This window comes from Pigmentiphaga humi, from assembly GCF_900606115.1.
In the GTDB taxonomy this organism is placed as follows: domain Bacteria; phylum Pseudomonadota; class Gammaproteobacteria; order Burkholderiales; family Burkholderiaceae_B; genus Pigmentiphaga; species Pigmentiphaga humi.
In genome coordinates, this window is record NZ_UWPJ01000015.1 from 112,563 (window position 1) to 212,045 (window position 99,483).

The 99,483-nt window shown below is 68.0% G+C and carries 90 protein-coding genes and 2 tRNA genes (1 of these 92 cut by a window edge); 34 read left to right on the forward strand and 58 right to left on the reverse strand.

Features of this window, described 5'->3' with window-relative positions:
- Positions 1–1,552, reverse strand: the 5' portion of a protein-coding gene (locus PIGHUM_RS08715) for an FUSC family protein (protein ID WP_124079185.1). It extends 503 nt beyond the left edge of the window; 1,552 of the gene's 2,055 nt are visible here — the first part of the coding sequence; the start codon lies at positions 1,550–1,552; its stop codon lies off the left edge, out of view.
- A complete protein-coding gene (locus tag PIGHUM_RS08720) occupies positions 1,549–2,010 on the reverse strand; it encodes a MarR family winged helix-turn-helix transcriptional regulator (RefSeq protein ID WP_124079272.1) in 462 nt (153 codons plus the stop codon). Before PIGHUM_RS08720 ends, PIGHUM_RS08715 begins: the two co-directional genes overlap by 4 nt.
- Before the next feature lie 249 nt (positions 2,011–2,259).
- On the opposite strand from PIGHUM_RS08720, the gene PIGHUM_RS08725 reads away from it, so the two are divergent.
- The 5 genes from PIGHUM_RS08725 to PIGHUM_RS24335 all read left to right on the forward strand — a co-directional run bounded on the left by PIGHUM_RS08725 (position 2,260) and on the right by PIGHUM_RS24335 (position 7,800).
- On the forward strand, positions 2,260–2,682 hold the full coding sequence (locus tag PIGHUM_RS08725; RefSeq protein WP_187697766.1) for a hypothetical protein: 423 nt from the start codon (positions 2,260–2,262) through the stop codon (positions 2,680–2,682).
- 139 nt (positions 2,683–2,821) lie between these two features.
- Positions 2,822–3,544, forward strand: coding sequence for a response regulator transcription factor (locus PIGHUM_RS08730; protein WP_160142215.1), 723 nt, complete (start codon positions 2,822–2,824; stop codon positions 3,542–3,544).
- Entirely contained in the window at positions 3,541–5,259 is a 1,719-nt protein-coding gene (locus tag PIGHUM_RS08735; protein ID WP_124079187.1) for a FecR family protein, read from the forward strand. Before PIGHUM_RS08730 ends, PIGHUM_RS08735 begins: the two co-directional genes overlap by 4 nt.
- A 3-nt stretch (positions 5,260–5,262) precedes the next feature.
- On the forward strand, positions 5,263–7,572 hold the full coding sequence (locus PIGHUM_RS08740) for a CHASE2 domain-containing protein (RefSeq protein ID WP_124079188.1): 2,310 nt from the start codon (positions 5,263–5,265) through the stop codon (positions 7,570–7,572).
- 96 nt (positions 7,573–7,668) lie between these two features.
- The gene (locus PIGHUM_RS24335) at positions 7,669–7,800 is read left to right on the forward strand and encodes a hypothetical protein (RefSeq protein WP_281279069.1); all 132 of its coding nucleotides are present in this window, start codon (positions 7,669–7,671) and stop codon (positions 7,798–7,800) included.
- Between the two features lie 63 nt (positions 7,801–7,863).
- Here PIGHUM_RS24335 and PIGHUM_RS08745 read toward each other — a convergent pair whose 3' ends face one another.
- Entirely contained in the window at positions 7,864–9,801 is a 1,938-nt protein-coding gene (locus PIGHUM_RS08745) for a choice-of-anchor I family protein (protein WP_222929237.1), read from the reverse strand.
- Positions 9,802–9,928: 127 nt separating this feature from the next.
- On the opposite strand from PIGHUM_RS08745, the gene tadA reads away from it, so the two are divergent.
- A complete protein-coding gene (gene tadA / locus PIGHUM_RS08750) occupies positions 9,929–10,429 on the forward strand; it encodes a tRNA adenosine(34) deaminase TadA (protein WP_124079189.1) in 501 nt (166 codons plus the stop codon).
- Complete coding sequence (locus PIGHUM_RS08755) at positions 10,426–11,373, forward strand: LD-carboxypeptidase (RefSeq protein WP_124079190.1); 948 nt, start codon at positions 10,426–10,428, stop codon at positions 11,371–11,373. Before tadA ends, PIGHUM_RS08755 begins: the two co-directional genes overlap by 4 nt.
- A 12-nt stretch (positions 11,374–11,385) precedes the next feature.
- On the opposite strand, the gene mnhG is transcribed toward PIGHUM_RS08755, so the two are convergent.
- Genes mnhG through PIGHUM_RS08785 form a run of 6 tightly spaced genes read right to left on the reverse strand, consistent with a single transcriptional unit; the run spans position 11,386 to position 17,512 of the window.
- Positions 11,386–11,850: a monovalent cation/H(+) antiporter subunit G gene (gene mnhG, locus PIGHUM_RS08760; RefSeq protein WP_124079191.1), complete on the reverse strand. Its 465-nt coding sequence runs from the start codon at positions 11,848–11,850 to the stop codon at positions 11,386–11,388.
- Positions 11,847–12,128 (reverse strand): K+/H+ antiporter subunit F, encoded by a 282-nt coding sequence (locus PIGHUM_RS08765; protein WP_124079192.1) that lies wholly within the window; start codon positions 12,126–12,128, stop codon positions 11,847–11,849. The genes mnhG and PIGHUM_RS08765 overlap by 4 nt, the downstream gene beginning before the upstream one ends.
- A complete protein-coding gene (locus PIGHUM_RS08770; protein WP_222929238.1) occupies positions 12,125–12,616 on the reverse strand; it encodes a Na+/H+ antiporter subunit E in 492 nt (163 codons plus the stop codon). The genes PIGHUM_RS08765 and PIGHUM_RS08770 overlap by 4 nt, the downstream gene beginning before the upstream one ends.
- A complete protein-coding gene (locus PIGHUM_RS08775) occupies positions 12,613–14,259 on the reverse strand; it encodes a monovalent cation/H+ antiporter subunit D (protein ID WP_222929240.1) in 1,647 nt (548 codons plus the stop codon). Before PIGHUM_RS08775 ends, PIGHUM_RS08770 begins: the two co-directional genes overlap by 4 nt.
- The gene (locus PIGHUM_RS08780) at positions 14,259–14,600 is read right to left on the reverse strand and encodes a Na+/H+ antiporter subunit C (protein WP_124079194.1); all 342 of its coding nucleotides are present in this window, start codon (positions 14,598–14,600) and stop codon (positions 14,259–14,261) included. The genes PIGHUM_RS08775 and PIGHUM_RS08780 overlap by 1 nt, the downstream gene beginning before the upstream one ends.
- Positions 14,591–17,512 (reverse strand): monovalent cation/H+ antiporter subunit A, encoded by a 2,922-nt coding sequence (locus PIGHUM_RS08785; RefSeq protein WP_124079195.1) that lies wholly within the window; start codon positions 17,510–17,512, stop codon positions 14,591–14,593. The genes PIGHUM_RS08780 and PIGHUM_RS08785 overlap by 10 nt, the downstream gene beginning before the upstream one ends.
- A gap of 279 nt (positions 17,513–17,791) precedes the next feature.
- Between PIGHUM_RS08785 and PIGHUM_RS08790 the strand changes: the two genes are divergently transcribed.
- Positions 17,792–19,393, forward strand: coding sequence for an ABC-F family ATPase (locus PIGHUM_RS08790; protein ID WP_124079196.1), 1,602 nt, complete (start codon positions 17,792–17,794; stop codon positions 19,391–19,393).
- A gap of 233 nt (positions 19,394–19,626) precedes the next feature.
- A complete protein-coding gene (locus tag PIGHUM_RS08795) occupies positions 19,627–20,556 on the forward strand; it encodes a BMP family lipoprotein (RefSeq protein WP_124079197.1) in 930 nt (309 codons plus the stop codon).
- Between the two features lie 24 nt (positions 20,557–20,580).
- Here the strand turns inward: PIGHUM_RS08795 and purT are convergent, their stop codons facing one another.
- Positions 20,581–21,798 (reverse strand): formate-dependent phosphoribosylglycinamide formyltransferase, encoded by a 1,218-nt coding sequence (gene purT / locus PIGHUM_RS08800; RefSeq protein WP_124079198.1) that lies wholly within the window; start codon positions 21,796–21,798, stop codon positions 20,581–20,583.
- A 213-nt stretch (positions 21,799–22,011) separates the two neighbouring features.
- Here purT and PIGHUM_RS08805 point away from each other — a divergent pair, with 213 nt between their 5' ends.
- Entirely contained in the window at positions 22,012–22,287 is a 276-nt protein-coding gene (locus PIGHUM_RS08805; protein ID WP_124079199.1) for a PsiF family protein, read from the forward strand.
- A gap of 139 nt (positions 22,288–22,426) precedes the next feature.
- On the opposite strand, the gene PIGHUM_RS08810 is transcribed toward PIGHUM_RS08805, so the two are convergent.
- The 3 genes from PIGHUM_RS08810 to PIGHUM_RS08820 form a co-directional block, all read right to left on the reverse strand.
- On the reverse strand, positions 22,427–23,557 hold the full coding sequence (locus tag PIGHUM_RS08810) for a pyridoxal-phosphate-dependent aminotransferase family protein (protein WP_246013054.1): 1,131 nt from the start codon (positions 23,555–23,557) through the stop codon (positions 22,427–22,429).
- Between the two features lie 352 nt (positions 23,558–23,909).
- A complete protein-coding gene (gene asd / locus PIGHUM_RS08815) occupies positions 23,910–24,770 on the reverse strand; it encodes an archaetidylserine decarboxylase (protein WP_124079201.1) in 861 nt (286 codons plus the stop codon).
- Between the two features lie 106 nt (positions 24,771–24,876).
- On the reverse strand, positions 24,877–25,896 hold the full coding sequence (locus PIGHUM_RS08820) for a LacI family DNA-binding transcriptional regulator (RefSeq protein ID WP_124079202.1): 1,020 nt from the start codon (positions 25,894–25,896) through the stop codon (positions 24,877–24,879).
- Between the two features lie 111 nt (positions 25,897–26,007).
- Here PIGHUM_RS08820 and PIGHUM_RS08825 point away from each other — a divergent pair, with 111 nt between their 5' ends.
- The 6 genes from PIGHUM_RS08825 to PIGHUM_RS08850 are packed head-to-tail and all read left to right on the forward strand — an operon-like array spanning position 26,008 to position 31,014.
- A complete protein-coding gene (locus PIGHUM_RS08825; protein ID WP_124079203.1) occupies positions 26,008–26,877 on the forward strand; it encodes a dioxygenase family protein in 870 nt (289 codons plus the stop codon).
- Between the two features lie 33 nt (positions 26,878–26,910).
- Positions 26,911–27,681 (forward strand): SDR family NAD(P)-dependent oxidoreductase, encoded by a 771-nt coding sequence (locus tag PIGHUM_RS08830; RefSeq protein WP_124079204.1) that lies wholly within the window; start codon positions 26,911–26,913, stop codon positions 27,679–27,681.
- Positions 27,678–28,565, forward strand: coding sequence for a beta-keto acid cleavage family enzyme (locus tag PIGHUM_RS08835; protein ID WP_124079205.1), 888 nt, complete (start codon positions 27,678–27,680; stop codon positions 28,563–28,565). Before PIGHUM_RS08830 ends, PIGHUM_RS08835 begins: the two co-directional genes overlap by 4 nt.
- A gap of 22 nt (positions 28,566–28,587) precedes the next feature.
- Positions 28,588–29,607 carry a quinone oxidoreductase family protein gene (locus PIGHUM_RS08840; RefSeq protein WP_246013047.1) on the forward strand — a complete coding sequence of 340 codons (1,020 nt, stop codon included), beginning with the start codon at positions 28,588–28,590 and terminating at the stop codon, positions 29,605–29,607.
- Positions 29,604–29,966, forward strand: a complete 363-nt coding sequence (locus PIGHUM_RS08845; RefSeq protein WP_124079206.1) for a cupin domain-containing protein — start codon at positions 29,604–29,606, stop codon at positions 29,964–29,966. The genes PIGHUM_RS08840 and PIGHUM_RS08845 overlap by 4 nt, the downstream gene beginning before the upstream one ends.
- 55 nt (positions 29,967–30,021) lie before the next feature.
- Positions 30,022–31,014: a Bug family tripartite tricarboxylate transporter substrate binding protein gene (locus PIGHUM_RS08850; protein WP_124079207.1), complete on the forward strand. Its 993-nt coding sequence runs from the start codon at positions 30,022–30,024 to the stop codon at positions 31,012–31,014.
- A gap of 91 nt (positions 31,015–31,105) precedes the next feature.
- On the opposite strand, the gene PIGHUM_RS08855 is transcribed toward PIGHUM_RS08850, so the two are convergent.
- Positions 31,106–32,068 carry a Bug family tripartite tricarboxylate transporter substrate binding protein gene (locus PIGHUM_RS08855; protein WP_124079208.1) on the reverse strand — a complete coding sequence of 321 codons (963 nt, stop codon included), beginning with the start codon at positions 32,066–32,068 and terminating at the stop codon, positions 31,106–31,108.
- Between the two features lie 264 nt (positions 32,069–32,332).
- Between PIGHUM_RS08855 and PIGHUM_RS08860 the strand changes: the two genes are divergently transcribed.
- From PIGHUM_RS08860 to PIGHUM_RS08870, 3 genes are read left to right on the forward strand one after another with little or no spacing between them, the layout of a single operon-like run.
- Complete coding sequence (locus PIGHUM_RS08860) at positions 32,333–32,914, forward strand: LemA family protein (protein WP_187697768.1); 582 nt, start codon at positions 32,333–32,335, stop codon at positions 32,912–32,914.
- The gene (locus PIGHUM_RS08865) at positions 32,914–33,765 is read left to right on the forward strand and encodes a TPM domain-containing protein (RefSeq protein ID WP_124079210.1); all 852 of its coding nucleotides are present in this window, start codon (positions 32,914–32,916) and stop codon (positions 33,763–33,765) included. The genes PIGHUM_RS08860 and PIGHUM_RS08865 overlap by 1 nt, the downstream gene beginning before the upstream one ends.
- Positions 33,766–33,767: 2 nt before the next feature.
- Positions 33,768–34,262 (forward strand): TPM domain-containing protein, encoded by a 495-nt coding sequence (locus PIGHUM_RS08870; protein ID WP_124079211.1) that lies wholly within the window; start codon positions 33,768–33,770, stop codon positions 34,260–34,262.
- A gap of 46 nt (positions 34,263–34,308) precedes the next feature.
- Here the strand turns inward: PIGHUM_RS08870 and PIGHUM_RS08875 are convergent, their stop codons facing one another.
- From PIGHUM_RS08875 to PIGHUM_RS08885, 3 genes are all read right to left on the reverse strand, one after another.
- The gene (locus PIGHUM_RS08875; RefSeq protein WP_124079212.1) at positions 34,309–35,148 is read right to left on the reverse strand and encodes a universal stress protein; all 840 of its coding nucleotides are present in this window, start codon (positions 35,146–35,148) and stop codon (positions 34,309–34,311) included.
- A gap of 234 nt (positions 35,149–35,382) precedes the next feature.
- Positions 35,383–36,648, reverse strand: a complete 1,266-nt coding sequence (locus PIGHUM_RS08880; RefSeq protein ID WP_124079213.1) for an MFS transporter — start codon at positions 36,646–36,648, stop codon at positions 35,383–35,385.
- A gap of 99 nt (positions 36,649–36,747) precedes the next feature.
- Positions 36,748–37,752 (reverse strand): site-specific integrase, encoded by a 1,005-nt coding sequence (locus PIGHUM_RS08885; RefSeq protein ID WP_124079276.1) that lies wholly within the window; start codon positions 37,750–37,752, stop codon positions 36,748–36,750.
- A 286-nt stretch (positions 37,753–38,038) separates the two neighbouring features.
- On the opposite strand from PIGHUM_RS08885, the gene PIGHUM_RS08890 reads away from it, so the two are divergent.
- Positions 38,039–39,085: a DNA-binding protein gene (locus PIGHUM_RS08890; protein ID WP_124079214.1), complete on the forward strand. Its 1,047-nt coding sequence runs from the start codon at positions 38,039–38,041 to the stop codon at positions 39,083–39,085.
- Positions 39,086–39,125: 40 nt separating this feature from the next.
- Here the strand turns inward: PIGHUM_RS08890 and PIGHUM_RS08895 are convergent, their stop codons facing one another.
- Genes PIGHUM_RS08895 through cyoA form a run of 5 tightly spaced genes read right to left on the reverse strand, consistent with a single transcriptional unit; the run spans position 39,126 to position 43,913 of the window.
- Positions 39,126–39,893 (reverse strand): SURF1 family protein, encoded by a 768-nt coding sequence (locus PIGHUM_RS08895; RefSeq protein ID WP_246013049.1) that lies wholly within the window; start codon positions 39,891–39,893, stop codon positions 39,126–39,128.
- A complete protein-coding gene (gene cyoD, locus PIGHUM_RS08900) occupies positions 39,890–40,279 on the reverse strand; it encodes a cytochrome o ubiquinol oxidase subunit IV (RefSeq protein ID WP_124079215.1) in 390 nt (129 codons plus the stop codon). Before cyoD ends, PIGHUM_RS08895 begins: the two co-directional genes overlap by 4 nt.
- Positions 40,276–40,905, reverse strand: a complete 630-nt coding sequence (gene cyoC, locus PIGHUM_RS08905) for a cytochrome o ubiquinol oxidase subunit III (protein ID WP_124079216.1) — start codon at positions 40,903–40,905, stop codon at positions 40,276–40,278. Before cyoC ends, cyoD begins: the two co-directional genes overlap by 4 nt.
- Positions 40,898–42,901 (reverse strand): cytochrome o ubiquinol oxidase subunit I, encoded by a 2,004-nt coding sequence (gene cyoB, locus PIGHUM_RS08910; protein WP_124079217.1) that lies wholly within the window; start codon positions 42,899–42,901, stop codon positions 40,898–40,900. The genes cyoC and cyoB overlap by 8 nt, the downstream gene beginning before the upstream one ends.
- A 43-nt stretch (positions 42,902–42,944) precedes the next feature.
- Positions 42,945–43,913 carry a ubiquinol oxidase subunit II gene (gene cyoA / locus PIGHUM_RS08915; protein ID WP_124079218.1) on the reverse strand — a complete coding sequence of 323 codons (969 nt, stop codon included), beginning with the start codon at positions 43,911–43,913 and terminating at the stop codon, positions 42,945–42,947.
- A gap of 324 nt (positions 43,914–44,237) precedes the next feature.
- Here cyoA and PIGHUM_RS08920 point away from each other — a divergent pair, with 324 nt between their 5' ends.
- From PIGHUM_RS08920 to PIGHUM_RS08940, 5 genes are all read left to right on the forward strand, one after another.
- Positions 44,238–45,545: an MFS transporter gene (locus PIGHUM_RS08920; RefSeq protein WP_124079219.1), complete on the forward strand. Its 1,308-nt coding sequence runs from the start codon at positions 44,238–44,240 to the stop codon at positions 45,543–45,545.
- 86 nt (positions 45,546–45,631) lie between these two features.
- Positions 45,632–45,838 (forward strand): hypothetical protein, encoded by a 207-nt coding sequence (locus tag PIGHUM_RS08925; protein ID WP_124079220.1) that lies wholly within the window; start codon positions 45,632–45,634, stop codon positions 45,836–45,838.
- Between the two features lie 64 nt (positions 45,839–45,902).
- A complete protein-coding gene (locus PIGHUM_RS08930) occupies positions 45,903–46,496 on the forward strand; it encodes a hypothetical protein (RefSeq protein WP_124079221.1) in 594 nt (197 codons plus the stop codon).
- Between the two features lie 189 nt (positions 46,497–46,685).
- Positions 46,686–48,131 (forward strand): UbiD family decarboxylase, encoded by a 1,446-nt coding sequence (locus PIGHUM_RS08935; protein ID WP_160142216.1) that lies wholly within the window; start codon positions 46,686–46,688, stop codon positions 48,129–48,131.
- Between the two features lie 74 nt (positions 48,132–48,205).
- On the forward strand, positions 48,206–49,183 hold the full coding sequence (locus PIGHUM_RS08940) for a Bug family tripartite tricarboxylate transporter substrate binding protein (RefSeq protein ID WP_124079223.1): 978 nt from the start codon (positions 48,206–48,208) through the stop codon (positions 49,181–49,183).
- A gap of 61 nt (positions 49,184–49,244) precedes the next feature.
- On the opposite strand, the gene PIGHUM_RS08945 is transcribed toward PIGHUM_RS08940, so the two are convergent.
- From PIGHUM_RS08945 to mltG, 9 genes are all read right to left on the reverse strand, one after another.
- The gene (locus PIGHUM_RS08945) at positions 49,245–50,702 is read right to left on the reverse strand and encodes an MFS transporter (RefSeq protein ID WP_425466699.1); all 1,458 of its coding nucleotides are present in this window, start codon (positions 50,700–50,702) and stop codon (positions 49,245–49,247) included.
- Positions 50,703–50,859: 157 nt separating this feature from the next.
- Complete coding sequence (recD, locus tag PIGHUM_RS08950) at positions 50,860–52,938, reverse strand: exodeoxyribonuclease V subunit alpha (protein WP_124079224.1); 2,079 nt, start codon at positions 52,936–52,938, stop codon at positions 50,860–50,862.
- Positions 52,935–56,654: an exodeoxyribonuclease V subunit beta gene (gene recB / locus PIGHUM_RS08955; protein WP_124079225.1), complete on the reverse strand. Its 3,720-nt coding sequence runs from the start codon at positions 56,652–56,654 to the stop codon at positions 52,935–52,937. The genes recD and recB overlap by 4 nt, the downstream gene beginning before the upstream one ends.
- Positions 56,651–60,139, reverse strand: a complete 3,489-nt coding sequence (gene recC, locus PIGHUM_RS08960; RefSeq protein WP_124079226.1) for an exodeoxyribonuclease V subunit gamma — start codon at positions 60,137–60,139, stop codon at positions 56,651–56,653. The genes recB and recC overlap by 4 nt, the downstream gene beginning before the upstream one ends.
- 10 nt (positions 60,140–60,149) lie before the next feature.
- Positions 60,150–60,815 (reverse strand): ankyrin repeat domain-containing protein, encoded by a 666-nt coding sequence (locus PIGHUM_RS08965; protein WP_160142217.1) that lies wholly within the window; start codon positions 60,813–60,815, stop codon positions 60,150–60,152.
- Between the two features lie 109 nt (positions 60,816–60,924).
- Positions 60,925–61,695: a TatD family hydrolase gene (locus PIGHUM_RS08970; protein WP_124079228.1), complete on the reverse strand. Its 771-nt coding sequence runs from the start codon at positions 61,693–61,695 to the stop codon at positions 60,925–60,927.
- Between the two features lie 48 nt (positions 61,696–61,743).
- Positions 61,744–62,823 carry a DNA polymerase III subunit delta' gene (holB, locus tag PIGHUM_RS08975; protein WP_124079279.1) on the reverse strand — a complete coding sequence of 360 codons (1,080 nt, stop codon included), beginning with the start codon at positions 62,821–62,823 and terminating at the stop codon, positions 61,744–61,746.
- Positions 62,823–63,464, reverse strand: coding sequence for a dTMP kinase (gene tmk, locus PIGHUM_RS08980; RefSeq protein WP_124079229.1), 642 nt, complete (start codon positions 63,462–63,464; stop codon positions 62,823–62,825). Before tmk ends, holB begins: the two co-directional genes overlap by 1 nt.
- The gene (gene mltG / locus PIGHUM_RS08985; RefSeq protein WP_124079230.1) at positions 63,461–64,579 is read right to left on the reverse strand and encodes an endolytic transglycosylase MltG; all 1,119 of its coding nucleotides are present in this window, start codon (positions 64,577–64,579) and stop codon (positions 63,461–63,463) included. Before mltG ends, tmk begins: the two co-directional genes overlap by 4 nt.
- A 44-nt stretch (positions 64,580–64,623) precedes the next feature.
- Between mltG and ygfZ the strand changes: the two genes are divergently transcribed.
- From ygfZ to PIGHUM_RS09000, 3 genes are read left to right on the forward strand one after another with little or no spacing between them, the layout of a single operon-like run.
- Entirely contained in the window at positions 64,624–65,643 is a 1,020-nt protein-coding gene (gene ygfZ, locus PIGHUM_RS08990; RefSeq protein ID WP_124079231.1) for a CAF17-like 4Fe-4S cluster assembly/insertion protein YgfZ, read from the forward strand.
- 14 nt (positions 65,644–65,657) lie between these two features.
- Positions 65,658–65,981, forward strand: coding sequence for a DUF4936 family protein (locus PIGHUM_RS08995; RefSeq protein WP_124079232.1), 324 nt, complete (start codon positions 65,658–65,660; stop codon positions 65,979–65,981).
- Positions 65,972–66,787, forward strand: a complete 816-nt coding sequence (locus PIGHUM_RS09000) for an NRDE family protein (RefSeq protein ID WP_124079233.1) — start codon at positions 65,972–65,974, stop codon at positions 66,785–66,787. The genes PIGHUM_RS08995 and PIGHUM_RS09000 overlap by 10 nt, the downstream gene beginning before the upstream one ends.
- Here PIGHUM_RS09000 and PIGHUM_RS09005 read toward each other — a convergent pair.
- The 12 genes from PIGHUM_RS09005 to PIGHUM_RS09060 all read right to left on the reverse strand — a co-directional run bounded on the left by PIGHUM_RS09005 (position 66,748) and on the right by PIGHUM_RS09060 (position 75,341).
- Positions 66,748–67,716 (reverse strand): alpha/beta hydrolase, encoded by a 969-nt coding sequence (locus PIGHUM_RS09005; protein ID WP_124079234.1) that lies wholly within the window; start codon positions 67,714–67,716, stop codon positions 66,748–66,750. The two genes, PIGHUM_RS09000 and PIGHUM_RS09005, sit on opposite strands and share 40 nt — an antisense overlap.
- Complete coding sequence (locus PIGHUM_RS09010) at positions 67,709–68,137, reverse strand: PaaI family thioesterase (RefSeq protein WP_124079235.1); 429 nt, start codon at positions 68,135–68,137, stop codon at positions 67,709–67,711. The genes PIGHUM_RS09005 and PIGHUM_RS09010 overlap by 8 nt, the downstream gene beginning before the upstream one ends.
- Before the next feature lie 4 nt (positions 68,138–68,141).
- Positions 68,142–68,453: a Dabb family protein gene (locus PIGHUM_RS09015; protein WP_124079236.1), complete on the reverse strand. Its 312-nt coding sequence runs from the start codon at positions 68,451–68,453 to the stop codon at positions 68,142–68,144.
- A gap of 41 nt (positions 68,454–68,494) precedes the next feature.
- Positions 68,495–68,905 carry a DoxX family protein gene (locus PIGHUM_RS09020; RefSeq protein ID WP_124079237.1) on the reverse strand — a complete coding sequence of 137 codons (411 nt, stop codon included), beginning with the start codon at positions 68,903–68,905 and terminating at the stop codon, positions 68,495–68,497.
- Between the two features lie 112 nt (positions 68,906–69,017).
- The gene (locus PIGHUM_RS09025) at positions 69,018–70,025 is read right to left on the reverse strand and encodes an inorganic phosphate transporter (RefSeq protein WP_124079238.1); all 1,008 of its coding nucleotides are present in this window, start codon (positions 70,023–70,025) and stop codon (positions 69,018–69,020) included.
- Positions 70,026–70,037: 12 nt separating this feature from the next.
- On the reverse strand, positions 70,038–70,664 hold the full coding sequence (locus tag PIGHUM_RS09030) for a DUF47 domain-containing protein (protein WP_124079239.1): 627 nt from the start codon (positions 70,662–70,664) through the stop codon (positions 70,038–70,040).
- 302 nt (positions 70,665–70,966) lie between these two features.
- Complete coding sequence (locus tag PIGHUM_RS09035; RefSeq protein WP_124079240.1) at positions 70,967–72,358, reverse strand: replicative DNA helicase; 1,392 nt, start codon at positions 72,356–72,358, stop codon at positions 70,967–70,969.
- Positions 72,359–72,573: 215 nt separating this feature from the next.
- Positions 72,574–73,029, reverse strand: coding sequence for a 50S ribosomal protein L9 (gene rplI, locus PIGHUM_RS09040; protein ID WP_124079241.1), 456 nt, complete (start codon positions 73,027–73,029; stop codon positions 72,574–72,576).
- A gap of 19 nt (positions 73,030–73,048) precedes the next feature.
- Positions 73,049–73,321 carry a 30S ribosomal protein S18 gene (rpsR, locus tag PIGHUM_RS09045; RefSeq protein WP_087780204.1) on the reverse strand — a complete coding sequence of 91 codons (273 nt, stop codon included), beginning with the start codon at positions 73,319–73,321 and terminating at the stop codon, positions 73,049–73,051.
- Between the two features lie 28 nt (positions 73,322–73,349).
- The gene (priB, locus tag PIGHUM_RS09050; protein WP_124079242.1) at positions 73,350–73,685 is read right to left on the reverse strand and encodes a primosomal replication protein N; all 336 of its coding nucleotides are present in this window, start codon (positions 73,683–73,685) and stop codon (positions 73,350–73,352) included.
- Positions 73,686–73,775: 90 nt separating this feature from the next.
- Positions 73,776–74,147, reverse strand: coding sequence for a 30S ribosomal protein S6 (gene rpsF / locus PIGHUM_RS09055; RefSeq protein WP_124079243.1), 372 nt, complete (start codon positions 74,145–74,147; stop codon positions 73,776–73,778).
- Positions 74,148–74,369: 222 nt separating this feature from the next.
- The gene (locus PIGHUM_RS09060) at positions 74,370–75,341 is read right to left on the reverse strand and encodes an asparaginase (RefSeq protein ID WP_124079244.1); all 972 of its coding nucleotides are present in this window, start codon (positions 75,339–75,341) and stop codon (positions 74,370–74,372) included.
- A 156-nt stretch (positions 75,342–75,497) separates the two neighbouring features.
- Between PIGHUM_RS09060 and lexA the strand changes: the two genes are divergently transcribed.
- Positions 75,498–76,145, forward strand: coding sequence for a transcriptional repressor LexA (lexA, locus tag PIGHUM_RS09065; RefSeq protein ID WP_124079245.1), 648 nt, complete (start codon positions 75,498–75,500; stop codon positions 76,143–76,145).
- 111 nt (positions 76,146–76,256) lie between these two features.
- The gene (locus PIGHUM_RS09070; protein ID WP_124079246.1) at positions 76,257–77,120 is read left to right on the forward strand and encodes a hypothetical protein; all 864 of its coding nucleotides are present in this window, start codon (positions 76,257–76,259) and stop codon (positions 77,118–77,120) included.
- Between the two features lie 66 nt (positions 77,121–77,186).
- On the opposite strand, the gene rlmB is transcribed toward PIGHUM_RS09070, so the two are convergent.
- Both rlmB and rnr read right to left on the reverse strand, forming a co-directional pair.
- Entirely contained in the window at positions 77,187–77,918 is a 732-nt protein-coding gene (gene rlmB, locus PIGHUM_RS09075; protein ID WP_124079247.1) for a 23S rRNA (guanosine(2251)-2'-O)-methyltransferase RlmB, read from the reverse strand.
- A gap of 205 nt (positions 77,919–78,123) precedes the next feature.
- Positions 78,124–80,724, reverse strand: coding sequence for a ribonuclease R (gene rnr / locus PIGHUM_RS09080; RefSeq protein WP_124079248.1), 2,601 nt, complete (start codon positions 80,722–80,724; stop codon positions 78,124–78,126).
- A gap of 109 nt (positions 80,725–80,833) precedes the next feature.
- Here rnr and PIGHUM_RS09085 point away from each other — a divergent pair.
- Both PIGHUM_RS09085 and PIGHUM_RS09090 read left to right on the forward strand, forming a co-directional pair.
- Positions 80,834–80,918 (forward strand) — tRNA-Leu (locus tag PIGHUM_RS09085).
- A 78-nt stretch (positions 80,919–80,996) separates the two neighbouring features.
- Positions 80,997–81,081 (forward strand) — tRNA-Leu (locus PIGHUM_RS09090).
- Between the two features lie 73 nt (positions 81,082–81,154).
- Here the strand turns inward: PIGHUM_RS09090 and PIGHUM_RS09095 are convergent.
- The 13 genes from PIGHUM_RS09095 to PIGHUM_RS09155 form a co-directional block, all read right to left on the reverse strand.
- Positions 81,155–82,039 carry a ZIP family metal transporter gene (locus tag PIGHUM_RS09095; protein WP_124079249.1) on the reverse strand — a complete coding sequence of 295 codons (885 nt, stop codon included), beginning with the start codon at positions 82,037–82,039 and terminating at the stop codon, positions 81,155–81,157.
- On the reverse strand, positions 82,036–82,647 hold the full coding sequence (locus PIGHUM_RS09100) for a superoxide dismutase (RefSeq protein WP_124079250.1): 612 nt from the start codon (positions 82,645–82,647) through the stop codon (positions 82,036–82,038). Before PIGHUM_RS09100 ends, PIGHUM_RS09095 begins: the two co-directional genes overlap by 4 nt.
- 63 nt (positions 82,648–82,710) lie before the next feature.
- The gene (locus PIGHUM_RS09105; protein ID WP_124079251.1) at positions 82,711–83,187 is read right to left on the reverse strand and encodes a DEAD/DEAH box helicase family protein; all 477 of its coding nucleotides are present in this window, start codon (positions 83,185–83,187) and stop codon (positions 82,711–82,713) included.
- Between the two features lie 113 nt (positions 83,188–83,300).
- Positions 83,301–83,759 (reverse strand): universal stress protein, encoded by a 459-nt coding sequence (locus tag PIGHUM_RS09110; protein ID WP_124079252.1) that lies wholly within the window; start codon positions 83,757–83,759, stop codon positions 83,301–83,303.
- Positions 83,760–83,824: 65 nt separating this feature from the next.
- Positions 83,825–85,081, reverse strand: coding sequence for an acetate/propionate family kinase (locus tag PIGHUM_RS09115; protein WP_124079253.1), 1,257 nt, complete (start codon positions 85,079–85,081; stop codon positions 83,825–83,827).
- A complete protein-coding gene (locus PIGHUM_RS09120; RefSeq protein ID WP_124079254.1) occupies positions 85,078–86,502 on the reverse strand; it encodes a bifunctional enoyl-CoA hydratase/phosphate acetyltransferase in 1,425 nt (474 codons plus the stop codon). Before PIGHUM_RS09120 ends, PIGHUM_RS09115 begins: the two co-directional genes overlap by 4 nt.
- 47 nt (positions 86,503–86,549) lie before the next feature.
- Positions 86,550–87,674, reverse strand: coding sequence for an ABC transporter permease (locus PIGHUM_RS09125; protein ID WP_124079255.1), 1,125 nt, complete (start codon positions 87,672–87,674; stop codon positions 86,550–86,552).
- 1 nt (position 87,675) lies between these two features.
- Entirely contained in the window at positions 87,676–90,411 is a 2,736-nt protein-coding gene (gene rbbA, locus PIGHUM_RS09130) for a ribosome-associated ATPase/putative transporter RbbA (protein ID WP_124079256.1), read from the reverse strand.
- Entirely contained in the window at positions 90,408–91,481 is a 1,074-nt protein-coding gene (locus tag PIGHUM_RS09135; RefSeq protein WP_124079281.1) for an HlyD family secretion protein, read from the reverse strand. Before PIGHUM_RS09135 ends, rbbA begins: the two co-directional genes overlap by 4 nt.
- A 16-nt stretch (positions 91,482–91,497) precedes the next feature.
- On the reverse strand, positions 91,498–92,898 hold the full coding sequence (locus PIGHUM_RS09140; RefSeq protein WP_246013051.1) for an efflux transporter outer membrane subunit: 1,401 nt from the start codon (positions 92,896–92,898) through the stop codon (positions 91,498–91,500).
- 340 nt (positions 92,899–93,238) lie between these two features.
- Positions 93,239–93,775, reverse strand: a complete 537-nt coding sequence (locus PIGHUM_RS09145) for a phosphoribosyltransferase (protein WP_124079257.1) — start codon at positions 93,773–93,775, stop codon at positions 93,239–93,241.
- Between the two features lie 7 nt (positions 93,776–93,782).
- Positions 93,783–95,078 carry an adenylosuccinate synthase gene (locus PIGHUM_RS09150; protein ID WP_124079258.1) on the reverse strand — a complete coding sequence of 432 codons (1,296 nt, stop codon included), beginning with the start codon at positions 95,076–95,078 and terminating at the stop codon, positions 93,783–93,785.
- Positions 95,079–95,118: 40 nt separating this feature from the next.
- A complete protein-coding gene (locus PIGHUM_RS09155; protein WP_124079259.1) occupies positions 95,119–96,312 on the reverse strand; it encodes an ATP phosphoribosyltransferase regulatory subunit in 1,194 nt (397 codons plus the stop codon).
- A 380-nt stretch (positions 96,313–96,692) separates the two neighbouring features.
- Here PIGHUM_RS09155 and PIGHUM_RS09160 point away from each other — a divergent pair, with 380 nt between their 5' ends.
- Positions 96,693–98,249 carry a UbiD family decarboxylase gene (locus tag PIGHUM_RS09160; protein ID WP_246013052.1) on the forward strand — a complete coding sequence of 519 codons (1,557 nt, stop codon included), beginning with the start codon at positions 96,693–96,695 and terminating at the stop codon, positions 98,247–98,249.
- A 73-nt stretch (positions 98,250–98,322) separates the two neighbouring features.
- Complete coding sequence (locus PIGHUM_RS09165) at positions 98,323–99,333, forward strand: Bug family tripartite tricarboxylate transporter substrate binding protein (protein ID WP_124079261.1); 1,011 nt, start codon at positions 98,323–98,325, stop codon at positions 99,331–99,333.
- The last annotated feature ends 150 nt before the right edge of the window (positions 99,334–99,483 follow it).

Sequence of the window (99,483 nt, forward strand, 5' to 3'; positions counted from 1 at the left end):
CGGCGCTGATGGTGCGGAACAGGCGCGTGCATACCGCCGCCACGACAATGCCCGCCACCTGGGCGAGCATGCCGTTGACGAAGCTCGCCAGATCGGCTGTCTGGGTGTCGTGCAGGCTCAGCGCCCCGGCCACGCCGAACAGGAAAGCCATGGCGGGCCCCGTGGTGGCGGGGCGGGCGACCAGGATGCCGAGCAGCAGGAACAGCGGCGCGGTTGTCAATACCAGCATTTCGAAACTGTGGACCGCCGGCAGCACGACCAGCAGGTAGACGGCCGAACAGGGGATGGACCAGAGCGTGAACTTCAGGAACATCCGGATCGCCGGCACCGGGTTGTCCAGGGTGGCGAACAGACAGCAGAAGATCGCGGCCATCAATGCCGCGCCGTAGCCCGCCGGCCAAGCCGTCCAGATCCAGAACAGGCTGCAGGCCATGATGGCGACGGCCGCAGCGAACGCCGACAGCAGGGCCAAGCCGCGATCGGTATGCAGCGCGCGCGGCGAGGTGCCGGGGCGCTCGCGTATCGAATCGGAGTCCGCGTCGTGCAGGCCGGTCTCGATGTGCATGCGCAAGGCGTGCGAATCCGCATAAATGCCGATCAGCGCCTTCAGGCGCGATCCCAGGCTGATTTCCAGGATGTCGCGCCAGCCGGCGGACGGCGTGGCGGCAGGAATGGCCTGCTCGATTTCATGCAGCAGCTCGGCCGAGCGCGCCGGATCCGGGCGATCCGTGCCGTGCGCCCAGTCGGCGATCCCGTGCATGGCCTCCTGCCAGCGTCGCGGCACGCCCGCGGCGCTGGCGCCAAGCACGGCCAGCCTGTCTTCGATCGCCGACAGCAGCGGCAGCACGAGCGCCAGCCTGTCCTGCACGGCGTGCATGGCGTTGGAGGTCCAGCGCAGGCGCGAGGTATCGAAAGGCAAGTGCGTGGCCATCAACCTCAGGTCGGTGATGTCCGCGGCGAGTTTGCGCCTGTCCTGCTGCCCGACGTCGGACTTGCCGCCCAGCGTGTCGGTCATCCAGCGTTCGGCATCGCCGAACGCGCGCCGTATCCGGTCCAGCAAGACAGGGCCGATGCCCTGCGGCAGGATCAGGCTGTGGACCGCCGTTGCGCAGACGATGCCCAGCAGGATTTCCTCTACCCGCGAGAGGGAAATGTCGAAGATCTGTTCCGGCTGCGCGACGGTGGAAAAGCCGATCAGCGCGGCGGTGTAGCCCGCCAGCATGAACAGGTAGGAACGCGGCGTGCGATCCAGCAGCGAAATGAACAGGCACAGTCCCACCCAGAGGGCGAAAGCCAGCGAAAGCAATTCGGGCACGTTGACCAGCAGCGGCACGGCGGCGAGCGCCATGGCCGAGCCGAGGGTCGTGCCGGCGATGCGGTAGGCGGCCTTGGACCGCACGGCGCCGGAAAGCGGGCTGGCGACCACGTAGGCGGTCATCATGGCCCAGAAAGGGCGGGACAGCCCGATACGCATCGACAAGTAGAGCGCCAGCATCGCGGCGGCATAGCTTTTCAGCGAAAAGAGCGCCTCGGAAGAACTGGGAAACTTCATGGCGAGCCGGGCTCGGCCTCCCGCCTGGCGATCGTGCCCTGCAGCCCTTCGAGGACGCGCAGGCAGGTATGGATGTCGGTCCGATCCACGTCGGCGAACAATTCGCGCCGGAAAGGAATCAGGGCAGCCTCGATCCGGTCGACGCATTCGCGGCCGGCGGCCGTGAGATGGAGGGACTTGGCGCGCCGGTCGGTCGCGTCTTCGCGGCGCTCGACCAGGCCCAGTTCGACCACGCGGTCGATCACTCTGACGACCGACGAAGGCTCGATGCCCAGCGCATCGGCGATGGCGCCGGGCCGGGCGCCGTCGCCCAGGCGGCCGATCATGACCACGGGCCAGGCCGTGGCTTGCGACAACCCGAAGTCGGCCGCCAGTTTGTCCGCCGCCGATTTGTAGGTGCGTGCCGTGCGCCCCAGCGCCATCGTCAGGCGAGTGAGAGTTTCGTCGAATTTGTCCATATAAAATATTAGCATACTAAATATTTTCTTGTAAACAATATGAGCCATGCAGCGACGACGGGAGGCGGTTTGGAATTCGGGCGTCCCGCCCCTTGGTAACAAGCGGTCGCGGAGGCTGCGCGCTGCCCACGCGGCCACGCACGCGCTGTACCGAACGTTTACATCTGCAACCCACGGCCACTTCGCGGCCGGCCGCCCTGACTACACTGAACGCGTGACCAAGCCAGCAACCACCATCGGGAGCCAAGCATGAACATCGGAATGAAACGCTATGCCGCCGGATTGACGATCGCCGCGCTGGGCGCGCTTGCCGGCATGTCGGCGCAGGCGGCCTCGGGCGATGCGACCTATCAGGAAGAGATCGCGCGCTGCAACAGCGGCCAGTCCGGCCAGGACCGGGCCACCTGCCTGCGCGAGGCGGGCGCGGCTCGCCAGGAGGGGCGGCGCGGCAATCTGAGCAGTGCCCAGGACTCGGCCTACGAAAGCAACCGCACCGCGCGCTGCGAGGGCTTGCCCGCCGCGGACAGGGCCGATTGCCTGGCGCGGCTGGAGCGCGGAACCGAATCGGGCAGCGTGAAGGGAGGCGGCATCCTGCGCGAACGCCGCGAGGTGATCACGCCCCGGCCGTCCTCTCCGGCCATGCCCTCGGGCGCCGGCCCCGCCATGCCCTGATTCCGGGAGGCGGCCGGCCGCCGAACCCCTTCGGAAGCCACCCCGGCCCGAAGCGCCGTACGGAACCCGCGGAGCCGCCTGCAAAGGCGGTCCGCAAAGGTAGAATAGCGCCAGCAGACATTCGATCGCTGGGGGTTCGGTGCGCATCGCCATTTTGGAAGACGATCCCGCACATGCTCGGATCATAGAAAAAACTTTGTTGTCGGGGGGGCATGAGTGCACCGTCTATGAAGACGGCCGCGCCATGCTGCGCGGGCTGCACCGGGACGCCTACGACGCTTTCGTGCTCGATTGGCAAGTGCCGCACATCGAAGGGCCGGAGATCCTGGGCTGGATACGCCGCCACCTGCCGGCGCGGGTGCCGGTGCTGTTCGTAACCGCCCGCGATGACGAGCAGGACGTAGTCGCCGGCCTGCAGGCCGGAGCGGACGATTACATGACCAAGCCGATCCGCCCCGTGGAACTGCAGGCGCGCGTGGCCGCGCTGCTGCGCCGCGCCTACCCCGAGACGCAGCAACTGTCGCAGCCGGGCTTCGGCGCCTATGCCTTCGACCTGCATCGCCGCGAGATCCGGCGCGGCGAGTCGCTCATCGAACTCAAGCCCAAGGAATACGAACTGGCGGTGTTCCTGTTCCGCAACCTGGGCAGGCTGCTGACCCATGCGCATCTGCTCGAAGAACTCTGGGGAACCAGCGCCGTCGATACCCGCACCGTCACGACGCATATGTCGCAACTGCGCCGCAAGCTGGACCTGCGCCCCGAAAACGGCGCGCGCCTCGTGCCCGTCTATGGACTGGGCTATCGATTCGAACGGATCGCCGCGGATGGACAGTCCGGCGAAGCCGCTCCGGGGGATGCATGAACGACTACGAACGCGCGGGACCAGCCCGTGATGAAAAGCGCCCCCGCACACCGTGGGGAGTGTTCATCAAGCCGGGGCTGTTCGCTGCCCTGGGCTGCCTGCTGGCTATCGCGAGCAGCGCCGGCGCGCAGCCGGTGGGCGAGCCGCTGCGCCATGAAGTGCGCACTGGCGATACCTTGTACGACCTGGCGCAGGCCTATCTGGAAGACCCGGGCCAGTGGCCCGAACTGGCGCGCGCCAACGGCAATCCCCGTCCCAACCGGCTGCGGCCGGGCTCCATCGTCCTGGTGCCCGATGCCTTGCTGCGCCGCAAGCCTGGCGGCGCGCGCATCGTGCACGTCTCGGGCGAGGTCCGCTACGCCACGCGCGGCGGTGCGTCGGGCGTGCTGGAAACCGGCATGAAGCTGATAGACGGAGACCGCGTAGAGACCGGCAGCGGCGGTTTCGCCACGCTGGAAATGGCCGACGGTTCGGTAGTCCGGATCACCGGCGATTCGGTACTGCGGCTGGACCGGGTCAAATACAGCCTGGTCAAGAAGCGGGCGGATACCGCGCTGTCGCTGGACAAAGGGCGCGTGGAGTCCAGCGTGGCGCCGCAGCGCGCCAGCGGCAGCCGGTTCCAGGTCGGGACGCCGCTGATGGCGGCCGGCGTGCGCGGAACGGAATTCGGCGTATCGGTGGCCGGCGGCAATCGCGCCACCAGCGACGTACTCGAAGGGGAAGTCGAGCTGCAGGTCGGCCGGTCCGGCAATACCGCGCGCGTGCTCGCAGGCAGCGGCGGCGCCGTCGCCGCGGGCGACACGGTGCCGGCGCTCGCGCCGCTATTGGCCGCTCCCGACCTGTCGGGCGCTCCGGCCCTGCAGCAGCGTCCGCTGATCGACCTGCCGTTCCCGGCGCTGGCGGGCGCCGCGTCCTACCGCGCCTTCATCTGGCCGGCGCAGGCGCCCGGCGGGGTGGTCGGCAACGTCGTGGCCGAGGGTCCGCGCGTGCGTTTCGCGGGGCTGGAGGATGGCGACTACGTCGTACGGGTGAACGCCATCGACGCCCTGGGCATCGAGGGGCGCCCCGCGGTCTTGCCCATCCGGCTCAAGGCCAGGCCCGAGCCACCCGTCACCCTTGCGCCGCCCGACGCGGGCACGATAGAGGCAGGCGAGGCCACCCTGCGCTGGACGCAGGCAGAAGGAATAGCGAGCTATCGCCTTCAGGTGGCGCGCGACCAGGCCTTCACCGACCTGATCGTGGACGAGGCCGCGCAGCAGGGCGAATCGCGCACGCTGCCGGGCCTGTCTTCGGGCACGTATTTCTGGCGGATCGGCAGCGTGGCGGCCGGCAAGGACGGCCGCCCGGACGCCGGGCCCTTCGGCGATCCGAGACGCTTCATGGTGCGCCTGCCGGTGGCGGGCAGCCTGGGCATGGCGCAGGACGGCGACCAGGCCGTGCTGAGCTGGGACGGCGAAGAGGGCCAGCAATACCTGGTCCAGATCGCCCGCGCGGCGGATTTCTCCACGATCGTGGCGGAGCAGCGTACGGCGCAGCGCCAGTGGGCGCTGGACGGCCTGCCGGGCGGCCAGTATTTCGTGCGCATCCAGGCCACCGACGGCGATGGCTACGTGCGCGACTTCACGCGTGCGCAGCAGTTCCGCATCTACCGCTTCGTGCGCAGCGGCTCCGGTCCGTTGCGCATGGGCGACGGCCAGGAAATCCAGCTCCAGTAGCGCATGGGTCCGCGCCGCCATCGTCCATGGGTCCGTGCCGCGGCCGTCGCCGCCGGCCTGTGCCTGGCGGCGATGGCCGGATTCCACGGGCTGGGCCGCCTGGACGCCCCGGTCTACGACCTCCTCGCACGCCTGGATCCGCCCGCCGCCAGCCCGCAGGTCGTGATCGTGGCCATCGACGAAACCAGCCTGGCGCAGATGGGACGCTGGCCCTGGAGCCGGGACCGCCAGGCGGACCTGATCGAGCGCATCGCCGCGCAGCAGCCCGCCGCCGTGGGCCTGGACCTGCTGCTGTCCGAACCTGCCGCGGACGCCGGGCAGGATGCCCAGATGGCCGCGGCCCTGCGGCGCAGCGGCAACGTCGTGTTGCCCGTATTTACGGCGCGCCGGGAGGAGGGCGAGGTCGTGCCCATGGTGCCGGTCGAGCCATTGGCCAGCGCCGCGCGCGCACTGGGGCACGTGTCGGTCGAAGCCGACGACGACGGCGTGGTCCGAAGCGTCTTCCTGCAGGAAGGGACCGGCGGCCGGCAATGGGAGCACTTCGCGCTGGCGCTGCTGCGGGCGGGGGGCTTTGCCGTTCCCGAGCCGCTACCCGGCCAGCGCGCGCCGCAAGCGGCTCGGGAGCCCGCCGCCGGCCGCTGGTGGCGCGATCATTGGATGCTGGTTTCCTATGCGGGCCCGGCCGAAACCTATCGCACCATTTCCGCCGCGCAACTGTTGTCCGGCCAGTTGGCCGACGACGCGCTGCGCGGCCGCATCGTCTTGGTGGGTTCGACGGCCACAGGCCTGGGCGATGTCTATCCGACTCCGCTGTCGGTACGCCACCGGTTCACTCCGGGCGTCGAGATTTCGGCCAACGTGGCAGGCAATCTGCTGTCGGGCGTGACCCGGCAGGCGCTGGCGCCCTGGCATACGGCGCTGCTGACACTGGCGCTGGTGGCCTTGGGCTTGCCGGCGCTCTGGCGTTGGCCGCCGCTGCGCTCGGCCATGGCGTCCCTGGCGGGCATCGGCATCTGCCTGCTGGTCTCGGGCGTTCTGCTTGCCGGGGCCGGGAGATGGTTCGCGCCGGGCGCGGCCATGGTTTCCATCGCCGCGTTCTACGTCGCGTGGAACTGGCGCCGGCTGGAACATGCCGCGGCCTATCTGGTCGATGAGCTGGCCCGGATGCGGCGCCACGGCGGAGGAAGCGGCCAGGCGCCCGAGCCGGTCCGCAAAGCGGGCGGCGACCTGATCGATCGCCGCATCGACGATCTCGCGGCGGCGACCGAACGGCTGCGCGACGTCCAGGCCTTCATGTCCTCGGTCATCGAGAGCCTGCCGGACGTGGCCGTCGCCGTCGGCGAGGACGGCCGCGTCCGGCTCGCCAACCAGGCGGCGCAGCGCTATTTCGGCCACGCACTGGCCGGAACCGCGCAAATGAAGAACCTGCTCGCCGGACTGGACGCCGCCGCGGGCGGCGGGATGGATTGGCCGCCTGCATTCCGGCCGGGGCAGCCGGTGGAATGCCGCGACGCGGCCGGCCGCTGCTTCCTGTTCGAATACGCCCGCTGCTCCGGCCTGGAAGGCATCGAAGCCGCCTGGATCGCCACGCTGGTGGACATCACGCCGCTGCGCGAGGCGGAGCGGCGCCGCGACCAGGCCCTGCGTTTCCTGTCCCACGATATCCGCTCTCCGCAGGGCGCCATCCTGGCCTTGCTCGACCTGTACCAGGACGATCCCGCCGAGATGCCGCAGCAGGAATTGCTCGCGCGCATACGCCGTTACGCGCAGCGCACCCAGGCGCTGGCCGAATCTTTCGTGGAACTGGCGCGGCTGGCTAACACGCCGCTGCGGCGCGAACCGCTGGACGGCGTCGACGTGGTGCTGGATGCCTCGGATGAGTGCTGGAGCCGGGCCCAGGCCAAGCGGATCACGCTCGAGACCCGGGTGCCCGACGGCGAGTGCCTGCTGGAAGGCGATCGCGCGCTGCTGACCCGAGCCTTGATCAATCTGATCGGCAATGCCGTCAAATTCAGCCCGTCCGGCAGCCGTATCGACTGCCGCCTCACGCGCATGGACGGGCAATGGTGTTTCGCGGTGCGCGACCAGGGCCGGGGCATCGCCGCCGGCGACCTGGCGCGCCTGTTCCGGGAGTTTTCGCGCGTAGGCCGCCACGACGCGGGAGATGAGCCCGGCTTCGGCATGGGCCTGGCGTTCAGCAAGGCGGTGGCGGAGCGCCATGGCGGCCGCATCGAGTGCGACAGCGAATTGGGGCGCGGCAGCGAGTTCCGCATCCTGCTGCCGGCATCGGGCGGCCACGCCATGCAAGCGTAAACAAAGCTGATGCACGCGGAAACTCCGCCGCCTCATGGATTACAATCCCACCCTTGGTAAACGGGGGCAGTGGTTTGCATGGCGGAGCGGATTGTAGTGATTCTTATTTTGTGCGTGGCGATTGCCACGCCTTTCGGCATGGCCTGGCTGGCGGCCAATGACCTGCTGGTCGGCGTGACCGACTTCCCGCCTCCGCGCGCGCTGTTCGGCATTCTGCGCCTGGCCTGATCCCTTCTCGTTTTCCGCTCTCCGGACGCGCCCGGGTATCCCGGGCGCGTCTCGTTCCGCCGGTTATTTCGGCAGTTCCTGCTCGATCTCGTATATCGCCGTGGTGCCGCTGACTTCGTTGCCCACGATGAGCAGCGGCTTGCCGTTGGGCGATTTGGCGGCTGGCACGAAGGCCAGGCCCTCGGGGCCGAGGTCGCCCATGGTTGCCAGGTTCGCGTCCGACGGCTTGCTGCTCCAGTCGCTGCGGGTGTTGAAGTAATCCACGAACACCGGCGCGGCAGGGGCGGTGATGTCGTAGACCATCACGCCGCCCATGCGCTCCAGGCCGATGAAGGCGAAGGTCTTGCTTCCGATCTCACCCAGGGTGATGCCTTCGGGTTCCGGCCCCTTGGCATCGCTGCGGCTGTCGAAGGTGCCGGCCTCGTCATGCCCCGAGTTGAAATACTGGACGCAGGGAATGTCGCGCTTGGGGCCGAGCTTGCAGCTATCGCTGGCCAGCAGTTTCTCGAACTGCGCGCCGGAGTCCCAGACTTGCTTGCCGCTTTCGTCCCAGATCGAGAACGAACGGCCGCCGTAAGCATAGAGATGGTCGTACATGATGCGGTCGCCGGCCGCGTCCTGCACGCCTTTGGCGTTGAACATCACCGGATTGCCGAAGCTGTCCTTGCGATAGCCCATGGTCCACGAGATCTGCAAGCGGCCGAGCACGTCGTCGTCGCGGCATTTGCCCGGGTTGCCCGCAGCGGCGCCGCAATAGGCGAAGGTTTCCGGGTTGAGCAAGGCGCCCGCCGCGAGCTTGTCGAGCTGGACGGGCAGGTCGTCGCCGCGGCGGCGCGCAAAACCGTCTTTGTGGACCAGGTGCTTGACGCGGAATTCTTCGACGAAGCCCTTGCTCGCGTCGCCGGCCCAGTAGGAATCGTCGTCCTCGCCCCAGGCGCGCGCGTCGCCTTCGTTCGCGGTTACGAGATAGGTCTTGCCGCCGGCCGCGTAGGCGGCGATGGCGTCGGGCAGGTACATGCCCAGCACGCCGGGATAGGTGCGGATGTCCAGCGCGGCGGGTTCGTCGCTGGCGTCGAAGGCGTTGGCCTCGAGGCCATGGTCCTTGTAGCCCAGCGGCAGGATGTCGGTCACCTTGGCGGCGGCGATGTCGATGCGGGCCAGGGCGTTGTTCTCCTGGAGCGTGGCCCACGCGATCTTGCCGTCGGGCGAGACCGCGATGTACTCCGGCTCGAAATCCTGGGCGGCCGAAGCGCCGAAGGCGCGCTGGGGCATGGACGGCGACGGGCCGTAGATGCGCACGCCGCGCTCACGCAGCTCGGCTTCCTTGCCGTTCCAGGCGGCAAATCCGGCCACGCGCGCGACCGGCGCGGCGGGGTTGCTGACGTCGATCACGCTGATCGAGCCTTCCGGATCTTTCTGGTAGTCGTCGCTGGGCTCGCCTTCGTTGGCTACCAGCAGGGTCTTTCCGTCGGGCGTGAACACCAGCATGTCGGGCAGGGCGCCCACGCCGACCTTGCCGAGCAGCGCAAGCGTATCGGCCTTGTAGAGCGCCGCATGGCCCGGGTCGGTCTTGGCGGCGGCCTGCACGGCCACGGCTACGATGCCGCCGTGGATCGCCACGCTGTTGATTTCGGCGCCAGCGGCGATGGCGGAGGCATCGAGTACGCCGACATGCTTGGGATTCGCCGGATCGGCCATGTCCAGCACGTCGACCACTCCCTTGCGCGCATTGACCACGAAACTACGCTTGCTGTCCGGATCGAAAGCCGGGATCTCCGCGGCGCTGACGGCGAACTCGCCGGCCGAATAGCGGCCCAGCATGCGCAGGCTGATGCGGGTCGGCGTGGCTTCGACGGGCGTTTCGACCACGGGGTCGTCGGCCGGCGTCGCGCCGCTGCCGCCGCCCCCGAGGCAGGCCGCCAGCGGAATACTGAGGGCCAGGGTGCAAATGCTGCGGGCAAGCACGCTCATGCGCGCGGCCCGGAAAGAAAGTGTCGTCATCTGAAGTCATCGTCCTTGGGTCATACCGGGCGCCATCATCATTCAGCAACATGACAGTCATATGTAAGGAGGCGCGGACGAGGCGCCGGGCCGCGCGGTAGAATGCGCCGTCCTTTTGGCGATACCCATGTCCGACTCTTCCGATGCCCTGCAGATGCGCCGGGCGCTGGCGCTGGCCGAGCAGGCCTGGCGCGCGGGCGAAGTGCCCGTGGGCGCCGTGGTCTGCGATGCGCAGGGGCGCGTGATGGGCGAGGGCGCGAACCAGCCCATAGGCAGCCACGATCCGACCGCCCATGCCGAGATCCGCGCGCTGCGTGCCGCGTGCGCCGAGGCCGGCAACTACCGGCTGCCCGGCGCCACGCTCTACGTCACGCTCGAACCCTGCGCCATGTGCATGGGAGCGATGCTGCACGCGCGCCTGGCGCGCGTCGTGTTCGGCGCGTCCGATCCCAAGACCGGCGCCTGCGGCGGCGTGCTCGACCTGCCCGCCATCGGCGTGCTGAACCACCAGACGAAGGTGGAGGGCGGGGTGCTCGCCGACGAATGCGGCGAGCTGCTGCGCGCCTTCTTCCGCGAGCGGCGCCAGGCCGCTCGCCACGTCAACGCCTCTTCTTCGGAATCCCCATGACACACGCGCACGAGCACTGCGCCGCCTGCGGCCATGCACCCTTGGGCCGCAGGCCCGGCATCTACCTGGTGTCGCCTTCCGGCGCCTTGCCCGATCCGGACACGATCCCGCGGGCGCGCGCCCACCTCAAGGAACTGGGATTTTCCACCGTGCAGGATCGCGGCGTGTCGCTGCGCGAGCAACGCTTTGCCGGCTCGGACGAGCAGCGCCTGGCCGCGCTCGCGCGCGCCGCGGCGCAGAAGCATCCCATCGTGATGGCGACCCGCGGCGGCTACGGCCTGTCGCGCCTGTTGCCGCGCATCGACTGGCACGCCATGGCCGACAGCGGCAAGCGTTTCGTCGGGCACAGCGATTTCACCGGCTTCCAGTTGGCCTTGCTGGCACGCACAGGCGCAGTCAGCTACGCCGGCCCGATGGCGGCCTTCGATTTCGGCGGCAAGCGCGTCGATGACCTGACCGCCGCGCTGTTCGCGGAAACCATGCGGGGCGAGCTGGAGATCCTGAGCTTCGAATCCGAAGGCGCGGATGCCGTGGATTGCCGCGGAGTGCTGTGGGGCGGCAACCTCGCCGTGCTGATGTCGCTGCTGGGAACGCCGTATTTCCCCCGCACGCGCGGCATCCTGTTCCTGGAGGACGTCAACGAACATCCCTACCGCGTCGAGCGCATGCTGGTACAGCTGGCGCAGGCCGGCGTGCTGGCGCGCCAGAAGGCCATCGTGCTGGGCAGCTTCACCGACTACAAGCTGACGCCCCACGACGACGGCTACGACCTGCAATCCGTGGTGGCATGGCTGCGGCGCGAAGTGAAGGTGCCGGTAGTGACGGGACTGCCGTTCGGCCACGTGCGGACCAAGGCGACGCTGCCCGTCGGCGCGCGGGTCGGGCTGGCCACCGAGGCAGGCATGGCCTACCTGGTCTTCGCCGAACACGACCACACGCACTAGGCCCCGGGCGCGTCAATCTTCGCCCGGGCGGCCTCCGTGGCGCCCGTTGGGCTTGCCGTCGGCCACCTTGATCGATTCGACGTCGTAGTAATGCTCGTCGTCGATGTCGTCGGTGGTGAAACGGCGGTCGTCGAGGTATTGGGGCGCGGGCACGGTCTTGCCGGCGCGCCGGTGCCGGTAGAGCGCGGCGCGCGCCAGCATCAGCGTGGTGGCGGGCACGGTCATGGTCAGGAATACCGCGATCAGGATCTCGTGCAGCGCCGGGCCGCCGTCGGTCGTGGAGAAATACAGCATCGAGGCCAGCAATATCGCCACCAGGCCCATGGTGGCCCCGAGCGTCGGCCCGTGCAGGCGCTGGTAGAAGCTGTGGAAGCGCCACAGGCCCAGGCAGCCGATCAGCGTGAGCAGCCCGCCGCCCACGAGCAGCAGCGAAGTCAGGATTTCCGCCCAGATGGGCAGGGAGGCGGCCTCGTTCATTCGATGACCTCGCCGCGCAACAGGAACTTGGCCAGGGCCACTGAGCTGACGAAGCCCAGCAGCGCGATGGTGACCGCCCCTTCGAAATACTCGGTACTGCCCACGCGTATGCCGAGCACGAGCAGCATCAGCATGCCGCAGATGTACATGGTGTCGAGCGCCAGCACGCGGTCTTGCGCGGCGGGGCCCTTGAGCAGGCGCAGCGTGGCCAGTAGCATGGCGACGGCGATGCACAGCAGCGCGAACAGGCTGGCCCAGGAAAGCAGCATGCCGTTCATTCGAAAATCTCCATCAGCGGCTTCTCGTAGCGATTCTTGAGAGTGTCTATCCAGCGCTGCTCGTCGTCCAGGTCCAGCACGTGGATGAGCAGGCAGCTGCGGTCGTCGGTCAATTCCACGCATACCGTGCCGGGAATGGCGGTGATCACCACCGCCAGCGTGGTGATGCCGTGCGCATCGCGCATCGTCAGCGGCAGCTTGATGAAACCCGAGTTGTGGCGGCGCGCCTTGGGGCCGAGGATGATGCGCGCGACCTCCAGGTTGGACATCAGGCTGTCCCGCAGAACCACGCCCAGCAGCCGCAGCGCGGCGCCGGGACGGGACACGGCGGCTTTGACCGGCCGCAGCGGCGCGGTCCAGCGCGGGACCGCGATGGCCAGCGCCGCGCCCAGCAGGATGTGGCCGGGCGAGAGCGTCTGATTGAGCAGCAGCCACATGGCCAGCAGGACCAGCGATGTCATGGGCCAGGGTAGGAGGCGTCGGATCATGGCTGGGCATCTCCACTGGGGCCGGCCCGGCGGGTGGACAGGACGCCCTGCACGTAGGCGTCCGGCTCGTGCAGCGCGCGGGCCGTATCGTTGAAATAGCGCATGGCGGGCTGGGCCTGGACCATCAGCACGATGCCGGCCACCAGCATCGCGGCGATGGGGAAGACCTCGATCACGCGCAGGCGCGGCTGGGCGCGTCCGGCCGGCACCCAGAACGTCCGTATGCCCACGCGCGTGAGCGATACGACGGTGGTCAGGCCCGACACGATGAGCAGCGCCAGCAGGATCCAGGCCTGCGCCGGTTCGGCGCCGCTGCCTCCCTGGGTCAGTCCGCCGGGATTCAGGACGGAGGTCAGCAGCGCGAACTTTGCGACGAAGCCGGACAGCGGCGGCAGGCCGGACAGCACCAGCGCGCAGGCGATGAAGCTCAGGCCGAGGAAGGCCATCGCCGCCGGAATCACCACGCCGATGTCGGCGGAATTCGTCTCGTCTTCCTGGGCCGCGTTGCGGTCCAGGCCGAAAGCTTCCAGCGTGACCGCGAGCAGATCGGCACCGAAGGTGCGGCTGCGCTCCATCAGTTCCTGCAGCAGGAAGAAAGCGCCCAGCGCCAGCGTGGAGCTGACCAGGTAGAACAGCGCCGCCGCGGTGATGCCGGGCTGGCCGAAGCCGATGGCCGACAGCAGCGTCCCCGATGAAATGATGACCGAGAACCCGGCCAGGCGTCCCAGGTTCTGCGAGGCGAGCATGCCCAGCGTGCCGAAAGTCAGCGTGGCCAGGCCGACATAGAGGATCCAGGGCTGGACGAAACCGCTCGATGCGCCGGCCGAACTGCCGAACATCAGCAGCGACAGCCGCAGGATCACGTAGACCCCCACCTTGGTCATGATGGCGAACAGCGCCGCGGCGGGCGGGCTGGCGGCGGCGTAGGAGGGCGGCAGCCAGAAGTTCAGGGGCCAGGCGCCCGCCTTGATCAGGAAGGCCACGCCCAGGATCGCCGCGCCGGCCTCCATCAGGCCGCGGTCCGCGGCCGCGACCTGGCCGATGCGCACCGCGATGTCGGCCATGTTCAGCGTGCCGGTGACGCCGTAGATCAGCGCGACGCCGATCAGGAACAGCGAGGAGCCGACCAGGTTCACGGCGATGTAGTGCAGCCCGGCCTTGACCCGCTGCGGACCGGAACCGTGCAGCAGCAGGCCGTAGGAAGCCGCCAGCAGGATCTCGAAGAACACGAACAGGTTGAACAGGTCGGCCGTCAGGAAGGCGCCGTTCAGGCCCATGAGCTGCAGCTGGAACAGCGAGTGGAAATGCACGCCCGCGCGGTGCCAGCGCGCCAGCGAGTACAGCAGCGCGCCCAGCGCCATGACCGAGGTCAGCACCAGCATGATGGCCGAGAGGCGGTCCAGCGCCAGGGCGATGCCGAAGGGCGCGGGCCAGTTGGCCGGCAGGTAGACCGCCACGCGCAGCTGGCCGTCGTCGGCCTGCAGCAGCAGCGCAACGGCCACCGCCAGCAGCGCCAGCGTGGCCAGCACGTTGACGACGGCCTTCTGGGTGGTGAGGCGTTCGCCCAGCAGCAGCATCAGGCCGCTGACCAGCATGGGCAGCACGATGGGCAGGATCATCAGGTGGTCGTGCCAGGATAGCATCATTCGCCCTCCCGGCCGTCGACGTGATCGGTCCCGCTCAGGCCGCGCGAGGCCAGCAGCACCACCAGGAACAGGGCGGTCATGGCGAAGCCGATGACGATCGCCGTCAACACCAGCGCCTGCGGCAGCGGGTCGGCGTATTCGGCGACCTCGTTGATGCGGCCGGGACGCAGGATGGGCAACTGGTCGACCGACAGCCGCCCCATGGCGAAGATGAACAGGTTGACCGCGTAGGACATCAGCGAAATGCCCATGATCACCTGGAACGTGCGGGGGCGCAGCATCAACCAGATGCCGCAGCCGCCGAGCACGCCGATCGCCGCCGCGAGGATCAGCTCCATTGCGAGCCTCCCCTGGACGTCTCGGCCTCGGTTTGCTGGATGGCCCGGTGGCTGCGGATGGACTGGTGGGCCAGTGCGGTAAGTATCAACATGGTGGCTCCGACGACCAGGCTGAACACCCCGAGATCGAACACGAATGCGCTCGGGACGTGGATCTCGCCGATCAGCGGCAGGTCGAGGTGGGCGGTATGAGAAGTCAGGAAGGGATAGCCGAACAGCCAGGCGCCCATGCCGGTCAGCACGGCGAACAGCAGCCCCAGGCCGATCAGGCGCTGCGGCTGCAGTTTCAGCCGGGATTCGACCCAGGCCGTGCCGGCCACCATGTATTGCAGGATGAAGGCCACCGACAGCGTCAGGCCGGCGACGAAGCCGCCCCCGGGAAGGTTGTGGCCGCGCATGAACAGGAATATGGAGAACACCACGATCATCGGCAGCGCCAGCCGGATCAGCACCGAGGGCATGAGCATGTAGCCCACGGCGGGGTCGTCGCCGGCGCGCGCGGCGGAGACGGTCTTGCCCTGGTCGATCTGCTGGTGCGGCAGCGGGATGCTTTCCGGCGCGGGGCGGAAACGCCGCAGCAGCGCGTAGACGGTCAGCGCGACGATGCCCAGCACGCAGATCTCGCCCATGGTGTCGAAGCCGCGGAAATCGACCAGCAGCACGTTGACCACGTTGGTCCCGCCGCCTTCGGTCAGCGCCCGTTCCAGGAAGAAATTGGAGATGGTTTCAGGGTAGGGACGGATCAGGATGGCGTAGGCCAGCAAGGCCATGCCTGCGCCGCCCACGACCGAGATCGCCAGGTCGCGCACGCGCCTGGCGCGGGCGAGCAGGGGCGTGCGCAGGCCTAGCTCGGCAGGCTCGCGCCGGCGCGGCAGCCAGCGCAGGCCGAGCAGCAGCAGGATGGTCGTGACCACCTCCACCAGCAACTGCGTGAGCGCCAGGTCGGGAGCGGAGAACCAGACGAAGGTAATGCAGGTGATCAGGCCCGCCCCGCCCATCATGATCAGCGATGCCAGCCGGTGGTACTTGGCCTGGTAGGCAGCGCCGATGGCGCAGGCGATGCCGATCAGCCAAAGGATGGCGAAGGTCGGATCGACCGGCGCGACCTGCTGCTGCGGCTGCGGCAGCAATACCGGGTAGCCGTAGAGCACGATGCCGGCGAACAGGATCGCCACGGCGATGACGCCCAGCAGCTGCGACTGCAGGCCGCGCGCGCCCAGGCTGTTGGTGAGCCGGTCCGCCAGCCCGATGGCGAAGGTCATGGAGCGCTCGAAAGCGCGCTTGCCGCTCAGGCGGTGGATCAGCGGCATGCGCTCGAGCGAGCTCAGGCGCAGCGTCTTCTGCAGGATCAGGTAGAGCGCCGAGCCGCCGATCAGGGCGACCAGGCTCATCACCAGCGGCAGGTTGAAGCCGTGCCAGATGGCCAGGCTGTAGCCGGGGACTTCCTCGCCCAGGACGGCGCGCACCGCGGTGGCGAGAAAAGGCGCGATGGTATAGCTCGGCGCGATGCCCACGGCCAGGCACAGGAAAGCCAGCACCTCGGCGGGAAAGCGCATCCAGCGCGGCGCTTCGTGCGGCTCGCGCGGCAGATCGTGCGGCGGCGGGCCGAAGAATACGTCGTGCAGGAAGCGCCACGAATAGGCCACGCTGAACGCCCCGGCCACCGTCGCCGCGATCGGCAGCGCATGGCTCATGCCCACGGCATGGCCGACCACGACCGCCTCGGTGAAGAACATTTCCTTGGAAATGAAGCCGTTGAGCAGCGGCACCCCGGCCATGGCGGCGCCCGCCACCATGGCCAGCGTGGCGGTAATCGGCATGACCCGCGCCAGCCCGCTCAGGCGCCGGATGTCGCGCGTGCCGCATTCGTGGTCGATGATGCCGGCGGCCATGAACAGCGAGGCCTTGAAGGTCGCATGGTTCATGGTGTGGAAGACCGCCGCCACCAGCGCGAGCGGGCTGCCCAGGCCGAGCAGCAGCGTGATCAGCCCGAGATGGCTGATGGTGGAATAGGCCAGCAGCCCTTTGAGGTCCTGCTGGAAGATGGCGGTATAGGCGCCCAGCAGCAGCGTGCACATGCCGGCCAGGCTGATGATCCAGAACCATTGCTCGGTGCCTGCCAGCACGGGCCAGAGCCGGGTCAGCAGGAACACGCCGGCCTTGACCATGGTGGCCGAGTGCAGATAGGCCGAGACCGGCGTAGGCGCGGCCATCGCGTGCGGCAGCCAGAAGTGGAAGGGGAACTGGGCGCTCTTGGTCAGCGCGCCGAGCGCAAGCAGCACCAGGGCGGTGGTGTAGAGCGGATGTTCGCGGATCACCCGCCCCGAGCCCAGGACGACGTCCAGGTCGTAGCTGCCGACGATGTGGCCGAGCACCAGGACCCCCGCGAACAGGCACAAGCCTCCCGCGGCGGTGACGGTCAGCGCCATGCGCGCGCCGCGGCGCGCGTCGGGGCGATGGTGCCAATAGCCGATCAGCAGGAAGGAAATCAGGCTGGTCAGTTCCCAGAACAGCGCGAGCTGGATCAGGTTGCCCGAGAGCACGACGCCGAGCATGGCGCCCATGAAGGCGAGGAAAAAGGAAAAGAAGCGCGGGACCGGATCTTCCGGCGACATGTAATAGCGCGCGTACAGCACGACCAGCAGGCCGATGCCGCTGACCATCAGGCTGAACACCCACGCCAGGCCGTCCATGCGCAGCACGAATTGCAGCCCCAGCGACGGCAGCCAGGGGATTTCGTAGCGGACCACGCCGCCGTACGAGACTTCAGGATAGAGCAGGGCGGCCTGTACCGTTCCCACCAATGCCACCAGCCCGGCCAGCCAGGCTTCGCGGTTGCGGGCATTGGCGGGCAGCAAGGCCGCCAACACACTGCCGGCGAATGGAAGCACGAGAAGAATCAGCAAGGACATAGGCGGCGGCCGCTCTCTTTATTTCTTGTGGGGATGGGGAATGCTGGCGAGCATGCAAGAATCGCGCCGCGAGCCGCAGTGCCTGCTGGCGCGATCCTGCCCAATGGTAACAAACCACGCGCCCCGCACGGGGGCTATCTCGACGATCGCGGCTCCGGCCGGCGTTTATGTAACGCCCGGGGCTGTCCCGTCCGATGGCTGTTACACTATTAGGTTGATCTTTGCGCCCGGCCTTTCCAAGGCGGCGCCTTTTCCATTTCTAGCGAGTTTTCTGCTGCCGTGATATCCACAGCCAACCTCACCATCCAATTCGGCCCCAAGCCCCTTTTCGAGAACGTGTCGGTCAAGTTCGGCGAAGGCAACCGCTATGGCCTGATCGGAGCGAACGGCAGCGGCAAGTCCACGCTGATGAAGATCATCGGCGGCGATCTCGAACCCAGCGCCGGCAATGTCTCGCTCGAGCCCAACACCCGCCTGGGCAAGCTGCGCCAGGACCAGTTCGCCTACGAAGACCTGCGCGTGCTGGACGTCGTGCTGATGGGCCACGCCGAGATGTGGCAGGCCATGAGCGAGCGCGACGCCATCTACGCCAATCCGGAAGCGACCGACGAAGACTACATGCGCGCGGCCGACCTGGAGGCCAAGTTCGCCGAATACGACGGCTACACCGCCGAGGCGCGCGCCGGCGAACTGCTGCTGGGCCTGGAGATTCCGGTCGAACAGCACCAGCAGCCCATGCGCGAAGTCGCGCCGGGCTGGAAGCTGCGCGTGCTGCTGGCGCAGGCGCTGTTCTCCAATCCCGACGTGCTGCTGCTGGACGAGCCGACCAACAACCTGGACATCAACACCATCCGCTGGCTGGAGACGGTGCTGAACCAGTATCAGTCGACGATGATCATCATCAGTCACGATCGCCACTTCCTGAACCAGGTCTGCACCCACATGGCCGACCTGGATTATCGCGAGGTGCGCATCTACCCGGGCAACTACGACGACTACATGCTCGCGTCGGCCCAGGCGCGCGAGCGCCTGCTGAGCTCCAACGCCAAGGCCAAGGAGCGGATCACCGAGCTGCAGGACTTCGTGCGCCGCTTCTCGGCCAACAAGTCCAAGGCCCGCCAGGCCACGTCGCGCCTCAAGCAGATCGACAAGCTCAAGGCCGACGCGGTCGAGGTCAAGCCCTCGTCGCGTCAGAACCCCTACATCCGCTTCGAGCTGGCCAAGGTCATGCACCGCCAGGCGGTCGAGATCGACGGCATCTCCAAGGCCTACGACAAGCCGGTCATCCCGAAGTACTCGGCCATGGTCGAGGCGGGCGAGAAGATCGCCATCATCGGCGCCAACGGCGCGGGCAAGACCACGCTGCTGCGGATGCTGGCAGGCGATCTGGCTCCCGACCAGGGCACCATCAAGTGGTCGGACAACGCCAACCTGGGCTATATGGCGCAGGACGTCTCGGACAACTTCGACAGCGACGAGAATCTGTTCGACTGGATGGGCCAATGGCGCCAGCCTGGCGACGACGACCAGGCGCTGCGCTCGGTGCTGGGCCGGCTGCTGTTCTCCAGCGACGACATCGGCAAAGCGGTGCGCGTGCTGTCGGGCGGCGAGAAGAACCGCATGATGTTCGGCCGCCTGATGCTGAGCAAGCACAACGTGCTGCTGCTGGACGAGCCGACCAATCACCTGGACATGGAATCCATCGAATCGCTGCAGCTGGCGCTGGAGAAGTTCCAGGGCACGCTGTTCTTCGTCTCGCACGACCGCGAATTCGTGTCGGGCCTGGCCAGCCGGGTCATCGAGATCCTGCCGAGCGGCGAGATCATCGACTACAAAGGCAGCTACGACGAGTATCTGGCGTCGCGCGGCATCGAAAACTGAGGCCGGCGACGGCACGAAGTTTGCTCTGCCTGTTCGAGACCAGCGGGCGTTTCCGCTGCAAAGGGAGAAGACTCCATGCCGGAATCCGTCTGTATCGCCAGTTCCGCCGTCACCGGCAGGCCCGCCTTCCAGGCACGCCTTTGTCCGGGCGCGCCGCAAAACGGTGCGCCCGCCACGCTGCCGCCCCTGCCTGGACCCGCCTGCTGCGGGCGCGGGCTTTCCCGGGCCTAGCCATGCGGATCAAGATCTTGCTCTTCGGCTCTCCCGGCTACGGCAGTTTCAACGAGTGCGGGATGGCGGGCATCGACATGGCGCGGCGCATCTGTCCGGGCATCGAACCGGTATGGATCGAGTCGGCGGGCCCGGCGTTGCGGACCGCGCGCCTGATCGACCTGTGCCATCGCGGCGCCGATCTCGTCATCGCTTACGGCACGCCGGGCGACTATCCGGTGGCCGTTGCCGCCCCGCGTTTCCCCCATGTCCAGTTCGTGGTCGTGCAGGGATCCTACGTGGCCGAGAACGCGGCGGTCTACGCCGTACGCCAGGAGCACTCGGCCTTTCTCGCCGGCGTGCTGGCGGCGGCCGAGACGCGCACGGGCGGCCTGGGCCACCTGGCCGGCGTCAAGAGCGAGCCCGCGCTGAGGGCGCGCGCCGCCTATGTGGACGGAGCCAAGCGCCATGCTCCGGGCGTAGGCATGATGACCTCGTTCTGCGGGAGCCAGGATGATCCCGAAGTGGCCTTCGACACCTGCGAAGCCATGCACCGCCGTGGGGTGGACATTTTCTTCGCCACCCTGGACGGCGGCCGCGAGGGGGCCACGTACGCCTGCAGGAAGTTCCGCATGCGGCAGATCGGCGCCGTACTCGACTGGACCGCGGAGGATCCCGGCGTGTTTCCGGCTTCGGCCATCGCCAATGCCGGCCGGTGCATCGTCGCGGCAGTGGAGGATTACGCGGGCGGCCGCCTGCGCCTGGACCACAGCCTTTGGTTCGGCGCCGAATCGCCGGAATACGTGCGGCTGGCGATGAGCCCCGGCGTGGGGCACGCCGCGCGCGTGGCGGTAGAGGAGTGGACCCAGGCGCTGGCGCGCGGCGAAGTCGCGCTGCCGCAGACCTACGCCGGGCGGGAGTTCGAGCTGAGCGGGCTGATCAACCGGATTTGATCCGGCCTTGCGCCGGCGGGTCCGTCAGGCCCGGCGCGGCTCGACCTGAGCGGAAACGCGTTTGGCCTTGGCGCGTGCCTCGTCCACCGTTTCCGCGGTCGCCAGCGCGACCCCCATGCGGCGCTTGGCAAAGGATTCGGGCTTGCCGAACAAACGCAGATCGGTGCCCGGCTCCGCCAGGGCCTGGGCTACGCCGTCGAACACCACCGCACCCGCTTCCATGCCGCCATAGATCACGCTGCTGGCGCCCGGCTGGCGCAGCGAGGCATCCACCGGAAGGCCCAGGAAAGCGCGCGCGTGCAACTCGAATTCGTTCTGCGCCTGGGTGATCATGGTCACCATGCCGGTGTCGTGCGGGCGCGGGCTGACTTCGGAGAACCAGACCTGCTCGCCGGCCACGAACAACTCCACCCCGAAAATGCCGTAGCCGCCCAGCTCGGCGGTCACCTTGCCGGCGATCTCGCGGGCGCGTTCCAGCGCCTTGGGCGCCATCGGATGCGGCTGCCAGCTCTCGACGTAGTCGCCATCGACCTGGACGTGCCCGATGGGCGCGCAAAAGTCGGTGCGGTCCTGGCCGTCGGCGCCGCGCGAACGCACCGTGAGCAGCGTGATTTCGTAATCGAAGCGCACGAACCCTTCGACGATGACGCGGCCGGCGCCGACCCGGCCGCCCTCCTGGGCGTAGCGCCAGGCGCGTTCGACGTCCTGCGGGCCGTCCAGTCTGGATTGCCCTTTGCCCGACGAGGACATCACGGGTTTGACGATGCAGGGGTAGCCGATATGGCTGTCTATGGCCGCGCGCAGCTCGTCCAGGCTGGCGGCGAAGCGGTAGGGCGAGGTCGGCAGGCCCAGGGTCTCGGCCGCCAGGCGGCGGATGCCTTCGCGGTTCATGGTCAGGAACGCCGCGCGGGCGGTGGGCGTGACGCGCGCCACGCCGGCAGCCTCCAGTTCCACGAGGAGGTCGGTGGCGATGGCCTCGATCTCCGGCACGACGATGTGCGGCCGTTCCTGCTCGATGACGGCCTTGAGCGCTTCCCGGTCGGTCATCGATACCGTGTGAGAGCGGTGCGCCAGTTGCTGGCCGGGTGCATGGTCGTAGCGGTCCACCGCGATCACCTCCACGCCCAGCCGCTGCAAGGCGATGATGACCTCCTTGCCGAGTTCGCCGGAACCCAGCAGCATCACGCGGATCGCGGCCGGGGAAAGCGGGGTGCCGAAGGGCAGGAAAGTAGTGGCAGTCATGGACGAAACTTCCGGGCGCGAAAACCTAGAATGATACCCAGCACTGAAATGTAGCGTGTGGAGGATTTGCAAACGACTGCCTTGCGCGCTTTGCGCTTTGCCGGAGCGCTCACATAATGGCTCGTCGTCCGATGGCCGGTTCCAGTCCCGCATGCCGTGCGGGGCCCGCGCCGGCGCCATACGGGCAGTCAGCCCGCAACCGTGGAGTTCACCATGAAAAAACTGCTTGCCGCTTCGATGACCGCATGCTTCCTTGCCGGCGCGCTTCCCGCGATCGCCGCCGAAAACTCCCAGCAGAGCCGGATGGCCACCTGCAACAAGGAAGCCGGCGACACCAAAGGCGAGGAACGCAAGGCGTTCATGAAAGAATGCCTGAGCACCAAGAAAAAGCTGACCCAGCAGGAAAAAATGACCGCCTGCAACAAGCAGGCCGCCGGCAAGAAGGGCGACGAGCGCAAGGCCTTCATGAGCCAATGCTTGAGAGGGTAGGTGGGCCCCCCCTACGCGCTTACGCGCGCCCCCCAGGGGGCGGCACTGGCGGACCGGCGAAGCCGGATCCGCGGTGCCCTGGATCGGGGAGGGTACCTCAGGTTGGGGCGAAGCGTTCTTTTGGCCGATGGTGCGGCGGCTAGGATTGGCCGCCCAGGCTGTATTCGAGGGTGGCCATGCTGGCGGGCATGTCTACCTTGGCGCCCAGGTCGCGCATGCTGGAGCCCAGGGCGTGCAGGGTGCGGAAGAGGTTGTGGGCGCGGCATTGCTCGCCCATCTGGCCGATGCGGACGATGGGCAGGCCGAAGGAGCCGGAGATCTCGACGCGGTAGCGGTCGGAGATGTGGGCGCAGAGTTCGGTGTTGGAGAGGCCGTCGGGAACGGTGATGCCGACCACGGAGTTGAGCCGCGAGGAGGGCGAGGTGAAGAGGCGCAGGCCCATGGCCTCGATGCCGTTCTGCAGCGCGAAGGACGAGCGCGAGTGGCGCGCGAAGCGCACCGGCAGGGTTTCGGCGCAGACCAGGCGCAGTGCTTCGTGCAGGGCCAGCACGCCGGAGACCGGCGCGGTGTAGTGGTAGGAGCCCTTGTGCCAGAAATTCTCGGCGAGCTTGGCATCGAGCACCCAATGGGTATTGGGCGTCTGGCGCTGGCTGATGTATTCCCAGGCGGTATTGGAGAAGGCGATCAGCGATACGCCGGGGATCGACGAGAGGCCCTTCTGGCCCCCGGTGATGACGGCGTCGATCTGCCAATCGTCCATCTGCAGCGGCATCGTGCTGAGCGTGCACACGGCGTCGACCACCACCAGGCAGCCGTGCCGCTTGGCCGCCTTGGCGATGGCGGGCAATTCACGGTTGAACACGGTATTGGAGGTTTCGCCCTGGACAATGGTGAGGACGTCGGGTTTGTGCTGCTCGATCGCGCGTTCCACCGACTCGGCCGACGCCGCCCGGTGGCCGTCCACTTCGTAGACCACCACGTCGGCGCCGAGCCGCTTGGCCATCTCCGCCATGCGCGCGCTGAAAAAACCGTTGACCACGGCCAGCATCTTGCGGCCGGGCGACACCAGGTTGCAGATCGCCATTTCCATCGCGGCTGAACCGGGACCCGCCACGCCCAGCACCCACTCCGATTTGGTCTGGAAGACGTAGCCGGCCATTTGCTTGACCTGCGAGATGATGGTCGACATGGTCGAGCCCAGGTGGTTGATGACCACCGAATTGGCATGGGCGACGACGTCGGGAATGGGCACGGGGCCGGCGCCCATCATCAGCAGCGGATCGTCCGGCAGGATATCGCTGAGCAGGCGCACGCGCGGCGGCTGCGAGAACACGAGGGAAGTCGATTCGGGCGAGGAGGCGGTGGCTACGGTTTCTTCGGCGGAGCGAAGCGAAGAGGTTGGCATGTTGGATGTGCGACGGATAAGAGAGGGTCGAGCGTTGTTACGCTAGCACGGGGCACCGGCATGGCCGCGCGGTCGGGACCGCAAGCGGATTCTCCGTCAGGTGGGGCCGGCCAGAAAGCCGGTCGGGCAGCGGGGCGGATGCGCCGGCGGCGGGGCGGCCGGCGGGGGAAGTCGCGTTGCAGGCGGACGCGCGCTCAACAGGCGCTCGTTGCCGTCATTATAGATTCACTGCGCGTCCGAGTGCCTGGCCCATGCGCAACATGCTGCGGGGGCCGATGTCCGGCACCCAGTCGGCGCGGCCCGGGCCGAACAGCAGAACCACGGTGGAGCCCAGCAGGAACCGGCCCATCTCCGCGCCTTTGCCGAGCGCCACCGCGCCCGGTTCGTGGCGCGTCGCCACCACGCGCGAGCCGTGCGGCGCGACCGGGCCGCCCCATACGGTCTCCATCGCGCCCACGATCATCGCGCCGACCAGCACGACCGCCATGGGGCCCGCGGCGGTGTCGAACAGGCAGGCCAGCCGTTCGTTGCGCGCGAACAGACGCGGCACTGAACGCGCCGTCAGCGGGTTGACGGAAAACAGCCGGCCGGGGATGTAGATGGTCTCCCGCAGTGTCCCGGCCATGGGCATGTGGACGCGATGATAGTCGCGCGGCGAGAGGTAGATGGTGGCGAAGCTGCCGTCCTGGAAAGGCTGCGCGCGTTCGGCGCCGCCGCCCAGCAGCTCCTCGGTGCTGAAGTCGTGGCCCTTGGCCTGGAATATCCGGCCGCCCCGGATCGCGCCCAACTGGCTGATCGCGCCGTCGGCCGGGCTCAGGATGGCGTCCGGGGCCGGATCGAGCGGCCTGGCGCCGGGTTTGAGGGCGCGGGTGAAAAACGCGTTGAAGTGCTCGTAGTCCGCTGCGTCCGGCCGCTCGGCTTCGCCCATGTCCACGCCGTACTGGCGGATGAAGCGGGTAATGGCCGCATTCTTGACGCTGGGAACGCGGCAGTGCGCCAGGCGGCCGAAAAAGCTGGAAATCAGTGCCTGGGGCGCCAGGTACTGGCTGGCGATGAATAGCTGGTCTTTGATGGACATGTGCGGGCCTCGCTCGGGGGAGGCGGTTTTCTCAGGGGCGCCTGGATATTACAGGCAAGGGGCGGCCGGGGCGAATCCCGGGGCCGACGGGCAGACTCCGCGCGCCTCAGGCGGGCGGGGCGGACGAGCCCCGCACCACCAGCTCCGGGCGCAGCACCACCGTGGACGTCGTGCCCGGCACGCCGCGCAGGCTGTCGAGCAGCAGGCGCGCAGCCCGGTAGCCCATCTCGTAGTGCAGGATGCGCACCGTGGTCAAGGCCGGGAAGACGCGATCCATCAGCGGCATGTCGTTGTGGCCGACGACCGATACGTCGTCCGGTACGCACCTGCCCTGGGCCTGCAGCGCCTGGATGGCGCCGAGCGCGAGCAGGTCGTTGGCCGCGACCACGGCGCTGAAAGACGCGCCCGCGTCCAGCAGCCTCCGGGCGCCGTCCTCGCCGGCCTCGAACGAGTAGGCCGTGCACTCGGCATGTCCGGCCGCCTGCAGGCCGTGCGCGGCGAGCGCCTGTTCGAAGCCGGCCTTGCGCAGCGCGCCGGTGGACAGCCCGAGCGGGCCGGACAAATGGGCGATACGCCGGTGGCCCTGCGCCACCAGGTGATCGACCGCCAGCTTCATGCCCAGGATGTCGTCGCTGACCACGGAGGGCAGCAGGCCGTCCTCGTCGCGCCGGTTCACCAGGACGACCTTGGCCTGGTCCTGGCTGAGCCGCCGCACCAGCGGGTCGCGCAGGCTGGAGGTCGCGACGATCAGGCCTTCCACGCGCTGCGCCAGCATGCGGTCGGCGGCCTCGTCGGGCGATTGTTCATGGCCGGTGTCGGCCACCATCACGAAAAACCCCTCGGCCGCCAGCGCCTGCTCGATGCCGCGCAGGATGGGCGGGAACACGGGGTTGGTGATATCGGGCAGCAGCACGCCCACGGTGCCCGAGCGGCCGGTGCGCAGCGCAGACGCCGCACGATTGACACGGTAGTTCAGCGCGCGCGCGGCAGCTTCCACCCGGCGCACGACTTCGGGACTGATCATGTGGCGCCGCGCTGGGTCGAGCGCGCGCGACGCCGTGGTCTTGTGGACCTGGGCATGCAGGGCGATGTCGTCGAGGGTGGCGGCTGGGGAACGCTTGGGCATGGACCCAATGATATCGCCATGCGGCCAGGACGGCCTCGGGAAATCTCGTAGTTGACATGGCACGTCTCGCCGTTAAACTTAATGCAATCGATAGCATTGCGGATAAGAACGATGTTGCCAAGTACCCCGGAATCCCTATTGCCGATAGTCGTGCAATCGATGTCGAAAACGCCGGACGCGCGCCTGAAGGAATTGCTGACCAGCCTGGTGCGCCATCTACACGCCTTCGTGCTGGAAACCAGGCTTACCGAGGCGGAGTTCGAATACGCGCTCGGCTATGTCAACGCCATCGGACAGGCCACCTGCGATACCAAGAACGAGGCGGTGCTGGTCGCCGACCTGCTCGGCGTCTCGTCGCTGGTGGCCTTGCTCAACAATGCCGACAGCCATGGCGAATCCGACGCCGCGCTGCTCGGCCCGTTCTGGCGCGCCAATTCGCTGGCCATGCCGCCCGGGGCGTCCATCGCCAGCGCCGACACGCCCGGGCTGCCGCTGGAAGGCAGCGGCACCGTGCGCGATGCGGCCGGCCGGCCGCTGGCGGGCGTCACGGTGGACATCTGGCATGCCTCGCCCTGCGGCCTCTACGAGAACCAGGACCAGACTCAGCCCGACATGAACCTGCGCGGCCGCTTCCAGACCGACGAGCAGGGCCGTTTCCAGTTCCGTTCGGTGCGGCCGGCGGGCTACCCGGTGCCGGTGGACGGGCCCGGCGGCGTGCTGCTGCGGGCCCAGGCCCGCCACGAATTCCGCCCGGCCCATCTGCACTTCATGTGCTCCAAGCCCGGCTACAAGGTGCTGATCACCCAGGTCTACGCCGATGACTCCGAGTACCTGCACAGCGACCCGACCTTCGGCGTGACGCGGCGCCTGGTCGGCCAATACAAGGTGGAGCAGCGTCCCGGCGGCGCGGTCGCCGTGTTCGACCACGATTTCACGCTGCTCGAAGGCGAGATGGTCTTCCCCCATCCTCCGATTCCCTGACCCTTACCGATTTTGTTCGAAGGATATTCATCGATGACCCAACCCACCTCTTTCGCGCCGCAGGACAGCCTGGCCGGCCGCGTCGCCGTGATCGCCGGCGGCACCGGGGCGATCGGCCTGGCGACCGCGCGCAGGCTGGCCGCGCTGGGCGCGCGCTGCGTGCTGCTGCACCGCGGCGATTCCGCCCGCGCCCGCGCGCTGCTGGCCGAACTTCCCGGCGCGGGCCATGCCGAAGTCACTGCTTCCATCACCGACAGCGGCACGCTGCGCGCCGCCGCCGAGCAGGTGCGGGCCCAGTTCGGTACCTGCCACATCCTGGTCAATAGCGCGGGCACCACCAGGCCGGTGCCGGCGGGCGACCTGGAGGCGCTGACGGACGAACTGATCGACGACATCCTGCGCGTCAATTTCCGCGGGGTGTTCGCCACCATCCGAGCCTTCGCGCCGCTGCTCAAGGAAAGCGGCGACGGCCTGATCGTGACCGTCTCGTCCATCGCCGGCTTTACCGGCGTCGGCAGCAACCTCGCATACGTCGCGGCGAAGGCCGGCGTCGACATCGTCGGCGATGCGCTGGCCAAGGCGCTGGCGCCGCAAGTGCGGGTATTGTCGGTCAGCCCCGGCGTGGTCGAGTCGACCTTCGTGCCCGGACGCGGCGCCGATTTCAACGCCAAGACCGCGGCGACCACGCCGCTGGGCCGGATCGGCTCGCCCGACGACATCGCCGCGGCCATCCAGGCCTGCGCGACCACGTTGCGCTTTGCCACCGGCACGCGCCTGGTCGTGGACGGAGGACGCCACCTGTGAGCCAGCCCACCGTCATCACCTGCGCCATTACCGGCAACCTGACCAAGCCGGAACAGACGCCGCACCTGCCCATCACGCCGGAGCAGATCGCCCGTTCGGCGCTGGAGGCCGCGCGCGCCGGCGCGGCCCAGGTCCACATCCACGTGCGCGATCCGCAGACTGGCCGGCCTTCCATGGAGGTCGCGCTGTACGACGAGGTCATGCGCCGTATACGCGCCGAGAACCGCGAGGTCATCATCAACCTGACCACCGGCCCGGGCGGCCGCTTCGTGCCCAGCGCCGACGATCCGCGCGTGGCCGCACCGGGCACGACGCTGCTGCCCCCCGAAAAACGCGTGCAGCACATCGCGCAACTGCGGCCGGACGTCTGCTCGCTGGACTTGAACACCATGAACTCCGGCGGCGAGGTCGTGATCAACACACCGCGCAACGTACGCGTCATGGCCGGGATCATCCGCGAGGCCGGCGTGCGTCCTGAACTGGAGATCTTCGACAGCGGCGACATCCACCTGGCGCGCGACCTCATCGCCGACGGCACGCTGGAAGGGCCGGGCATGTGGACCTTCGTCAGCGGGGTGAAGTATGGCTTCGACGCCACGCCCGAGACCCTGTTGTACGCGCGCGGCCTGCTGCCCGCCGGGGCCTTCTGGTCGGCCTTCGGCATCGGCCGGCACGAGTTTCCCATGCTGGCCGCGGCCTTCGTTTCCGGCGGCCACGTGCGGGTCGGGCTGGAGGACAACATCTACCTGTCGCGCGGCGTGCTCGCGCCCAGCAATGCCGCGCTGGTCGAACGCGCGGCGCGCATCCTCCAGGACCTGGGCGGCACGGTCGCGACCGCATCCGAAGCAAGGGAAATGTTGGGACTCCCTTCCGCGCGCCCATAAACAGAAAGGAAACGCAGCAACCATGTCTACAGTGATGCAGGAAGTCCAGGCGGGCAGCGCGGTGCGTGTGCTGGCCAAGGCGGAGTCGGCGGCGGCGCTGGCGCCGGCGATCGGGAAGGCGCCGCCGCCTTCGTTGGAAGCGGGACGCGCGCTGGTGCGCGTGGAGAGCGCAGCGGTCAATCCGAGTGACGTGAAGGCGGCGCTGGGCTTGATGCCTCAGGCCGTCTGGCCGCGCACGCCGGGCCGCGATTTCGCGGGCACGGTGGTGGCCGGACCGCAGGAGTGGGTGGGCCGGCGCGTCTGGGGCTCGGGCGGCGACCTGGGCATCACGCGCGACGGTTCGCATGCCACCTGGCTCAGCCTGCCGCAGGCCGCCCTGCAAGAGATGCCGGAAAAACTGGGTTTCGATGAAGCGGGATCGATCGGCGTCCCGTTCGTGACCGCGTACGAAGGCTACCGGCGCAGCGGCATGCCCCGGCCGGGCCAGGTGGTCGCCGTCATGGGCGCCAACGGCAAGGTCGGGCAGGCCGCCGTGCAGCTCGCCGCCCAGGCCGGCGCCCGGGTGATCGCAGTACAGCGGCGCCCCGGACCGTATGCGGGCCATGCCTGCGCGCCCGTGGAGGTGATCGACGCCAGCCGCGAGGACGTCGCGGCAAGGCTGCGCGAACTGACCGGCGGGCGCGGCGTGGACCTGGTCTACAACACCGTGGGCAGTCCGTACTTCCAGGCCGCCAACCAGGCCATGGCCAAGCGCGCCACGCAGATATTCATCTCCACCGTCGAGCGGCCGGTGCCGTTCGACATCTTCACCTTCTACCGCGGCATGCACACCTATGTGGGCGTGGATTCGCTGGCCATGGATTGCATCGAGGCCGCGGCTCACCTGCGCGAACTGCGCGCGGGTTTCGAGCAGGGCGCGCTGCGCGCCTTTCCCATCGAAAAAGAGGCGGTCTATCCCTTGTCCGACGCCCTGGCCGCCTACCGGGCGGTGATCGGCGGAACCGACCTGCGCGTGGTGCTGCGGCCGCAGGAGGCCTCATGAACGTGACCCGTTTCGAACAGGCGCCGGTATACGAGGCCCCCAACCACTTCGACATGCGCTGCGTGCGCCTCCAGGGGCGCGAGGCAGGGCCGGCCGAGCAGCTCTGGCTGGGCGTTTCCACGATAGAACCGGGCGGCCATACCTCGCTGGATGCCTCGCCGATGGAGAAGCACTACGTCGTGCTCGACGGCGAACTGACCGTCGTGGCCGAACTGGACGGCCGGCGCGAGGAGTCCACGCTGCGCCGCCTGGATTCGTGCCGCCTCGCTCCCGGCGAGAAGCGGCAACTGGTCAACCGCGGCGCCCAGCGGGCGTCCGTCCTGCTGGCCATGCCTTTCGCGCCGCCGGCTCCGCGTTGAGGCTGCCGCCGCGCTGCCCTTGTTCCATCCGATAAATAACGAGAGGAGACACACCATGAACATCCATCGCCAGCCCCGCCGCGCTGTCCTGCGCGCCATTGCCGCCGCCGGCCTGTTCGCCGGGGCCAGCCTCGCGCACGCCCAGGGCGACTGGCCCCAGGCCGGCCCGATCCGCTTCATCGTCCCGTTCACCGCGGGCAGCGGCACCGACGTGGTCGCGCGCTCGCTCGCCGACAAGCTCGGCCCCATCCTGGGCGCCCAGATCGTGGTCGAGAACAAGCCCGGGGCGGGCGGCACGCTGGGTGCCGCCCAGGTGGCCAAGTCGCAGCCCGACGGCTACACCTTGCTGATCCACAGCTCGGGCCACCTGGTCAACCCGGCGATCTATCCCAACCTGTCGTACGACACGCTCAAGGATTTCGAAGGCATCACGCCGCTGGCGAGCCTGCCCAACGTGCTGGTGGTCTCGCCCTCGGCCGGCTACAAGAACTTGGCGGACCTCGTGGACAAGGCCAAGGCACAGCCGGGCAAGCTGTTCTACGCGTCGGCGGGCAATGGCTCGGCGACCCACATGAATGCCGAGCAATTCCGCGTCGCCGCCAATATCGAGGCGGTGCACGTGCCGTTCCGCGGCACGCCCGAGGCCATCACCGAAACCATTGCCGGCCGCACCACGTGGTTCTTCGCGCCGCTGGTCTCGGCCCTGCCCATGATCAAGGACGGCAAGCTGCAGGCGCTGGCCGTGGGCACCGCCAGCCGCGCGGCCGCACTGCCCGACGTACCCTCGATGAGCGACTCCGGCCTGCCGGCCGCCGCCTATACCTTCTGGGTGGGATTGTTCGCGCCGGCCAAGACGCCGCAGCCGGTCCTGGACAAAATCCATGCGGGCGTCATGAAGGTGCTGGAGATGCCGGACATCAAGACGCGCCTGGGGGGCCTGGGTGCGACGCCGATGCCGATGGCGCAAAAAGACTTCCAGAAGTACCTGCAGGACGAAACGCGCTCGTCCGCGCAATTGGTGAAGGCGGCGGGCATACGCATCGAGTGAGGCGCCGGATGCGGGAACGGCCGCATCGGCGGCCGTTCTTCATACATGCGTCGCGCCGGGCCATTGCGGCTCGGCGCGCCTGCCGGGATGCTCAGTCGAGCATGGGCAGGTTGGCCTCCTTGGCCAGCTTGCGCAGCGACTCCTGGCCGTCGATCATGAACTTGGCGAAGTCCTTGCCCACGATCATGTTGAGCTGAGAGCCCATCTGGTCGAATTGCTCGGCCATCCCGGGCTTGGACAGTTCGGTCTTCAGCACGTCGGTGATCTTGGCGATGACCTCGGGCGGGGTGTTGGCGGGAGCGAACAGGCCGAGCCAGGTCGAAAATTGCAGCTTGGGATAACCCAGTTCCACCGTGGTCGGCACGTCGGGCAGGGTGGGCCAGCGCTTGGAACCCATCACCGCCAGCGGATGCACGCGGCCGGCCTTGGCGTTGGGGGCAACGCTGCCCGGAGAGTCGAACATGGCCTGGACCTGGCCGCCGATCAGGTCGTTCATGGCCGGCGCCGCGCCGCGATAGGGCACGTGCAGCATCGTCGCACCCACGCCGTTGGCGAACAGTTCGCCGGCCAGGTGATAGCCGGTGCCGTTGCCGGACGAGGCATAGCTGGTGCCGGGATGCGCCTTCGCGTAGGCGATGAATTCCTTGAGGTCCTTGACCGGCAGCGAGCTTGTGGTCACCACCACGTGCGGCGACACGGTCACCGTCATGATGGGGGTGAAGTCCTTGTTGGCGTCATAAGGCACGTTCTTGCGCAGCACCGGCGCCACCAGGTGGGTGGACGACGAGGTCAGCAGCAGCGTGTAGCCGTCGGCCGGGGCATTGGCCACGAAAGAGGTGCCGATCGCGCCGCCCGCGCCCGTCTTGTTCTCGACGACGGCGGGCTGGCCCAGGTTCTGCTGCAGCTTTTGCGCGAGCAGGCGGGCCACCGTGTCGGTGTTGGTCCCGGGAGGGAAGGGGTTGATGATGCGGATGGGGCGCTCGGGATACGCCGCGTGCGCGGAAGACAGGGCCATGGTGCCCAGGATGAGGGCAGCCGCGAGAGTTCGATACATAGGTGAAACAACCTTGAGAGGAGAAGGAAAAACCGTATTTTTGTCATTGCCGCGATGGTGGCGCGATTATAGAAAATCCGGCCAGATGGCGTGTTGCGGCTCATCCTCAGAAATCTCCACGCGGCGCGGAAAGCTGTTTTCCGCGGGGCAGGCCCGCACGGCGATGCGCTATGCTTGCCATCATCATGGCCGCACGGCCGGTGCGCTTTCGCGCATGACTTCCGGGAGAAGAACTTGAAACGCCTGATCACCGTCTTTCTCGCCATGCTCGCGCTCAGCCTGTCCGGTTGCGGCTACAACAACATCCAGAGCGCCGACGAACAGGTCAAGGCCAGTTGGTCGGAAGTGCTGAACCAGTACCAGCGCCGCGCCGACCTCATTCCCAACCTGGTCAACACCGTCAAAGGCTACGCCAGCCACGAGCAGGACACGCTGATCGCGGTCACCAACGCCCGTGCGCAGGCAACCGGCATCAACGCCACCCCGGAATTGGTCAACGACCCCGAAGCCTTCGCCAGGTTCGACGCCGCGCAGCAGCAGTTGAGCGGCGCGCTGTCGCGGCTGATGGTGGTGGTGGAACGCTATCCGGATCTCAAGGCCAACGAGAACTTCCGCGACCTCCAGGCGCAGCTCGAAGGCACCGAGAACCGTATTACCGTCGCCCGCAACCGCTACATCAAGGCGGTGCAGGACTACAACGTGATCGTGCGCTCGTTCCCGAGCAACCTCACCGCCAAGGTGTTCGGCTACCCGCCCAAGGCCAACTTCTCCGTGGCCAACGAAAGCGCCATCTCCACGCCGCCGACGGTCGATTTCGGCAACAACAAGCCCGCGGGCGCTCGCTGATGGCCAGCGGACGCGCATCCGGCCGCCTGGCGCGCTGCGTGTCCGCCTGGCTGGGCGGGCTGTTCCTGGCGCTGGCGGCGCAGGCCTGGGCGGCCAGCGACGGGCTGGTCGCGGTGCCGCCTTTCCAGGGGCTGGTCACCGATCTCACGGGCACGCTGACCGCCCCGCAGCAGGCCGGCCTGGAGCAGAAACTGCGCGCCTTCGAGGAACGCAAGGGCAGCCAGGTGGCCGTGCTGGTGGTACCCACCACCAAGCCCGAGAGCGTCGAACAATACGCCCTGCGGGTGGCCGAAACGTGGAAAGCGGGACGCAAGAACATCGATGACGGTGTGCTGTTCCTGGTGGCCAAGGACGACCGGCGCATGCGGATCGAAGTAGGCTACGGCCTGGAGGGCGTGCTCACCGATGCCGCTTCGCGCCGCATCCTGGACGAGATCGTTACGCCGCGGTTCGAGGCGGGCGACTATTACGGCGGCATCGAGCAGGGCGCCGACCGCATCGTCCGCCTGATCGACGGCGAACCCTTGCCCGAACCCGCGCGCCGCGCAGCCGGCAGCAGAGGGGAAGACAATGAAGGCCTTTTCGCCGTGCTGCTCATCATCGTGGTCGCGGGCGGCAGCCTGCTGCGTCGCATGCTGGGCAGGCTGCCGGGCGCGCTGGTCACGGGAGGCGTGGTCGGCGGCGTCGCCTGGCTGCTTTCCGGCACGCTGGCGATCGCCGCGGTAGGCGCGGCGCTGGCCTTTTTCTTCACGCTGGCCGGCGGCGGCCTGCTGGGGCTGGCGGGCGGAGGATCCATTCGCGGTGGGCGCCGCGGCGGTTTTGGCGGCGGCGGCGCGTCCGGACGGTGGTGAAGATGGCGTTCAAACGATACCTCAGACATCTGTTCACGACCCGAGGCACCGTCGCGCGGGCTTTTCCGCCGGCCACGCTCGAAGCCATCGAGCAGGCCATCCGTTCGCTGGAAGCCAGCCACGATGGCGAGATCTGCTTCATCGCCGAAGGCGGGCTCGATTTCGGGCTGCTCTGGCGGCAGCAGTCGCCCCGCGAGCGGGCGCTCGAATTGTTCACGCTGCAACGGATCTGGGATACCGAACACAACAACGGCATCCTGCTCTATGTGCAAATGGCCGACCATGCTGTCGAGATCGTCTGCGACCGCGGCATCCATGCCTGCACCGACGCCGGGCAATGGGAATCCATCTGCCATGCCGTCGAGGCATCGTTCCGGCGCGGCCGCTACGAACAAGGCGTGCTCAACGGCATCGCGGCGCTGGCCCAGACGCTGGCCCGCCACTATCCGGGCCGGCCGCGCAGCAACCAGCTGCCGGACAAGCCGCGACTGATCTAGGCACGCCCGCGGCCCCGGCCGAACTGCTCGCCGGGGCCTGCCTTCTTCAGTGGGCGAACAGCACCGGCACCGTCATGCTTTCCATGATGGTGCGGGTCGTGCCGCCCAGCATGGCTTGCTGCAGGCGGCTATGGCCGTACGCGCCCATGACGATCAAGTCGCAGTCGTGGTCCGCGGCGGCGTTCAGGATGCAATTCCCGATACCGATGCCGCTGCTGTCGCGGGTGATTTCCTGCGGGATCGGGTAGCGCTTGCTTGCGCAATAGGCCAGGAAGTCCGCCCGCCTGGTCTGCGCGATTGCTTCGGGTTCATTGGGCGGATCGATGCGCAGCGCGACCATGTCGGTGGCTTCTTGCAGCAGCGGCGCGGCATCGGCCAGCGCCCGGGCGGATTCGCGCTGGCCATCCCAGCAGACCAGCGCGCGCCGGCCTATCGTGACCAGCTCGCCGACGGACGGCAGCATCAGCATCGGCCGGCCCGCGCCGAGCATGACCGAGGCCAGCAGCGAAGGCATCTGGGTGGGGCCGGGCTCATCGCCGTTCGGCTGGCTCGTGACGAGCACGTCGCAATAGCGGACCTGCTCGCACAGGATTTCCTCGGGCAGTCCTTCGCCCGAACGCCACTGGACGGCTACGCCGGTTTCCCCGGCGACCTCGCGCAGCATGGCTTCGCTGGCGACGAGGTCTTCCCGCTGCTTTTGGCGCAGCAGGTCGTTGACGTCGTCGGAAACGAAGAAGCCCTTGTAGACATAAGGAGGAGGACGGCGGAAGCTGGCGTGGATGCCGACCAGCGTGGCATCGTGCGCGGCTGCGAGCAGGGCGGCGGCGCGAACGCGTCGCCTGCAGGCCTTGTCCAGATCCAGGTGAACTGCGATGCGTCCCAGCATATGCGCCTCCTGTCAGGTGAATGGCTATGGCAGCCCGGGATGTCCCATGGTAGTCCCGACGGCCGCCCGCGGGTTTGATCTGGCTCAAACAGACGGCAGAGATACCGCTTCGGCCAGTGCACTCCTATGGTGCGCCTGTCCGCGGCACTTGGAAAGGTCCGGACCGGCATCCGGCCGACCGCGGGACGATGCGGGCAGTCCCGCTCCTGGTCCGGAGGCGGCAGGGCAGAAGGTTCAGGACGCCGTGTCGCGGCGGGTCTGGATCACTGCATTGGCAAGGGCCAGCGCCAGCAATACCGCCACCATGCCGATGAACAGGCCCCAGCCTGCCAGGTCCAGCGCATAGCCGACCCCCATGCCGATCAGGGCCGAGCCGCAGTAATAGCCGAACAGGTACAGCGAGGTCGCCTGGGCGCGGCCCTGGCGCGCCAGTCGCGCGACCCAGGTGCTGCAGATGGAGTGGGCGCCGAAGAAGCCGAAGGTCAGGATGGCCATGCCAAGCACCACCAGCCACAGGCTGGCGGACAGCGTCAGCAGCGTACCGGCCAGTTGCAGCAGCACGCCTGCCGTCATGACGCGGCCGCGCCCGTGGCGCGCGGCCAGATCGCCCATCCAGGCCGAACTGAATATACCCGCCAGGTAGACGATGGATACCATGCCGACGACGGCGTGGCCAAGAAAGAACGGGGCGCCCAGCAGGCGAAAACCGATGTAGTTGTAGACCGCCACGAACCCGCCCATGATCAGGAAGCCCTGGGCGAACAGGCGCAGCATGGCGGGATTGCAGAGATGGATGCGGAAATTGCCGAGCGCACCACGCACATTCAGCGGACGAGGCTGGAAATTGCGCGACGGGGGCAGCATTCTCCAGAACAGCGCCGTCCCGGCAAAGCCGATCAGCCCGATGGTCAGCGCGGCGCCCTGCCAGCCATGGTATTCGGCGATGACGCCCGCGAGCAGGCGGCCGGACATGCCGCCGATGGCAGAACCGCCGATATAGAGCCCCATCGCCAGGCCCGCGGCGCGCGGCTCGATTTCCTCGCCTACGTAGGCCATGGCCACCGCCGGCAGGCCGCTGAGCGTGACGCCCATCAGCGTGCGCATGACCAGCAGCGACGGCCATTGCGGGAACAGCACCATGGCCGTGGTCAGGGCGGCGGAGCTCAGCAGCGAGGCCGCCATCAGCGGCCGCCGGCCCAGGCGCTCGGACACCATGCTGACCGCCAGCATGGCTACCGCCAGGACGGCGGTGGTCAGCGATATCGCCAGGCTGCTGCCGGCCGGCGACAGACCGAAATCCTCGGCGAACAAGGGCAGCAAGGGCTGGACGAAATACAGCAGCGAGAAAGTCGAGAATCCCGATGCGAACAACGCCACCACGGCGCGCCAGAATGCGGGAGTGCCGCGGCCGATCTGCCGGGGCGTTGCCGCCGCGCGGGCCGCGGCGGGCGGTAAAGCGGAGGCGGGCGCGGAATCGGGAGGCGGGACGGCAGGAGGCATGGCCAGAACTCGGTATCGAAGACGCCAATTTAATACATGCCCGCCATGGCGGCCGGCCTCGGGTTGCCCGCGCCTGGCCGCCTGCGGGGGGCCATCTGCTTACCGGCCGGGACTCGGATCCGGGCAGCCGTCCAGCAGGCGCGCCGCCTTGGACGATAAAGCCGCACCGGCGCGGTGGTAGCCAACCACGCTCGCCACGCTGGCATGGCCCGTCATCGCCATGATCTCGCCCAGCGCCAATCCCTGGCGGCCGGCCTCGGTCACGAATCCCGAACGCAGGCTGTGAGCGCCGTAGTCGCCCTCCAGACCAGCCTGCGCCGCCCGCTTGCGCACGATGTGCCGGACCGACTCGGGTCCCAGCCCCTCGGCAACGACGCCGCCGCGCCGCACCCGCCGGAAAATCGGGCCTTCCTGGATGCCCGCGGCGGCGAGCCAGGCATCCAGTGCCTGCGCAGCCCGCCCGACGATGGGCTTGTGGTTGTCGGCGCGTTCGGCGCCTTGCTGGTTGGTCTTGGAATGGCCGAGCGTGTAGAGGAAACCGTCGCCGCTGCGGCGCGTATTTTCCATCGTGGCGCGTACGACTTCCGAGCGCCGGCGTCCGCCGCTGGCCCAGGCGAAGAGCAGCAGGGCGCGGTCGCGCAAACCGGTGAGCGTGTCGTCGCAAGTGGCCAGCAAGCGCTCCAGCGGCTCGCGCGTGAGCGCGTCCTTGCGGGCAGGCTGCTCGCCACGGCGGGCATAGGCGCTGCGCACCCGCGACAGTACGGTCTGCACGGCCTGCGTGCGGCACGGATTGGGCAGCCCTCGTAGCTCGTGCGCTTCCGACAGCACCGCCAGCCGGTGGCGCACGGTGGCAAGCTTGAAAGAGCCCGCCGCGCGCTTGACCCGCGCAGCGACCAGCGCGGCATCGACGTCGGGCGGCAGGTCATAGGCAATGCCGGAAGGCGCCGCATGGCCGACGTGATCGGCGATGAACTGCAAAACCGCCGCCGCAGGCAAGGGCAGGACCAGCGGCGCCCCCAGCCGCAGCGCGTGCCATGCCGCCCAATACCGGATGGCGGCCCGGTAGGACGCCTGCGTATGCCGGGAACTGCCTTCACGCAGCAAGGCGCGGATGGAGTCCGCGCTCGCGCCGGAAATGTCCACGGCTTCCCCTGGCAGGACGGCGGAATCGGGAGCGTCGCCAAACGGCACGATTTTCATAGCTTTCTATCCATGAAATTGACTACGAGAGTCTTTTATGTATCATATATTATGTATTACGTAGTAAATATTACGCATATATGAAATTACATCGGATAACTTTTAATTATCCAATGTAATTTGCCAACAACCCGGCCGCATTGGAAAAAACCGTCGCGTGGCTTGGTCAGCGGGAGCCCAGGAGAAGTGGATGGCTGTGGGAATACAGGAAATCGACGTGTGGACGGCTGCGGACTCGCTGCTCCGGAAGGGCGAACAGCCGACCATAGAGCGCGTGCGGCTGCACCTGGGCCGGGGGTCGCCGAATACGGTCGGCCCACATTTGAAGGCCTGGTTCCGTTCACTAGGGGAGCGGCTGGCTGGGCAGCCGGGCGCATCGCAGCCGCCGGGACCGGTGGCCGAGGCGGCAAACCAGCTCTGGCGCGTCGCCATGGACGCCGCGCGCGGCCACGCCGAGGCCGTGCTCGCAAGCGAGCGGGCCCGGCTCCAGGACTGGGCTGCTGAGCTGGATGCCCGAGCCCGGGAAGTGGAACAGGAGGCGGACAGGCAAGCGGCCCGCGCGGCGGGACTCGAGTCAGCGCTGCAAGGGGCGCAGGCCCAGGCCAGAAGCGCCGAAGAGCGGCTGCGTGGCCTGGAAGCGCAGTTGGGCGAGCGCGAAACCCGGCTGGAGTCCTTGCGCGGCCAGGTCGCGGCCCAACAGAAGGCATGGCAGGACCAGGCCGGCGAACTCGAGCGCATGCGCCGGACCCACGACGCCGCGCTGCTGCAGTCGCAGGAACGCCATGCGGCGCACGAACGGCGCTGGCTCGGCGAACTGGACGGCTTGCGCCAGGCGCTGAAGAAGTCGCAGGAAGACCAGGCGCATCTGCGCGAGGAAGCCGAACGCGAGCGCGAGCGGCAGCGCCTGGCCCGCGACGCATGGCAGGAGGAAAAACTCGCCTACGAACGCGCCGCCGCAGCGGCGGGCCATGCGCTGGAAACCGCCAGGGTCCAGCGCGAAGCCAGCGCCGAGGCGCAGGCGCGCACGCAGGCGGATATCGAACGGCAAGGGCGGGACTGGCGCGCACGGCACGAGGAATGGCTGGCGCAAGGCGCGGCCAAGGACAGGCAGATCGAGGCTTTGACCCGGGCGTTGCAGGAACAGGCCGGGCGGGACGGCGCGGGCGAGACCGGCAGGAGGCGGGCGAAATCGCCTGGCAAATCGGCGGCGCGGGACCCGGGAAAGGGCGGCGCCTGAGCCCGGAGGCGGCTATGCGAGGCGCTGGGCCGCCCGGCTCTCAGTCGTGATCGTCCGCGCGGCTTTCCACGCGCACGACGATGGCCACGCAAAGAATCACCATGGCGGCCATGGCGAACCAGGTGAGCGCATAGGACAGGTGGTTGTTGGGAAAATCGAGCACGGTCAGCCCGGGAACCGGGGCCACGGCGGGATCCGGCGCGGCGGCCCCGGTCTTTTCCGCATCGATGAAGTAGGGCGCCGCCTCGGCCAGTCCGCGCTTGGCGGCGATGGCCTGGGTGTCGCGCGAGTACCAGAGATCCTGGGACGGATCGTTGTGGCGGAAGAAGCGGAAATCCGGCTCGGACATCCGCAGCAGGCCCGGCACCACGGCCTCGCCGGCCGGCTCTGCCTTGTCCTGGCGCTTGCGCCAGGCGGGAAGCACGAAGCCCCGGTTGATCAGCACCGTGCCGCCGCCGCGCATCTGCATGGGCGTCATGACCCAGTACCCGCTGCCGTAATCGGTCGCGGCCTGGACCAGGGTTTCCTGGTCGTAGCGCAGTATGCCGGTAGCGGCGACGTTGCGGTATTCGTCGCCGTCGCGGCTCAGCGACGGCCATTGCGCGGGGCCGGGAGCCTCTGTGGCGGGCCGGTGGACGCGCTGCTCGACCTGCGAGATCAGCTCCAGCTTCCAGGCGCGGCGCTGCATCTGCCAGACGCCCAGCGAGCAGAATCCCGCGACCAGGATGGCCGCCAACGCGATCAGGAAGAAAAACCTCGCCGCATTGCGCGGCCTGGAGGGTACTTGCTTGGCGGAAGAAGGGTTCAAGGCCTGTTTCGCATGTCGACCGGCGACATGGGCATCATGTTGTGATCCAGGTGGTACATGATCCAGATGGAGCCGCTGAGCGTGATGACCACCAGCACCAGCGTGAACACGATGGCAAGCACGTTCCACCCTTCCTCGGCCCGGAAGTCGAGGTGCAGAAAGTATACGACATGCACCACGATCTGGACGGCGGCGATGGCCAGGATCACCAGGCTGGTGATGCGGGAGCTGGAGAAGGCTTCGCCCATGACGATGATGAAGGGAATGGCGGTCAGGATGACCGCGAAGATGAAGCCCAGCAGGTAGCCGTGCAGCGAAGCATGGGCCAGGGGATCGTCTTCCCCGTGGTGCTGGCCGTGGTGGTTGGAGACGCTCGGCGAACTCATGACAGGACCCCCATCAGGTAGACCACGGTAAAGACGCCGATCCAGATCACGTCGAGGAAGTGCCAGAACATCGACAGGCACATCAACCGGCGCTTGTTCGCGATGGTCAGGCCGTGCATGCCGATCTGCGCCATCAGCACCGCCAGCCAGACGATGCCGAAAGTCACGTGCAGTCCGTGCGTGCCGACCAGCGTGAAAAACGACGACAGGAACGCGCTGCGCTGGGGGCCGGCGCCCTCGTGGATCAGGTGGGCGAATTCATAGAGTTCCAGCGCCAGGAAGCCCGCGCCTAGCAGGCCGGTGACGGCCAGCCATCCCTGCACCGATCCGGTCCGACCCTTGCGGCCTTGCAGCAGCGCGAATCCGTAAGTGATCGAAGAAAACAGCAGCAGCGCGGTGTTGACCGCCACCAGGGGCAGGTCGAACAGGTCTGCGCCGGTCGGGCCGCCGTCGTAGCTGCGGCCCAGGACCCCATACGTGGCGAACAGGCACGCGAAGACGAGGCAATCGCTCATCAGGTACACCCAGAAACCGAGCAGGGTGCCGTTCTTCACATGGTGTTCGCTCGCGAGGTAGAACTGCCGACCGGCGTCGGCTTGCACGGTGGAGGCGGAGAGTTCAGGCATGGCTGGCCAGCAGTTGGGTGCGTTCGGCTTCGCAGCGGGCGACGGTGTCGGCCGGCACGTAGTAGTCGCGGTGGTAGTTGAAGGCATGGACGATGGTGACGGCGATCAGCGCGGCGAAGGCCAGGCCGGCCAGCAGCCACATGTACCAGATCAGCGCGAAGCCCAGCACCAGCGAGATGCCGCCGAGCACGATGCCGGCCCAGGTGTTGGCGGGCATGTGGATGGGAATGAAGCCGCCCTGCGGCCGGACGTAGCCCAGCTGCTTCATGTGCCACCAGGCATCGCGGTCGTGCACGACCGGGGTGAAGGCGAAGTTGTAGACCGGCGGCGGCGACGAGGTCGACCACTCGAGGTTGCGGCCGTCCCATGGGTCGCCGGTGGTGTCGCGCAGCGACTCGCGCCTGCGGAAGCTCACGACCAGCTGGATCAGGAAGCAGGCGATGCCGGCGGCGATCAGCAGGGCGCCCACGGCGGCGAGCTGGAACCAGATCTGCAGGGAGGGGTCCTGGAAGTGGCTCATCCGGCGCGTGACGCCCAGCAGCCCGAGCACGTAGAGCGGCATGAACGCGAGGTAGAAGCCGACCAGCCAGAGCCAGAACGACCATTTGCCCCAGAACGGATCCAGCCGGTATCCGAAAGCCTTGGGGAACCAGTAGGTGATGCCGGCCAGCAGGCCGAACAGCACGCCGCCGATGATGACGTTGTGGAAGTGCGCGACCAGGAACAGGCTGTTGTGCAGCGCGAAGTCGGCGGGCGGCACGGCCAGCAGCACGCCGGTCATGCCGCCGATAACGAAGGTCACCATGAAGCCGACCGTCCACAGCATCGGCACCTCGAAGCGGATGCGCCCGCGGTACATGGTGAACAGCCAGTTGAACACCTTCGCTCCCGTCGGGATCGAGATGATCATCGTGGTGATGCCGAAGAAGGAGTTGACGCTGGCCCCCGATCCCATCGTGAAGAAATGGTGCAGCCAGACGAGGTAGGACAGCACGGTAATGACGACCGTGGCATAGACCATGGAGGCATAGCCGAACAGCCGCTTGCGGCAGAAGGTCGGCACGACCTCGGAGAAGATGCCGAAGGCGGGCAGCACGAGGATGTAGACCTCGGGGTGGCCCCAGATCCAGATCAGATTGATGTACATCATCGCGTTGCCGCCGCCGTCCGCCGTGAAGAAGTTGGTGCCGAGGTAGCGGTCGAGCGACAGCAGCGCCAGCACCGCGGTCAGCACCGGGAAGGCGGCGATGATCAGGATGTTGGTGCAAAGCGAGGTCCAGGTGAAGATCGGCATGCGCATCATGTGCATGCCCGGGGCGCGCATCTTGACGATGGTAACGAGCAGGTTGATGCCGGACAGCAGCGTGCCCACCCCGGCTATCTGCAATGCCCAGATGTAGTAGTCCACCCCCACGTCGGGACTGTGCAGGATGCCCGAAAGCGGCGGGTAGGCCAGCCAGCCCGTGCGGGCGAACTCGCCGACGAACAGCGACATCATGACCAGCACCGCGCCCGCGGTGGTCATCCAGAAGCTGAAGTTGTTCAGGAAAGGAAAGGCGACGTCGCGCGCGCCGATCTGCAGCGGCACGATGTAGTTCATCAGGCCGGTGACCAGGGGCATGGCCACGAAGAAGATCATGATCACGCCGTGCGCGGTGAAGATCTGATCGTAGTGGTGCGGCGGCAGATAGCCCAGGTTGTCGCCGAAGGCGATGGCCTGCTGCGCCCGCATCATCAGCGCGTCGGCAAAGCCGCGCAGCAGCATGATCAATCCCAGCACCACGTACATGATCCCGATCTTCTTGTGGTCGATGCTGGTGAACCATTCGCGCCACAGATAGCCCCACAGGCGGTAATAGGTGAGGACGCCGACCAGGGCGAGCCCGCCCAGCAGGACCGCGATGAACGTGATCAGGAGGATGGGCTCGTGGTACGGGATGGCTTCCCAGCTCAGGCGTCCGAACAAGAGGCTGTCGGTGGCGAGATGATCGGGCATTTGGCGTTCCTGCAAGATTCGTCGGGCGTGGACTCGGGCGGCGCTACATGGGCCGGACGGCCAGGGGCGGCGGCGGTTCGAGCGACGCCTGCCGGGGGCCGCGGCAGAACAGGTCGGCCATGTCCCGCGAGCAATTGCTGCCCGGCTGCACGCAGCGGTTCACGATCGCGTCGTACAAGCCCGGGTCCACCGAGCCGTAGCGCTCCACCGGGACGGCCGCGCTGGGCTGTTCGAGCTGCAGATAGGCGGCGCGGTCCAGCGTCTTGCCCGCGGCCTTGCCGGCCTGGACCCATTCGTCGAAGCCGGCCTGCGACAAGCCATGGAACTTGAAGCGCATCTGCGAGAAGCCCGCGCCGCTGTAGTTGGCCGAGAAGCCTTCGTAGACGCCTGGATGGTTGATGACGGCATGCAGGCGCGTCTGCATGCCGGGCATGGCATAGATCTGCCCGGCCAGCGCGGGGATGAAGAAGGAGTTCATGACTGCGGACGAAGTGATCTTGAACTCGATGGGGCGGTCGACCGGAGCCGCCATGTCGTTGACTGTGGCGATGCCCTGCTCGGGATAGAGGAATAGCCACTTCCAGTCCAGTGCGACCACCTGCACCTCCAGCGGCCGGGTGTCGGCGGGTACGAGGCGCTTGGCGTCGAGACGGCTCAGCGGGCGGTACGGATCGAGCTGGTGGGTGCTGACCCAGGTCAGGGCGCTCAGCGCGATGATGATGAGCAGGGGCGCCGACCATATCAGCAGTTCGAGGATGGTCGAGTGGTCCCAGTCGGGAGAGTAGGGCGCGTCGGCGTTGCTTTCGCGGTAGCGCCACGCGAACCACAGCGTGGCGGCGATGACGGGCACGATGATCAGCATCATCAGGCCGGTCGACACGAGAATGATGTCGCGCAGCTGCCAGGCTACGTCGCCGGAAGGCGAAAGCAGCACGGCATTGCAGCCGCCGAGTGCGCCCAGCGGGGGAAGGATCAGCGCTCCCCGCAGCTTCCTGAAGAACGGCACGGACATGCAGCCCCCCTAGTGGGTTGTTCGCGCCAGGCGCCATAGGCCCTGGCGCGATACCGATATTCGAAACCCTACCCTGGAAGATCCGGAAAATCTAGAGTAAAAAATGAAAGCGCGCGCCGGGCTGCCTGTGCCAGGCGGGCGGACCCGTATCGGTCCGCGCGTCGCCGTGCCCATATCCACATCGAGTGGAACTGGCGTATCCTGATTCCCGGCACAGACGCCGGCGCCCGGCGTCGCAGGTTGGCAGCGCTCCCTTCGGAAGGGGCGCAAGTCCTCGCAGACAGTGGTTTTTCGCGGTCATACTTCAACGGAGCGAGCCATCCCATGTCCAGCACCGTGCGGCAATACCCCCCAGGATCCGCCCACGAGGCCGGCCACTCCGACGTCGCCCCGGGAGAGATCGCGGTCGGCGTGGTCATCGGCCGCGCATCCGAGTATTTCGATTTCTTCGTCTTCGGCATCGCCTGCGTCGTCGTTTTCCCGCAGGTGTTCTTTCCTTTCGAATCTCCTCTGAACGGCACGCTCTGGTCGTTCGTGATCTTCTCCTTCGCCTTCATCTGCCGGCCCTTCGGGACGGCGATCTTCATGGCGGTGCAGCGCCGCTGGGGCAGGGGGGCCAAGCTGACGATGGCCTTGTTCATGCTGGGCACCGCCACTGCCGGCATGGCGTTCCTGCCTAGCTATGAAACGCTCGGTCCGGCGGCCATCCTGCTGCTGGCGATCTTCCGCTGCCTGCAAGGCATCGCGCTGGGCGGCTCATGGGACGGCCTGCCGTCGCTGCTCTCGCTCAACGCGCCGGCCGACCGGCGCGGCTGGTATGCAATGCTCGGACAACTCGGCGCGCCGGTCGGCTTCATGCTGGCCGGCGCGATTTTCCTGTACCTGCTCAGCACGCTCGCCAGCGAAGACCTGGTGGAATGGGGGTGGCGCTATCCGTTCTTCGTGGCCTTCGCCATCAACGTGGTGGCGCTGTTCGCGCGTTTGCGGCTGGTGCTGACGGAGGAGTACACCCGTCTGCTCGAAGAGCGCGAGCTGGCGCCGATCCGCGTCTCGGAAGTCATCGACGAACAGGCCTACAACGTCTTCATCGGCGCGTTCGCCGCGCTTGCCAGCTATGCCTTGTTTCATCTCGTGACCATCTTTCCGCTTTCGTGGATCAACCTGCACGGCGAACGTCCGCTCGCCAGCGTGCTGACCGTGCAGATCATCGGTGCGGCCCTCAGCTTCGTCGCCACTATCGCATCCGGCTGGGTTGCCGATCATTTCGGACGGCGCAATACGCTGGCCGCACTCGCCGGGCTGATCGGCCTGTTCGCGCTCTCCGCGCCATGGCTGCTGGGCGGCGGCACGGCGGGAGAAAACCTCTTCATTCTGTGCGGATTCGTGCTGCTGGGCCTGTCGTACGGCCAGGCCTCGGGCACCGTCACATCGAATTTCTCGATGTATTTCCGCTATACCGGCGCGGCGCTCACGGCCGACATCGCCTGGCTGTTCGGCGCGGCATTCGCGCCGCTGGTGGCCCTGGGGCTGTCGATGAAATTCGGCCTGATCGCCTCCAGCCTCTATCTGATCTCCGGCGCCGTGTGCACCCTGGTCGCCCTGAAGATCAACCGGCTCATCGAGACGAACTGAGCCGCCTGCCGCGGCGCGCAAGGCGCCGGGGCGGGCATGGCACTTGCTGGCCAACGCACCATTGGAAGCCGCAATGGAGCGCAAGCATGGCCCCCAACGACAAGACTCCGCCCCCGCCCGAGCCCGATTACGACGCCGCCGCCGAGCGCAGCGGCGAATTGGGCGCCGACAAGCCTCCCTACAAAGACAAACCCATCGGCGCGCGCCGCGAGGCGGACCGCCGGCCGAATCCTGCCGGTCCGGAGTTCGAGGAAGGGGGGCAGTATCCGGGAAAACGGCCGCAGGACATCTGAGCCTCGAGCGCACTGGCCGCCGATTGCGGAGGGCGGCCGCCGAAACAATGAAAAGGAGATCGCCATGTCATTGATCGTCGCAGCACGTTTCGACACGTTCGACCGCGCCGGCCAGGCCGCCGACAGGCTCATGCGGCAGGGGTTTCTGGAGACCGACCTCGATACGTTCTATGTGGGGCCGGCGGGGCAGCACGACCGCTATCCGATAGGCGGGGACCAGCCCACCGATCCCGACGCCAAGAGCGGCGCTTCGGGCGCGGTTGCGGGATCGGCGCTGTTCGGCCTGGTGTTCGCGCTAGTGGGCGGATGGATCGCCGGGCAGTTCGGCCCGGGGCTGTATCTCGTTCTGCTGGGCGCGGCCGTGGGCGCCTATATCGGCGCGTTCATCGGCGCGCTGAGCCTGATCGGGCGACGCCACCAGCGCCGCACAGGCCCCGGTTGGCAGGACAATCCGGAACAGCGCCGCGCGGGAGTGATGCTGGCGGTGCGCGTTCAGCCGGGCCAGGAAGAACCGGCGCGCCGCATTCTGCAGGAAACGGGCGGCATGAGCCTGGAGCGGGCCAACGGACGTTGGGTGGATGGGAAGTGGGAGGACTTCGATCCGCTGGCGCCGCCGCATCGCATTGCCGAAGCGAGCCCTGCTGTCGGCAAGACTTAGTTATCGCCCATATCCGGCCGATTTGCATCGGCCGTCCTTTTTCCTCTCAGTCGAAATACCTGATCTCATGGACCAGGATTATCCCGTATGGTCCATATCCAGGCTTGACATCGGCTTGGTGCGCCTCCTAATATGTTCTTTCAAAAGAAATGTTGTTTCTTTAAAAGAAAAACCAAGAGGCGAATGAGGATGACTGGCAACATGGAGCCGAAGCACGGATTTGACCATTCCGACGATCAATCTTTCCGTTCATTTTTGCGTGCGCTGGAAGAACAGGGCGAACTGATCCGGTTCGCCAAGCCTGTCGATCCGGTGCGCAACATGGCAGCGGTGGAATGGAAAACCTATAACGAACTGGGCAAGTCCAGCCTGTTTACTTCGATCGAGGGGCATCCTGGTTGGACAGCGTGCAGCCAGATCGTGGCCGACCGCCGCAAATGGGCCATCGGGCTAGGTATCGAAGAAGACCGGCTGCTCGATGAAATCCACGCGCGCATCGGCAAGCCTGTGCGCGCCGTGCAGGTTGGGGCGGCCCAGGCTCCCGTCAAGGAGATCAAACTGATCGGCAAGGATGCCGACCTGAACGATCTTCCGGCGATGAAGGTGTCCGAACGCGATGGAGGCCGTTTCATCGCTTCCGGCATTGCCTTCGTGAAAGATCCGGACACCGGAATCGGCAACATGTCTCTGCACCGGCAACAGATCATGGGGCGTGACAAGACCGGCTTCGTCATGCTTCCCCGCCATGCTCGGCGCATCTACGACAAGTACTCGGCACGCGGCGAGGCGACCCCGGTAGCCATGGTGATCGGGGTCCATCCGGCCATTTGGTTCTCGGCCGGGTTTACCACCGGTTTCGGGCTCGACGAGCTGGATTTGGCAGGAGGTCTTCTGCAGCGGCCGGTGCGCACGGTCAAGTGCGAGACTATCGATGTCGATGTGCCGGCAGATGCGGAGATCGTGCTGGAAGGAGAGCTCGTACCGCACAATCATCTGGAACCCGAGGGGCCATTCGGCGAGGTCACGGGTACTTATGCCGATCCAGGCGAGGCCCACGTATTCCGGCTCAAAGCCATCACGCGCCGCCGGGATCCCATCTACTACGCGCTCCATTGCGGCTTTCCCGCCACCGATACCCAATCGACCACCGGCCTGGGCATCGAAGTGGCCTTGGCCGAGCACCTGCGCAAGGTCGACGGTGGACTGGATCTTCTGGACATCCGCTGCCTGACCGTCTCCGGCCTGATGATGGTGGTATTGAAGATGCGTCCCCGGGTGGAAGGCCAGGCGCGGATCGCCTTGATGGCGGCGCTTTCCGGTCCGTATCAGCAGCCCAAGGTCGCAGTAGCCGTGGACGACGACATCGACGCGTCCGACCTGCGCCAGATCATCTGGTCCATTACCACCCGGGTGCATGCGGAACGCGACGTGATCATGATTCCCGGCGCCAAAGTGTTCGGGCTGGACAACATTTCGCCGGTGGTGCCGGGCGTGGAAGCATTCCAGCGCGTAGGCACCAAATGGATGATTGACGCCACCAAGCCGGCAGTGACCATGCCGGCCCAGCGCGCCCGGTTCGACATGGCCCTGCCGCCCAACTACAGCAGCGTGGATTTGCGCGATTTCCTGCCCTGAGCCGGACTGGCTGTCTTTTTCCCGGCGCAGTCCTGGGCCTGTGCCTATTCCCTACGCATTTATTGAGGCTCATCATGATCATGAAGAAGCTGCTGGCGGCGTTCGCCGGTACGATCCTGTTGTCGACGCTGGCGCCAGCGGCACTCGCTGCCGATAGCTACCCCGCCAAGCCAGTGCGGCTGGTTGTAGGCTATTCGCCAGGAGGGCCGTTCGATGTCATCGCGCGGGTTCTGGGCGAAAAGCTGAGCAACATGTGGGGCCAGCCCGTCACTGTGGACAATCGAGTAGGAGCGGGCGGCAACATCGCCTCCGAAGCGGTGGCCCGCGCGCCGGCCGATGGCTATACCTTGCTACTGGCTGCCAACAGCCACGTCTTCAACGGCAGCTTGTACAACAACCTGCCTTACGACCCCATCAAGGACTTCACACCCATCTCCCAGGTGATGTACTACCCCTTGGTGCTGGTGGTGAATCCCAATCTGCCGATGAAGTCGCTCAAGGATTTCGTCGACTACGCCAAGGCGCACCCAGGCAAGGTCATGTTCGGGTCGGCGGGCAATGGAACCCCCACCCATCTGGCAGGGGAGCTGTTCAAGCGTGTAGCCGGCATCGACATCGTGCACGTGCCGTACAAAGGGGCGGGGCCCGCTACCAACGATGTGCTGGGGGGCCACATCGAGGCCATTTTCAACAATCCGGTGTCGGCATTGCCCATGGTCAAGTCCGGCCAGCTGCGCGCATTGGCTACCACGGGCTTGCAGCGCCTGCCGAACGCGCCTGACGCGCCAACGGTGGCCGAGTCGGGCTATCCGGGATTCGAGGCCGGTACCTGGGGGGCGGTCATGGGGCCCGCGGGATTGCCGCCCGGGATTGTCGCCAAGATCGAAACCGACCTGTTGAAGGTATTGAGCATGCCGGACGTGCGCAAGCGCATAGAAGGATTGGGTGTGCAGCCGACCGGCACAACCGCCCAGCAGTTGAGCCAGATCATGCATACCGATCACGACAAGTGGGACAAGGTGATCCGGGCTGCAGACATTCGGTTGGACTGAGGACAGCGTTGCGGCGCGTTTCGAAACCTTCGGGCCGGGCCGGCCAGGTCGCTGGCCCCGCTCATACCGGTCCGGATCCGTCGGCGCCGCCGCCGGGCAAGGGCGGGGCGATCGCTTCCAGCGGCTTGCGCTCGGCGTCCACCCCGTGGCGCAGCGCGCCCAGGCCGGCAGCCGCCATCAGGACTGCCGCCACGGCGTAGCCTGCGGCGACGGCGGCGTGGCTGCCGGTGCCGATCAGCTCGCCGAAAAGGGCCGGGCCGACGAATCCGCCCAGCGCGGTCCCCGCCGCGTAGAACACCGCGATCGCCACCGCCCGCATTTCCAGCGGAAAGATCTCGCTTACCGTCAAATAGGCCGAACTGGCCGCCGCCGAGGCCACGAAAAACACGGCCGACCAGCACCAGGCCTGGCTGCGCGCGTCCAGCCAGCCTTGCGCGAAGGCCCAGCCCGTCAGCGCCAGCCCCAGTCCCGCCGAAACATAGGTGAACGCGATCATGCGGCGGCGGCCGATGCGGTCGAACAGCGGGCCCAGCAGCAGGGGGCCCAGCACGTTGGCGAGCGCGAATGGAAAGACGTAGAGGCCGACGCGGCTGTCGGCCACGCCGTGAAAGCGCGTCAGCACCAGCGAATAAGTGAAGAAGATCGCGTTGTAGAAAAAGGCCTGGGACACCATCAGGGCCAGGGCGACGGCGCTGCGCTTGCGATAGGCGCGCAGCAGGATGCGCGCAACCTGGAGCAAGGAAGGCGCGCGTCCCGCCACCGGCGACGCGCCCTGGACGGCGGGCAGGGCGCCATGGCGCCGGACCGCCTCGGCCTCGATCGCGCGGACGATGCGTTCGGCCTCGTCCAGGCGGCCGTGCGCGGCCAGCCAACGGGGGCTCTCGGGAACGTGGCGCCTGACCAGCAGAATGGCTGCGGCCAGCGCGCCTCCGGCCAGAAAGGCCGCCCGCCATCCCCACACCGGCCCGAGCACGCGCTCGTCCAGCAACAGCAGGCTGAGTCCCGCTCCCAACGCCGCACCCAGCCAGAAGCTGCCGTTGATGGCCAGATTGACCCGTCCGCGCAGGCGGGCGGGAATCAATTCGTCGATCGCGGAATTGATCGCCGCGTACTCGCCGCCTATGCCCAGGCCCGTCACAAAACGGCAGGCGGCGAAAAAAGCGTAGCCGGGCGCGAAGGCCGTGGCCAGGCTGCCGGCCATGTAGATCGCCAGCGTGATGAGGAACAGCCGCCTGCGTCCCAGCCGGTCGGTCATCCGGCCGAAGCCCAGCGCGCCCAGCACCGCGCCGGCGATGTACAAGGAGCCGGACCAGCCGATCTGCGCGGCGCTCAGGGCCAGCGTGTCGCCGCGTTCCAGCACGCCGCCCACGCTGCCCACCAGCGTCACTTCCAGGCCGTCCAGCACCCAGGCGACGCCCAGCGCGACGGCCACGCGTGTGTGCCAGGGCGACCAGGGCAGCCTGTCGAGGCGGTTGGGCAGGTCGGTCTGCATTGCGGCTGCTTCGGAGGGCATCGTCATTCGCCGTTCCTTCCATGGGTAGGCCCATGCCTAAGCAAGCAATGTGCCGTGGGCGCCCACATTTGATACTTTACATAATATACATTATGCGTATATTGAAGCCGGAGAAAGGAGGCGCCTTACTCGCGTAAAAAACGGCGTTTCCCCACTCGTCCATTCACACCGCCAGCCCGCTGATCCTCCGCACCCGTCTCGCCACGGCCTGTTCCAGCGTGCCGGGCGCGCTTTCGATCAGCGTGAACCAGTTTCTTGCGCGCGTGATTCCGGTATAGACCAATTCGCGCGTCAGAATGGGACTGGCCGTGTCCGGCAGCAGCAAGGCCGTGTGCGCGAACTCCGAGCCCTGGGACTTGTGCACGGTCATCGCGTAGACGGTGTCGACGGCATTGAGGCGGCTCGGCAGCGCGAAACGCACGCCGGGCGCGCCGTCGCTGCGCAAGAACGCGACGCGCAGCATGGGGTCGCCGCCGTCGGGCTGCGGCACGCGCAATGCGATGCCGATGTCGCCGTTCATCAGCCCCAGTCCGTAGTCGTTGCGGGTCACCAGCACCGGGCGGCCTTCGTACCAGCCCTGGTCCTGGCCGATCAGGCCGCGCGCCAGCAGCGCGCGCGCGATGCGGGCATTCATGCCTTCCACGCCGAGGTCGCCCTTGCGGACCGCGCACAGCAGGCGAAAGGCGTCGAACGCCGCCAGCACGGCGCCGGCCCAGGCGTCCCAGGCGGGATCGCCCGCCGGCGTGCCGGGCTGAGGACGTTCGGTCTGCATGATTTGCAGATAATAGGCATAGCCGACCGGCCGCGCGGCTCCCGGCGCGGCATGGCCGTCGAGCAGCAGGCGGTCCAGCGCCTGGGCGCGGGGGCTGTAGGCGGCGTAGACATCCGGCTCGGCACGGCCGCCCTCCTCGGCCAGCACGGCGCGCACCGCCTGCGGATCGCCGGCATTGACCGCGCGCGCCAGCCGGCCGATGCCGCTGCCCGCGCCGAAGCGCCGCGAGTGACGCAGCATGACGGTCTGCTGGGCCATGGCGTGCCGTGCCGGATCGCCCGGCAGCAGCCCCGCGCCGTCCAAGGATTCGCCGCTCACGGACTCCAGCCAATGCCGCGTGTCGGGGCTGTAGCGGCCCTCCTCCGCGTCGCGGCACAAATCGCCGAGCACGGCGCCCGCCTCGACCGAAGCAAGCTGGTCTTTGTCGCCCAGCAGCACCAGCCGGGCCCGCGGCGGCAAGGCCGCCACCAGGCTGGCCATCATTTCGACGTCTATCATCGAGGCTTCGTCCACCACCACCATGTCCGCCAGCAGCGGATTGCCGGCGTGGTAACGGAAGTGGCGCGTGTCCGGGCGGCTGCCCAGCAAGCGGTGCAAGGTCGATACGCCGGTGGGGATGGCGGCGCGGACCTCCTCGGCAAGCGGCAGTCGGCCGACTTGTTCGGCAATGGAGGCGGACAGGCGCGCCGCCGCCTTGCCGGTCGGCGCGGACAACAGGATGCGCAGCGGCCGCCCTTGCGCGCACGCGCTCATTTGCAGCAGCGCCAGCAGCCGGACGACCGTGGTGGTCTTGCCGGTGCCCGGACCGCCCGTAATGATGGCGATACGGCCGCGCGCCGCCAGCGCGCAGGCCAGCTTCTGCCAATCGGGCCGCGGCGCATCCGGGCCAGTATCGAACAGGCGGGCCAGCGCGGCGGGCAGATCCGGGGGCGCATCGTCCGGCTGGCGCAGGCGTTCGCGCAGCGCCGCGGCAATGCGCTGTTCGAAGTCCCAATAGCGGCGCAGGTACAGGCGGTCCGCATCGAGCACCAGCGGCCGGCCGTCGTCGCGCCGGCCCGCCGCGGCAGCATCCACCACCAGCGGGCTGGCCGCCGCCAGCGCATCGCGCCAGGCCTGCGCGCTCAGGCCGGCCAGCAGATCCGAGGGCAGCAGCAGTCCGGCGGTGGCTTCGCCTTCGGGCGGCAGAGACAGAGCCTCGTCCGGCCGCTCCAGCGTCAACGCCAGGTCCAGGCAGACGTGGCCGTGGCCCAGTTGATGGCTGGCCAGCGCGGCCGCGACCGCCACCAGCGGCCCGGTGTTGGGCTGGCACTCGTACAGGAAGCCGACGAAGGCGCGGTCCAGACGCCGCAGCCAGCCGTGTTCGACCCAGGCATCCAGTACCGCCAGCAGCGCGCGCGGATCGCGCAGGTGCGGCGAGCCCGCCGCGGGTTCGTCGAAAGGCAGCTCGTAGTTGGCGGGGGCGTCGGTCACTGGTGCTGCCCCATGAAGAGCGCGTCCAAGGCTTCGATCAGCGCGCGCGGCGGGCAGTCGAAGGCCACGCCGCAGGTCGGCGCGCGCGTGCCGCGCAGGAACAGGTAGACCGCGCCGCCCACGTGGCGATCGTAGTCGTAATCGGGCAGGCGCGCCGCCAACTGGCGATGCAGGGCCAGCAGATAGAGCACGTATTGCAGGTCGTAGCGCTTGGCGAGGATCTCCGCCTGCATGGCCTGGGCCGTGTACGACGCATCGGCCGGCCCCAGCCAGTTGGATTTGTAGTCGGCCACGTAATAGCGTCCCTCGTGTTCGAACACCAGGTCCATGAAACCCTTGAACATGCCGTTGAGCGTGTCCGCCTCCAGCGGCGGACGCGGCATGCCGGGCTGGACGTATTGCCGGACCAGCGCGTCGATGCGGCCGACGTCCACGTTGCGGCTGGGAAACCAGAACTCCATCTCGACCTGGTAGGCGGCGAGATCGGCGAAGCGGAAGGACCGCCCTGCTCCCAGCGGCAGGCGTTCCTGCAGCGTGGCGGCGAACCAGCGCGTCAGCGGCGTGATCCAGGCCTGCAGGCCGCGGCGGTTGCAGCGCCGCGCGACGGCATCGGCCAGCCGCTCCGTATCGGCGGCGGCTTGCGCAAAACCTTCGGCGCCGGCCCATTCGAAGAGCCCATGCAGAAAGGTGCCGGGCGCGGGGCCGCGCGGAAAACGATGCATGCCCGTGCCGCTCGCTGCCGGCACAGGCTGCGCCGCATTGAGGGAAAGCACGTCGTCGTCGAACAGCTTCTGGCCGTCCGGGCTTTCCGGACTCAGGTCGCCGTGCCGCTCCGCTGCGCTGCCCACCTCCTCGCCGCCCGTCAGGCTGGCGATGCGCAGGGCACTGTAGGAAGCGATCCACCACGGTTCGCCGGTGGCGGCGGAACGGGTACGGTAAACCGGCGCGCGCGCGCCGGCCGGCGCCGACGCCAGGCGGATGTCGCCGGGCTCCGGCGCGGGCGCCAGGCGCAGGCAGCCGCCGTCCGGATCGAGAGCGGCCAGGACCTCGCCCAGTTGCGCGCTGGCGGCCAGCGGCTCGCCGCCGCCCGCCAGGTAGCCCAGCGCGCAGCGGTGCCAGGCCGACTCCTGCGCCAGGCCGCGCCGGAGGTCGGCCACGCCCAGCCAGCAGGCGTGGCGAGCGCGGGTCAGCGCCACGTACAGCAGGCGCAGGTCTTCGGCCAGACGCTCGCGGTCGGCCAGGAGTTCTTCGTGCTCGTCGGGCGCGATGCTCACCACTAGCCGGCCCTGCGCATCGTGATAGCGCAGCGGCGGCTTGTTCCTGTCGGCCGGGCGGAACGAGCAGGCGAAGGGCAGGAAGACCAGCGGATATTCCAGCCCCTTGGACTTGTGCACCGTCACGACCTTGAGCAGCTCGGCATCGCTTTCCAGCCGCAGCGTCTGCGCTTCGTTGGCCTGGCTGTCCTGCCCGAGATGCCCCGCCAGGTGGCGGATCAGCGCCTGCTCGCCGTCCAGCTCGCCCGAGGCCTGCTGCATCAGCTCGGCCAGGTGCAGCAGGTTGGTCAGCACCCGTTCGCCGTCGGCGCGCCGGGCCAGCGCGGCCGGCAGGCCGAAGTCGTCCATGAAGCGCCGCAGCATGGGCAGCACCCCCTGGCGCCGCCAGATCTCGCGGTAGCCGCGAAAGCGCAGCACCCAGGATTCCCACAGGCGCTCGTCGCGGTTCAGCGCGTCGAGCTCGTCCAGCGGCAGCGCCAGCACGGCGCTGGCCAGCGCCGCCCGCAGCTTCCTGTCGTCGTCCGGCTCGGCGCAGGCCTTGAGCCAGCGCAGCAGGTCGCCGGCCTCGGCGCCGTCGAATACCGAATCCTTGTCGGACAGATAGACGCTGCGCACGCCGCGGCCGGCCAGCTCGGCGCGGATGGCCTGGGCCTCGCCCATGTCGCGGACCAGCACCGCGATGTCGGCGGGGGCGAGCGGACGCAGCACGCCCTCTTCCAGGAAACCGGCCTCGCCGCGCCTGCCCTGCTCCAGCAGCCGCACGATCTCGCCGGCGCACGCTGCGGCCATCGCGGCGCGATAGGCGCCGCCCGCCATGGGCTTGTCCTGTTCGGCCAGCCAGAAGGTCAGCGCCGGGCACGGCACGCCGTCGGCCACCAGGGTTTCGCGCTTGCCGCGCGCGCGCACCGGCACGAACGGCAGAGGGTTGTCGCCGCCTTGCCGGAACAGGAAGGCGCCCTGCCCGGCGGGACGCGCCTCGGCCGCCTCGAACAGCCGGTTGACCGCCGCCACCATGCCGGCGGTGGAGCGGTAATTCGTGTCCAGGCTGTGATGGCGGCCGGCCGTGGCCGCGCGCGCCCGCAGGTAGGTGTGGATGTCGGCGCCGCGGAAAGCGTAGATGGCCTGCTTCGGGTCGCCGATCATCAGCAGCGCGCAATCGTCCCGGTTCTCCGCGACCCGGTAGATCTGGTCGAAAATGCGGTACTGGATGGGGTCGGTGTCCTGGAACTCGTCGATCAGCGCCACCGGAAACTGCGCGCGCACGAGCTGTGCCAGCCGCTCGCCGTTCTCGCCGCCCAGCGCGGCATCCAGCCGCACCAGCATGTCGTCGAAGCCCATTTCGGCGCGGCGGCGCTTTTCCGCATCGAAGCGCCGGCCTATCCAGCGCGCCGCGTGGGCCAGCATGGCGGAATCGGGAGCCGGCAGCGCGGCCAGCCGCGCGGGCAAGTCCACCATGGCGTGCAGCGCCGGATGGTCGATGAGGTGCCCCGGATCGCACACCTCGGCCATGAACGCCGGCGTCAAGCGCTGGAAGCCCGTGCCGAGGTCCAGGGCGGCCTGGCCGGGGTCGGCGGCCCAGGCGGCCAGCTTGTCGAACCAGGGCTGGTACCAGCGCGGCTGGAATTTGCGCGCGTTGACCCGCTTGGCCGCGCAGGCCGCGTCGCACAGGCTGCGCAGTGCTTCGCTCCAGGCCGGCCAAGGCGCCTTGATCCTGGCGAGTTCGGCGTCGCGGGCGGCGAGCGACGCCTGCAGGATGGCCGCCAGCGAAGTCTCGCCCTGCTCGTCGGCCGCGTGCGCGAGCAAGGGCGCGACCCGGCGGCGCAAGGCGTCGGGCGTGCCCCAGTTCGCATCCACCCAGTCCAGCGCCGAACCTTCCAGCCCGTAGCAGTGCTGGCGCCAATAGTCGCGCACGACCTCGGCCAGGAGGCCGCTATGGTCGGTTTCCAGGGTCTGGGTGAACAGGCTGCCGCTATCGAAAGCGTGCTCGCGCAGCATGCGCTGGCACCAGCCGTGGATGGTGGAAACCGCGGCCTCGTCCATCCACTGCGCGGCGACGTCCAGCTTGTGCGCGCACTCCGCCCAGCGTGTTTCGTCGATGTCGCGCCTGAGCGCCCCGATCAGTTCGTCGGGCGCATCGGCCTCGCCGCGGAAGAAACGCGCGGCCTGGGCCAGACGCGTGCGGATGCGGTCGCGCAGTTCCTGGGTCGCGGCGTCGGTGAACGTCACCACCAGGATCTCGGGCGGCAGCAGTTCGCGTCCGAAGCCGGCGTGCTCGCCGCCGTGTCCCAGCACCAGCCGGACGAACAGCGCCGAGATCGTGAAAGTCTTGCCCGTGCCGGCGCTGGCCTCGATCAGCCGGCTGCCGCGCAGCGGCAGGTCCAGGGCGAGATTGCGGGGCGCGCCCCCCGGGGGGCGCTCGTAAGGGCTTAGGGGGGAGCTCATACCTTGCTCCGGGCGCGGCCGGCCGGGCGGTTTTCCATCACGGTTTCCACCAGCGGCAGGTACAGGGTCTCGGCCCAGGCGGCGAAACCGCCGTCCGCCCACAAGGCGTCGAAATCCGGGTACTGGCGCGCCAGGTAGGGATCGCGGCTGTTTTCGCCGGCGGCGGCCTGGGTGCCTTCGAAGGTCTTGCGGGCCTGCGCGCGCGCGGCCTCGCGGTCGGGCAGCTCGGCCAGCCACGCGAACGCCGACCGCACCGCCACCGGCGGTGGTTCGCGCATGCCGGCGTCCCAGGCGTCGAGCAAGGCGCCCAGCCAGGATCGCGCCACTTCAGGCCGGATCGGCGGCAGGCGCAGGTCGCCGTCCGTCGCGGCCAGCGCCGTGGTGAGGTCCAGGCCCATCGCATTGCCGGCCAGGTGCGCCACCCAGGGGCGGACCAGCCGATGCCACTTCGGCTGGCGCTGGTCGAGGCCCAGGGCGTTGGGCACCGCTTCGAGCAGCAAGTGGGCACCGTCCGCGTTGCGCCGCAATCCCGCCAGCCAGCCTGCCAGTTCGATGCCGCCGTGGCGCAGCGCCACGGCTTGCGGCATGGACAAGACCTCGGGCCAGCCGGCACGCAGCGCGCGATGGCGCGCCAGCAATTCCGGCAGGGGCGCGAGCAGCGCCTCGCCCAGCAACCGGCCGAAGCCCGCCAGCGGCAGCCGCCCGCCGCGGGCCAGCGCGCCGGCTTCTTCGCGCAGGCGGGAAAGCGCCTCCTGTTCGTCGCCGGCATCCAGCGCGGCGGCCAGCAGCGCCTCGCTCAGCTGGTAGCGGGCCAGGCCGTCCAGCGCGAAGGGTTCTTCGTCTTCGGCGACCGGATCCGCCTCGTCGAAATAGACCTTGAGCCGCTGGTTGAAGAAGGCGCGCAGCGGATTGCGCGCAAACCCCTGCAAAGAGGCCAGGTCGAGCGCCGCCGCCGAAGGTGGAGGCGGCAGCGGCGGATCGGATGGGGGAGCGGCCGGCGGCGCGTGCACGGCAGCCCATTCGCGGGCGTAGGTGAACCAGGGGCCGTCGGCGGACTGGAAATAGCGCTGGCTGAAAGGCTGCAGCGGATGGACCGTGGTCAGCGCGCGCAGCAGGCCCTGGCCGTCGTCGTCGCCCGCCAGGCGCCATCCGGCGGCGATGTGATCGCGCAGTTGCGCCACCAGCACCGACGGCGGCCGCTCGGCATTGTCGCGTACGCTGCGCCCCACCCAGCTCACCAGCAGCGCGTCGCGCGCCGACAGCAGCGCTTCCAGCAGCAGGTAGCGGTCGTCTTCCCGGCGTGAACGGTCGCCGGGCCGGTAGTCGCCGCGCATCAGGTCGAAATCCGGCGGGGCCTGGATGCGCGGATAGTCGCCGTCGTTCATGCCGAGCAGGCACACCACGCGGAAGGGAATCGCCCGCATGGGCATCAGCGTGCAGAAATTGACCGATCCGGCCAGGAAGCGCTGGTTGAGCCGGCCCCGGTCCAGGCCTTCGAGCCAAGCCTCGCGCACGACCACCAGCGGCAGCGGCTCGCTCAGCCCCGCCCGCTCGCACGACTCCAGCCAGTCTTCGAGCAATTGTTCGAGACTGCCCAGCGCGGCCTCCTCGCGTTCGGTGGCCGGCGCGAAGAACGCCGCCATCAGCCCGCGCAGGCGCTCCCCCCACTCCTGCGGCGATGCGGGCCGGGCGAGCGCCGCGCGCGCCTTCTCCAGGCTGTGCAGCAGCGCGTCCAGCGCGCCGACCAGCGAGGCCTCCAGACCGCCGACTTCGTCATAGGGCTCGATTCCCTGGAACGGCGCGGCCTGGCCCGCCGCGTAGCCCAGCAGCATGCGCCGCAGCCCGAAGCGCCAGGTATTCTGCTCCATTCCCTCGGGCAGCCCCAGGCTGGCGCGCTGCCCGCCATCCACGCCCCAGCGCACGCCCGCTCCCTGCATCCAGCGATGCAGCTGCGGCAGGTCGGCCTCGCGCAGGCCGAAGCGCTGGCGCACCGCGGGCACGTCGAGCAGATCGAGGATCTCGCTGGCGGCGAAACGGCTCTCCGGCAGGCGCAGCAGGTGCTCGGCGGCGATCAGCAGCGGCTCCCGGCCGCGCTGTCCCTGGTCGGCCAGCGTGAACGGGATGCGGCGCGGATCCCTGGCGTCCAGCTGCCCGAACACCGCGCGGATGTGCGGCGCGTAGACGTCGATGTCCGGCACCATGACGATCACGTCGCGCGGACGCAGGCCGGGATCGGCGTCGAAACGCGCCAGCAACTGGTCGTGCAGGATCTCGACTTCGCGCTGCGGACTGTGCGCCAGGTGAAAGCGCACCGAATCGTCGTGCGCGGGATCCACGGGCTCCCATTGCCGGCGGGTTTCTTCCAGCGTGCGCAGGTTCAGGATGTCGTCCTGGAGCTGCGCCAGCAGATGATCGGCCCGCGGCTCGCTGAACAGGTCGATGCGCCGGTCGGTGATGGAAGCGAAATGCTCCTGGTAGCGCTCGGGAATGTCGTAGGTGTCGAGCAGATGGATGTAGTCCCTGCCCTGCTTGCCCCAGGCGGCCAGCAGCGGATGGCCGAAGGCGTGCAGCGCCTCGCCGTCGGCGGGAACCGGCAGGCCCGGCTTGCGCTGCTGGCGCCGGTACCGGTGGCGCAGCAGGTCCTGGTCGGCGACGATGTCGGTCCAGTGATGCTGGCAGGGATTGTGCACGCACAGCAGCACCTGGCAGAACTTGGACAGCGCGGCCAGCGCTTCCAGCGCCTGCGCCGGCAGCGAGGAAATGCCGAACACGATCACCCGGCGCGGCAGGCCGGAAGGCGCTTCGTCCAACTGCGCCAGCCGGGACAGAAAGCGCCGGTGCACCCGCGCCCGCCCCTGGATCAGCCCGTCGTCGCCCAGGTCCGCGAGCACCGCGCGCCACAGCTCGGCCTGCCAGCGTTCCTGCGGCTCCAGCGGCACCTCGCCGCGCCGGGAGGTACGCAGCACGTCGCGCCCCTGCTCCCAATCGGTCAGCCAATCGGCGCGGTACACCTGGTACTGGTCATAGAGGTCGGCCAGGCGCAGCGCCAATTGGTGGCGCTTGCGCATGCCGTCGTCGTCGGCCAGGAAGCGGCGCAGCGGCAGAAAGGCCTCTTGCGCCAGCAGGTCCGGCAACAGCCTCAGCAGGCGCCAGGCGAGCTCGCCCCGTTCCAGGGCGGAAGTCTCGGGCAGGCGGTCGCGCCCCAGCACGGACCGATAGGCTTGCCAGAGGAAGCGCGCCGGCAACTGCACGTCGAGCGCGGCGGCGATGCCGCAGCCCTGCTCGGCGCCCGGCACGCGCGGATCCTCGGCCAGCGCGAACTTGAGCCACTGCGCGATGCCGTTGCTCTGCACCAGTATGGTTTCGTTCTCCAGCGGCGCGAGCGGATAGCGCTGCATCCACGAAACAGCCAGGCCGCGCAGGTCTTCCAGGCGATTGCCATGGACCACCATGAAGCCGGGCGTCAGCGGAGAGGAACGGGGCATGGGCGCGTGCTCAGCGGCGCATGCGGCGCTGGCGCTCCAGGTTCAGCCGTTCGACCAGGTCGTTCGCCAGCACGGTATTACCCGCCTCGCGCCCCACGTCGGCGGCGTTCTTGCCCTGGGCGTTGCGCGCGTAGCCGTCCGCGCCCTCGTCCAGCAGCAGCTTGACGGTGGGGCCGCGGTCATAGCGCATCGCCATCATCAGCGGCGTCGTCTGGTCCGGCGATTCGGCATCGATGTAGGCATGGTGTTCGATCAGCAGGCTCACCGCGTCGTTGTGCCCCATCGTCGCGGCGTAGTGCAGGGCCGTCCAGCCCGGCTGGTTCACTTCCGCTCCGCGTTCGATGAGCTTCTCCATGCGCGCGGTCTCGCCGAGTATGGCCAGGTACATCAGCGGCGTCTCGCCCAGCAGGTTCTTGCGGTTGACGTCGATGCGCGGGTCCGCCAGCAGCACGTCGTAGACCTCCCAGGCCTGCTCCTTGATGGCTTCCACCAAGGGCGGGTTGCTCGCCGCGTTGGGGGCATTGGGATCGATGCCGCGAACCAGCAGCGACTTGACCGACTTGGCCCGGTCGTTGCGGAGGTCCACCCAGAAATCGTCGGCCGTATCGGCATGGGCCGACGCCATCGCCAGGCAGCATCCAAGCGCCGCGAGCGTTTGCAGTCCGATTGTTTTCATACGGGTACGCATCTGCGCATGCCTCATTGCATTGGGAAATAGAACTGTGCCGCCGGGTAGGCCACTCGGCGGCGAATCAAGCTGAGTTAAAGCTATTTATAACTTCAACTTAACTCTTTATATCTTTGAAAAGATTGAAAAAATTCTCTGTCGATGCGCTTTCGATCGCAGCGACTGGAACCCCTCGGAGTTCGGCGATTTTCTCCGCCACGTGGATCACCTTGGACGGATCGTTGAGCTTGCCGCGATACGGCACCGGCGCCAGGTAGGGCGAGTCGGTCTCGATCAGCAGCCGCTCCAGGGGAACGTTGCGCGCCACCTCCTGCAAGTCGCGCGCGCTCTTGAAAGTGACGATGCCGGAAAAGGAAATGTGGAAATTCATCGCGATCGCCGCATCGGCCACCTGCTGCGATTCGGTAAAGCAGTGCATCACCCCGCCGACCTCGGCCGCGCCCTCCTCCTGCATGATGCGCAGGGTATCGTCCGAAGCCGAACGCGTGTGGATGATCAGCGGCTTGCCGGTCGCGCGGGCCGCCCGGATATGGCGGCGGAACCGCTCGCGCTGCCATTCCAGGTCGCCGGTCAGGCGGTAGTAGTCCAGGCCGGTCTCGCCGATGGCGACGACTTTGGGCGTGGCGGCCATCTCGACCAGTTGCTCGACCGAGGGATCGGGCGTGTCTTCGTAGTCGGGATGCACCCCGACCGAGGCCCACAGGTTGTCGTGCTGTGCCACCAGTTCCACCAGGCCCGGCCAGTCCGGCAGGTTGACGCTGACGCACAGCGCGCAGCCCACGCCATTCGTGCGCATGCGCGCGAGCACGTCCGGCAGCTGCGCGGCCAGTTCGGGAAAATCCAGGTGACAGTGCGAATCGACAAACATGGCAGGTGTACGACGTATCAAATAACGGTAATCGAGGCACGGCAGCCGTCAGGCGGCCGTCTTGCGCGGAGCGGCGCATGCGCCGCAGACCTGGTTCAGCACGTCCTGGGCGAACAGTCGCGGGCTCAGCGGGTGGTCGGCGATCATGCGCTGCCGGCCGAGCCAGCGCGCCAGCTCGCCTATCCGCGACCGGCCTGCGCGCGCTCCGATCTTGGCGGTCGCGGCCGCCAGGTCGGGGAAATAGCGGGCGGCCGTACCGGCCTGCGCCAGCGCAATGTCGGCCGCCAGGCGCTGCAGCGCATCCATCCATGCCGCAGGCGGCGTCTTGTCCAGGGCATCGACCAATTGGCCGACGTCGGGCGCCTTGCCCTGTGCCAGCGCCGATGCCAGTGTATCGAGCCAGGCCGCCCGCGGCGGCAGGCCCGCTTCGGCATGTCGCCAGGCGACGACCGGCGCTCCGCCCGACGCGGCCAGGTGCGCGGCGGCATCGGCCACGCCCTGCTGCTGCAGCCAGGCCAGCGCCGGGCCGGTCGCGGGCGCCCCCAGCGGCAGCCGGCGGCAACGCGATACCAGCGTCGGCAGCAGCCTGTCGGGCGCGTCCGATACCAGCAGGAACACCGTATGCGCCGGCGGTTCCTCCAGGATCTTGAGCAGGCCGTTGGCCGAGATCACGTTGAGGGCCTCGGCCGGGTACAGCAGCACCACTCGCAAGCCGCCGCGGTGCGTGCCGGTATTGGCCCACGATTCGATGGCGCGGATCTGCTCGATGCGGATCTCGCGCGAAGGCGCGCGTTTGGAGCCGGCCTTGGCGGTGTCGGCCTCGCCGCCCTCGCCGTCGCCCTCGGCGTCCTCGGCCTGCCCTTCAGCCAGCGCGACCGCCTCGGGGCGGATCCGCCGGAAATCCGGGTGGTTGCCGGACGCATACCAGGTACAAGCCGGGCAACCGCCGCAGGCCATGCCGCCCTCGGGCCGCTCGCACAACAGACTGGCGGCCGCCGCGCGCGCGAACTCGACCTTGCCTATGCCGGCCAGGCCATGGATCAGCCAGGCATGAGCGAAGCGCCGCCGCTGCTCCTCGCCCAGCCAGGCGCGCGCCGCCTCTTCATGCCAGGGATAGAAACGCGGCATCACGACCGCTCTCCCGCCCCGGCCACGCAAGCGTGCAGCAGTCCGGCCAGTTCGGTCCGGATCGCCTCGATCGAACGGGTGGAATCGATCAGGTGGAAACGCGCCGGATCGGCCTGCACCCGGGCATGATAGGCCGCGCGCGTGCGCTCGAAGAAGGCGTCGTCTTCGCGCTCGAAGCGGTCGAGCACGCGGGTGCGCCCCAGGCGTTCGCGCGCCACTTCCAGCGGGACGTCGAACAGGCAGGTCAGATCGGGCTGCAGGCCGCCGTGGACCCACTGCTCCAGCACCGCGATGCGCTCGGCCGGCAGGCCGCGTCCGCCGCCCTGATAGGCATAGGTCGCATCGGTAAAGCGGTCGCACACGACCCACCTGCCCGCGGCCAGCGCGGGCTCGATGACGGTGCGGATGTGCTCGCTGCGCCCCGCGAACATCAGCAGGCATTCGGTCTCCAGCCGCATCGGTTCGGACAGCAGCAGGTCGCGCAGCCGTTCACCCAGCGGCGTGCCGCCGGGCTCGCGCGTCTGCACCACCTCCAGGCCCAGGCTGCGCAGCTCGGCGACCAGCCAGTCCAGGTGGGTGCTCTTGCCGGCGCCGTCCACGCCTTCCAGGGTGATGAAGCGGCCGCGTACAGGCGCGCTCATGGCTGGGACTCCGCGGAAGGCATGGCGCCCTCGAGAGGCACGTCGGCCGGCGCGGCGTCCACCGGGCCGGGCGGCGGCGCCGCGGGCGGGCTCGTCTGGCCGCGGCCGAGCTGGTAGCGGCCGACGTTGCGGTTGTGGGTATCCAGCGTTTCGGAGAAAGCGCTGGTGCCGTTGCCGCGCGAGACGAAGTAAAGAAACTTGTGGGGCTCGGGCTGCACCGCCGCCAGCAGCGAAGCGCGTCCGGGGCTGGAGATGGGCGTGGGCGGCAAGCCGCGCCGGGTGTAGGTATTCCACGGCGTGTCCGCGCGCAGGTCGCGCCGCCGCAGATTGCCGTCGAACACTTCGCCCAGCCCGTAGATCACGGTCGGGTCGGTCTGCAGCGGCATGCCCAGCCTCAGCCGGTTGATGAACACGCCTGCGATGCGTTCCCGATCGGTATGCAAACCGGTTTCCTTTTCGATGATGGAGGCCAGGATCAGCGCCTCGTAGGGCGAACCCAGCGGCAGGCTCTCATGGCGCCGGCCCCAGACGTCGGCCAGTTCGCGCTGCTGGGCGCGGTGGGCGCGGCGCAGGATGTCGATGTCGCTGGACCCCACGGCGAACAGGTAGGTATCGGGAAAGAACAGCCCCTCGGGATGGCTGGTGGAGGCGCCGACCATCGCGGCGACGGCGGCGTCGTCCAGGCCGTCCAGCGTCTGGCGGACGTCCGGGTGGCGGCGCAGCGCGGCCCGGATCTGGCGGAAATTCCAGCCTTCGATGAAGGTGATCTCGCGCTGCGTGACGTCGCCGCGCGCCAGTCGCGTCAGCAGCGTCCACAGCGATTCGCCGCGCACCACCTCGTAGCCTCCCGCCTTGATCCGGCGCTCCGTGCCGGTGATGCGCGCATAGGCGATCAGGACCTCGGGCGGCACGTCGATGCCGGCCTCGCGGATCCGAAGGGCGATGCCGCGCATGGTCGTGCCTTCGTCGATGACGAAATCGACCTTGTCGGACGGCAGCGAAAGCGGCATGCGCAGGTAGGCGACGGCGGCGCCTATGCCTGCCAGCGCCAGCAGCATCAGTGCGATGAACGATACCGCCAGCGTGCGCTTGAGGGAAAAATGTCGTTTGGGCATGGGCTGCCTATAATACTTCGATCGACTTCATCGACTACTCCAAGATGTCCGTCCAAGAGATTTTATCCGCCGGGACCGCTTCCCAGGCGCCTGCCGGCATGGTGCCGCTGGATCATTTGACCGTGATCGAGGCCAAGGGTGCCGACGCCGCCGATTTCCTGCAAAGCCAGCTGACCCAGGACGTCGCCAAGCTCGATCCGGACCATGCATGCCTGGCCGGCTATTGCACGGCCAAGGGGCGCATGCTGGCCAGCGCGCTGCTGTGGCGCGCGCGGCCCGATCCGGCCGACCCGGTCCCGCGGCTGCTGCTGGTGGTCGACGCCGGCCTGGCGGCCGCGCTGCAGAAGCGCCTGTCCATGTTCGTGCTGCGCGCCAAGGTCAAGCTTGCGGTCACCCCGCTGAAAGTGGCCGGGGCCTGGGGCGGCGCCGAAACGCTGCAATCCGCCGCTGGCGGTCCCCTGCCCACGACGGACTGGGTCCGCGCCGACCTCCCCAGCGGCAGTTGGATCGCCGCACCCCGCGCCGATGCCGGGCCGGCGCGCTGGTGGTGGATAGGCGACGATGGCCAACTGGCCGCGCTGACGCAGGCCGCCGGCATCGCCCACGGCGGCGCCGATGCCTGGCGCGCCGCCGACATCGCCGCCGGCATTCCCTGGATCACCGCCGCCACGCAAGACCTGTTCGTGCCGCAGATGGTCAATTTCGAGCTCATAGGCGGCGTCAGCTTCACCAAGGGCTGCTACCCCGGCCAGGAAGTGGTCGCGCGCAGCCACTACCTGGGCAAGGTCAAGCGGCGAACCTTCCATGGCCGGCTCGCGCAGGCCGACGCGCAGGCCGACGCGCAGGCGCTGGTCGCTGCCGACGTGTTCCAGGAGGGCGACGAGCAGCCCTGCGGCCGCATCGTCAACGCCGCTCCCGACGGCGACGGCGTCGCCATTCTCTACGAAAGCACGCTGGCCGCCGGCCAGGGCGAGCTGCCGCTGCATGCGGGCTCGCCCATCGGCCCGGTCATCGCCCCGCAGGCCCTGCCCTATGCGCTGGCCGGCAACAACGCGCAAGGCTGAACAGGACACCCGGCATGGATCATCTCTACGTTTACTACAAGCTGGCGCAGGCCGACCTCGCCCGGGCGCTGGCCCCCGCGCGCCAGGTGCTGGCCGCCGGCCGGCCCCATGCCCGGCGCACGCAGCTGCTGGCCCGCCCCGGCGCGAGCGACGGCGTGGCGACCTGGATGGAGGTCTACGAAGGCGTCGCCGATACCGCCGCGCTGGAAGCGGCGCTGGCGCAAGCCGCCGAGGCCAGCGGCCTGGCGCCGCTGCTGCGCGGACCCCGGCGCACCGAGGCCTTCGCCGACCTGCCCGTGGACCCGGCGGACCTGGGCGCCGCTGCTTCATGTGCCTGATTGCTTTCGCCTGGGATCCGCTCGGCGAAACGCCGCTGCTGGTGGCTGCCAACCGCGATGAGTTCTACGCCCGCCCGACCGCGCCCGCCGATTGGTGGACCGATCATCCCGATCTCTGGGGCGGACGCGACCTGGCGGCAGGCGGCACCTGGATGGGCGTGACCCGCCAGGGCCGCTTCGCCGCCATCACCAACTATCGCGAAGCCGGGAGCCACGACCCGCGGGCCCCCTCGCGCGGGCATCTGGTGGCCGAATTCCTGCTGGGCGAGGACGCTCCCGCCGGCTACCTGCGCGGCGTGGCCGGCCTGGCCGGCCCGTTCAACGGCTTCAACCTGATCGTGGGCGATTTGTTCGGCCCCGCGCCGTCCCTCTGGTATTTCTCGCACCGCCGCGGCTACCCCGCCGACGCGCCCAAGGCGCTTTCGCCGGGCGTCTACGGCCTATCGAACGCGGTGCTGGATACGCCCTGGCCCAAGGTCGTGCGAACCACCGCGGCGCTGGCCACGCTGAAAGCCACCGAAGCGCGCCCGGCGGCCTATCTGCAGATGCTTGCGGACACGACCGAAGCCGAGGACGCGCTGCTGCCCAGCACCGGCATCCCGCTGGAACGCGAGCGCGCCCTGTCCGCCGCCTTCATCATTACGCCGGACTACGGCACACGTTCCCAGACGGTGCTGGCGGTCACGCGCGGGGGCCGCGTCCAGGCGGCAGAACGGAGCTTCGACGACGCCCGGCAGGCGCGCCACCTGGTGTCGGCCACGCTGCGTCAGGTCGATTTCGAAGTCCCGAACACCGCGCGCAGGTAGTCCACGGTCTCGTGCTGCGCGTGCCGCGCCACGCGCAGCGCCCCGCCCATGTTGTAGAAGCCGTGCGTGGTTCCCTGGTAGAGGCGGCAAGTCACCGGCACGCCCGCAGCCCGCAGCTTGTCGCCATAGGCCCGCCCCTCGTCCACCAGCGGATCGCACTCCGCCAGTTGCAGCAGCACAGGAGCCGCGCCGGCGAACTCGGGAGCGTCCAGGGGGGCGAAACGCCAGTCCAGCCGGTCGGCGTCGTCGCGCAGGTAGAGGTTGAAGAACCACTGTATGGTCCGGGCGTCGAGCAGGTAGCCCGCGGCGTAGGTCTCGTGCGAGGGCGTGTCCTGCCAGGCGCACGTGCCCGGATAGAGCAGCACCTGGGCGGCCAGCGGCAGGCGGTCGTCGCGGGCGCGCAGGGCCGCCTGCGCGGTCAGGGTGCCGCCCGCGCTGTCGCCCATGCCGGCGATGCGAGCCGGATCGACGCCCAGCATCGCATGCTTGTCGAAAGCCCAGCGCCAGGCGCCGTAGACGTCGTCGGCCGCGGTCGGGAACCTGTATTCGGGCGCAAGCCGGTAGCCGATGGACAGCACCTTGCAGCGGGCGCCGTTGGCCAGCATGCGGCAGACCGCATCGTAGCCTTCCACGCTTCCGACCGTGAACCCGCCGCCATGGGCGAAGACCAGCAAGGGAGCCGGCTCGGGCGCATCCATGCCGGTATACAGACGCGCGCCGATCCGTCCAGCCCCCACCGGGATCTCGAGATCGCGCACCTGCGCGACCTCGGCCGCGGCGATCTCCAGCACCTTGCTGGCTTTTTCGTGGAACAGGCGAGCAGCCTGCGGGGGGTGTTGCCAATACGGCGGCCGGTTCGCCCGGCGGATGCGCGCAACCAGGTCGGCCACCTGGGGATCCAGGGGCCGGGGATGCTCCAGCCTAGCCATCCACGCCCTGTTCGCTGCGCTTTTTGATGTATTTGAACGTTCCGCTGGAACGCGCCACCAGCTCGCCTGCCTCGTCGCGCACCTCGCCCTCGCAAAAGGCCATGGTGGTGGAGCGGTGATAGCACTTGCCGGTGGCGAACAGCGTGTCGCTCTGCCCGGGGCGCACGAAGCTGGTGGTCATGTCCACGGTGGCGCTGCCGCGCAGCTCGGGGTGCAGCGAACGCGCGGCAGTCGCCATGGCCGCATCGAGCAGCGTCATCAGCACGCCGCCGTGGCACACCTGCCAGCTGTTCCGGTGTTCGGGCAGGATCGCCATGCGAACCTCGGAGACGCCGCCTTCGGCCTTGACCAGGCGGGCGCCCAGCCATTCCAGGAACGGAATCGACACGCCGGTGACGGTCTGGGGAGTGTCTGCCGGCATGGGATTACCTCGCCGGCAGTTCGTAGTCCATGCACTGGCGCTCGGTGCGCACGGCCGACATCAGCGGCTTGCTCGCCACGTGCCGCGGATGCACCTGATACGCTTCGAGCGCCTCGCGGCTCTCGAACAGCGAATTGAGAACCACGTCGTAAGTGGCCTCGCAGCCCTCGCTGGCCAGCCCGATCTCGAACTCCAGCATGCCTGGCACGCAGTCGCGGCAGTCCTCCAGCAACTGCCTGACCTTCTGCATATTGGCCTGGCGATCGGCGCCTTCGGCGTGTTCCTTGAGTTTCCACATGACGATATGGCGGATCATGAGGGACGAGTCCTCCGGTAAGGGTTCGGGAATGGATGCGGTCAGCGGCGGGCGGTGCGCTGCCCCAGGATGGCAGCCAGGATCAGCCCGCCGATCACGGTGATGTGTTCGAGCACGACCAGCATTTCATGCATGCCTTCCTGGCCGGACATGGTCCAGAAGGGATGCGCGATGGGAATGGTCAGCAGCGTGAACACGGCCAGCGCGCCTGCGCCCAGCCAGGCGCCGCGATTGACGATGATCAGCAGCGAGCCGCCGAGCTGGACGATGATGGTCAGGGCGTTGAACAGCCAGCCCGGCTCGAGGCCGAAATGGCTCATCTCGGCCACGCCTCCCGCGAAATCCGTGAGCTTGACCAGCCCGCTGGACCAGAACATGAAAGTCAGGACTAGGCGCCCGAGCAACAGCAGCGCGCGTGATTCGAGCATGGCTTTTATGGGTGCGGGGGTCATGGTGTCATCCGTCCGGGATAGAAGGAATTGCGCCTGCCGGCCCCACGGGCACGGCATCGGGCGCGCCCATCATACTGGAAGTCGCCGCGTTCCGGATGGCCGCGGCGAACCCTCAGAACACCAGCCGGCCCACCCACCAGGCGCCGGCGGCGACCAGCGCCGAAGCGGGGATCGTCAGGATCCAGGCCCACACGATATTGCCTGCCAGGCCCCAGCGCACCGCATTGAACTTGCGGCTGGACCCCACGCCGACGATGGCGCCGGTGATGGTATGCGTGGTCGAGACCGGAATGCCCAGCGCCGCGGCCAGGAACAGCGTCATCGCGCCGCCGGTTTCCGCACAGAACCCGCCCACCGGCTTGAGCTTGGTGATGCGCTGGCCCATGGTCTTGACGATGCGCCAGCCGCCGAACATGGTGCCCAGCGCGATCGCCGTGTAGCAGCTCACGACTACCCACATCGGGACGTGATCCTGCGCGCCCGGCACGTTGGCCGCGATCAGCAGCAGCCAGATGATGCCGATGGTCTTTTGCGCATCGTTGCCGCCGTGCCCCAGACTGTACAGGCCGGCCGACACCAGCTGCAGGCGGCGGAACCACTTGTCGACCTTGAGCGGACGGGTGCGGAAGAACAGCCACGACACGATCAGCATCATTGCCCCGCCCAGCACGAAGCCCAGCACGGGAGAGACGACGATGAAGGCGATGATGGTGAGGATTTCACGCGTCATCAGCGCGCCCGGGCCGCCCGCGGCCAGCCCCGCGCCGACGATGCCGCCGATCAGCGCGTGCGACGACGAAGACGGAATGCCGAAATACCAGGTGATGACGTTCCAGGCGATAGCGCCGACCAGCGCGCCGAAGATGACGTAGTGATCCACGAACGTGGGATCGACGATCCCCTTGCCTATCGTGGCGGCCACCTTGAGATGGAAGATGAAAATGGCGACGAAATTAAAAAACGCGGCGAAAACGACCGCGTGATGAGGCTTGAGTACTCCCGTGGAAACCACGGTGGCAATGGAATTGGCTGCGTCGTGGAACCCATTCATGAAATCGAAAATGAGTGCCAGCACGACCAGGATGCAAAGCGTGACCAGACTGATCTGAAGCGTGTCCATGAAATGTCCCGACTAGGCGTTTTCCAGCACGATGCCTTCGATCAGGTTGGCAACGTCCTCGCACTTGTCGGTGACTTCTTCCAGCAGCTCGTAGACCGCCTTCATCTTGATCAACTGGCGGGTATCCGACTCGTCCCGGAACAGCCGGCCCATGCCGCGGCGCATCACGCGGTCGGCATCGGATTCGAGGCGGTCGATCTCCTCGCAGATTTTCATGATGCTGGCCGTATCGTCCAGGTTGTGCAGCAGGCCCACCACCATGTGGAGGCGATCGCAGCATTGCACGCCGATGTCGGCAAGCGCCCGCGCATCCGCCGTCACTACCCGGACGTCGTAGAGGCCGACGCACTGGGCGGCATCCTCCATCAGGTCCAGGATGTCGTCCATCGTCGTGATCAGCTGGTGGATCTGGTCGCGGTCCAGCGGCGTGATGAACGTCTTGTGCAGCATGTCGACGGTATCGTGGGTGATCTTGTCCGCCTTTTTCTCGAGCGTCTCGACGTTCAAGATACGCTGATCCACCTGCGACAGGTCGCCCATCAGCGCGGCAAGCTCGCGCGCGCCTTGCCGGCACAAGTCGGCATGGGCCGCGAACATGTCGAAAAAGCGCCCTTCCTTAGGCATCAAGCGTGCAAACATCGCGTCCTCTCGATACGCCATATGACAAACACATGACGCGTTAAAAACCGCGCGAAGTGTAGCATGAGGGGGAGGCCCCCCTGTACGCCCTTACGGGCGCCCCCCAGGGGGCGGCACTGGCGGACCGGCGGAGCCCGATCCGCTGTGTCCGTCGTTAGGACACGTGCGGATGTGGGCACAAGGCAAGAACGCGTTGCCTCGATCCGAGACGCCCTTCCCAGACCCAGGATGCGGTGGATCCGGCTCTGCCGGTCCACGCGCATCGCCCCCTGGGGGGCGCCCGTAAGGGCGTACGGGGGGGCCTAATACTCGCTGTCGACGAAGGCGTTGCCGGAGAAGTTGGCGAATTTGGTATACATGCCCTGCCAGGTGAGGCGGATGGTGCCGATGGGGCCGTTGCGCTGCTTGCCGATGATGATTTCGGCGGTGCCTTTGTCCGGGGTGTCGGGATTGTAGACCTCGTCCCGGTACAGGAAGATGATGACGTCCGCGTCCTGTTCGATGGCGCCGGATTCCCGCAGGTCGCTCATGACGGGGCGTTTGTTGGGCCGCTGCTCGAGGCCGCGGTTGAGCTGGGAGAGCGCGATCAGCGGGCAGTTCAGTTCCTTGGCCAGCCCCTTCATCGAGCGGCTGATCTCGGACAGTTCCGATGCGCGGTTTTCGTTGTTGCCGCTGCCGTTGCCCGACATCAGCTGCAGGTAATCGATGATGATCAGGCCCAGCTGGCCGCATTGCCGGGCCAGGCGGCGGGCGCGCGAGCGCAGTTCCATGGGGCTGAGCGCGGGCGTCTCGTCGATGTAGAGCTGGGTGTCCTGCATCTTCTGGATGGCATGCGTCAGCTTGGGCCAGTCCTCGTCGAGCAGCTTGCCGGTGCGCAGGCGCTGCTGGTCCAGGCGTCCGACCGAGCCCAGCACCCGCATGGCGAGCTGCGAGGCGCCCATTTCCATCGAGAAGATCGCCACGGGCAGCCCCTCCTCCACCGCGACGTGTTCGCCGATGTTGACGGAGAAAGCGGTCTTGCCCATGGAGGGGCGGCCGGCCACGACGACCATGTCGCCGGGCTGCAGGCCGGACGTCATCTTGTCCAGGTCGGTAAAGCCGGTGGGCACGCCGGTGACGTCGGAAGTGCTGTCGCGGTGATAGAGCTCGTCGATACGCTCGACCACCTGGGTCAGCAGCGGCTGCAGTTCCTGGAAGCCGGCGGTGCCGCGCGCGCCTTCTTCGGCGATCTGGAATATCTTGGACTCGGCCTCGTCCAGCAGTTGCCGGGTGTCCTTGCCCTGCGGGTTGAAGGCTGCCGACGAAATGTCGTCGGCCACCGTCACCAGTTTGCGCAGCACGGCGCGGTCGCGCACGATCTCGGCGTAGCGGCGGATGTTGGCCGCCGACGGCGTATTCTGCGCCAGCGAGTTCAGGTAGGCCAGTCCGCCCACCTCCTCGGCCTTGCCTGCCACCTGCAGGGCTTCGTAGGTCGTCACCACGTCCGCCGGGCGCGCCAGGCCGATGAGCTTGGCCATCTGCTGCCAGATCATCCGGTGATCGTAGCGGTAGAAATCGTCTTCCTTGAGGATGTCCGCGATGCGGTCCCAGGCGGCATTGTCGAGCAGCAGGCCGCCCAGCACCGACTGCTCGGCTTCCACCGAGTGAGGAGGCACGCGCAGGGATTCGAGCTGGGGATCGACGGGCGAATTCATAGTACGGACAAAGAGGAGATGGAACGGCCGGCCGGCGCGCGGGCCGGTGACAGTGTAGCCCTTTGACAAGGGGCGTGCGGTTGCCTGCCGCGGCGAAAAAACAAACCCCTCATTTCCACGAAATGAGGGGTTTGTTCAGCCTGGACGGGCACCGCTCGTACGCCGTTGCCGCCGGCCGTTGCGGCCTGGCGGCGGATGGCGCCACGGATGGGCGATCAGGCGGTTTCGCCGACCACGACGATCGTGATGTTGGCCACGACGTCGGTGTGCAGGGCGACTTCCAGCGGGAATTCGCCGATGGTCTTGAGCGGACCGTTGGGCAGGCGGACCATGCCCTTTTCGACGGAGTCGAAACCGGCGCCCTTCAGCGCGGCGGCGACGTCGAAATTGGTCACGGAGCCGAACAGGCGGCCATCCACACCCGCCTTCTGGGTGACGGACACCGACTGGCCTTCCAGGCGCTCGGCCACGGCTTGCGCGGCGGCCAGCTTGTCGGCCTGGACCTTCTCGAGCTCGGCGCGGCGGGCTTCGAATTCCTTGAGCGCGGCGTCGGTGGCGCGCTTGGCCATTTTCTGCGGGATCAGGAAGTTACGGGCATAGCCGTTCTTCACACGGACGACGTCGCCCAGGTTGCCCAGGTTGGCGACTTTTTCGAGCAAGATGATTTGCATGATTGGACTCTCCCGGCAATCAATTGTGGTTGTCGGTGTAGGCCAAGAGCGCCAGGAAGCGGGCGCGCTTGATTGCCGTATCGAGTTGGCGCTGGTAGTGCGCCTTGGTGCCGGTCAGGCGGGCAGGAATGATCTTGCCGTTTTCCTGGATGAAGTCGCGCAGGACCTCGATATCCTTGTAGTCGATCTGGTCAACGCCAGCTGCCGTGAAGCGGCAGAACTTGCGCCGCTTGAACAGCGGATTCTGTTGACCGAACTTCTTTTTTTCCTTGCGTTTGCCGAATGCGGCCATGATGTACCTCTTGGGTATTCAATCCGTTTCACATCTGGGAGCTGCCCTGCCCGCCCTCCGCGGCGTCCTCGCGGGCGAGGATGGCGGCTTGCTGGATGTGCAGTCTCAGTCTGCTTGAACCTTTCCGGGTCGGAGCCAGGAACCCTTCGATCCTGAGCGGCTTGCCCAGCGCTTCGCGCTCGAGCCTGCCGGCCAGGTCGCCGATGGCCACCGCATTGACGAGCAATTCGATCCGGCGGGGCTTGCCGCCTTCGATCTGCTCGGATTCATGGACAAGCGTCAGTTCCAGCACCGGGATACCGGCGGGGGTGTACCTGATCGGCTTGCACTCGACCGCCTCGGCGGTCAGCAGAACCCTGTTCAATGCCGTGCCGTCCAGGACACCGCACACGCCCTGCGGGCGGTCTGCGATGCGGGTGGTCGGCTACGACCTCTCATGCCATTCCAGCCGGGCTCAGGCCTCGGCTTGGGTGGTTTCGGTGGAAACCTTGCGGGCCTCCTCGCGCTCGACGATCTTCATCATCGGCGACGGGGCGGTCTCGGCCTTCTTCATCTTGACGACGAGATGGCGCAGCACGGCATCGTTATAGCGGAAAGCGTGCTCGAGCTCGTCCAGCGTGGGCTGGCCGCACTCGATGTTCATGCACACGTAGTGAGCCTTGACGAGCTTCTGGATCGGGTACGCCAGTTGACGACGGCCCCAGTCTTCCAGACGGTGAATCGTGCCGCTCTGGCTGGTGATCAGCGACTTGTAACGGTCGACCATGGCCGGAACCTGCTCGCTCTGGTCCGGGTGAACGATGAAAACTACTTCGTAGTGACGCATCTAAGCTCCTTATGGATGGTCCCCGGGGTTTGCGGTGCAAGCATCGCGCAGCAAACCCCTGTGTAGGCGCAAGTCCGCTCGGGCGTCTAGAGTCGGACAAGGGATGAAACCTGGCTAGGCAAAAAATGCCCGCCAAAAATCAAGCTTTTGATTATCGCCCGGGAAAACGGAAAAATCAACCGCCCGTGGTCGCCGAGCCTATCTGGGGGGGGGGCCGCCCCGTCAGTGCGTGTCGAACAGCGACTGCAGGGCCGCCGGCTCGCGGCAGCCGGAACCCAGCGCCAGCATCGCCAGCACGCGCGCTTTCCATGGAGACAGCGTGCCCCCGCCCACCATGCCGTGGACGGCCGGCGCGCATCCGCTGCCCGTGCGCGTAGTGCACACGACCACCACGCCGGCGGCCTGCAATTCGGCGAGCGCCGCGAGCGCGGTAGCGCCCGCCGAGCCGCTGCCCGGCCCGGCCCAGACCAGGCCCTGGGCGCCGCAGGCTCCGGCCGCGCGGATCAGGTCCGCCGAAATGCCGGCATAGCCCGCCAGGATCTCCACCGGAAGCAGCGGCGTCCCGGCGGTAAAGCGGGTGGCCGAGGTGTGCAGCCGCTCGGGCCGCGCCAGCCAGACGATCCTGCCGTCCTGCACCAGGCCCAGCGGCCCGGCATCGGGCGAGGCGAAGGCATCGGGCCGCGAGGCATTGATCTTGGCCACGCCGCGCGCGCCGAATATCCGATGGTTCATCACCACCATCACGCCGCGGCCCGAAGCGCCCAGGCAGGCCGCGACCGCGGCGGCGTCGAGCAGGTTCATCGGCCCGTCGGCCGACAGCGACGTGGCCGGGCGCATCGCCCCCACCAGCACGACCGGCTTGGTCGTCTGGAGCACGAGGTGCAGGTAGTAGGCGGTTTCCTCGAGCGTGTCGGTGCCGTGCGTAACGATCACGCCGTCGACCGCCGGATCGTCCAGCACTTCCTGCAGGCGCGCCGCGAGCGCCTGCCAGAACGCCGGCGTGGCGTCCTTGCTGTCGATCGACGCGAACTGCTCGAGGGTGAATTCCGCCACCTCGTCCAGTCCGGGCACCGAGGCGTGCAGCGCCGCCGCGTCGAGCACGCCCGCCCGGTATTCCATGCTGGCCTGGGGACGTGTGCCGGCACCGGCGATGGTGCCGCCGGTGGCGACGAGATGCAGGCGGGGATTCGGCATGAAAAGCTCTGCGGCAATGAGACCGCGCCATGATACCTCCGGGCCGGTCGCGGCCATGCGACAGACTCGACGGATTTCGAAACAAGTATCTTGCGCAAGCCCGGATACTGTATAAAAATACAGTTACTGGATAAAACCCCACTCCCGGAGCCCCGAATGGCCAAGCTCACCGCGCGCCAGCAGCAGATCCTGGACTTGATCCGCCAAGCCATCGTCACGACCGGTTTCCCCCCCACCCGCGCCGAAATCGCGCAGGCGCTCGGATTCCGCTCCCCCAACGCGGCCGAGGAACACCTGAAGGCGCTGGCCCGCAAGGGCGTGCTCGAGCTGTCCGCCGGCACCTCGCGCGGCATCCGCCTGAAGGATCCCGCGCCGGAAGCCGCCCCGCTCCAGCTCACCCACCCTGTCCTGGCCCAGCTCATGCTGCCGCTGGTCGGCCGGGTGGCGGCGGGCAGTCCCATCCTGGCGACCGAGCATATCGACAAGGAAATAGGCGTCGACGCCGCCTTGTTCGCCCAGCGTCCCGATTACCTGCTCAAGGTCCGCGGCAACAGCATGCGCGACGCAGGCATTCTCGACGGCGACCTGCTCGCGGTCAGGAAGGCCGCGCTGGCGCGCGACGGCCAGATCGTCGTGGCGCGACTCGGCGACGAAGTCACCGTCAAGGAGTTGCGCCATACCGAGCATGGCCTGAGCCTGTTGCCGGCCAATCCGGACTTCCAGCCTATCGAGATCTCACGCGACAGCGAAGACTTCGCACTGGAAGGCATCGCCGTCGGCCTGATCCGAGCCGGACTGCACTGAACCGGCATCCGCTTTGCCAGCCGCTACGCATGCCCCGGCACGCACATGCGGCGTCCCATCACCCTCCGAGAGCCCTTTGCCCGGGCCTGCGGAAACAGACGGAAGAGCATCATGAGATCCCGTACGCCCAGCCTTTCCACCGGATTCCCCGAACTCGACAACGTCCTGCCCCAAGGCGGCTGGCCTGTCGGCGCACTGACCGAGATGCTGGTTCCACGCGTAGGCCATGGCGAGCTGAGCCTGCTCGGCCCGCTGCTGCGCCGGCTGACCGCCGCAGGACGCATGGTCGCGTTGCTGGTGCCGCCCCATCTTGCCTATGTCCCGGCGCTGATCCAGCAAGGCGTCGCGCTAAGCTGCGTCAAGGTCATACGCACCGACCACCCGCTGGACGGCCTTCCTGGCATGGAGGACGCCCTGCAGTCCGGGGAGTTCGCGGCGCTGGTAGCCGTCCTGCCGCCGAACGGACTCGAGGCCCCCCAGCCGGAAGGCACGGTGCGGCGCCTGCAGCTTGCGGCGCGCCTGGCGGCCTGCCCCGCGTTCCTGTTCCATACCTGCAGCACCCCGGAAACGACGTCGGCTTCGCAATTGCGGCTGCTCGTGGACATGAGCCAGCCGAGCCGCTTCGACATACGGCCCATCGCACCCGCCCCTTCAGGGCAGGACACGGCCACGGTCACGCTGTGCGTAGCGCCGCAGGCAACGCCGCCCTCCTTCCGGCGCGCAGCCGGACCGGTCGCCGGCAGCCAGCCTGCTGCACCCCATGCCTCGGCAGCCGGCACGCGCCGCCATGGCCCGGGCACGCCGGAAGAAACTTCCAGCACGCCGGGAACGGGCCAACAGGAACAGGAACCGGCGCCGCGCCCCCTGCCAGGCGGCCGCAGCCCCTGGCCTTTCAAGCAGCGCCGTAGCGCCGTAGGCCAAGGCGGTTATTCAGCCACTCTGGCCATGCTGTTTTCGCGCGGCTGGAACGCCTAACGGACGACTGTCCGGTGCCATGCCGAGACCTATGAGGGCACTCTCCGGCTGCGCGGGCTCGGCCGCTCAGTTGCGCTGGCGGACGGTTTCGTACAGGCAGACTGCCGAAGCCACGCTGACATTGAGGCTTTCGACCGAGCCTTGCATGGGAATACGGACGAGCTGATCGCAAGTCTCCCGGGTCAGCCTGCGCATCCCTTCTCCTTCCGCCCCCATGACCCAGGCGATAGGTTGGCGGGCGTCCACCTGGTGGATGGTCTCGGTTGCTTCATCGTCCGTACCGACGACCCACACACCGCGCTCCTTCAGGGCACGAAGCGTGCGCGCCAGATTCGTCACTGTCAGATAGGGCACCGTATCGGCCGCCCCGCAGGCCACGCGCTGAACAGTGGCGTTGAGGCCCACGGCGCGATCGCGCGGCGCGACCACCGCATGCACGCCGGCGCCGTCCGCGGTACGCAGGCACGCGCCCAGATTGTGCGGATCGGTCACGCCGTCGAGCACCAGCAGAAAAGCCGGCCCCTGGGCATCGTCCAGAACCTCGTCGACGTCCATCGCCAGTTCCAGGCCTTCGACCAGCGCCACCACGCCCTGGTGACGCTGCCCTTTGGCCAGCCCGTCCAGGCGCTGCTGTCCGACAGGATGCACTTTGCAGCCGGCGTTCTGCGCCTGTTCGATGAAGGACTGCATGCGACGGTCGCGGCGAGCCTCTTCAACGTAGATATCCTTGATCGAGCCGGACGCGTGGCGCAGGCGCGCCGTCACTGCGTGAAAACCGACCAATACCTGATGTGTCATGCCCCCCCCTACGCGCTTCGCGCGCCCCCCAGGGGGCGGCACTGGTGGACCGGCGGAGCCGGATCCACTGTGCCCATGGGGAGCAGAGCCTGGACGCAAGGAAATTGAAAAAAATGCGGCGCTGTTTGGCAGCGCCGCGATGAATGAAGGTTATTAGACCACGGGGCGACACACGCGTGTACTCGCCCAGCGCGGCACCCAGCCGTCAGTGCCGCTTGCGGCTGTGCTTGGCCGCGGCGGCGCGTTTGCCGGTGCGGGCGCTGCCGGGTTTCTTTTCCTGGGGGTGGGCGTCGGCCTGTTTATCCTTGGGCACTTTGGACATGTCGCTCAGCAGCACGCCCTTGGCGGATTTTTTGCCGCTGGGCCGCCCCGAGGCAAAAGGCGCCCCCTCGGGGGGCAGCGTAGCCGAAGGCGTAGCGTGGGGGCCTTTTTTGCCGCCGGGCCGCCCCGAGGCAAAAGCCGCTCCTTCGGGTGGCAGCGCGGCCGAAGGCGTAGCCTGGACGCTTTTCTTTGCCGGCTCGCGCTCGGATGCCGCTTCGCGCTTGATGGCCTTGCGCAGGCCTTCATAGCTGACGCCCTTGACCAGTTTGAATTCGATGCGGCGCGATTCCAGGTCCACGCGGGCGACCTGGACCTGCACCTTGTCGGTCAGGCGATAGCGCATGCCGGTGCGCTCTCCGCGCAGTTCGTGCAGGCTGTCGTTGAACTGGAAATATTCCGCGCCCAGCTCCGAAACGTGGACCAGGCCCTCGACGTACAGCTCGTCCAGGGTCACGAAGGTGCCGAAGGACGCGACGCCGGTAATCGTGCCGCTGAACACGTCGCCCACGTGCTCGCGCATGTACCAGCACTTGAGCCAGGCTTCCACGTCGCGCGAGGCGTCGTCGGCGCGCCGCTCGTTGGCCGAACACAGCAGGCCGAGCTTTTCCCAGAGCGCGTGCTCCTGCTCCTTGGCGGTGCCCGGGATCATGGGCATCTCTTCCAGCGCGTTCGGCACGTAGCGCTTGCCCTGCACCAAGGCCTTGATGACGCGGTGGGTCAGCAGGTCGGGGTAGCGGCGGATGGGCGAGGTGAAATGGGTATAGGCCGGATAGGACAGGCCGAAATGGCCGACATTGTCCGGGCTGTACATGGCCTGCTGCATGGATCGCAGCGTCATGGTTTGCAGCAGCGGCGCATCGGGACGGTTCTTGGCGCTCGCGAGCAAGGCGGAGTAATCGGCTGCGGCGGGCTTGTCGCCCCCGCCCAGGGACAGGCCCAGCGTCTTGAGGAAATCGCGCAGCGCCTGCAGTTTCTCGAGGGTCGGCCCCTCGTGGATGCGATACAGGCCGGGATGCTTGCTGCGCTCCATGAAGTCCGCCGCGCAGGTGTTGGCGGCCAGCATGCATTCTTCGATCACCTTGTGCGCATCGTTGCGCACATAAGGCACGATGCTCTGGATGCGTCCCAGTTCATTGCAGACGATCTTGGTCTCGACCGTATCGAAATCGATGGCGCCGCGTTTTTCGCGGGCCTGCTGCAAGGTCTTGAACAGCTCGTAGAGGTCCTGGATCTGCGGCAGCACGCGCGCATGCTTGCGGCCTGCCGGTCCGTCTGGCTGCTGCAGCGCGGCCCACACCTCGGTATAGGTGGTACGCGCATGCGAATGCATGACGGCGTTGTAGAACTGGTAGGCCTGGACCGTGCCGGCCTTGGCGCCGGAGGCCGGCACGACCATGTCGCAGACCAGCGCCAGCCGGTCCACGTCGGGATTGATCGAGCACAGGCCGTTGGACAGCTTTTCCGGCAGCATCGGAATGACTTTGCGCGGGAAATAGACGCTGGTGCTGCGCTCCAGCGCATCGGCGTCGAGCGCATCGCCCGGCGTCACGTAGTGCGCCACGTCGGCGATCGCCACGATCAGGCGCCAGCCCGGACGCTTGCGCGCGCCGCTGCCCAGTTCCACACGTTCGCAATAGACCGCGTCGTCGAAATCGCGCGCGTCCTCGCCGTCTATCGTAATCAGCGGAACGTCGCGCAGGTCGTAGCGCCCGGCCAGGTCGCCCCTGGTCACTTCGGAAGGCAGACGCTCCGCGCGCGCCAAGGCCTTGGCGGAGAATTCGTGCGGCACGTCGAACTTGCGGACGGCGATCTCGATTTCCATGCCGGGATCGTCGATCTCGCCCAGGACTTCGACCACCCGCCCGAGCGGCTGGGTGTGCCGCGTAGGCTGCTCGAGGATCTCGACCGTGACGACCTGGCCGTGCTGGGCCTCGCCGATCTCGCCCGGCGGCACCAGGATGTCGTGCTTGATGCGCTGATCTTCGGGAACGACGATATAGAGCCCGCGTTCGTTCAGGAACCGTCCGACCAGCTTGTTGGTGCGGCGTTCGAGCACCTCGACGATGCTGCCTTCCGGCTTGCCGCGGTAGTCGCTGCCGGTGCTGCGCACCAGCACGCGGTCGCCATGCAGCACCTTGAGCATTTCCTTTGACGACAGAAAGAGATCCTGCTGTCCGTCGTCGCGGATCAGGAAACCGAAACCGTCGCGGTGTCCCTGCACTCGCCCGGCGATGAAATCGAGTTTCGTCGCCAGCAGCAGCGCGCCCTTGCGGTTCTGCATGACCTGGCCGTCGCGCTCCATGGCGGCCAGGCGACGCTCGAAACCGACGCTGCCGGCCGCGACGCCCAGGCGGCGCGCCAGTTCCCCCGGGGCGATCGGAACGTTGGCTTCCCGCAGCAGCGCAAGAATCTGCTCGCGGCTGGGCACGTCCGGATCGAAATCGGGAGGAGTATTCGGTTGGTTATTATGGGATCGAGTTGTCAAAGGGGAAAGTTCTCTTTATAATGCGCAGCTTCGGTTGCTAGCGCATAAACGCGACGGAACGACGCAAGGAATAACTTGAGTTTACCGCAGCGGTTGGCATTGCAGCAGAGCCCAGATGGCGGAATTGGTAGACGCACTAGTTTCAGGTACTAGCGCTTAGCGGCGTGGAGGTTCGAGTCCTCTTCTGGGCACCAGTTTCAACAAAGCCGGCAATTCATGCAAGCATGTTGAATCGGGTGTGTGGTTGGCAGTAAGGTGTTGGCAGTTGCAGTGCCCAGGTGGCGGAATTGGTAGACGCACTAGTTTCAGGTACTAGCGCTTAGCGGCGTGGAGGTTCGAGTCCTCTCCTGGGCACCAAGGTTTACGAGACTTCTCCTCAAAGCCTCGCAAGAACGAACCCGCGCAAGCGGGTTTTTTCATTTCCGGGCCCCTATCCCAGCGCCGTGTCCAGCAGCATCATCAGCACGAAGCCCAGCATCAGCCCGCAGGTGGCATAGACCTCGTGGCCCTTGCGGTGCGACTCCGGGATGATTTCGTGGCTGATCACGAACAGCATGGCGCCCGCGGCGAAACCCAGCCCCCAGGGCAGCAGCTGGGCGGACCAGCCGATGATGGCGGCGCCGAGGACGGCGCCCACGGGCTCGATCAGCCCCGACGCCATGCCCAGGCCGACGGAGAATCCTCGCCGGTAGCCGGCCGCCAGGAGCGCCACGGCGACGACCAGCCCCTCGGGCACGTCCTGGATGGCGATGCCGGTGGCCAGCGCGCTGGCGCGCAGCGCGTCGGTGCCGGCATAGCCGACGCCGATGGCCAGCCCCTCCGGCAGATTGTGCAGGGCGATGGCGAAGACGAACAGCCAGGTCCGGCGCAGAGTGCGCGCTTCCATGCCTTCCTTGCCCTTGATGAAGTGCTCGTGCGGCAGCAGCCGGTCGAGCGCCAGCAGCGCGGCGCCGCCCAGCAGAATCGCCGTCCCCATGACCAGGCCTGCGCCCCAGGGCCCGAAACCCAGCCGATGCGCCGCGTCCAGGCCGGGAACGACCAGCGAGAACGCGCTGGCCGCGAGCATGACGCCGGCGCCGAAGCCGAACATCGTGTCCTGGACCTTCTGCGACAAGGTCTGCGAGAACAGCACCGGGACGGTGCCCAGCGCGGTGGCGACCGCGGCGACCAGCCCGCCGGTCAGGGCCTGCTCGACGTGCGGCGTGCCCGCGCCCAGCCTTGTCCAGAGGCCCCACAGACACAACGCGCCCGCCGCGGCGAGCAGCGCCCAGCCCATCCATCGAGCCGGCTGGGGCGGCCGGGCGGTCTCGCTCATGCGACGGCGGCCTCGTAGCGGCGCGCCACTTCGTTCCAGTCGATGACGTTGTAGAACGCGGCGATGTAGTCGGGGCGGCGGTTCTGGTATTTGAGGTAGTAGGCGTGTTCCCAGACGTCCAGGCCCAGGATGGGCGTGTTGCCTTCCATCAGCGGGCTGTCCTGGTTGCCGGTGCTGCTCACCACGAGCTTTTTCTGCGGGGTGACGCTGAGCCAGGCCCAGCCGCTGCCGAAGCGCGTCAGGGCCGCCTTGGTGAAGCGTTCCTTGAAGACGTCGAAGCCGCCGATGTCGGCGTCGATCGCCGCGGCGAGATTGCCGGCGGGAGCGCCGCCGCCCTGGGGCGACATGACGGTCCAGAACAGGCTGTGGTTGGCATGGCCGCCGCCGTTGTTGCGCACCGCGTCGCGCACGCCTTCGGGCAGCGCCGGGATCCCGGCGACCAGCTCCTCGACCGGCGGAAATGGCAGGCCGGCGCCTTCCAGCGCGGCGTTCAGGTTGTTGATGTAGGTCTGGTGATGGCGGGTGTAGTGGATCTCCATCGTGGCGGCGTCGATGTTGGGCTCGAGCGCGTCATAGGCATAGGGCAAAGGCGGGAGGGTATAAGGCATGCGATTCTCCGTAGGGACTCCAGCAAGTACAGGACTCCCAGCCCGGATACCGTGCGCGCGGCATCAATGGGGCCTCCCCGCCGAGGCGCCGCGCGTCGGGTCGAGCGCCGCCACCGCCTTCGCCCGCGCGTGGTCCGGCTGCTCCGACAGGAAGCGCAGCAATTCGGCATAAGTCTGGCGGCTGTGGCGCAGCGCCGCCTGCCGCCAGGCGTCGCCAAGCTCCCCGTTCTCGCCCGTCGTGGCGCGGCACAGCAACTGGTGGGCTTCGCATAGGCAGACGGCGCGGTCCTCCACGGCCCCCAGGCTGGCGTGGGTGTCCGCGAGGTTGTGATACGCGACGACCAGCGCGGCGGTGCCCGCCTCGGCATCGGCAATATGGCCGTACAGCTCGGAAGCCACGCGCAGCGCCACGCCATAGCAGGCCTTCGCCACGGCGTGTTCGCCGCGCGCATGGGCGCGATTGCCGCGCATGATGGCCCGGCGCCACCGGGACAGGCTGGCACAGGCGCGCACCGGTGGTTGCGCGCGGGAGGAAACCACTTGCATATCGGGGCCTCGCACTGCCGTTATTCAGTAATGATAATTTCTATCATTTTTATTTGCAATTGAACGGCAGCAGCGTGCCGTGCGGGCTATCGCGGTCCCCTTCCCGTTCAGCCGGTCTTCCTGGCCTGCCGCACCAGCATGACCGGCACCGGCGAGGTGCGCGACACCTGCTCGGCATCGCTGCCGATCAGCACCCGGTTCACGCCGCGGCGCCCATGCGTGCCGAGCACGATCAGGTCCGCGCCGCCCTGGACCGCGCGGTCGACGATCATTTCGGAAACACGCGCCCCTTTGCTCTCCTGCAGCGAGACCTCCACCTCTATCCCCTCGGCGGCAAGCTCGGCGCGCGCCGCGTCGAGCAGCTCCTGCCCGGCCTTCAGGAACATCGGTCGGATCTCCCGTATGTACACGGCGGGCGTCTCGCGGCCCGAGACGTGGTCGAGCTCGTTGACCACGTGCAGCAGCTCTATGCGCGCGCCGCACAGCCGCGCCACCATGGCCGCCTCGGCCAGCGCCAGCCTGGAAGTGGGGCTGCCATCCAGCGGAACCAACAGTTTCTTGTACATCGTCGCTCCTTGTCAGTGCCGCGTGCCGCGTCGCCGGCCGGCGACCGTTGCCCGCGGCTTCGTCGTCATGCCGGCGCGGCGCCTGGCACCAGGGCCAGGGCATGCCGCGCGGCGATCCATTCTTCGTTGGTCGGCTCCACGCCCACCGCCACACGGCTGCCTGGCCGGGAGATCAGCGGCGCGTGCCGCGTGTTCGCCTGATCGTCCAGCGCGATGCCGAGGAAAGCGAGGTCGGCGCAGACACGGCGGCGGATTTCCACCCCATGCTCGCCGACTCCGGCGGTGAACACCAGCAGGTCCAGCCCGCCCAGCACCGCCACCAGCGCGCCGATTTCACGCACGATGCGGCGCACGTACAGCGCCAGCGCCGCCCTCGCCCGCTCTCCGGCCTCGCCCTGGCGGGCTTCTGCCTCCAGCAGCACGGGCGGATCCGCCGACAATCCCGACACGCCGAGCAAACCCGATTCGTGATAAAGCACCCGCCCGACCTCTTCCAGGCTCAGCTTCTCGATCTCCATCAGGTAGATCACCGCTCCGGGATCGAGCGCGCCAGTGCGCGTGCCCATCATCAACCCGTCCAGCGCCGAGAATCCCATGGTGGTGGCGACGCTGCGCCCCTCCAGCATGCCGCACAGGCTGGCGCCGCTGCCCAGGTGGGCGGCGATCACGCGCCCTTGCGCCAGCGTGCCGTGGCGCTCGGGCAAGGCCACGGAAAGATAGTCGTAGGACAGCCCGTGGAAGCCATAGCGCCGCAGCCCGCGCTCCCAGGCCGCATAGGGCAGCGGCAGCATCTGCTCGACCTTGGGCAGCGTATGGTGGAAGGCCGTGTCGAAGCACGCGACCTGCGGCAGATCCGGCTGCACGTCGAGCAGCACGTCGACGGCCTCCAGCGCGAAAGGCTGGTGCAGCGGCGCCAATGGAATGTAGCTGCGCAAATCGGCGAGCACCTCCGCATCGACCGGCACCGGCGCAAAATACTTGCTGCCGCCATGCACGATGCGATGCGCGACCGCGCGCAGCCTGCGGCCGGCCAGCCGCGCCGTCACGCGTTCGCGGATATGCGCCAGCGCCGAGTGATACGGCCGCGCCTCGTCCAGCGCCAGCGGAACCGGCTCGGCGCCGGTTTCGCCGAAGCTGGCGCCGGCGCGGCCGATGCCCTGCACCTTGCCGTTCCAGACCGGTTGGCGCGGCAGCGGATCCTGGCCCGCGTCGAACAGCGCGAACTTGATGCTGGACGAACCGCAGTTGAGCACCAGGACCAGGTCGCCCTGGCTGGGATAGCGGTCGGCCGTTGCCGGGGAAAGCGCGTTGGCCGGATTCATGGCGGGCTGCTCCTGTAGTGGTGGGCCAGCATCAATGCGATGGCGCACGAGGCGATGCGCGATTCGTGCGAATCGGCCCGGCTGGTCAGCACGATGGGCACTTTGGCCCCGAGCACGATGCCGGCGCTCGAGGCATTGCCCATGTACTCGAGCTGCTTGGCGAGCATGTTGCCGCTTTCCAGGTCCGGGACGACCAGGATGTCGGCCTGCCCCGCCACCTCGGATTCGATGCCCTTGATCCGCGCGGCGGCGGCCGAGACCGCGTTGTCGAACGCGAGCGGACCGTCCAGCAGCGCGCCCGCGATCTGGCCGCGATCGGCCATCTTGCAGAGCGCCGCCGCATCCAGCGTGGCCGGCATGCGGGGATTGACCGTTTCCACCGCCGCGAGGATGGCCACGCGCGGTTCGGCCACGCCGATCACGTGCGCGAGGTCGATCGCGTTGCGCACGATGTCGGCCTTCTCGTCCAGGCCGGGCGCGATGTTGATGGCGGCATCGGTGATGATGAAAGGCCGCGGGTAAGCCGGGGCCTGCATCAGGAAACAATGGCTGACGCGCCGCTTGGTGCGCAGCCCCGCGGCACTGCTCAGCACCGCAGCCATCAGCTCGTCGGTGTGCAGGCTGCCCTTCATCAAGGCCTCGACCTCGCCCCTGCCCGCCAGCTCCGCGGCGCGCGCCGCGGCGGCATGGCTGTGCGGCACCGCCTCGATCACGGCATTGCCCAGGTCCAGTCCCGCCTGCGCGGCAACGGCGCGCAGCTTGTCGGGCGGGGCGACCAGGATGGGCTCGATCAAACCGGCGGCGCGCGCATCCAGCGCCGCTTTCAGGCTGAGCTCGTCGCAAGGGTGCACGACGGCGACGCGGATCGGCGCCATCCGGCGCACGTGGTCGAGCAGCTTGCGCACCCCGCCGCTCGCCTGCCGCACCTCGGGCAGGCTCTGCATGGCGCGTTCGATCTTGCGCGCCGGCGCCACGACCTCGGCATCGGCCTCCAGCACGACGGCGCCGGCCTGGTTCGTGCCCACGCAGGCGAGCCGCGCCAGGCGGCGGGCGGGATCGAGGCCCTGGACGGTGGCGCGCACGGTGAGCGTGTCGCCCACCTTCAGCGGCGCATGGAAGCGATGCGCGAGAGCATGGCATTGCGTGCCCAGGCCGGGCAGCTCCGTCCCCAGCAGCGCGGCCAGCAGGGAACCGCCCCACATGCCGCGCGTGAATACGTCCAGCAGGTCCGCCGCGGCGTCGAATTCGGCGTCGATGTGGCGCGGATCGATGCCGGCGAACTGCAGGGCGAAAAACTGGACGTCCTCGAGCGTCAGCGTACGCTCGATGGCGACGCTGTCGCCGATCCGCAGGTCTTCGAACAGGCGGTTGCGAAGCAGCCGTCCGGTTTCGGCGGCAGGCGGCAAGGCGGGTTCGGTCATGTTCGGTTCCTCGCGAGTGGTTGTGCCCGTGGGCGGCGCGTCCTGCCTTAGGCCATCTGGCTGATGGTCTTGCGAAAGCGCGCCAGCGATACGGCGAACAGCGCTCCTCCGATCACGGCCAGCCAGAGGAATTGCGGCCAGACCACGGCCAGGCCGGCCCCCCGGTAGAGTATGCCTTGCGCCAGCTCGACGAAATGGGTGGTGGGCGCCAGCAGCATGACGTCCTGCACGATCCCCGGCATGCTTTCGCGCGGCGTGGACCCGCCCGACAGCATCTGCAGGGGCAGCAGCACCAGGACCATCAGCATGCCGAACTGCGGCATGGAGCGGGCCACCGTCGCCATGAAAATCCCCATCGAGGTCGTGGCGAACAGATTCAGCGCCGCCCCCAGCAGGAACAAGGGGATCGAGCCTTCTATCGGCACGTCCAGCGCCCCCTTCACGACCGCCATGAGCGAAAACGCCACGGCCGCGAGCACGACCAGCCCCATCGACCATATCTTGGCGATCATGATCTCGCCCGGCGTCACCGGCATGACGAGCAGGTGCTCGATGGTGCCGTGCTCGCGCTCGCGTATCAGCGCGGCGCCGGCCAGGATGATGGACAGCATGGTGACGTTGTTGATGATCTGCATCAGCGCGCCGAACCATGTCTGCGCCAGGGTCGGGTTGAAGCGCGCGCGCAGCGCGAGGTCCACCGGCGGCGCCTGGGCGCTGCGCGTGCGCTGCCGGAACTCGCGCACCTCGGCGGCGACGATCTGCTGGATGTAGCCGCTCCCGGCGAAGGCCTGGGTCATGCGCGTGGCGTCGACGTTGAGCTGGACCTCGGCGCCGCGGTCGGCCAGCACGTCGCGCTGGAAGCCGGGCGGGATATTCACGACGAAGGTGTAGAGGCCGTCGTCCATCCCCGCGTCGGCCTCGGCAGGCGTGACCATCCGGGGCGTCGTGAAGTGCGGCGGATAGAAAGCCGACGCGATCCGGGCGGACAGCGGCGAGACGTCCTCGTCGATGATGGCGATCGGCGCCATGTGCAGGGTCTCGGGCTGCGCCGTCGCCGCGGTGTAGACCGACACCGAGAACGTATAGACGATCAGGAACAGCATGATCGGATCCCGCGCCAGGCTCCACAGCTCCTTGACGCCCAGCCGGTAGATGTTCGCCAGGTGCGCCATATCAGTTCTGCTTCCTCAGCAGCGCCACGGTCAGGCCGAGCACCACCGGCACCGCCACCAGCATGGGCCAGAGCGCTCCGTGCAGGTCGCCCAGTTCGAGCGCCTTGTTGAACACGCCGCGGCTGATCAGGAGCATGTAGGTGGCCGGATAGATTTCGCCGATGAAGCGGGCGCTGCCCTCCATCGAGGAGACAGGCGTCAACAGGCCGGAAAACTGCACGGCCGGGATCAGCGTGGCCAGCATGGCGAAGAACATCGCGGCGATCTGGCTCCGGGTGAAAGCGGAGGCCAGCAGCCCGAAGCCGGTGGAAATGACGTTGAACACCAGCGCCGCCAGGAACAGCGCCAGGAAACTGCCCTTGAGCGGGACGCCGAACAGCGTCACGGCCAGCAGCGTCATCAACAGGAAATTCAGCATGGCCAGCGCCACGTAGGGAATCTGCTTGCCCAGCAGGAACTCGCTGCGCGTCACCGGGGTGACGTACAGGTTGATGATGGAGCCCAGTTCCTTTTCACGCACGACCGACAGCGCGGTCAGCATGGCCGGCAGCATCATCAGCAGCAGCGGGATCACCGCCGGCACCATGGCGGGCATGCTCTTGACGTCCGGGTTGTAGCGAAAGCGCGTCTGCACGTCCACGCCGCCGGCCGCGCCATGGCGCGCGCGCGACTGCTCGAGCAGCCAGCTCTGGTGCATGCCTTGCACGTAGCCCTGGACCGTCTCGGCGCGCGAAGGCATCGCGCCGTCTATCCAGGCACCGATCTCCACCTGCGCGCCGCGCGCCACGTCGCGCGCGAAACCGGAGGGAATCTCGATGGCCAGCGACAGCTTGCCGCTGCGCAGGCGGCGCTCCATGTCCTCATAGTCGGCCAGCGGCGCCTGCTCGGTGAAATAGCGCGAGCCGGCGATGTTCAGCGCGTAGTTCCGGCTCAAGGTGGTCTGGTCGCGATCGAGCACTGCATAGCTCAGGTCTTCGACGTCCATGCTGATGCCATAGCCCATCACCAGCATCAACACCAGCGAACCGGCCAGCGCCAGCGTGGCGCGCACCGGGTCGCGCCGCAGCTCCAGCATCTCGCGCCACAGGTAGCTGAGCATGCGCCGCGCGCTGAAGAACCGGGTATGGGCCGGCGCGTCGGATTCGGGATGCACGGGCGGCGCGGCGAGTGCCGGCTCGCGGTCGCGCTCCGAGCCGCTCGCCTCTTCCAGGTAGGCGATAAAGGCCTCCTCCAGCGTATGGGCGCCATGGTGCGCGGCAATCGCGGCCGGCGTATCGCTGACCAGCACCTTGCCGGCGTGCATCAGCGAGATGCGATCGCAGCGCTCGGCCTCGTTCATGAAGTGCGTGGAGACGAAGATGGTCACCCGGTCGCGCCGCGACAGCTCGATCAACAGGCGCCAGAAATTGTCCCGCGCCACCGGATCCACGCCGGAGGTAGGTTCGTCCAGGATCAGCAGCTCGGGCCGGTGCACCATCGCCACCGCCAGCGACAGCCTCTGCCGCACGCCCAGCGGCAGGTTCTCGGGCAAGTCGTCGAGTTCGTTCTCCAGGCCGAAGCGCGCGACCATATCGCGCACGCGCGCCTCGATCCCGCCTTCCGGCACATGGAACAGCCGCGCATGCAGCACCAGGTTCTGCCGCACCGTCAGTTCGCCATAGAGCGAGAACGCCTGCGACATATAGCCTACGCGATGGCGCGTGGCCATGTCGCGCGGATCGATTTCATGGCCGAACAGCCAGGCTTTCCCTTCCGTGGCGGGCAGCAGGCCGGTGAGCATCTTCATCGTGGTCGACTTGCCGCAGCCGTTGGAGCCGAGAAAGCCGAAAATCTCGCCGCGCCGGATGCGGAAGCTCACTTGGTCCACGGCGACGAAATCGCCGAAGCGCATGGTCAGGCCGCTCGCCTCGATGGCGATGTCGTCTTCGCCGCCATCCTCGAGCGGGGCGATCTCGACCGGTGCATGGCCGCGCTTGCGCGATTCCGGCAGCAAGGCGATGAAAGCCGCCTCCAGATTGTCGGTGCCCGTGCGCGCGAACAGCTCGGCCGGCGTCCCGGTGGTGAGCACCTTGCCGCCATCCATGGCGACCAGCCAGTCGAAGCGCTGGGCCTCGTCCATGTAGGCAGTGGCCACCAGCACGCTCATGTGCGGCCGCTGCTTGCGCAATGCCCCGATCAGGCCCCAGAACTGGGCGCGCGCCAGCGGATCCACGCCGGTGGTCGGCTCGTCCAGGATGAGCAGGTCGGGATCGTGGATCAGCGCGCAGCACAGGCCGAGTTTCTGCTTCATGCCGCCCGACAGCTTGCCGGCCGGCCTGGCCAGGAAGCCGTTCAGCCCGGTGGCCTCGGTCAATTCGTCGATGCGGCGACGGCGCTCGGCGGCATCGTGGCCGAACAGGCGGCCGAAGAATTGCAGGTTTTCTTCTACCGACAGCGTTGCATAGAGATTCCTGCCCAGCCCCTGCGGCATGTAGGCGATGCGCGGGCAGATGGCGTCGCGGTGGCGCTTGGCGCGCATGTCCCCGCCCATCACTTCCACCCCCCCCTGCTGCACCGCGCGCGCGCCCGACACCAGCGACAGCAGGCTGGATTTGCCCACGCCGTCGGGGCCGATCAGCCCCACCATGCAGCCCGCCGGCAGATCGAGGCCGATGTCGTCCAGCGCCAGCGTCTTGCCGTAGCTCAGCTTCACGCCGGCAAGGCGCGCCACCGCGGCAGGTGCCTGCGCCTCGGTCATGCAGGCACCTTGGGAGCCAATTGCGGCGGCCATTCGGCCTGCCGGTCGGTCTTGACCCAGGCCACGCCCGGCAGGCCGGTCTTGACCAGCTGCAGGTGCTTCAAGAGCAGTTCGCGGTCGATCTGCGCGCGCACGCGGAACATCAGCTTCTGCCGCTCGCTGGCGGTCTCGACCGTTTTTGGCGTGAACTGCGCCGTGCTGGACACGAACGATATCCGGGCCGGAATGACGAACTGCGGCGCGGCGTCCAGGACGATGCGCGCCTCGCTGCCCAGGGCCAGGCGCCCAGCCGCCGACTCGGGCAGGAAGAAAGTCATGTAGACGTCCGACAGGTCCACCAGGTTCAGGACCTTGCCCCCCGCTCCCAGCACCTCGCCGGGCTGCGCGACGCGGTACTGGACGCGGCCGTCGCGCGGCGAGACGAGCTGGCTGTCGTGGATGTCCGCGTCGATGCGGGCGATCGTGGCCTGGGCCGCCTCCACCGTGGAGCGCGCCCCCACGACCTGCGCCTCGGCGGCTTCGACCGCGGCCCGGGCGGCCGCCACCTGGGCCTTTGCCGCGCCGACGGCCGCGCGGGCGCTGCTGACCCGGGCGCGATCGTCGTCCAGTTCCTGTGCCGACGAAGCGCCCTCGCGCGACAGGGTTTCGGAACGCGCCAGCCGCCGCTGCGCCGCATCCAGCTCGCTCTCGCGCTGCGCCACCACGGCCTGCGCCGCGGCGACGTCGCTGCGGCGCACCGTCACCTGGGCCTGCGCGGCGGCAACGGCGTTGACGGCCTGCCGATGCCGCGCGCTCGCCTCGTCGCGCTGCGCCTCCAGGGTCTGGATCTGCATATGGCCCAGCGGCTGGCCCGCGCGGATGAAATCGCCCTCGCGCACCAGGATGTCCTGCACCCGGCCAGGAAGATTGGTCGCCACGTCGATCTCGACCGCTTCAATGCGGCCGTTGCCGCTGGCGAATCCCTCTCCCGGCCCGTCGTCCCGCAGCGACTGCCAGCCATACCAGCCGGCCGCGGCAAGCGCCGCCACCACGGCGGCGGCGGGAATCAGCTTCTTGGTCGACAAACTCATCATCATGCGCCTTGGTTCAAGGATGGGAGGAAACGGCGGGCGCGCCGCCCTCCGGAGCCTTCGTGCCGCCGCCCAGCGCGGCGTAGAGGCTGACGCCGGCGGCCAGCAGCGCGCGCCGCGCCTGCACCAGCTGCTGCTCGACGGTCAATTGTTCGCGCTGGGCGTCCAGCACTTCGAGGAAAGCCGCCGCGCCGTTGTCGTAGCGCAGCTTGGCCAGGCGCGCGCGCTCGGTCTGGGCCGCCTGCATGTGCGTCAGCACCGACACCTGCTCGGCCAGCCAGCGGCGCGCCGCCAGCGCATCGAGCACGTCGCGGAATGCGGATTGGATGGTTTTCTCGTACTGGGCCACCGATTGTTCGCGGCGCACTTCGGCCAGGTCCAGGCTGGCGCGCCGCGCGCCGCCATCGAAAATCGGCAGCGACAGGCTGGGCGCGAAGCTCCAGGCCAGGCTGCCCGATTCGAACAGCCCGCCCAGCGAGGCGCTCGCGGTGCCCAGCGCGCCGGTCAGGGCCACGCGCGGAAAGAACGCGGCGCGGGCGGCGCCGATGTTGGCGGAGGCGGCCTTGAGCTGGTGTTCGGCAGCGATGATGTCGGGACGGTTCTCGAGCAGGTCGGAAGGCAGCCCCGGGCTGAGTTCCTTGAGCACGTCTGTATCGCCCGGCCGGGTAGCGGCGGGCGCGAGCTGCGGCTGGGCGCCGAGCAGCAGTTCGAGCGCATGCCCCTGCGCCGCCCGTTCCTGTTCGAGCTGCGCGACCAGGGTACGCGCCTGCTCCCACAGCACTTCCACCTGGATGAGATCGAGCCGGGAGGTCGCGCCCACTTCCACGCGGCGGCGGAATATCCGCAGCGATTCGCTGCGGCTGCCAAGCGTCTGCCCGGCCAGCGCAATGCGTTCGTCGAGTTCGCGGATCGCCAGGTAGGTCTGCGCCACCTGGGTAATCAGGCCCAGCGCCACCGCGCGATGCGCAGCCTCCGAAGCCAGGAAGGTTTCCAGCGCCGCATCGCGCAAGCTGGCCACGCGCCCCCAGAAATCGAGTTCCCATGCGCTGGCGCCCAGGCCGACCTGGTATTGGCTGGCGATGGCCGTGCGCCCGCTCAGATTGAGGTCGCCGGGCACGCGGGCGCGCGAGCCGTCCGCCGACACGCCCACTGTGGGATACAGGCCCGCCCGCTGGATCCGATAGGCCGCGCGGGCCTCCTCGATGCGCAAGGCGGCCAGCCGCAGGTCGCGGTTGCTCTGCAAAGCCTGGCCGATGAGGGCGCGCAACTGAGGATCGACGAAATAATCGTTCCATCCGACCGCAGCGGCGGCCACGCCCTCTTCCGGCGCCGCCTGCCCCCAGGCGTCAGGCACCGGCAAAGGCGGACGCTGGTGCGGGGGCGCCATCGAGGCGCATCCGGCCAGCAACGCCGCCATCGCCAGTTGCGCCGCCCGCCGGCCCGCGCGCGGGAGCGGCCCCGGGTGTGAGCCCGCCGCGCCCGCGCATGCCCGCGCACTCCGCATGAATGCCTGGATCATCCGCTTGTGCATTCCATTCGATGTCAGCCTTTCATCGTAGGCCAAAGTCATCGAAGAAACCTTGATGCAGCGCAAAAAACAATGCCCCCACGCTTGCCGCTGCGCGGCGTCGCTGCCACCCGAGGGGGCGCCTTTGCCTTGGAGCGGCCCGGCGGCAAAAAAACAGGCCGCCCGGTCTACCCGGACGGCCTGTCTGCGTTGCCCGCGCCGTTCCCGGCGGGTCGGCGGCAACCTGCGTTCAGTCGCTTTTGCCCTTTCTGACCCAGGCCTCGAGCTGGTACGGCCGGATGCTGTCGTAGTCTTCGAAAGGCTGGTGGATCCAGGGGTTGGTGGGCAGCGTCTGCACGTAGTAGTCGGGCACGACCTTGGAATGCCCCTTGAACCACAATACGGCCGTGCGCATTTCCTTGATCGCGCCGAACTGGCTGCGCAGGTGCTGGTGCACCTTGTCGAAGGTCACGCCGGTATCGACCATGTCGTCGACCATGAGCACGTTGCCTTCCAGCGTGCCGCGCGTGATCGTGATGAACTGGGCGATGTCCAGGCGGCCCTGCTCGGTGCCCGCCGCCTCGCGGTAGCTGCTGGTGGCCAGGATGCCCAGGGGCACGTCGAAGATGCGCGACAGCACGTCGCCCACGCGCATGCCGCCGCGCGCCAGGCAGAGGATCTGGTCGAACTTCCATCCCGACTGATGGACTTGCAGCGCCAGCTGCTCGATCAGTTGATGGTAGCGTTCCCAGCTGAACCAGACGTCTTTCTCGGTGTCTTGCTGCATGACGATGTCAGGCCTTGAACGGATGGCGCAACACGATGGTTTCGGTGCGGTCCGGGCCGGTCGAGACCAGGTCGATCGGCACGCCGCACACCTCGGACATCCGCTCCAGGTAGCGGCGGGCGTTGACGGGCAGTTTATCGTACTCGGTCACGCCCACGGTGGACTCGCTCCAGCCGGGCATTTCTTCCAGTACGGGCTCGCTGCTGGCCACCGCCGCCGCGCCGTAGGGCAGCACGTCGCGGAACTCGCCGTTGACGCGGTAGCCCACGCCCAGCTTGATGGTTTCCAGGCCGTCCAGCACGTCGAGCTTGGTGATGCACAGGCCGGAGATGCCGTTCAGGCGGATCGAGCGCTTGAGCGCCGCGCCGTCGAACCAGCCGCAGCGGCGCGGGCGCCCCGTGACCGAGCCGAATTCCTTGCCGACCGAGGCCAGGCGGGCGCCGATCTCGTCGTCGAGTTCGGTCGGGAACGGGCCGGAGCCGACGCGGGTCGCGTAGGCCTTGGTGATGCCCAGCACGTATTCGAGCTTCTGCGGGCCGACGCCGGCGCCGGCCGAGGCCGCCCCCGCCACGCAGTTGCTGCTGGTGACGTAGGGATACGTGCCATGGTCGACGTCGAGCAGCGCGCCCTGCGCGCCTTCGAACAGCAGCTTGCCGCCGGCGGCCGAAGCCAGGTACAGGGCATTGGAGACATCCGCCACCATGGGCTGGAGCACGGGCGCCAGCGCCATGGCCTGGTCGCGCACCTGCGCGGCGTCGACCGCTTGCGCGCCCAGGTACTGGGTCAGCACGAAGTTGTGATAGTCGAGCGCCTCTTCGAGCTTGGCGTCGAAGGTGGCCGGATCGTACAGGTCCTGCACGCGGATCGCGCGGCGGGCGACCTTGTCTTCATAGGCGGGACCGATGCCGCGGCCGGTGGTGCCGATCTTGCCCGCGCCCTTGCGGGCTTCGCGCGCCTGGTCCACGGCCACGTGGTAGGGCAGGATCAGCGGGCAGGCTTCCGAGACGCGCAGGCGCGCGCGCACTTCGACGCCGGCGGCCTCGAGTTCCTCGATCTCGCGCAGCAGCGCCTCGGGCGACAGCACCACGCCGTTGCCGATGTAGCAGGTCAGGCCGGGGTGCATGATGCCCGAGGGGATCAGGCGCAGGATGGTCTTCTTGCCTGCGATCCACAGGGTGTGGCCGGCATTGTGTCCGCCCTGGAAACGCACCACGCCCTGCGCGGATTCCGCCAGCCAGTCGACGATCTTGCCTTTGCCTTCGTCACCCCACTGGGTGCCGATAACCACGACGTTGTTAGCCATGTTGATTCTGTTTCTCTACTAGGTCCGCCCGCGACGGGCTTCAGTTTGCGGTGGATGAGGGAGGCGTGGCGGCCATCTCGGCGCCAGCCAGCTGTTCGACCTGCCAGATGCCATCGCGCAGCACCAGTTCGCGATCGCAGACGAATTCCTGCTGATCGTGCTCGTGCCCTGGCAAGATCTGTACGACGATCTGGCCGTCGGCGCGCAGCTTGCGCACCGCTTCGACCAGGGTGGGATCCAGGCCCCACGGCGCGCGCACGGCGGCGCTCGCGGTGGCCGGAGCGAGCAGCCCGGCCAGCTCGCGCAGGTCCAGGCTGAAACCGGTGGCCGGCCGCGCGCGACCGAACACGCGGCCGATGTCGTCGTAGCGGCCGCCGCGCACGACGGCATTGGGCCAGCCGCCGCAATAGACGGCGAACACCACGCCGGTGTGGTAGTGGAAGCTGCCCACGTCGGCCAGGTCCACGCCGATTTCGATGCCGGGCAGCGCGCGGGCCAGCGCGGCCAGCATATCCAGCGCCTCGCGGATCTTCGGCAGGGCCGGCAGCGCCTCGCGCGCGCGGTCCAGCACGTCGAGGTCGCCATACAGCGCGGGCAGCGCCTGCAGGGCCTGCGCGGTGGCGGGTGCAAGCTCCGCGGACAGCGCGGCCAGGCCGGGCACGTCCTTGTCGCGCAGCAGGCCGAAAATCTCGTCGGCGCGCGCGGCGGCGAGCGGATCGGCCTCCAGCACCGCCCGCACCACGCCCAGGTGGCTCAGGTCGATGCGGCAATCGGCCACGCCCGCCCTGCGCACGCTTTCGAGCGCCAGCTGGACGGCCTCGATGTCGGCCTCGGGGCCGGCATGGCCGTAGAGCTCGGCGCCGATCTGCAGCGGCTCGCGGGTGGCCCAGAGGCCGCGCGGACGCGTGTGCAGCACGTTGCCGCAATAGCACAGCCGCGTCATGCCGGCGCGATTGAGCAGGTGCGCATCGATGCGCGTGACCTGCGGCGTCATGTCGGCGCGAACCCCCAGAGAGCGGCCGGACATCTGGTCCACCAGCTTGAAGGTGTGCAGATCCATGTCCTCGCCGCTGGCCGACAGCAGCGAATCGAGATACTCCACCAGCGGCGGCATGACCAATTCATAGCCGTAGGTGCGGTACAGGTCCAGCAACAAGCGGCGCAATTCTTCGATGCGCCTGGCCTCGGCCGGCAGGATATCTGCCAGGCTTTCGGGCAGCAGCCATTTGCCCATGCGGGATTCTCGCAATGTTCCGGTAAAAAACGATGGACGAAAAAAAAGCGGCTGCGGGTGCACACGGTGCAAGCCCATCAACCGCTTCTTCCAAGCTTGGTGGCCGCCCCTGCGAAGCACCGTTTTGGTGCAAGGCAGATTTTGGACGTGCCTCTTGGCTTACACGACATTGTCTACTCGAACGTCCACAAAATCAAGTCGCAGGGGCGGTTCCGGCCATTGTTCACTTTCTTCTATGACCCGATCCAAATGTTTTGCTTACATATGCTCGCGCAGTGCATTTAAATAAGGCCGCAACGCGGGACGCCCCGGCGCCCGATTGGCGGGCATCGATCGGGATCACGGCCCGCCCCACCAGAATCACAATGCCGGAGACGACCTTGGCTCAACCCCACGCCGCCCCTCAATCAGACACGCCTGCCCCCGACCTCGACGCCTTCCGCCTCAGGCGCTTCCTGGAGTCGCTCGACGATGCCTCCCTGCAACGCCAGGCGGAAGCCCCGCTGAGCGACGTGGCAGCCATCCTGGAAAGCAGCCCGAAGGCGGTCTGGATCGACCACCCCGGTGGCGGCCAGACCTCGCTGTGCGGCAACGTGGCCGGCAGCCGCGAACGGCTGGCGCGCGCTTTCCAGACCACGACCACCGACCTGCCCAACGAAGTGTCGCGCCGGCTGCGCAACGCACCGCGCTTCGTCGAGATATCCGCGCAGGACGCCCCCTGCCAGCAAGTCGTGCTGCAGGGCGACGAGTGCGACCTCACCGCCCTGCCCGTGCACCTGCAGCACGGCCTGGACGGCGCCCCCTACCTGTCGGCCGGCATCGATTTCGTCAAGGATCCCGATACCGGCTGGACCAACGTCGGCGTGCGGCGCCTGATGCTGCGCGGCCGCCGCACCGCCGGCATCGACCTGGTCGCCCCGTCCGACCTGCGCGCCATCTATCTGAAGCAGTCCGGCAAGGGCCAGCGCGTGCCGATCGCCTTCGCGATCGGCACCCACCCGATCGACCACATCGCCGCGACCATGCGCATCCCGGGCGATGAGCTCGGCCTGTTGTCCAGCCTGCGCGGCGCGGCGCTGCCCGTGGTCAAGTGCGTGACCAACGATCTGATGGTCCCCGCCGACGCGGAATTCATCCTCGAGGGCTACCTGGACGAGGCCGGCCACGTCGAGCCCGAGGGCCCGTATGGCGAGTTCCTGGGCTACTACGGCGTGGTCAAGAAGAATCCCATCTTCCACATTACCGCCATTACGCACCGGCACGACGCGGTGTTCCAGACCGCCAGCATCAGCGGCCCCAACATGGCCTGGACGGATACCGCGCAGTTGAACGCGCTGCGCACCGAAGTCACGCTCTGGCGCGCGCTCGAAACCGCCGTGCGCGAAGTCCGCGGCGTCTATGCGGCGCCGGCCAACGGCGGCATGTTCAACGTCCGCATCGCCCTGCAGCAGCGCGTGCCGGGCGAAGCCCGCAACGCCATTGCGGCGGTATTCGGTTCCCTGTCCAACGTCAAGCACGTCTTCGTGGTCGACCCGGACATCGATATCTTCTCGGACACCCAGATGGACTGGGCGCTGGGCACCCGCTTCCAGGCCGATCGCGACCTGGTGGTCCAGACCGGCATGCGCGCCATGCCGCTGGATCCCTCCCTGCAGGGCGCGCGCCAGGGCGCCAAGGCCGGCTTCGACCTGACGCTGCCCCTGCTCGCACCGGGCGAAGTCCGCCCGCTGGACTACCGCGTACCGGCTGCGCCGCGCTACGAAGGGCGCCGTTTCGAGTCGCTCGAGGCGGCGCTGGAAGACGGCCCGAAGTACTTCGAAGAACTGATGTCCGCCATCGGCAGCCGCGACGGCCGCGAAATCGTGCGCTGGCTGGAGGATACCCAGCCCTCGCGCCCGGTGACGCGCGACGACGAAGGCCGCTACCTGTTCCGCTGAACCCGTTCCACCGCCCCAACCATGACAATGGAGCCCCCGGCACGCCCGGGCCAGCTCCCATAGGAGACACGCAATGCCTCAACGCACATCCCGACACTTCCACCCGAGCCGCCGCACGGCGCTGGGCCTGGCCCTGGCCGCGCTGGCAATCACCGGCTCGCAAGGCGCATACGCCCAGGATGCCGCGAACTTCCCGAACAAGCCCATCAAGATCGTCTCGCCCCACGGCCCCGGTGGGCTGGGCGACACCTTCGCCCGCTATATCGGCCAGCAGCTTTCGGCCGCCGTCGGCCAGCCGGTGATCGTCGAGAACCGTCCCGGCGCCAGCCAGACCATTGCGGCCGAGAGCGTGGCCAAGTCAGCGCCGGATGGCTACACGCTGCTCATCGCCACCCAGAGCGCCATGGTGTTCAACCCGGTGCTGCGCAAGAAATTGCCCTACGACCCGCTGAATGATTTCACCCCGATCACGATGCTGTTCGACACGCCCACCTACCTGGTCGTGAACAAGGACGTGCCGGTGAAGACGGTGGCCGAGCTGATCAAGCTGGCCAAGGCCTCGCCCGGAAAGCTGACCTACGCCTCGCTGGGCCCGGGCAGTTCGCACCACCTGCTGAGCGAAATGTTCAAGAAGCAGGCCGGCGTGGACATCCTGCACATCCCCTACAAGAGCAGCGCGGGCGCCAGCACCGACCTCATCGCCGGACAGGTGAACATGATGTTCGAAGGCGGCGCCTCTTCCCTGCCCCACGTCAAGGCGGGCAAGCTGACGGCACTGGCATCCTCCGGCGAAAAGCGCACCGAAATCATGCCGGACCTGCCCACGGTGAGCGAAACGCTGCCTGGTTTCGCCGCCAACGTCTGGTTCGGACTGTCCGGCCCGGCCGGCATGCCCGACGCCATCGCCGACAAGCTCAACCGCGAAGTCGTGAAGATCCTCAAGGAAAAGGCCACCCACGACAAATTCGTGGATCTCGGCGTGGAATTGCTGCCGACCACGAGGAAGGAAATGGCCGAGCGCATCGCCAAGGAAATCCCTCACTACCGTACGGTGGCGCAGGACGCAGGCATCCAGCCCGAGTAATCGACGAAGCCAGGGCCGGATTATCGGCCTATACAAAAAATGCGCCCCCTGGTGAACTGACCCCAAGAAGTTGGACAGTTAAAAGCTAAGCGGCGAAGGCCTGAGTTCGGTACTGCACCGGGCTCAGGCCTTTTAGCTTGAGCTTGATGC

Excerpts from the sequence above, each read along its gene's own strand:
- PIGHUM_RS08720 (WP_124079272.1), bottom strand. The coding sequence starts at position 2,010 with ATGGACAAATTCGACGAAACTCTCACTCGCCTGACGATGGCGCTGGGG.
- PIGHUM_RS08725 (WP_187697766.1), top strand. The coding sequence starts at position 2,260 with ATGAACATCGGAATGAAACGCTATGCCGCCGGATTGACGATCGCCGCG.
- PIGHUM_RS08735 (WP_124079187.1), top strand. The coding sequence starts at position 3,541 with ATGAACGACTACGAACGCGCGGGACCAGCCCGTGATGAAAAGCGCCCC.
- PIGHUM_RS08740 (WP_124079188.1), top strand. The coding sequence starts at position 5,263 with ATGGGTCCGCGCCGCCATCGTCCATGGGTCCGTGCCGCGGCCGTCGCC.
- PIGHUM_RS08745 (WP_222929237.1), bottom strand. The coding sequence starts at position 9,801 with ATGACGACACTTTCTTTCCGGGCCGCGCGCATGAGCGTGCTTGCCCGC.
- tadA (WP_124079189.1), top strand. The coding sequence starts at position 9,929 with ATGTCCGACTCTTCCGATGCCCTGCAGATGCGCCGGGCGCTGGCGCTG.
- PIGHUM_RS08755 (WP_124079190.1), top strand. The coding sequence starts at position 10,426 with ATGACACACGCGCACGAGCACTGCGCCGCCTGCGGCCATGCACCCTTG.
- mnhG (WP_124079191.1), bottom strand. The coding sequence starts at position 11,850 with ATGAACGAGGCCGCCTCCCTGCCCATCTGGGCGGAAATCCTGACTTCG.
- PIGHUM_RS08765 (WP_124079192.1), bottom strand. The coding sequence starts at position 12,128 with ATGAACGGCATGCTGCTTTCCTGGGCCAGCCTGTTCGCGCTGCTGTGC.
- PIGHUM_RS08770 (WP_222929238.1), bottom strand. The coding sequence starts at position 12,616 with ATGATCCGACGCCTCCTACCCTGGCCCATGACATCGCTGGTCCTGCTG.
- PIGHUM_RS08775 (WP_222929240.1), bottom strand. The coding sequence starts at position 14,259 with ATGCTATCCTGGCACGACCACCTGATGATCCTGCCCATCGTGCTGCCC.
- PIGHUM_RS08780 (WP_124079194.1), bottom strand. The coding sequence starts at position 14,600 with ATGGAGCTGATCCTCGCGGCGGCGATCGGCGTGCTCGGCGGCTGCGGC.
- PIGHUM_RS08785 (WP_124079195.1), bottom strand. The coding sequence starts at position 17,512 with ATGTCCTTGCTGATTCTTCTCGTGCTTCCATTCGCCGGCAGTGTGTTG.
- PIGHUM_RS08795 (WP_124079197.1), top strand. The coding sequence starts at position 19,627 with ATGCGGATCAAGATCTTGCTCTTCGGCTCTCCCGGCTACGGCAGTTTC.
- purT (WP_124079198.1), bottom strand. The coding sequence starts at position 21,798 with ATGACTGCCACTACTTTCCTGCCCTTCGGCACCCCGCTTTCCCCGGCC.
- PIGHUM_RS08805 (WP_124079199.1), top strand. The coding sequence starts at position 22,012 with ATGAAAAAACTGCTTGCCGCTTCGATGACCGCATGCTTCCTTGCCGGC.
- PIGHUM_RS08810 (WP_246013054.1), bottom strand. The coding sequence starts at position 23,557 with ATGATGGGCGCCGGCCCCGTGCCCATTCCCGACGTCGTCGCCCATGCC.
- asd (WP_124079201.1), bottom strand. The coding sequence starts at position 24,770 with ATGTCCATCAAAGACCAGCTATTCATCGCCAGCCAGTACCTGGCGCCC.
- PIGHUM_RS08820 (WP_124079202.1), bottom strand. The coding sequence starts at position 25,896 with ATGCCCAAGCGTTCCCCAGCCGCCACCCTCGACGACATCGCCCTGCAT.
- PIGHUM_RS08825 (WP_124079203.1), top strand. The coding sequence starts at position 26,008 with ATGTTGCCAAGTACCCCGGAATCCCTATTGCCGATAGTCGTGCAATCG.
- PIGHUM_RS08830 (WP_124079204.1), top strand. The coding sequence starts at position 26,911 with ATGACCCAACCCACCTCTTTCGCGCCGCAGGACAGCCTGGCCGGCCGC.
- PIGHUM_RS08840 (WP_246013047.1), top strand. The coding sequence starts at position 28,588 with ATGTCTACAGTGATGCAGGAAGTCCAGGCGGGCAGCGCGGTGCGTGTG.
- PIGHUM_RS08845 (WP_124079206.1), top strand. The coding sequence starts at position 29,604 with ATGAACGTGACCCGTTTCGAACAGGCGCCGGTATACGAGGCCCCCAAC.
- PIGHUM_RS08850 (WP_124079207.1), top strand. The coding sequence starts at position 30,022 with ATGAACATCCATCGCCAGCCCCGCCGCGCTGTCCTGCGCGCCATTGCC.
- PIGHUM_RS08855 (WP_124079208.1), bottom strand. The coding sequence starts at position 32,068 with ATGTATCGAACTCTCGCGGCTGCCCTCATCCTGGGCACCATGGCCCTG.
- PIGHUM_RS08860 (WP_187697768.1), top strand. The coding sequence starts at position 32,333 with ATGCTCGCGCTCAGCCTGTCCGGTTGCGGCTACAACAACATCCAGAGC.
- PIGHUM_RS08865 (WP_124079210.1), top strand. The coding sequence starts at position 32,914 with ATGGCCAGCGGACGCGCATCCGGCCGCCTGGCGCGCTGCGTGTCCGCC.
- PIGHUM_RS08870 (WP_124079211.1), top strand. The coding sequence starts at position 33,768 with ATGGCGTTCAAACGATACCTCAGACATCTGTTCACGACCCGAGGCACC.
- PIGHUM_RS08875 (WP_124079212.1), bottom strand. The coding sequence starts at position 35,148 with ATGCTGGGACGCATCGCAGTTCACCTGGATCTGGACAAGGCCTGCAGG.
- PIGHUM_RS08880 (WP_124079213.1), bottom strand. The coding sequence starts at position 36,648 with ATGCCTCCTGCCGTCCCGCCTCCCGATTCCGCGCCCGCCTCCGCTTTA.
- PIGHUM_RS08890 (WP_124079214.1), top strand. The coding sequence starts at position 38,039 with ATGGCTGTGGGAATACAGGAAATCGACGTGTGGACGGCTGCGGACTCG.
- cyoD (WP_124079215.1), bottom strand. The coding sequence starts at position 40,279 with ATGAGTTCGCCGAGCGTCTCCAACCACCACGGCCAGCACCACGGGGAA.
- cyoC (WP_124079216.1), bottom strand. The coding sequence starts at position 40,905 with ATGCCTGAACTCTCCGCCTCCACCGTGCAAGCCGACGCCGGTCGGCAG.
- cyoB (WP_124079217.1), bottom strand. The coding sequence starts at position 42,901 with ATGCCCGATCATCTCGCCACCGACAGCCTCTTGTTCGGACGCCTGAGC.
- cyoA (WP_124079218.1), bottom strand. The coding sequence starts at position 43,913 with ATGTCCGTGCCGTTCTTCAGGAAGCTGCGGGGAGCGCTGATCCTTCCC.
- PIGHUM_RS08920 (WP_124079219.1), top strand. The coding sequence starts at position 44,238 with ATGTCCAGCACCGTGCGGCAATACCCCCCAGGATCCGCCCACGAGGCC.
- PIGHUM_RS08925 (WP_124079220.1), top strand. The coding sequence starts at position 45,632 with ATGGCCCCCAACGACAAGACTCCGCCCCCGCCCGAGCCCGATTACGAC.
- PIGHUM_RS08930 (WP_124079221.1), top strand. The coding sequence starts at position 45,903 with ATGTCATTGATCGTCGCAGCACGTTTCGACACGTTCGACCGCGCCGGC.
- PIGHUM_RS08935 (WP_160142216.1), top strand. The coding sequence starts at position 46,686 with ATGACTGGCAACATGGAGCCGAAGCACGGATTTGACCATTCCGACGAT.
- PIGHUM_RS08940 (WP_124079223.1), top strand. The coding sequence starts at position 48,206 with ATGATCATGAAGAAGCTGCTGGCGGCGTTCGCCGGTACGATCCTGTTG.
- PIGHUM_RS08945 (WP_425466699.1), bottom strand. The coding sequence starts at position 50,702 with ATGACGATGCCCTCCGAAGCAGCCGCAATGCAGACCGACCTGCCCAAC.
- recB (WP_124079225.1), bottom strand. The coding sequence starts at position 56,654 with ATGAGCTCCCCCCTAAGCCCTTACGAGCGCCCCCCGGGGGGCGCGCCC.
- recC (WP_124079226.1), bottom strand. The coding sequence starts at position 60,139 with ATGCCCCGTTCCTCTCCGCTGACGCCCGGCTTCATGGTGGTCCATGGC.
- PIGHUM_RS08965 (WP_160142217.1), bottom strand. The coding sequence starts at position 60,815 with ATGAAAACAATCGGACTGCAAACGCTCGCGGCGCTTGGATGCTGCCTG.
- PIGHUM_RS08970 (WP_124079228.1), bottom strand. The coding sequence starts at position 61,695 with ATGTTTGTCGATTCGCACTGTCACCTGGATTTTCCCGAACTGGCCGCG.
- holB (WP_124079279.1), bottom strand. The coding sequence starts at position 62,823 with ATGCCGCGTTTCTATCCCTGGCATGAAGAGGCGGCGCGCGCCTGGCTG.
- tmk (WP_124079229.1), bottom strand. The coding sequence starts at position 63,464 with ATGAGCGCGCCTGTACGCGGCCGCTTCATCACCCTGGAAGGCGTGGAC.
- mltG (WP_124079230.1), bottom strand. The coding sequence starts at position 64,579 with ATGCCCAAACGACATTTTTCCCTCAAGCGCACGCTGGCGGTATCGTTC.
- ygfZ (WP_124079231.1), top strand. The coding sequence starts at position 64,624 with ATGTCCGTCCAAGAGATTTTATCCGCCGGGACCGCTTCCCAGGCGCCT.
- PIGHUM_RS08995 (WP_124079232.1), top strand. The coding sequence starts at position 65,658 with ATGGATCATCTCTACGTTTACTACAAGCTGGCGCAGGCCGACCTCGCC.
- PIGHUM_RS09000 (WP_124079233.1), top strand. The coding sequence starts at position 65,972 with ATGTGCCTGATTGCTTTCGCCTGGGATCCGCTCGGCGAAACGCCGCTG.
- PIGHUM_RS09005 (WP_124079234.1), bottom strand. The coding sequence starts at position 67,716 with ATGGCTAGGCTGGAGCATCCCCGGCCCCTGGATCCCCAGGTGGCCGAC.
- PIGHUM_RS09010 (WP_124079235.1), bottom strand. The coding sequence starts at position 68,137 with ATGCCGGCAGACACTCCCCAGACCGTCACCGGCGTGTCGATTCCGTTC.
- PIGHUM_RS09015 (WP_124079236.1), bottom strand. The coding sequence starts at position 68,453 with ATGATCCGCCATATCGTCATGTGGAAACTCAAGGAACACGCCGAAGGC.
- PIGHUM_RS09020 (WP_124079237.1), bottom strand. The coding sequence starts at position 68,905 with ATGACCCCCGCACCCATAAAAGCCATGCTCGAATCACGCGCGCTGCTG.
- PIGHUM_RS09025 (WP_124079238.1), bottom strand. The coding sequence starts at position 70,025 with ATGGACACGCTTCAGATCAGTCTGGTCACGCTTTGCATCCTGGTCGTG.
- PIGHUM_RS09030 (WP_124079239.1), bottom strand. The coding sequence starts at position 70,664 with ATGTTTGCACGCTTGATGCCTAAGGAAGGGCGCTTTTTCGACATGTTC.
- PIGHUM_RS09035 (WP_124079240.1), bottom strand. The coding sequence starts at position 72,358 with ATGAATTCGCCCGTCGATCCCCAGCTCGAATCCCTGCGCGTGCCTCCT.
- rplI (WP_124079241.1), bottom strand. The coding sequence starts at position 73,029 with ATGCAAATCATCTTGCTCGAAAAAGTCGCCAACCTGGGCAACCTGGGC.
- rpsR (WP_087780204.1), bottom strand. The coding sequence starts at position 73,321 with ATGGCCGCATTCGGCAAACGCAAGGAAAAAAAGAAGTTCGGTCAACAG.
- rpsF (WP_124079243.1), bottom strand. The coding sequence starts at position 74,147 with ATGCGTCACTACGAAGTAGTTTTCATCGTTCACCCGGACCAGAGCGAG.
- PIGHUM_RS09060 (WP_124079244.1), bottom strand. The coding sequence starts at position 75,341 with ATGCCGAATCCCCGCCTGCATCTCGTCGCCACCGGCGGCACCATCGCC.
- lexA (WP_124079245.1), top strand. The coding sequence starts at position 75,498 with ATGGCCAAGCTCACCGCGCGCCAGCAGCAGATCCTGGACTTGATCCGC.
- PIGHUM_RS09070 (WP_124079246.1), top strand. The coding sequence starts at position 76,257 with ATGAGATCCCGTACGCCCAGCCTTTCCACCGGATTCCCCGAACTCGAC.
- rlmB (WP_124079247.1), bottom strand. The coding sequence starts at position 77,918 with ATGACACATCAGGTATTGGTCGGTTTTCACGCAGTGACGGCGCGCCTG.
- PIGHUM_RS09095 (WP_124079249.1), bottom strand. The coding sequence starts at position 82,039 with ATGAGCGAGACCGCCCGGCCGCCCCAGCCGGCTCGATGGATGGGCTGG.
- PIGHUM_RS09100 (WP_124079250.1), bottom strand. The coding sequence starts at position 82,647 with ATGCCTTATACCCTCCCGCCTTTGCCCTATGCCTATGACGCGCTCGAG.
- PIGHUM_RS09110 (WP_124079252.1), bottom strand. The coding sequence starts at position 83,759 with ATGTACAAGAAACTGTTGGTTCCGCTGGATGGCAGCCCCACTTCCAGG.
- PIGHUM_RS09115 (WP_124079253.1), bottom strand. The coding sequence starts at position 85,081 with ATGAATCCGGCCAACGCGCTTTCCCCGGCAACGGCCGACCGCTATCCC.
- PIGHUM_RS09120 (WP_124079254.1), bottom strand. The coding sequence starts at position 86,502 with ATGACCGAACCCGCCTTGCCGCCTGCCGCCGAAACCGGACGGCTGCTT.
- PIGHUM_RS09125 (WP_124079255.1), bottom strand. The coding sequence starts at position 87,674 with ATGGCGCACCTGGCGAACATCTACCGGCTGGGCGTCAAGGAGCTGTGG.
- rbbA (WP_124079256.1), bottom strand. The coding sequence starts at position 90,411 with ATGACCGAGGCGCAGGCACCTGCCGCGGTGGCGCGCCTTGCCGGCGTG.
- PIGHUM_RS09135 (WP_124079281.1), bottom strand. The coding sequence starts at position 91,481 with ATGAGTTTGTCGACCAAGAAGCTGATTCCCGCCGCCGCCGTGGTGGCG.
- PIGHUM_RS09140 (WP_246013051.1), bottom strand. The coding sequence starts at position 92,898 with ATGGCGGCGTTGCTGGCCGGATGCGCCTCGATGGCGCCCCCGCACCAG.
- PIGHUM_RS09145 (WP_124079257.1), bottom strand. The coding sequence starts at position 93,775 with ATGCAGCAAGACACCGAGAAAGACGTCTGGTTCAGCTGGGAACGCTAC.
- PIGHUM_RS09150 (WP_124079258.1), bottom strand. The coding sequence starts at position 95,078 with ATGGCTAACAACGTCGTGGTTATCGGCACCCAGTGGGGTGACGAAGGC.
- PIGHUM_RS09155 (WP_124079259.1), bottom strand. The coding sequence starts at position 96,312 with ATGGGCAAATGGCTGCTGCCCGAAAGCCTGGCAGATATCCTGCCGGCC.
- PIGHUM_RS09165 (WP_124079261.1), top strand. The coding sequence starts at position 98,323 with ATGCCTCAACGCACATCCCGACACTTCCACCCGAGCCGCCGCACGGCG.